This is a genomic window from Bradyrhizobium sp. BRP56, from assembly GCF_020194035.1.
GTDB lineage: Bacteria > Pseudomonadota > Alphaproteobacteria > Rhizobiales > Xanthobacteraceae > Bradyrhizobium > Bradyrhizobium australafricanum.
The window spans coordinates 1-112,513 of record NZ_JADYVV010000019.1; the positions used below are offsets into that span (position 1 = coordinate 1).

The 112,513-nt window shown below is 64.4% G+C and carries 107 protein-coding genes, 2 tRNA genes and 2 pseudogenes; 40 read left to right on the forward strand and 71 right to left on the reverse strand.

The features are described from left to right. Positions 1-213: 213 nt before the first annotated feature. The 4 genes from I6F38_RS15565 to I6F38_RS15580 all read right to left on the reverse strand — a co-directional run bounded on the left by I6F38_RS15565 (position 214) and on the right by I6F38_RS15580 (position 4,471). Entirely contained in the window at positions 214-1,089 is an 876-nt protein-coding gene (locus I6F38_RS15565; protein WP_225160961.1) for a DNA-binding protein, read from the reverse strand. A gap of 4 nt (positions 1,090-1,093) precedes the next feature. After that, the gene (locus I6F38_RS15570; protein WP_225160962.1) at positions 1,094-2,734 is read right to left on the reverse strand and encodes an acyl-CoA synthetase; all 1,641 of its coding nucleotides are present in this window, start codon (positions 2,732-2,734) and stop codon (positions 1,094-1,096) included. A gap of 210 nt (positions 2,735-2,944) precedes the next feature. Next, complete coding sequence (locus tag I6F38_RS15575) at positions 2,945-3,346, reverse strand: SPW repeat protein (RefSeq protein WP_092083393.1); 402 nt, start codon at positions 3,344-3,346, stop codon at positions 2,945-2,947. A gap of 180 nt (positions 3,347-3,526) precedes the next feature. Beyond that, positions 3,527-4,471, reverse strand: a complete 945-nt coding sequence (locus I6F38_RS15580; protein ID WP_225160963.1) for a tetratricopeptide repeat protein — start codon at positions 4,469-4,471, stop codon at positions 3,527-3,529. A 100-nt stretch (positions 4,472-4,571) separates the two neighbouring features. Here I6F38_RS15580 and I6F38_RS15585 point away from each other — a divergent pair, with 100 nt between their 5' ends. Next, positions 4,572-4,844 (forward strand): GNAT family N-acetyltransferase, encoded by a 273-nt coding sequence (locus tag I6F38_RS15585; RefSeq protein ID WP_225160964.1) that lies wholly within the window; start codon positions 4,572-4,574, stop codon positions 4,842-4,844. 274 nt (positions 4,845-5,118) lie between these two features. On the opposite strand, the gene I6F38_RS15590 is transcribed toward I6F38_RS15585, so the two are convergent. Beyond that, entirely contained in the window at positions 5,119-5,910 is a 792-nt protein-coding gene (locus I6F38_RS15590; RefSeq protein ID WP_069278405.1) for a fumarylacetoacetate hydrolase family protein, read from the reverse strand. Between the two features lie 105 nt (positions 5,911-6,015). After that, positions 6,016-6,429: a DUF3597 domain-containing protein gene (locus I6F38_RS15595; protein ID WP_212058276.1), complete on the reverse strand. Its 414-nt coding sequence runs from the start codon at positions 6,427-6,429 to the stop codon at positions 6,016-6,018. Between the two features lie 287 nt (positions 6,430-6,716). On the opposite strand from I6F38_RS15595, the gene I6F38_RS15600 reads away from it, so the two are divergent. The 3 genes from I6F38_RS15600 to I6F38_RS15610 all read left to right on the forward strand — a co-directional run bounded on the left by I6F38_RS15600 (position 6,717) and on the right by I6F38_RS15610 (position 8,675). Further along, complete coding sequence (locus tag I6F38_RS15600) at positions 6,717-7,628, forward strand: DUF2189 domain-containing protein (protein WP_057018609.1); 912 nt, start codon at positions 6,717-6,719, stop codon at positions 7,626-7,628. 83 nt (positions 7,629-7,711) lie between these two features. Then, positions 7,712-7,852: a hypothetical protein gene (locus I6F38_RS15605; RefSeq protein WP_156436338.1), complete on the forward strand. Its 141-nt coding sequence runs from the start codon at positions 7,712-7,714 to the stop codon at positions 7,850-7,852. 7 nt (positions 7,853-7,859) lie between these two features. Then, entirely contained in the window at positions 7,860-8,675 is an 816-nt protein-coding gene (locus I6F38_RS15610) for a lytic murein transglycosylase (protein WP_225160965.1), read from the forward strand. Between the two features lie 134 nt (positions 8,676-8,809). Here I6F38_RS15610 and I6F38_RS15615 read toward each other — a convergent pair whose 3' ends face one another. After that, positions 8,810-9,094 carry a hypothetical protein gene (locus I6F38_RS15615; protein ID WP_225160966.1) on the reverse strand — a complete coding sequence of 95 codons (285 nt, stop codon included), beginning with the start codon at positions 9,092-9,094 and terminating at the stop codon, positions 8,810-8,812. A gap of 725 nt (positions 9,095-9,819) precedes the next feature. On the opposite strand from I6F38_RS15615, the gene I6F38_RS15620 reads away from it, so the two are divergent. The 4 genes from I6F38_RS15620 (at position 9,820) to I6F38_RS15635 (ending at position 12,997) form a co-directional block, all read left to right on the forward strand. After that, the gene (locus I6F38_RS15620) at positions 9,820-9,972 is read left to right on the forward strand and encodes a DUF1127 domain-containing protein (RefSeq protein ID WP_016846063.1); all 153 of its coding nucleotides are present in this window, start codon (positions 9,820-9,822) and stop codon (positions 9,970-9,972) included. 110 nt (positions 9,973-10,082) lie between these two features. Then, a complete protein-coding gene (trmFO, locus tag I6F38_RS15625; protein ID WP_225160967.1) occupies positions 10,083-11,516 on the forward strand; it encodes a methylenetetrahydrofolate--tRNA-(uracil(54)-C(5))-methyltransferase (FADH(2)-oxidizing) TrmFO in 1,434 nt (477 codons plus the stop codon). Between the two features lie 5 nt (positions 11,517-11,521). Next, positions 11,522-12,625, forward strand: a complete 1,104-nt coding sequence (locus I6F38_RS15630) for a serine/threonine protein kinase (RefSeq protein ID WP_225160968.1) — start codon at positions 11,522-11,524, stop codon at positions 12,623-12,625. An 87-nt stretch (positions 12,626-12,712) separates the two neighbouring features. After that, the gene (locus I6F38_RS15635) at positions 12,713-12,997 is read left to right on the forward strand and encodes a DUF1488 family protein (protein WP_168858625.1); all 285 of its coding nucleotides are present in this window, start codon (positions 12,713-12,715) and stop codon (positions 12,995-12,997) included. Here I6F38_RS15635 and I6F38_RS15640 read toward each other — a convergent pair. From I6F38_RS15640 to yajC, 5 genes are read right to left on the reverse strand one after another with little or no spacing between them, the layout of a single operon-like run. Beyond that, the gene (locus I6F38_RS15640; RefSeq protein WP_225160969.1) at positions 12,994-13,857 is read right to left on the reverse strand and encodes a phytoene/squalene synthase family protein; all 864 of its coding nucleotides are present in this window, start codon (positions 13,855-13,857) and stop codon (positions 12,994-12,996) included. The two genes, I6F38_RS15635 and I6F38_RS15640, sit on opposite strands and share 4 nt — an antisense overlap. After that, positions 13,854-14,237 carry an MTH938/NDUFAF3 family protein gene (locus I6F38_RS15645; protein ID WP_225160970.1) on the reverse strand — a complete coding sequence of 128 codons (384 nt, stop codon included), beginning with the start codon at positions 14,235-14,237 and terminating at the stop codon, positions 13,854-13,856. Before I6F38_RS15645 ends, I6F38_RS15640 begins: the two co-directional genes overlap by 4 nt. Before the next feature lie 6 nt (positions 14,238-14,243). Continuing rightward, positions 14,244-15,278 (reverse strand): protein translocase subunit SecF, encoded by a 1,035-nt coding sequence (secF, locus tag I6F38_RS15650; RefSeq protein WP_225160971.1) that lies wholly within the window; start codon positions 15,276-15,278, stop codon positions 14,244-14,246. Positions 15,279-15,288: 10 nt separating this feature from the next. Next, entirely contained in the window at positions 15,289-16,890 is a 1,602-nt protein-coding gene (gene secD, locus I6F38_RS15655; protein WP_016846892.1) for a protein translocase subunit SecD, read from the reverse strand. A gap of 39 nt (positions 16,891-16,929) precedes the next feature. Then, complete coding sequence (gene yajC, locus I6F38_RS15660; protein ID WP_026192737.1) at positions 16,930-17,286, reverse strand: preprotein translocase subunit YajC; 357 nt, start codon at positions 17,284-17,286, stop codon at positions 16,930-16,932. Between the two features lie 190 nt (positions 17,287-17,476). Here yajC and I6F38_RS15665 point away from each other — a divergent pair, with 190 nt between their 5' ends. Further along, positions 17,477-18,460 (forward strand): ATP-binding protein, encoded by a 984-nt coding sequence (locus tag I6F38_RS15665; RefSeq protein ID WP_057018531.1) that lies wholly within the window; start codon positions 17,477-17,479, stop codon positions 18,458-18,460. 241 nt (positions 18,461-18,701) lie between these two features. Here I6F38_RS15665 and I6F38_RS15670 read toward each other — a convergent pair whose 3' ends face one another. Both I6F38_RS15670 and I6F38_RS15675 read right to left on the reverse strand, forming a co-directional pair. After that, positions 18,702-20,093 (reverse strand): LysM peptidoglycan-binding domain-containing M23 family metallopeptidase, encoded by a 1,392-nt coding sequence (locus I6F38_RS15670; protein WP_225160972.1) that lies wholly within the window; start codon positions 20,091-20,093, stop codon positions 18,702-18,704. A 110-nt stretch (positions 20,094-20,203) separates the two neighbouring features. After that, positions 20,204-20,860: a protein-L-isoaspartate(D-aspartate) O-methyltransferase gene (locus I6F38_RS15675; RefSeq protein ID WP_176936930.1), complete on the reverse strand. Its 657-nt coding sequence runs from the start codon at positions 20,858-20,860 to the stop codon at positions 20,204-20,206. A gap of 536 nt (positions 20,861-21,396) precedes the next feature. Here I6F38_RS15675 and I6F38_RS15680 point away from each other — a divergent pair. Further along, the gene (locus I6F38_RS15680) at positions 21,397-21,774 is read left to right on the forward strand and encodes a response regulator (RefSeq protein WP_026192734.1); all 378 of its coding nucleotides are present in this window, start codon (positions 21,397-21,399) and stop codon (positions 21,772-21,774) included. 101 nt (positions 21,775-21,875) lie between these two features. Here the strand turns inward: I6F38_RS15680 and surE are convergent, their stop codons facing one another. The 12 genes and pseudogenes from surE to I6F38_RS15740 form a co-directional block, all read right to left on the reverse strand. Beyond that, complete coding sequence (gene surE, locus I6F38_RS15685) at positions 21,876-22,643, reverse strand: 5'/3'-nucleotidase SurE (protein ID WP_028332131.1); 768 nt, start codon at positions 22,641-22,643, stop codon at positions 21,876-21,878. Positions 22,644-22,722: 79 nt separating this feature from the next. After that, complete coding sequence (locus I6F38_RS15690; RefSeq protein ID WP_225160973.1) at positions 22,723-23,682, reverse strand: hypothetical protein; 960 nt, start codon at positions 23,680-23,682, stop codon at positions 22,723-22,725. A 16-nt stretch (positions 23,683-23,698) separates the two neighbouring features. Then, a complete protein-coding gene (gene serS / locus I6F38_RS15695; protein WP_225160974.1) occupies positions 23,699-25,030 on the reverse strand; it encodes a serine--tRNA ligase in 1,332 nt (443 codons plus the stop codon). 202 nt (positions 25,031-25,232) lie between these two features. Continuing rightward, positions 25,233-26,039, reverse strand: coding sequence for a twin-arginine translocase subunit TatC (gene tatC / locus I6F38_RS15700; protein ID WP_028332134.1), 807 nt, complete (start codon positions 26,037-26,039; stop codon positions 25,233-25,235). Then, positions 26,036-26,578, reverse strand: a complete 543-nt coding sequence (tatB, locus tag I6F38_RS15705; RefSeq protein ID WP_225160975.1) for a Sec-independent protein translocase protein TatB — start codon at positions 26,576-26,578, stop codon at positions 26,036-26,038. The genes tatC and tatB overlap by 4 nt, the downstream gene beginning before the upstream one ends. A gap of 160 nt (positions 26,579-26,738) precedes the next feature. Continuing rightward, complete coding sequence (locus I6F38_RS15710) at positions 26,739-26,972, reverse strand: twin-arginine translocase TatA/TatE family subunit (RefSeq protein WP_016846882.1); 234 nt, start codon at positions 26,970-26,972, stop codon at positions 26,739-26,741. 237 nt (positions 26,973-27,209) lie between these two features. Then, a pseudogene (gene scpB, locus I6F38_RS15715) lies at positions 27,210-28,019 on the reverse strand (SMC-Scp complex subunit ScpB); the annotation flags it as partial. Positions 28,020-28,041: 22 nt separating this feature from the next. Next, complete coding sequence (locus I6F38_RS15720; RefSeq protein WP_225160976.1) at positions 28,042-28,863, reverse strand: ScpA family protein; 822 nt, start codon at positions 28,861-28,863, stop codon at positions 28,042-28,044. Beyond that, positions 28,860-29,882: a beta-N-acetylhexosaminidase gene (nagZ, locus tag I6F38_RS15725; RefSeq protein ID WP_225160977.1), complete on the reverse strand. Its 1,023-nt coding sequence runs from the start codon at positions 29,880-29,882 to the stop codon at positions 28,860-28,862. The genes I6F38_RS15720 and nagZ overlap by 4 nt, the downstream gene beginning before the upstream one ends. A 46-nt stretch (positions 29,883-29,928) precedes the next feature. Next, complete coding sequence (locus I6F38_RS15730) at positions 29,929-31,401, reverse strand: SPOR domain-containing protein (RefSeq protein WP_225160978.1); 1,473 nt, start codon at positions 31,399-31,401, stop codon at positions 29,929-29,931. Positions 31,402-31,519: 118 nt separating this feature from the next. Beyond that, complete coding sequence (gene argS / locus I6F38_RS15735; RefSeq protein ID WP_225160979.1) at positions 31,520-33,316, reverse strand: arginine--tRNA ligase; 1,797 nt, start codon at positions 33,314-33,316, stop codon at positions 31,520-31,522. Positions 33,317-33,325: 9 nt separating this feature from the next. Beyond that, positions 33,326-34,534 (reverse strand): deoxyguanosinetriphosphate triphosphohydrolase, encoded by a 1,209-nt coding sequence (locus tag I6F38_RS15740; RefSeq protein ID WP_225160980.1) that lies wholly within the window; start codon positions 34,532-34,534, stop codon positions 33,326-33,328. A 138-nt stretch (positions 34,535-34,672) separates the two neighbouring features. On the opposite strand from I6F38_RS15740, the gene erpA reads away from it, so the two are divergent. Then, on the forward strand, positions 34,673-35,002 hold the full coding sequence (gene erpA / locus I6F38_RS15745; RefSeq protein ID WP_016846874.1) for an iron-sulfur cluster insertion protein ErpA: 330 nt from the start codon (positions 34,673-34,675) through the stop codon (positions 35,000-35,002). A 63-nt stretch (positions 35,003-35,065) separates the two neighbouring features. Here erpA and I6F38_RS15750 read toward each other — a convergent pair whose 3' ends face one another. Together I6F38_RS15750 and I6F38_RS15755 are read right to left on the reverse strand one after the other, a co-directional pair. Beyond that, a complete protein-coding gene (locus tag I6F38_RS15750; protein ID WP_225160981.1) occupies positions 35,066-38,194 on the reverse strand; it encodes an efflux RND transporter permease subunit in 3,129 nt (1,042 codons plus the stop codon). A 3-nt stretch (positions 38,195-38,197) separates the two neighbouring features. Further along, positions 38,198-39,331 carry an efflux RND transporter periplasmic adaptor subunit gene (locus I6F38_RS15755; RefSeq protein ID WP_225160982.1) on the reverse strand — a complete coding sequence of 378 codons (1,134 nt, stop codon included), beginning with the start codon at positions 39,329-39,331 and terminating at the stop codon, positions 38,198-38,200. 236 nt (positions 39,332-39,567) lie between these two features. Between I6F38_RS15755 and I6F38_RS15760 the strand changes: the two genes are divergently transcribed. After that, positions 39,568-39,993 (forward strand): GNAT family N-acetyltransferase, encoded by a 426-nt coding sequence (locus I6F38_RS15760; RefSeq protein WP_225160983.1) that lies wholly within the window; start codon positions 39,568-39,570, stop codon positions 39,991-39,993. Between the two features lie 45 nt (positions 39,994-40,038). After that, entirely contained in the window at positions 40,039-40,836 is a 798-nt protein-coding gene (gene xth, locus I6F38_RS15765) for an exodeoxyribonuclease III (RefSeq protein ID WP_225160984.1), read from the forward strand. Between the two features lie 21 nt (positions 40,837-40,857). Here the strand turns inward: xth and I6F38_RS15770 are convergent, their stop codons facing one another. The 3 genes from I6F38_RS15770 to I6F38_RS15780 all read right to left on the reverse strand — a co-directional run bounded on the left by I6F38_RS15770 (position 40,858) and on the right by I6F38_RS15780 (position 45,753). Further along, positions 40,858-41,694 (reverse strand): tetratricopeptide repeat protein, encoded by an 837-nt coding sequence (locus I6F38_RS15770; RefSeq protein ID WP_225160985.1) that lies wholly within the window; start codon positions 41,692-41,694, stop codon positions 40,858-40,860. Further along, positions 41,681-43,405, reverse strand: a complete 1,725-nt coding sequence (ilvD, locus tag I6F38_RS15775; RefSeq protein ID WP_018271516.1) for a dihydroxy-acid dehydratase — start codon at positions 43,403-43,405, stop codon at positions 41,681-41,683. Before ilvD ends, I6F38_RS15770 begins: the two co-directional genes overlap by 14 nt. Positions 43,406-44,136: 731 nt before the next feature. Then, positions 44,137-45,753 (reverse strand): sensor domain-containing diguanylate cyclase, encoded by a 1,617-nt coding sequence (locus I6F38_RS15780; protein ID WP_225160986.1) that lies wholly within the window; start codon positions 45,751-45,753, stop codon positions 44,137-44,139. Positions 45,754-46,242: 489 nt separating this feature from the next. On the opposite strand from I6F38_RS15780, the gene I6F38_RS15785 reads away from it, so the two are divergent. Continuing rightward, positions 46,243-46,425: a hypothetical protein gene (locus tag I6F38_RS15785; protein WP_016846867.1), complete on the forward strand. Its 183-nt coding sequence runs from the start codon at positions 46,243-46,245 to the stop codon at positions 46,423-46,425. 321 nt (positions 46,426-46,746) lie between these two features. Here I6F38_RS15785 and I6F38_RS15790 read toward each other — a convergent pair whose 3' ends face one another. The 4 genes from I6F38_RS15790 to I6F38_RS15805 form a co-directional block, all read right to left on the reverse strand. Continuing rightward, the gene (locus I6F38_RS15790; RefSeq protein WP_225160987.1) at positions 46,747-47,661 is read right to left on the reverse strand and encodes a hydroxymethylglutaryl-CoA lyase; all 915 of its coding nucleotides are present in this window, start codon (positions 47,659-47,661) and stop codon (positions 46,747-46,749) included. Continuing rightward, on the reverse strand, positions 47,658-49,667 hold the full coding sequence (locus tag I6F38_RS15795) for an acetyl/propionyl/methylcrotonyl-CoA carboxylase subunit alpha (protein ID WP_225160988.1): 2,010 nt from the start codon (positions 49,665-49,667) through the stop codon (positions 47,658-47,660). The genes I6F38_RS15790 and I6F38_RS15795 overlap by 4 nt, the downstream gene beginning before the upstream one ends. Positions 49,668-49,681: 14 nt before the next feature. Beyond that, positions 49,682-51,286, reverse strand: a complete 1,605-nt coding sequence (locus tag I6F38_RS15800; protein WP_225160989.1) for a carboxyl transferase domain-containing protein — start codon at positions 51,284-51,286, stop codon at positions 49,682-49,684. A gap of 130 nt (positions 51,287-51,416) precedes the next feature. Beyond that, positions 51,417-52,589, reverse strand: a complete 1,173-nt coding sequence (locus I6F38_RS15805) for an isovaleryl-CoA dehydrogenase (protein WP_225160990.1) — start codon at positions 52,587-52,589, stop codon at positions 51,417-51,419. A gap of 192 nt (positions 52,590-52,781) precedes the next feature. Between I6F38_RS15805 and I6F38_RS15810 the strand changes: the two genes are divergently transcribed. Both I6F38_RS15810 and I6F38_RS15815 read left to right on the forward strand, forming a co-directional pair. After that, complete coding sequence (locus I6F38_RS15810) at positions 52,782-53,435, forward strand: TetR/AcrR family transcriptional regulator (RefSeq protein ID WP_225160991.1); 654 nt, start codon at positions 52,782-52,784, stop codon at positions 53,433-53,435. A gap of 2 nt (positions 53,436-53,437) precedes the next feature. Then, positions 53,438-53,932, forward strand: a complete 495-nt coding sequence (locus tag I6F38_RS15815; protein ID WP_225160992.1) for an Lrp/AsnC family transcriptional regulator — start codon at positions 53,438-53,440, stop codon at positions 53,930-53,932. A gap of 34 nt (positions 53,933-53,966) precedes the next feature. Here the strand turns inward: I6F38_RS15815 and I6F38_RS15820 are convergent, their stop codons facing one another. Next, positions 53,967-54,272 (reverse strand): ETC complex I subunit, encoded by a 306-nt coding sequence (locus tag I6F38_RS15820; RefSeq protein WP_016846428.1) that lies wholly within the window; start codon positions 54,270-54,272, stop codon positions 53,967-53,969. Positions 54,273-54,515: 243 nt separating this feature from the next. Between I6F38_RS15820 and I6F38_RS15825 the strand changes: the two genes are divergently transcribed. After that, entirely contained in the window at positions 54,516-55,679 is a 1,164-nt protein-coding gene (locus I6F38_RS15825; protein ID WP_225160993.1) for an OpgC domain-containing protein, read from the forward strand. Between the two features lie 187 nt (positions 55,680-55,866). On the opposite strand, the gene I6F38_RS15830 is transcribed toward I6F38_RS15825, so the two are convergent. Further along, the gene (locus I6F38_RS15830) at positions 55,867-57,684 is read right to left on the reverse strand and encodes a carbamoyltransferase C-terminal domain-containing protein (RefSeq protein ID WP_225160994.1); all 1,818 of its coding nucleotides are present in this window, start codon (positions 57,682-57,684) and stop codon (positions 55,867-55,869) included. Positions 57,685-58,051: 367 nt separating this feature from the next. Between I6F38_RS15830 and I6F38_RS15835 the strand changes: the two genes are divergently transcribed. Continuing rightward, the gene (locus tag I6F38_RS15835) at positions 58,052-58,339 is read left to right on the forward strand and encodes a hypothetical protein (RefSeq protein ID WP_225160995.1); all 288 of its coding nucleotides are present in this window, start codon (positions 58,052-58,054) and stop codon (positions 58,337-58,339) included. 340 nt (positions 58,340-58,679) lie between these two features. On the opposite strand, the gene I6F38_RS15840 is transcribed toward I6F38_RS15835, so the two are convergent. The 5 genes from I6F38_RS15840 to I6F38_RS15860 all read right to left on the reverse strand — a co-directional run bounded on the left by I6F38_RS15840 (position 58,680) and on the right by I6F38_RS15860 (position 62,697). Continuing rightward, positions 58,680-59,456: a cyclase family protein gene (locus I6F38_RS15840; protein WP_092083424.1), complete on the reverse strand. Its 777-nt coding sequence runs from the start codon at positions 59,454-59,456 to the stop codon at positions 58,680-58,682. An 807-nt stretch (positions 59,457-60,263) separates the two neighbouring features. Further along, positions 60,264-60,340: transfer RNA gene (locus I6F38_RS15845), tRNA-Pro, on the reverse strand. A gap of 121 nt (positions 60,341-60,461) precedes the next feature. After that, on the reverse strand, positions 60,462-60,941 hold the full coding sequence (locus I6F38_RS15850) for a DUF192 domain-containing protein (protein WP_225160996.1): 480 nt from the start codon (positions 60,939-60,941) through the stop codon (positions 60,462-60,464). Between the two features lie 122 nt (positions 60,942-61,063). Continuing rightward, complete coding sequence (locus I6F38_RS15855; RefSeq protein WP_028332158.1) at positions 61,064-61,726, reverse strand: cold-shock protein; 663 nt, start codon at positions 61,724-61,726, stop codon at positions 61,064-61,066. A gap of 209 nt (positions 61,727-61,935) precedes the next feature. After that, positions 61,936-62,697 carry a Sir2 family NAD-dependent protein deacetylase gene (locus tag I6F38_RS15860; RefSeq protein ID WP_225160997.1) on the reverse strand — a complete coding sequence of 254 codons (762 nt, stop codon included), beginning with the start codon at positions 62,695-62,697 and terminating at the stop codon, positions 61,936-61,938. A 269-nt stretch (positions 62,698-62,966) separates the two neighbouring features. Here I6F38_RS15860 and I6F38_RS15865 point away from each other — a divergent pair, with 269 nt between their 5' ends. Further along, positions 62,967-63,128 carry a hypothetical protein gene (locus tag I6F38_RS15865; protein ID WP_225160998.1) on the forward strand — a complete coding sequence of 54 codons (162 nt, stop codon included), beginning with the start codon at positions 62,967-62,969 and terminating at the stop codon, positions 63,126-63,128. An 893-nt stretch (positions 63,129-64,021) separates the two neighbouring features. Here I6F38_RS15865 and I6F38_RS15870 read toward each other — a convergent pair. Next, positions 64,022-64,348 (reverse strand): GrlR family regulatory protein, encoded by a 327-nt coding sequence (locus tag I6F38_RS15870; protein WP_225160999.1) that lies wholly within the window; start codon positions 64,346-64,348, stop codon positions 64,022-64,024. Positions 64,349-64,517: 169 nt separating this feature from the next. On the opposite strand from I6F38_RS15870, the gene I6F38_RS15875 reads away from it, so the two are divergent. From I6F38_RS15875 to I6F38_RS15895, 5 genes are all read left to right on the forward strand, one after another. Then, positions 64,518-64,691, forward strand: a complete 174-nt coding sequence (locus tag I6F38_RS15875) for a hypothetical protein (RefSeq protein WP_018271496.1) — start codon at positions 64,518-64,520, stop codon at positions 64,689-64,691. A 68-nt stretch (positions 64,692-64,759) separates the two neighbouring features. Further along, a complete protein-coding gene (locus tag I6F38_RS15880) occupies positions 64,760-64,987 on the forward strand; it encodes a hypothetical protein (protein WP_057018562.1) in 228 nt (75 codons plus the stop codon). A gap of 211 nt (positions 64,988-65,198) precedes the next feature. Beyond that, positions 65,199-65,354 carry a hypothetical protein gene (locus I6F38_RS15885; RefSeq protein ID WP_225161000.1) on the forward strand — a complete coding sequence of 52 codons (156 nt, stop codon included), beginning with the start codon at positions 65,199-65,201 and terminating at the stop codon, positions 65,352-65,354. A gap of 827 nt (positions 65,355-66,181) precedes the next feature. Then, positions 66,182-66,634, forward strand: a complete 453-nt coding sequence (locus I6F38_RS15890) for a VOC family protein (RefSeq protein ID WP_016844600.1) — start codon at positions 66,182-66,184, stop codon at positions 66,632-66,634. Positions 66,635-66,982: 348 nt separating this feature from the next. Then, positions 66,983-67,624, forward strand: a complete 642-nt coding sequence (locus tag I6F38_RS15895) for a glutathione S-transferase family protein (RefSeq protein WP_225161034.1) — start codon at positions 66,983-66,985, stop codon at positions 67,622-67,624. An 18-nt stretch (positions 67,625-67,642) separates the two neighbouring features. Here I6F38_RS15895 and I6F38_RS15900 read toward each other — a convergent pair whose 3' ends face one another. The 5 genes from I6F38_RS15900 to I6F38_RS15920 all read right to left on the reverse strand — a co-directional run bounded on the left by I6F38_RS15900 (position 67,643) and on the right by I6F38_RS15920 (position 69,758). Beyond that, entirely contained in the window at positions 67,643-67,891 is a 249-nt protein-coding gene (locus I6F38_RS15900; protein ID WP_225161001.1) for a hypothetical protein, read from the reverse strand. Positions 67,892-67,922: 31 nt separating this feature from the next. After that, positions 67,923-68,180: a PilZ domain-containing protein gene (locus I6F38_RS15905; RefSeq protein ID WP_092083431.1), complete on the reverse strand. Its 258-nt coding sequence runs from the start codon at positions 68,178-68,180 to the stop codon at positions 67,923-67,925. A gap of 770 nt (positions 68,181-68,950) precedes the next feature. Continuing rightward, a tRNA-Glu gene (locus tag I6F38_RS15910) sits at positions 68,951-69,025 on the reverse strand. Positions 69,026-69,179: 154 nt separating this feature from the next. Continuing rightward, complete coding sequence (locus I6F38_RS15915; protein WP_016844593.1) at positions 69,180-69,329, reverse strand: hypothetical protein; 150 nt, start codon at positions 69,327-69,329, stop codon at positions 69,180-69,182. An 84-nt stretch (positions 69,330-69,413) separates the two neighbouring features. Continuing rightward, a complete protein-coding gene (locus I6F38_RS15920; RefSeq protein ID WP_143029581.1) occupies positions 69,414-69,758 on the reverse strand; it encodes a hypothetical protein in 345 nt (114 codons plus the stop codon). Positions 69,759-69,910: 152 nt separating this feature from the next. On the opposite strand from I6F38_RS15920, the gene I6F38_RS15925 reads away from it, so the two are divergent. Next, entirely contained in the window at positions 69,911-71,143 is a 1,233-nt protein-coding gene (locus I6F38_RS15925) for a Zn-dependent hydrolase (RefSeq protein WP_225161002.1), read from the forward strand. 7 nt (positions 71,144-71,150) lie between these two features. Here I6F38_RS15925 and I6F38_RS15930 read toward each other — a convergent pair whose 3' ends face one another. After that, positions 71,151-72,035: a sulfite exporter TauE/SafE family protein gene (locus I6F38_RS15930; RefSeq protein WP_225161003.1), complete on the reverse strand. Its 885-nt coding sequence runs from the start codon at positions 72,033-72,035 to the stop codon at positions 71,151-71,153. A 376-nt stretch (positions 72,036-72,411) separates the two neighbouring features. Here I6F38_RS15930 and I6F38_RS15935 point away from each other — a divergent pair, with 376 nt between their 5' ends. The 4 genes and pseudogenes from I6F38_RS15935 to I6F38_RS15950 all read left to right on the forward strand — a co-directional run bounded on the left by I6F38_RS15935 (position 72,412) and on the right by I6F38_RS15950 (position 77,371). Continuing rightward, a complete protein-coding gene (locus I6F38_RS15935; RefSeq protein WP_028332171.1) occupies positions 72,412-73,449 on the forward strand; it encodes a PrsW family glutamic-type intramembrane protease in 1,038 nt (345 codons plus the stop codon). Between the two features lie 80 nt (positions 73,450-73,529). Beyond that, positions 73,530-75,389, forward strand: coding sequence for an acyltransferase family protein (locus tag I6F38_RS15940; protein ID WP_225161035.1), 1,860 nt, complete (start codon positions 73,530-73,532; stop codon positions 75,387-75,389). Positions 75,390-75,477: 88 nt separating this feature from the next. Next, a pseudogene (locus I6F38_RS15945) lies at positions 75,478-76,049 on the forward strand (HdeD family acid-resistance protein). 236 nt (positions 76,050-76,285) lie between these two features. Beyond that, the gene (locus tag I6F38_RS15950) at positions 76,286-77,371 is read left to right on the forward strand and encodes a 3-deoxy-7-phosphoheptulonate synthase (RefSeq protein WP_225161004.1); all 1,086 of its coding nucleotides are present in this window, start codon (positions 76,286-76,288) and stop codon (positions 77,369-77,371) included. 66 nt (positions 77,372-77,437) lie between these two features. On the opposite strand, the gene I6F38_RS15955 is transcribed toward I6F38_RS15950, so the two are convergent. From I6F38_RS15955 to epmA, 4 genes are read right to left on the reverse strand one after another with little or no spacing between them, the layout of a single operon-like run. Next, positions 77,438-77,704, reverse strand: a complete 267-nt coding sequence (locus I6F38_RS15955; protein WP_050384296.1) for a hypothetical protein — start codon at positions 77,702-77,704, stop codon at positions 77,438-77,440. Between the two features lie 22 nt (positions 77,705-77,726). Further along, a complete protein-coding gene (locus I6F38_RS15960) occupies positions 77,727-77,978 on the reverse strand; it encodes a hypothetical protein (protein WP_225161005.1) in 252 nt (83 codons plus the stop codon). Then, positions 77,947-79,038, reverse strand: coding sequence for a lysine-2,3-aminomutase-like protein (locus tag I6F38_RS15965; RefSeq protein ID WP_225161006.1), 1,092 nt, complete (start codon positions 79,036-79,038; stop codon positions 77,947-77,949). Before I6F38_RS15965 ends, I6F38_RS15960 begins: the two co-directional genes overlap by 32 nt. Continuing rightward, complete coding sequence (gene epmA / locus I6F38_RS15970) at positions 79,035-80,087, reverse strand: EF-P lysine aminoacylase EpmA (RefSeq protein ID WP_225161007.1); 1,053 nt, start codon at positions 80,085-80,087, stop codon at positions 79,035-79,037. The genes I6F38_RS15965 and epmA overlap by 4 nt, the downstream gene beginning before the upstream one ends. Positions 80,088-80,504: 417 nt before the next feature. Here epmA and efp point away from each other — a divergent pair, with 417 nt between their 5' ends. The 3 genes from efp (at position 80,505) to I6F38_RS15985 (ending at position 83,555) form a co-directional block, all read left to right on the forward strand. Further along, positions 80,505-81,071, forward strand: coding sequence for an elongation factor P (efp, locus tag I6F38_RS15975; RefSeq protein ID WP_016844580.1), 567 nt, complete (start codon positions 80,505-80,507; stop codon positions 81,069-81,071). Between the two features lie 128 nt (positions 81,072-81,199). Beyond that, positions 81,200-82,804, forward strand: a complete 1,605-nt coding sequence (locus tag I6F38_RS15980; RefSeq protein ID WP_225161008.1) for a M23 family metallopeptidase — start codon at positions 81,200-81,202, stop codon at positions 82,802-82,804. Positions 82,805-83,132: 328 nt separating this feature from the next. Beyond that, entirely contained in the window at positions 83,133-83,555 is a 423-nt protein-coding gene (locus tag I6F38_RS15985) for a DUF805 domain-containing protein (protein WP_225161009.1), read from the forward strand. Between the two features lie 122 nt (positions 83,556-83,677). On the opposite strand, the gene I6F38_RS15990 is transcribed toward I6F38_RS15985, so the two are convergent. From I6F38_RS15990 to I6F38_RS16000, 3 genes are all read right to left on the reverse strand, one after another. Continuing rightward, positions 83,678-84,571 (reverse strand): dihydrodipicolinate synthase family protein, encoded by an 894-nt coding sequence (locus tag I6F38_RS15990; protein ID WP_225161010.1) that lies wholly within the window; start codon positions 84,569-84,571, stop codon positions 83,678-83,680. Between the two features lie 147 nt (positions 84,572-84,718). Then, entirely contained in the window at positions 84,719-85,225 is a 507-nt protein-coding gene (locus I6F38_RS15995) for a cupin domain-containing protein (protein WP_225161011.1), read from the reverse strand. 37 nt (positions 85,226-85,262) lie between these two features. Next, entirely contained in the window at positions 85,263-85,742 is a 480-nt protein-coding gene (locus I6F38_RS16000; protein WP_225161012.1) for a carboxymuconolactone decarboxylase family protein, read from the reverse strand. A gap of 95 nt (positions 85,743-85,837) precedes the next feature. Here I6F38_RS16000 and I6F38_RS16005 point away from each other — a divergent pair, with 95 nt between their 5' ends. Beyond that, positions 85,838-86,413, forward strand: a complete 576-nt coding sequence (locus tag I6F38_RS16005) for a MarR family transcriptional regulator (RefSeq protein ID WP_225161036.1) — start codon at positions 85,838-85,840, stop codon at positions 86,411-86,413. A 113-nt stretch (positions 86,414-86,526) separates the two neighbouring features. Next, on the forward strand, positions 86,527-87,762 hold the full coding sequence (locus I6F38_RS16010; RefSeq protein ID WP_225161013.1) for a lytic murein transglycosylase: 1,236 nt from the start codon (positions 86,527-86,529) through the stop codon (positions 87,760-87,762). Between the two features lie 223 nt (positions 87,763-87,985). Here I6F38_RS16010 and I6F38_RS16015 read toward each other — a convergent pair whose 3' ends face one another. The 7 genes from I6F38_RS16015 to I6F38_RS16045 all read right to left on the reverse strand — a co-directional run bounded on the left by I6F38_RS16015 (position 87,986) and on the right by I6F38_RS16045 (position 95,728). Further along, positions 87,986-88,801, reverse strand: a complete 816-nt coding sequence (locus tag I6F38_RS16015) for a glucose 1-dehydrogenase (RefSeq protein WP_225161014.1) — start codon at positions 88,799-88,801, stop codon at positions 87,986-87,988. Positions 88,802-88,819: 18 nt separating this feature from the next. Further along, positions 88,820-90,661, reverse strand: a complete 1,842-nt coding sequence (gene recJ, locus I6F38_RS16020) for a single-stranded-DNA-specific exonuclease RecJ (protein WP_225161015.1) — start codon at positions 90,659-90,661, stop codon at positions 88,820-88,822. A 55-nt stretch (positions 90,662-90,716) separates the two neighbouring features. Then, complete coding sequence (locus tag I6F38_RS16025) at positions 90,717-91,436, reverse strand: haloacid dehalogenase type II (protein WP_225161016.1); 720 nt, start codon at positions 91,434-91,436, stop codon at positions 90,717-90,719. A gap of 143 nt (positions 91,437-91,579) precedes the next feature. Beyond that, positions 91,580-92,578 (reverse strand): class II fructose-bisphosphatase, encoded by a 999-nt coding sequence (gene glpX / locus I6F38_RS16030; RefSeq protein WP_050420275.1) that lies wholly within the window; start codon positions 92,576-92,578, stop codon positions 91,580-91,582. Between the two features lie 79 nt (positions 92,579-92,657). Then, entirely contained in the window at positions 92,658-93,977 is a 1,320-nt protein-coding gene (locus I6F38_RS16035) for a homoserine dehydrogenase (RefSeq protein WP_028342125.1), read from the reverse strand. Positions 93,978-94,015: 38 nt separating this feature from the next. Then, a complete protein-coding gene (locus tag I6F38_RS16040; protein WP_092083451.1) occupies positions 94,016-95,236 on the reverse strand; it encodes an LL-diaminopimelate aminotransferase in 1,221 nt (406 codons plus the stop codon). Positions 95,237-95,452: 216 nt separating this feature from the next. Further along, the gene (locus I6F38_RS16045; RefSeq protein ID WP_016842954.1) at positions 95,453-95,728 is read right to left on the reverse strand and encodes a hypothetical protein; all 276 of its coding nucleotides are present in this window, start codon (positions 95,726-95,728) and stop codon (positions 95,453-95,455) included. Between the two features lie 291 nt (positions 95,729-96,019). Here I6F38_RS16045 and phaC point away from each other — a divergent pair, with 291 nt between their 5' ends. After that, positions 96,020-97,828, forward strand: a complete 1,809-nt coding sequence (gene phaC, locus I6F38_RS16050; protein WP_225161017.1) for a class I poly(R)-hydroxyalkanoic acid synthase — start codon at positions 96,020-96,022, stop codon at positions 97,826-97,828. A gap of 73 nt (positions 97,829-97,901) precedes the next feature. Beyond that, positions 97,902-98,300, forward strand: coding sequence for an MAPEG family protein (locus I6F38_RS16055; protein WP_212058212.1), 399 nt, complete (start codon positions 97,902-97,904; stop codon positions 98,298-98,300). A gap of 30 nt (positions 98,301-98,330) precedes the next feature. Here the strand turns inward: I6F38_RS16055 and I6F38_RS16060 are convergent, their stop codons facing one another. The 7 genes from I6F38_RS16060 to I6F38_RS16090 form a co-directional block, all read right to left on the reverse strand. After that, positions 98,331-98,924 carry a class I SAM-dependent methyltransferase gene (locus tag I6F38_RS16060; protein WP_225161018.1) on the reverse strand — a complete coding sequence of 198 codons (594 nt, stop codon included), beginning with the start codon at positions 98,922-98,924 and terminating at the stop codon, positions 98,331-98,333. Positions 98,925-98,938: 14 nt separating this feature from the next. Beyond that, on the reverse strand, positions 98,939-99,919 hold the full coding sequence (gene argC / locus I6F38_RS16065) for an N-acetyl-gamma-glutamyl-phosphate reductase (protein WP_225161019.1): 981 nt from the start codon (positions 99,917-99,919) through the stop codon (positions 98,939-98,941). A 121-nt stretch (positions 99,920-100,040) separates the two neighbouring features. After that, positions 100,041-101,087, reverse strand: coding sequence for an N-acetyl-gamma-glutamyl-phosphate reductase (gene argC / locus I6F38_RS16070; protein WP_225161020.1), 1,047 nt, complete (start codon positions 101,085-101,087; stop codon positions 100,041-100,043). After that, a complete protein-coding gene (locus tag I6F38_RS16075; RefSeq protein WP_225161021.1) occupies positions 101,084-101,758 on the reverse strand; it encodes an FMN-binding negative transcriptional regulator in 675 nt (224 codons plus the stop codon). The genes argC (I6F38_RS16070) and I6F38_RS16075 overlap by 4 nt, the downstream gene beginning before the upstream one ends. Before the next feature lie 220 nt (positions 101,759-101,978). Continuing rightward, a complete protein-coding gene (locus tag I6F38_RS16080) occupies positions 101,979-102,968 on the reverse strand; it encodes an MBL fold metallo-hydrolase (RefSeq protein ID WP_050384280.1) in 990 nt (329 codons plus the stop codon). Between the two features lie 210 nt (positions 102,969-103,178). After that, a complete protein-coding gene (locus tag I6F38_RS16085) occupies positions 103,179-105,830 on the reverse strand; it encodes a DUF3857 domain-containing protein (protein WP_225161022.1) in 2,652 nt (883 codons plus the stop codon). A gap of 141 nt (positions 105,831-105,971) precedes the next feature. After that, positions 105,972-106,502, reverse strand: a complete 531-nt coding sequence (locus tag I6F38_RS16090; RefSeq protein WP_028332199.1) for a DedA family protein — start codon at positions 106,500-106,502, stop codon at positions 105,972-105,974. A gap of 185 nt (positions 106,503-106,687) precedes the next feature. Here I6F38_RS16090 and I6F38_RS16095 point away from each other — a divergent pair, with 185 nt between their 5' ends. The 4 genes from I6F38_RS16095 (at position 106,688) to I6F38_RS16110 (ending at position 111,228) form a co-directional block, all read left to right on the forward strand. Further along, complete coding sequence (locus I6F38_RS16095) at positions 106,688-107,056, forward strand: hypothetical protein (protein WP_018271460.1); 369 nt, start codon at positions 106,688-106,690, stop codon at positions 107,054-107,056. Between the two features lie 126 nt (positions 107,057-107,182). Beyond that, positions 107,183-109,243, forward strand: coding sequence for a DNA topoisomerase IV subunit B (parE, locus tag I6F38_RS16100; protein ID WP_225161023.1), 2,061 nt, complete (start codon positions 107,183-107,185; stop codon positions 109,241-109,243). Positions 109,244-109,469: 226 nt separating this feature from the next. Next, complete coding sequence (locus tag I6F38_RS16105; protein ID WP_076828706.1) at positions 109,470-110,261, forward strand: hypothetical protein; 792 nt, start codon at positions 109,470-109,472, stop codon at positions 110,259-110,261. A 196-nt stretch (positions 110,262-110,457) separates the two neighbouring features. After that, complete coding sequence (locus I6F38_RS16110) at positions 110,458-111,228, forward strand: glucose 1-dehydrogenase (RefSeq protein ID WP_225161024.1); 771 nt, start codon at positions 110,458-110,460, stop codon at positions 111,226-111,228. Positions 111,229-111,264: 36 nt separating this feature from the next. Here I6F38_RS16110 and I6F38_RS16115 read toward each other — a convergent pair whose 3' ends face one another. Then, a complete protein-coding gene (locus I6F38_RS16115) occupies positions 111,265-112,509 on the reverse strand; it encodes an FAD-dependent oxidoreductase (protein WP_225161025.1) in 1,245 nt (414 codons plus the stop codon). Positions 112,510-112,513 lie beyond the last annotated feature (4 nt).

Consider the following 112,513-nt stretch of genomic DNA (forward strand, 5'->3'; position numbering starts at 1 on the left):
GGCTGCATCGCTGGCGCTCCTTCGAATCAAAGCGCCAGTGAGAGAATCATACAACATGCTGCAGAGACGCCACTTCTTGCTGCACCGAGTCAATCTGTCGCGCCCCAAAACCGTGTAGACACGCTAGTGCTTTCGCAGGGACGACAGCGGAGGCCGCGGCGCGATATCGGCTCCGGCGAACGCCAGGACGACCGCCGGGAGAAAGCGCCCGCCCTACGGCTGCTCCGCCTCCTCCAGCACCTCCAGCGCCAGTTCCATCGTCATCAGCACCGGATTGTCGCCGCGCACCAGGCGTCCCTCGGCGATGCCGCCGAGATAGTCGACCAGTGCGATGTCGAGCTCGGCATGCAGCCGGCCATCCGCGTCCGGTGCGATCTCGCCCGCGGTCACCGCAAGCTCGGTCGCGAACGGCACCACGCTGTGGCCGTCGGTGAGGACGGCGCCGATGGTCGAGCCGACGCCGCCATGCAGCCGTGCGCGCAGGATGCCGTGCTGGCGGCAGAAGCCTTCCAGCGCGCAGGCAAAATCCTGGTTCGGCCGCAGCCGCAGCGCGAAGGCATGGCTCGTGGTCTTCGCCCCGCGCGGCGCGCTGGCGACGGGACCGAACAGCTTGAAATTGGTCTCGCTGTCCGCTTCGGCCAGGAACGTCGCGCCGTCGATCCCGAACGCGTTCACCTCGAAAGGCTCGGCGACAATGGTTTCGTCCGGCAGCACGTGGCCGCCGTTGAAACGGCCGTCGGCCTCAGTCCAGAGGCCGTGGCAATGAAAGAACGGCGCGCCGTCGCGTTCGCCGAAGGTCAGCGCCGCGAGCTTGAGCCGCGTCACGCCGTCGGGACGGAACGTGTCGCTGTAGAACGCGGCGTTGACGCCATCCTTCGACAGCGCCGGCATCACATAGGCGAACGGCCCGAGCGCGCCGCTTTTCGCGCTCAGGACGCCGCTGCAAAAGCCCTCCGCCGCAAAGCCGCGGCGCACGGCTTCGAGCAAGGGAATGCCGGCCTCGAGCACGAATGAATAGGCGCGGCCGCGCGCGCTGACCCATTGGATGCGCTCTGGATGCGGAGCGCCAGGCTGGGCGATGCTGCGCATCGCCTCACGCGCCCGTCGATTTGGCGATCACTTCGAGCAGCCCGCGCGCCTCGAGCTCGTCACGGATCAGCCGCTTCGGCACCTTGCCGTAGCCGGACTTCGGCAGCGCCTCCCAGAAGAAGAAGCGTTTCGGCATCTTGTAGCGCGGCACTTTTGGCGCGAGATAGGCGGCAAGCTCCGCCTCCGCGACCGCCTCGGCGCCCTCGCGCGCGACGCAGACGGCGACGCCGACCTCGCCCCAGAAGGAATCGGGCACGCCGAGCACCGCGACCTCGCCGACCGCGGGATGGGTCAAGAGCTTCTCCTCGATCTCGCGCGGATAGATATTGGAGCCGCCCGAGATGTACATGTCGGAGGCGCGGCCGGTGATGTAGACGAAGCCCTCCTCGTCCATGTGACCGAGGTCGCCGGTGCGGAACCAGCCGTCGCGAAACGCCTTCGCGTTGGCCTCGGGATTGTCGTAGTAGCCCGCGAACACGCCGGGACCGATCACGCAGATCTCGCCGGTCTCGTGCGCCTTCAGCTCGCTTCCATCGTCGCCCTGGATCGAGACCTGCATCCCGGTGCGCTCGAAGCCGCAAGTGCCGATCCGCGCATGCGGCCCGTCCTCGGGATCGTGCAGGCCGGGCGGCAGCACCGTGATGTTGCCGGTGACCTCACCGAGACCGAAATACTGCACCAGCACGCCGCCGAGCTTGTTCAGCGCCGCCTTCTGGTCCTCGCGATACATCGGCGCGCCGGCGTAGATGATGTAGCGCAGCGAGGAATGGTCGTGCTGGTCGGCGGCGGGATGCTCGACCATCATCTTCAGGATGGTCGGCACCGTGAACATGTTGCTGACGCGATGCTTGGCGATCAGCCGGAAGGCTTCGGCGATGTCGAACTTCTCCGACGGCAGCAGGATGGTCGGCACGCCGCGCGCGGTCTGCACCAATTGATGTACGCCGGCGCCATGCGACAGCGGCGCCACCACCAGCGAGGCGTCCTCTTCCGTGGTGCCGGGCATCAAGTCGGCGAGATGGTTGGTGATGACGAAGGCCATCTGGCCATGGGTCAAGACCGCGGCCTTCGAGCGGCCGGTGGTGCCGGAGGTGAAGAAGAACCAGCAGGGATCGTCATAGTCGACGGCAACGTTCTCGACCACAGCGCCGGCGTGCTTGGCGATGACGTCGCCGAGCGTCGCCTCGCCGAACGTGCCCTCCTCCCCGATCTGCCAGACGAATTCGAGCGCGGGATTGGCGGCCGCCTTGGCATGTTCGGGGAAGTCGGCGTGGCACAGAAACGCCTTGGCGCCGGAGGCCGCCGCGAGATAGGCGACCTCGTCCGGCATCAGGCGGAAATTGGTCGGCACCCAGACCGCGCCGAGCCGGAAGGCCGCGAACATCGACCAGAACATCTCGTCGCAGTTCTTGGAATGCACCAGGATGCGGTCGCCCTTGACGATGCCACGCGCCGCCAATGCCGCCGCCAGCGCCGAGACGTTCTGGTCGATATGGCGCCAGGACCAAGCCTTCTCGTTCCAGATGAAGCCGGGGCGATCGCCGTGGCGGCGGGCGTTCTGGGTCAGGATGTAGGCGAGGTTCATCACCCGGCGCGATACCCGCGCGATCCCGCCGCGCGGCGCGGCAGCAGCCGTCCCGCTCATTGCCGCCCCGCCGATACGCACAACAGACAGGGCAAGGTCAGGACGGTCATCGGGTGTTTCCTCGGTCAGAACCGGGCGTCTTCAAGCGCCGCAAGGGATTGGTACCGCCCGGTTTATCGCCAAGCCGCCGCCTTCGGCAAGGCCCGCCGGGCGCTGCCCGATGATACCGCGCGCCGGCGGCGGTCAACCCGTTGTTTTCTGCCCAGCCCGCTACTGCGGGTGCTTGGCGAGTTCCTGCTCGCTCAGGTTCCAGTCCTGCCACAGCTGCAACGCGCCTATAAAGGCGACCAGCGCGCCGAGCAGGATGTGCCAGAACTGCAGCGCGTGGTCCTCGGCGTAACCAAAGACCATGGGCGATGCAATCAGCCAGAGACCGAGCAGGATGCTGGCCACCTCCTCCCAGCGGTGCAGCGCGACATATTCGAGCTGGGCGATGCCGAGCACCAGCATGCCGACCATGAAGCTGTTGAGGACGAGGTGGCTGCGCTCGATATCGACGGCGCCGCTCACCTGCATCGGAAACCAGGGAGAGACCATGATCAGCACGCCGAGCAGCATGCCGAACCAGTCCTCCCAGGGACGGTGTGTGTTGAAGAAACGATTGTCCGACATGACGAACCTCCTCCGACAAGAGGCATACGTCGGCGGCCGGCTCCGCCACTCCGTACCAGACGACCATCCAGCCGCATCAGGGGCGTATGTCTGTCATCAAACGTAATCGAACTGCATCCATCCGCAAGGCCTATCCCCCGTGCGTGCGACGCGGCAGGAGCGATCGTTGCCGGCAAGATGTCAACGCGCTCCGCCGAGCCGCGCCAGCGCTCCCTTGGCGCTCTGCAAATCGGGCTGCAGCTCGAGCGCCTTGCGGAAATCGGCCGCCGCCCCCTTCTTGTCGCCGAGCCGCAGCTTGGCCTGGCCGCGATTATTCCAGGAATAGACGTCGTTCGGATCGTATTGCAGCGCCTTGTCGTAATCGGCGAGCCCGCCCTTGTTGTCCCCTTGAAAGAGACGGATCATGCCGCGGTTACGCCAGCCGCGCGCATCGGTCGGCGCGATCCTCGCAGCCTCGCCATAGTCGGCGGCGGCGCGATCGAGCTGCTCGGTATCGCGATAGACATTACCTCGATTGATGTAGGCGAGCACGTTGGGCTCGAGCTTGATCTCGGTGGTGAAGTCGGCGATCGCATGCGCCGCGTCGCGCTTGCGGTAGTAGACGAACCCGCGATTGCCGTAGGCGGTGGCGAGCTGCGGATTGTATTTGATAGCGAGGCTGAGGTCGGCCAGCGCGCGGTCGAGATCGCCCTTGTTGAGCCAGGCATCGCCGCGATTGTTGTAGGCCAGCGCGAACGCCGGATCGATGCGGATCGCCTCGTCGTAATCGGCAATCGCATGATCGAGATCGCGCTTGAAAGCGTAGACGCGGCCGCGATTGGTGTAGGCGCAGGCATAGGCGGGATCGAGCTTGATGGCCTCGTTGAGATCGGCGAGCGCTGCATCGAGCTCGCGCTTCTCGGTCAGCCCATGGCCGCGATTGCAATACGCCCCGGCCAGCCGCTTGCCGGTCTCGGTCTTGCCGTCGATCACCGTGGTGCAGGCGACCACGCGGTCGCCGGGTGCCGTCGTCAGGTCGACGCAGGTCTGCCAGCTCGGATCGTCGCCGGCGGCGGCTTGCGGCGGGTCTGGAAGCGTCAGGGCGGCGCCGAGCAATACGGCGGTCAGGCAGGCCAAAATGCGCATATCGTCAATCCACAAATGCCAATTTGCGGGTTGGTCGCGGCTTTGCATCGCCGGGTTCACACGCTTACATCAGGCCCTGCGAATCAACCGGGATTTTGCGATGGCCGCCGTCCGCGACAACAGGGACCAAAACCGCTTCGAACTCGACACCGAGGGCGGCCTCGCTTTTGCGAACTACCGGCGGACGCCCGCGGCCGTCATCATCACCCATACCGCGACACCGCGCGCCCTGCGCGGCCGCGGCATCGCATCGGAGCTGGTCAAGGGTGCGCTGGATCTGATCCGCGCCGACGGCCGCAAGGTGATCGCCGGCTGCGGTTTCGTGGTGGATTACCTCAACAAGCATCCGGAATACGCGGACCTTGCCGGCTAGTGTGCTGAATGCGAAGTTCGTGCGATTTCGCGGCAGCCACTTTCACGAACTTCGCATTCATAAAGCACACTAGAATCATAAGTTTGCTAGTGTCCTTATCGAATCCGAAGTTCGCTCCGAAGGTGCGGCAAATGATGCGAACTTCAGATTCGGGACACTAGAGCCCGTTCTGTTCCGTTGGAATCGGAAAGGGGCTCTAGCTGTTCCTTATGACGCGTTTTCTTTACGCGAACCGGTATCCAATTCGCTCGAAAACGCTTTTGCGCCGCGTTCGTCAGACGATCTTGATCGACATGTCGGGCAGGCCCTCGAGCTTGCACAGCAGCACGTCGCCCTTGACCACCGGGCCGACATTTTCCGGCGTACCCGAATAGATGATGTCGCCGGCCTTCAGCTCGAATGCCTCGGACAGCTTTGCGATCTGCTCGGCGACGCTCCAGATCATGTTCTTCAGATCCGAGCTTTGTCGCACCGTGCCGTTGATCGCGAGCGAGATCGCCCCTTGCGTGAAATGGCCGGTCTTATCAGCCGGATGGATCGGCCCGAGCACCGCGGCATGGTCAAAGCTCTTGCCGATCTCCCACGGCTTCTTCTCCGCGGCCATGCCGTTCTGCAAATCGCGCCGCGTCATGTCGAGGCCGAGCGCGTAGCCATAGACGTGATCGAGCGCCTTGTCGGCCGGAATATTGGTGCCGCCGGATTTCAGGGCGGCGACCAGTTCGACCTCGTGGTGATAGTTCTTGGTCAGCGACGGGTAGGGATGATCGGCGACGGTGCCGATCGCGACATTCTGGATCGCATCCGTCGGCTTCTGGAAGAAGAACGGCGGCTCGCGCGTCGGATCCGAACCGCGCTCGATGGCGTGCGCGGCGTAGTTGCGGCCGATGCAGTAGATGCGGCGAACCTGGAACACCTCGCTGGCGCCGACGATCGGGATCGTCACGGCCGCGACCGGAAACATCGCCTTAGGCGCGGCCTCGGCATGGGCAGGCGCGGATTGCGCGGCGGCGCCGGCCAGTGCGAGGGCGCCGGTCGCAAGCATCGTCCGGCGATCGAGATCAGTCATGGGCGTTCTCCTTGTTGTTGTTGGCCGATCTATAGATGTTCGCCGATCGATAAAAAAGGGCCCGCGTCGGTGCGGGCCCTTTCTATGCGCGGAAGGATGATCCCGTCAGTGCTTGATGTCGGGGGGCAGCTTGCCGCCATTGGCCGCGAGCTTGGTCATCACCTGCTTGTGCAGCCAGATGTTCATGCTGGCGGAATCGTTTGTGTCGCCGGTGTAGCCGAGCTCCTTGGCGAGCTCCTTGCGGGCCGACAGGCTGGAGTCGATGTCGAGCGCCTTCATCAGGTCGACGATCGAGGTCCGCCACTCGAGCTTCTCGCCCTTGGCGGCAACCGCCTTGTCGAGGATCGGGGCGACGTCAACGGACTGCGCCGGCGCCGCGCCGGCGGGCACTGCGGCAGGAGACGACGATGCGCTGCCGGATCCACCGGCGGGAGCTGCGCTTGTGGCCGTTCCGCCGGCGGGCGCAGCGGTGGCGCTACTGCCGAAGATCGCGCCCATGATTTTTCCGAAAATGCTCATCGTTCGCTCCCAAGAGAGTTGAGATGTGAAGGCCAGACGGCCTTGGGCGCCTGACCGAGGTCGCAGTTCAAGTCTATCGCCCCCTCCATAGCTTGCCAATGCGACATTCACTTAAGCGTGAGTGCTTTTGGCACAGTTTGGGAGTACCCTCGTTTTACAGTTCGCGACACGGCCAGTTCCCTGCTCTGTCTTTCGCGTCTGGCTTGATCGTGATCGCTTCGAGAAGCGGCAGGTTTGTGCCCGCATGCCGGGCGCCAGATGCGACCGCCCAGAGGGAGACAACGATCATGGCCACGTCATACCAAGGCAATGTCAGTTCGATGACGCAGAGCGGACAAGGCGCCGCGTCTGCGCCGGTCATCCGCACCATCGGCTTGTCCGATTTGCATCATGCGCTGCGTCTCGGCTGGGAAGACTTCAAGGCGGTGCCAAGTCACGCCATCGTCCTCTGCCTGATCTATCCTGTGCTCGGCCTCGTGCTTGCGCGCACGGTGCACGGCTATTCCGTGCTGCCCCTGCTGTTTCCGCTGGCCGCGGGCTTTGCCCTGCTCGGCCCGTTTGCCGCCATCGGCCTCTACGAGATGAGCCGCCGCCGCGAGGACGGCGGGGAAGCATCTGCGTGGGACGCCATGGAGGTATTCCGCTCACCGTCATTCGGCGCGATGCTTGGGGTCGGAACGCTGCTGTTCGCGCTGTTCGTGACCTGGATCGCCACCGCCCAGGCGATCTACACGGCGGTGTTCGGCTATGAGACCGCGGCCAACATTCCCGATTTTGCCGCGCGCGTGCTGACCACCCAGCAAGGCTGGTGGCTCGTCGTGGTCGGCTGCGGCGTCGGCTTCCTGTTCGCGCTCGTCGCGCTTTGCATCAGCGTGATCGCCTTCCCCATGATGCTCGACCGCCAGGCGACCGCCGGCGAAGCCATGGTGACGTCGATGCGCGCCGTCGCACAGAACCCGGTGCCGATGGCGGCCTGGGGCCTGATCGTCGCGGTGCTGCTGGTGCTGGGCACGATCCCGTTCTTCCTCGGGCTTGCCGTGGTGATCCCGCTGCTCGGTCACGCCACCTGGCATCTCTATCGCGAGGTCATCGTCAAGGATCCGAATGCGCGACCGGTGATCCCCGAACCGCGCGAGCGCAAGCCCGCCGCGGACTTCCCGGCCAATTTGTTTCCGTGGCGGCGCAGCGATCGCGGCTAAGCGCCGCTAACCCGGATTCGTAAACGTCAAAGCAACCGCCGGCCGATATGTTCGGTCGGCGGTTTGTCGTTCAGGATCGTCAAATGGGTGTGAAACTGGCGTGGCATTTGCAGCGCGGCCTGAGAAAAAGCGGCTCGGTCACGAGCCTTGTTTTGGCCGCTGTTGCCGCGAACATACCCGCCGCCTTGCGCGACCAATCGATGACATCGCAGACCCCGGAGTGAATTGCCTATGACCTCTCGCTCTTGCTTTCGCACGCTCGCCGTCGGCGCGTGGCTCCTGACCTCGACGGCATCGGCGCTGGCCGCTCAATGCGGCACGGGCACGTTCGAATCCTGGCTCGACGATTTCAAGAAAGAGGCTGCGACGAAGGGCATTTCGCAGAACGCGATCCAGGCCGGGCTGGCTGGCGTCACGCAGGACAAGGCGATCCTCGCCCGCGACCATTCGCAGCAGGTGTTCAGCCAGACCTTCGAGCAATTCTCGGGCCGCATGGTGCCTCCGCGGCTCAACCGCGGCTCCGACATGATGAAGCGCTACGGCTCGGTGCTGTCGCGAATCGAGGAGACCTACGGCGTACCGGGCGAAATCCTGGTCGCGATCTGGGGACTGGAGACCGATTTCGGCGTCAACACCGGAAAGTTTCCGACCATACGTTCACTGGCGACGCTCGCCTATGATTGCCGCCGCTCCGACATGTTCAAGGCCGAGTTGATGGATGCCTTGCGCATCGTCGAGCGCGGCGATCTGCCGCCGCAGGAGATGCGCGGCGCGTGGGCCGGCGAGATCGGCCAGACTCAATTCATGCCGTCGTCCTACATCAAGTTTGCGGTCGACTTTGACGGCAACGGCAAGCGCGACCTCCTGCACAACGTGCCCGACGTGCTGGCGTCGACGGCGAACTACCTGAAGAGCTATGGCTGGAAGAAGGGCAAGGGCTGGGAGCCCGGCAGCGAGAATTTTGCGGTGATCCAGCAGTGGAACAAGAGCGAGGTCTACGCCAAGACGATCGGCTACTTCGCCACCCAACTCGCCAAGGCTCCGTAGCGCTTTCACACCAGCTTGAGCCGCGCAGCGAGGCCAACCTTCTGCTCTGACTAGATCAAAGCTGGTCCAGCTACGGATGAATCAAAAAGGGCCGACTGCCCCAGGCAATCGGCCCTTATCGCTATGATCAAAACCTACTTCGCCATGCTGGCTTCGGCAGCCTTGCTGAGATGCGCGCCGCAAGCGCCCCACTTGTTGTTCAGCATCGCGTCCTGAGCGAGCGAGACTTCCTTCTCCGCCGCGAATTTGACCTCATTGTCAGCCATAGCTTCGACTGCAGCTTCGGTCTTGCCGAGATTGGCACTGCTGCAGCCGAGGCCCGCGTGATGACGATGCGCGGCCTGAGCGGGAGCGAAAGCGTAGGCAACGGCAGCCACGGTGACTGCTGCGATCAATGTCTTAATCATGGGATGATCCATCTGTTGTTCTTGGACAGATCCCAGCGTGATTGCGGAATCTGCGGAACGATTATTCGCTGTTCCCGGCACCGTTCAGAATGAACTTCGCGCGATACAAACGTGATGAGCGCTGCGCGCGCATCGCGCATGCGTTGCATAGTGTTTTGATTACATGTCGGTAAGGAAGCGGCGCCGCAATAGCTTTGCTCGATGCGTTCACTTTAATCGAGCTGCACTTCCGATAATCAGCAGCGCGTTCGCGCGGCAGGCGAAAATCTGAGCGGACGGGAGGACCGAATTACCTCCGAAGTCAATGCGACTGATTGACGCTGCGTCCGCCTAGGTGTGGCCGCCCCATCATGCTATGAATATTAAATCATTCATACAGCAATATTCCGCATGCGAATCACGCATGGAACCACGCCGCCGTGATCTGGCGTCAGACGCGCGTCATCCCTTGACCGAACGGTCCGTAATTACCATATGAACGGCGTAGTTCAAGCCACCACCATTCTTCTAACTCACTGATCTCAAGAAGATTTTTGCGCCGTCGTCCGACTCTGCGGAACTTTGGTCCACCGGACCTGGCTCGATGCGCCAAACGGTTAACCGGAACTTACCGCCGCTATGCGTTTTGAGCTTAGCTGCATCGCAACATCGGAACTACCGCACTGCACTATATCATCTATATTCACTTCAACGATGAGGCTTTGGAAAAGCTGAATCTGAATTACTAGGAGACTACCATGTTGCTCTCGCTCATCCGCATGATCCAGGCTTTCCGGGATTATCAGCGCAATGTCAGCGAACTGTCCCAGCTCAGCGATCGCGAACTCGCCGATATCGGCCTCGACCGCTCGGACATTCCGCGCGTTGCCGCCGGCACCTACAACGGCTAATCGGCCGCAAGCCATCTTCTGAACGGATAACGCCCGCTTCCACAGCGGGCGTTGTCGTTTGTGGTGCGGTTTCAGATGCATGTGAGATCAAAACGCGCTAACGCTGCGCGATGACACCGCATCAATCTTCTTCCCAACCCGTGCACATCGTGGGCGCGGGGCTCGCCGGCTCGGAAGCCGCCTGGCAGGTCGCCAATGCCGGCGTACGCGCCGTGCTGCACGAAATGCGCCCGCACCGGATGACCGAGGCGCATCGGACCGAAGGCTGCGCCGAACTGGTCTGCTCGAACTCCTTCCGCTCCGACGATGCCGCCAACAACGCGGTCGGGCTGCTGCACGCGGAGATGCGGCGGCTGGGCTCCCTGATCATGCGCTCGGCCGACGCCAACCAGGTGCCCGCCGGCGGCGCGCTGGCGGTCGACCGCGACGGCTTTTCGGCCGCCGTCACCAAGGCGCTCAACGAACATCCACTGATCGAGATCAGCCGAGAGGAAGTCGCAGGGCTGCCGCCGACCGACTGGAGCAACGTCATCGTCGCGACCGGCCCCCTCACCTCGGCACCGCTTGCCGACGCCATCAGGCAGCTGACCGACGAGAGCGCGCTGGCATTCTTCGACGCGATCGCGCCGATCGTGCACAAGGATTCGATCGACATGTCGGTGGCCTGGTTTCAGTCGCGCTACGACAAGATCGGCCCCGGCGGCACCGGCGCCGACTACATCAACTGCCCGATGACGAAGGACCAGTATGACGCCTTCGTCGCGGCGCTGCTCGACGGCGAGAAGGTCGACTTCAAGGACTGGGAGACCAACACGCCCTATTTCGACGGCTGCCTGCCGGTCGAGGTGATGGCCGAGCGCGGTCACGAGACGCTGCGGCACGGGCCGATGAAGCCGGTGGGATTGACCAATCCGCACAACCCGACGGTCAAGCCGTATGCGATCGTCCAGCTGCGGCAGGACAACAAGCTCGGCACGCTCTACAACATCGTCGGCTTCCAGACCAAGCTGAAGCACGGCGCGCAGCAGCGCGTGTTCCGCACGATCCCCGGCCTCGAGAACGCGGAGTTCGCCCGCCTCGGCGGCCTGCATCGCAACACCTTCCTGAATTCGCCGAAGCTGCTCGACGGGCAGTTGCGTCTGCGCGCGCAGCCGCGGCTGCGCTTCGCCGGGCAGATGACGGGCTGCGAGGGTTACGTCGAGTCGGCCAGCGTCGGCCTGATCGCCGGCCTTTGCGCCGCCGCCGACATGCGTGGTGCCGCGCTGACGCCGCCGCCCGCGACGACCGCGCTCGGCGCGCTGCTCGGCCACATCACCGGTGGCCACATCGAAACGATCGAGGCCGGCTCGCGCTCGTTCCAGCCGATGAACATCAATTTCGGTCTGTTCCCGCCGCTGGCCAGTGCGCCGACCAAGAAGCCCGACGGCTCGCGGCTGCGCGGCAACGAGAAGACCGTCGCCAAAAAGCAGGCGATCAGCGCGCGCGCTCTCGCCGATCTCGACCACTGGATCGCAGAGCATCTGCGCGTTGCGGCAGCGGCCTGACAGTCATGAGCTTGCCGAAAGACGATGACGCCACCCTGTCGGTGCGGTGGAGCCAGGGCGTGCTGCTCAAGCGCGACGTGTTCTCGACCGTCGAGCGCGGCCGCTTCCGCGCCGATGACGGCGAGGTCGACGGCGTGCTCCGCCGGCTCGATCAGGTGCCGTTCTGGTCGTTCGCCCTGGCGCTGCATCTGTTCTCCCGCGAGCGCCGCGCGCTGACCTTGGCGCGCGACCTCGACGTCGGGCCGAAGCTGTTGTGGGCCGGCCGTCGCGCGCTGGTGCGTGGCTTCATCGACGGCGCGGCGCTGCATCTAGCGAAGCCGCACGGCGACGTCGCCTATTTTCGTTCCGCCAAGGCCGCGTTGCGCAAGCTGCATCGCGCCGGCATCTGCCACAACGATCTCGCCAAGGAGCAGAACTGGCTGGTCGGCCGCGATGGCCGCGCCTACCTCACCGACTTCCAGCTTGCCGCCTGCTTCAAGACCCGCAGCCGACTGTTCCGCATCGCCGCCTATGAGGATCTGCGGCATCTGTTGAAGCACAAGCGCAGCTACGCGCCGGAGGCGTTGACGCCGAAAGAGCGCAAGGTGCTCGCAAAGAAGTCCGCGGTCGCCAGCATCTGGCTCAAGACTGGCAAGAGGGTCTATCAGGCGATCACGCGCGGCATCTTCAATTTCACCGACCGCGAAGGCGGCGGCCGGAGGCTGGTCAACGACGCCCCGGTATTGATCGATCTGATCCGCAAGAATCCGCAGGTGCGCGACACCGCGATCGTCGCCTTTGCCGACCGGCGCGTCGGCGTCGGACTCTACGCCTTCGTCGAGGCGGACCAGTCCGCGCTGGAAAAGACGCTGCGCAATGAACTTACCGCGGCCAGGGGCGTCAAGCCGCCCGAACACATCCAGGTCGTGCATGCGCTGCCGCGCGATGCCGCCGGCAAGCCGCGCACCGAAATCCTGCAGCTCGTCGCCATGAACCAGATCGACCTGATCGAACCGATGATGCGCAGCGACGCCGATCGCGAGTTCCTCAAGGACATCCTCGAGCAACGCAAGAATCTGCGCGACCGCTTCAATTTTGAAGTCGCCGAGATGGACCGGCCGGCGGGTTAGAGCGCGCTTGTCGGCGCGTGGCCCTCGACAAACGCGGCGCGAAGCTTCACTCTTTGCGAGGGGTAGCGCGCTCAAGGGACAAGTTTAATGCCACTCACCCGTGGCCGGATCGGGGGATACGATTCCGAACGACTGGCGTTCGGATTCACCATGATGAACGGCGACCAGGAAATCGAATGCCAGATCAGCGACGCCGCGTTGGACGAGCTGGCCGGCACGCGTGGAACGGCGAGCATGGCGCGGCAAGCCCAGTTCGTTGCGCTGCGCGACGCGGTCGAACAGATCGCATCCGACATCTATGACAGCGGCCCGATGGTCAAAGGCAGAACGATCCGGATCTTCACCAAGCACATCCCGAAAGAGCAGAGCTAGCGACCGAACTCCCCCGTGCGCGTGGCTCGCCACAACGTCCAGAGCGTGCGCAGGCGCGAAACCGGCTTCGGCAGGAACGGGTCGTAGTCGTCCCTCCTCGCCCGGTTCAGCTCGCGCCTGACATGGGCGAGCGGCAGAAAGATCGGCCTCACGCCGGACGGGACATCCGCAAGCAGTCCGAATGCGGTCTTGAGATGGCCCTGGGCCTCGTCCGCAAGCTGATCGATCGCGGCACGGATGTTCGGCGTCACCTTGCCGGCAAACACCTCCTCCTTGCCGCCGCCGTGCTGCTGCAGCAGCTGCAACGGCAGAAACAGCTGCTGCCGTGAGGCGTCGCGGCCGAGCGAAGCGATGACCTGCGCCATGCCCTGGGCAAGACCCGCATGACGGGCCAGGTGATCGATCGCCTCCGACGGCCGCGCCACCACGCGCGTGGCCTGCGAGAACAGCACTGAGGCCGTGGCGTCGAGATAGCCCTCGAGCGCGGTCAGCGAAGGCATCGGGTCGTTGTAGAGATCGAACTGGTGCTCCTCGACCAACAGCGAGAATGGCGAGACCGGCAGACGGTGATTGCGGATCGTGTGCAGCAGTTCTGCCGCGACCGGATTGCCCTCGACGCCGCCATGGCCCGTGCCGGCGAGCATGTCGGTCCACCATTGCAGCCGCATCTCGCCGGGCAGCGGCTGGCTGACCTGCTCGTGCACGCGCGAGACCTCAATGTTGAAGGCGTAGATCGCAAGCATCGCGCGCCGTTCCGGCCCCGGCAGGAACAAGGTCGACGCGTAGCGCACGAAGTCATGGCTCCGCACCAGATCGGCGCAGAAGGCCGCGCCGTCCTTCGGTGCCTCCGTCGCGCTCATGGCACCGCGATCAGCGCCGCCGCGACGCGACGCCGCTCGCCCAGCATGATGTTGTAGGTGCGGATCGCGGGTCCTGTCTGCATCGGATCGAGCACCACCCGCACGGCCCGCAGGGCCTCGCGCAGGCCCTTTGGCGGGACCCAGACGTCGGTGCCGGTGCCGACGATCAGCGTGTCGATCGCATTGGCGGCCGCGAACACCTTTTGCAGCGAGTGTTCGTCGATCTCCTGCGGTCTGGTGACCGGCCAGGCCCAGATCGAGTCAGGCAGGCACAGGAGCGAGCCGCGGTGCGACATATCGGCAAACGCGAAGCCGCCTTTGCCGTAGGCCTCGATCGGCGCCGACCTCGGAAGATGGGGAGCGTCCGAGGAGTTGCTCATGATCGGCTACTTCTTGGCTGCCGCCGTGTCCGGCTTCTTGGCCGGCGCGTCCTGCGCCGCCTCTCCACCCCGCGTGGTGTGAACACCGAGATAGATCAGGATCGGCGCCGCGATGAAGATCGAGGTGTAGGTGCCGACCAGCACCACGCCGAACATCATGACCGCGGTGAAGCTGTGGATCGCCTGGCCGCCGAACAGCAGCAGTGCGAGCAGCGCCAGCGTCACGGTGACGTGCGTGATGATCGAGCGCGACAGCGTCGAGTTGATCGATTCGTTCAGCAGCTGCGGCATCGGCATCTTCTTGTAGCGCCGCAGCATCTCGCGGATACGATCGTAGATGACGACGGTATCGTTGAGCGAATAACCGAGAATCGTCAGCAGCGCCGCGATGCTGGTGAGGTCGAAATCGACCTGGGTGATCGACATGAAGCCGATCGTGAGCACGATGTCGTGGACGTTGGCGATCATGGCGCCGAGCGCGAACTGCCATTCGAACCGGAACCAAAGGTAGATCAGGATGCCCATGATCGCGAACATCAGGCCGATCATGCCGTAGGCCAGCAGTTCGCCGGAGACGCGCGGTCCCACCACCTCGACGCGACGGTAGTCGACGGACTCGCCGAGCGCGCCGCGCACTTTCGTCACCGCATCCTGCTGCGCCTTGTCGCCGCCGGGCTGCTCGGCGACGCGGATCAGGACCTCCGCCGGATCGCCGAACTGCTGCAGCTGCACCTCGCCGAGGCCAAGGCCGTTCAAGGTGGTGCGCATCGCGGCGATGTCGGCGGTGCCGGACTTGGCCTGCACCTCCAGCAACGTGCCGCCTTTGAAGTCGATGCCGAAATTCAGGCCGTGCGTGAAGAACAGCGTGATGGCAAGGATCGAGAGCAGCGCCGAGATCGGGAAGCTGATGCGGCGAAAGCGGGTGAAATCGAAATGCGTGTCGTCAGGCACGATGCGCAGCGCCGGCAGCAGGCCGAGCGCCGCGACCACGGTCAGCACGGTAATCAGGATACCAAGGCCAATGAGAACGGTATGAGTCACAACAGGCCTCTCAGATCGGCACGGTTTGCGGCCGCTTCCACCGCACCCAGCCGGCGACGATCAGGCGCGTCAGCGTAAATGCGGTGAACACCGTGGTGATGATGCCGATGCCGAGCGTCACGGCAAAGCCGCGCACCGGTCCGGTGCCGATGTAGAACAGCACGGCGGCGGCGATGAAGGTGGTGATGTTGGAGTCGAGGATGGTCGCCAATGCCCGCTTGAAGCCGGCGTCGATCGCCGAGATCGCGTTGCGGCCGCCGCGCAATTCCTCGCGGATGCGCTCGTAGATCAGCACGTTGGAGTCGACCGCGATGCCGACGGTCAGCACGATGCCGGCGATGCCCGGCAACGTCAGCGTGGCGTTGAGCAGCGACAGCAGTCCGAAAATCATGGCGACGTTGATCGCCACCGCGATGTTGGCGAACACGCCGAACAGCCGATAGGTGATCAGCATGAACACGATGACCAGGATCGAGCCGACATAGGCCGCGAGCTCGCCCTTCTCGATCGAGTCCTGCCCGAGGCCGGGACCGACGGTACGCTCTTCGATCACGGTCAGCGGCGCCGGCAGCGCGCCGGCACGCATCAGGATCGCCAGATCGTTGGCCGACTGCACGGTGAAGCTGCCGGAGATCTGGCCCTGTCCGCCGGTGATCGGCTCACGGATCACGGGTGCCGAGATCACCTTGTTGTCGAGCACGATCGCAAACGGCTGGCCGACGTTTTCGGCCGTCGCCTGGGCAAATTTGCGCGCTCCCGACGTATTGAACTTGAAGCTGACGATCGCCTCGCCGGTGCGCTGGTCAAAGCCGGGCTGGGCATCGGAGAGCTCGCCTCCGGAAACCAGAACCTGCTTCTTGACGACATAAGGAACCGGCGGCGGCGACGCGCTCATCAAGAGCTCGGAGTCCGGCGGCAGGCGGCCCTGCTGGGCCTGGTCCGGCGACACCGAGCTGTCGACCATGCGGAATTCCATCTTGGCGGTCTTGCCGAGCAGCTCCTTCAGGCGGGTCGGATCCTGCAGGCCCGGCACCTGGACCAGGATGCGGTCGGTGCCCTGACGCTGGATCACCGGCTCGACCGTGCCGAGCTCGTTGACGCGCCGTTCGACGATCTGGATCGATTGCTCGATGGTCTGCCGGATGCGCTCGGTGATCGCGGCCTGCGGGACCGTCAGGCGGATCAGGCCGCCGCCGGCGTCGGCAACCTCGAGGCTGCGCTGGCCGCTGGAGCCGAGCAGGCCGCCGAGCGGCTGCGACAGCTCGCGGAGCTTCGACAGCGCCGTCGCCTGGTCGCCTTCCTTGGAGATGCGGACTTCCACCGCGTCGTTACGCGTGTTGAGGCCGGTGTAGCCGATCTTGGCTTCACGAAGCACCTTCCGGACATCGTCGCGGATCTGGTCGAGCTTCTCCTTCTTCACGTAGTTGGAGTCGACTTCGAGCAGCAGATAGGAGCCGCCCTGCAAATCGAGGCCGAGGACCAGGCGCCGCTGCGCCCAGGCCGGCCAGGTCTTCACCTGCGCTTCGGGGAAGAAATTGGGCACGGCGCACAGGCAGACCACCAGCGCTGTCAGGATAATCCCCAGCGCTCGCCACCGCGTGAAATACAACATCGAGTTGACCCGTCAGATTCCAAAAAGGCGCCGCGGCAATCAGCTCGCGGACGCCTCGTCCTTGGCGTCGCCCTTCGCCGGCTCACCCTTGGTACGCACACCCGAGATCATCTGGCGCATCTGGCGCACGCGAACGCCGTCCGAAATCTCGAACTCGATCTGGTCGTCGTCGACCACCTTGGTCACCTTGCCGACGAGGCCGCCCGAGGTCACCACGGTGTCGCCGCGGCGGATGTTCTTCACGAGGTCCGCATGGTCGCGCACCTTCTTCTGCTGCGGGCGCAGAATCAGGAAGTACATGATGACGAAGATCAGCGCGAATGGCAGCAGCGACATCAACATGCTGTTGGTGTCACCAGTCGCTCCAGCCTGGGCAAACGCAGGAGTAATCAGCATTCGGACGATCCTCGGATAAGACGGGAAAGAACCGGCAGCGCCCTCGGATTCGGGGCGGTATGGCGGTCCGGACAAATTCGCGCGGACTATAGCGGCCGCGGTCCCAATTGCAACGTTAACGGACCTTCATTTAGGGCGCTTGCGGGACCGCCGCCAGCCCGTTAAGGCTGCGCCGTCAGGAACTGGACAAATGCCGAAAAAAGCCAAGAAAACGACCAGTAAAACAACCCGCAAAACCACCCCCAAGGCTGCCGCCAAGCGCGCTGAAAACGCCGCGACAAAACGCCCGGTAACGGCGCTCGACGGCGCAGCGGCCGAGCGGATCGCGAACGCCCTGGAAGTCATCGCCAGCCGCCTCGCGGACGCCTCCCCGGCCCTCGATCCGGCCGAGAGCTTCGGCGCCGCGGACGCCTTCGTCTGGCATCCGGACGGGCGCCTCGCCCCGGTGCCGCGCGTCAGCCGCGTCGAGATCGGCCTGCTCAAGGGCGTCGACCGGATGCGCGATATCCTGATGGAGAACACCGAGCGCTTCGCCGACGGCCTGCCCGCCAACAATGCGCTGCTCTGGGGCGCCCGCGGCATGGGCAAGTCGTCGCTGGTCAAGGCCACCCATGCCAGCATCAATCTCGACCGCAAGCCGGCCGACCGGCTGAAGCTGATCGAGATCCACCGCGAGGACATCGAGAGCCTGCCCGGCCTGATGGAGCTGCTGCGCAGCTCCTCCTTCCGCTTCATCGTGTTCTGCGACGACCTCTCGTTCGACGGCAACGATGCCTCATACAAGTCGCTGAAGGCCGTGCTGGAAGGCGGCATCGAGGGGCGCCCCGACAACGTCATCCTCTATGCGACCTCGAACCGGCGGCATCTGCTGGCGCGCGAGATGATCGAGAACGAACGCTCGACCGCGATCAATCCCGGCGAAGCGGTCGAGGAAAAGGTGTCGCTGTCGGACCGCTTCGGCCTCTGGCTCGGCTTCCATCGCTGCAGCCAGGACGAATACCTCGCGATGGTGAAGGGCTATTGCGACCATTACGGCATCAAGATCGCCGAGGACGAACTCGAGCGCGAGGCGCTCGAATGGTCGACCACCCGCGGCTCGCGCTCGGGCCGCGTCGCCTGGCAGTACACGCAGGAGCTCGCAGGCCGGCTCGGCGTGCGGCTTAGTGGCAATTAACAGGAATGGGAGGCATAGCCCTCCCGTCATCGCCTGTGTAGCCCGGATGGAGCGCAGCGCAATCCGGGATCGGCGCACGCCGCGAGTGAGCTCCCGGATTTCGCTTCGCTCCATCCGGACTACGCGGCCGAGCGGCAAGTAATTGTCGCTCCAATCGTCAAAACAAAGCGGGGGAGGCTTGCGCCTCCCCCGCTGTCTTTGTTGTGAGACTTGGAAGTCCCTTGAAGTCCCGACGCGTAGCTTACGCGCCGTTGAGGAACTGGAGCGGATCCACCGGCGACGATCCCTTGCGGATCTCGAAGTGGAGCTGCGGCGAGCCCGCCTCGCCGGACTGGCCCGACTTGGCAATCACCTGACCGCGCTTGATGGTATCGCCGCGCTTCACCAGGATTTCGCTCGCATGGGCGTAGGCGGTGACGTAACCATTGGAATGACGGACCAGCACGAGATTGCCGTAGCCCTTCAGCTCATTGCCCGAATAGGCGACGACGCCGTCTTCGGCCGCTTTCACCGGCGTGCCCTCGGGCACCGCGACGTTGATGCCGTCATTGACCTTGCCGTTGGTCTTCGAGCCGTAGGCGGTGATGACCTTGCCGCGCACCGGCCAGCGGAAGGTCGGCAACGCGCCGGTGGCCTCGCTCGACTTGGTGACGACGGGCGCTTCAGCGGCAGCCGCCGGCTGCTCGACCGTCGCGGTCGGCTGGACCAGCCGCGCGCTCTGCTGCGGCAACGCGGTTGCAACAACCTTCGGGGCTGCGACCGCCGGCGCCGGAGCCACGGCAGCAACCGGCGCGGCAGCAACAGGTTGCGTAACGGGCGCGGGTGCCGCCATCGCCGTCTTGGCGCCGGGCACCACGAGCTTCATGCCGAGGCTCAGCCGGGCCGACTGGTCGAGATTGTTGGCGCGGGCGAGCTCGGCCACCGGGATGTGGCGCTGACGCGCGATGCTGTGCAGCGTGTCGCCGCGATTGACATAGTGGACGCCGGCGGGCGCCGCTGCCACGGCGACAGAGCGCGCCGCCGGTGCGGCCATTGCTGGCGCCGCGGCCGACGCCGTCGGGCGCGGAATGACCAGCTGCTGGCCGGGCGACAGCGCGCGCGGTCCCTTGTAGCCGTTGGCGCGCAGGATCTCGGCGGTCGAGACGTTGTAGCGGCGTGCCAGCACTTCCAGCGTGTCGCTGGTGCCGACGATGATGGTGGTGCCGTTGTGCCCGGCAGGGGCTGCGGCGACCGAATGCGGAACGGTGCCGGTGGATTCGATCTGCGGACGCGCGGGCGGCGGCGTGTAGGACGAGACCCCGCGCCCTCCTCCGGAGACGCCGGCATTGGCGTTGGCGACCGGATAGGACTGCGGCGCCGCTGCGACCGGCGCCGGCAACGGCTGTGACTGGTATTGCGAATACTGCGGTTGCGTTCGCGGCCGCGCGTATTGCGGCAACTCGCGCGGCGGCGGCGCCTGCTGCACGGTGCCGGTTGGCTGCGGATCAAACGCAAACGGATTTTGCGAGTAGGAGTTTTGCGAGAAGCGCGACGACATATCGGCGCTGCAACCGGCAAAAGCCATGGACATCAGCGTCAGCACCGCAACCTGCGGTACGCGACGCGAGCGAAGCAACTCAACAACCCCAGACATGGTTACTCACTCGTACGCAACAAAAGACTGTTTTGAGTAAACACGTACCGAGTAAATAACCGCTTAACCCTGCGAATAAGGCGTTGGTGCCAAGCAGCAAATCGCCAAATTTACAATTCGCGCGCGATTCCCGGCAACGCCGGCACAAAGCGGACGTCGACCAATTCCTTGCGGTCGAAGCCGTTCTCGGTCCGCACCACGCGGACGAGGGTCTGGATACCCTGATGCGGCCCGACCGGGGCGATCAGGATGCCGCCGGGTTCGAGCCGCTCCAAGAGCTTCTCCGGGATCTGCTCCATCGCCGCGGTGACGATGATGCGGTCGAAGTCGCCTGCCCCGGCCGGAACGTCGAAGCCGTCCCCGAGCAGCACCTCGATATTGTAATAACCCAGCTTTTCGAGGCGCTTGCGGGCGCCGTCGGCCAGCGTCCGGTAGCGCTCGATGGTCAGCACCTGCTTGCACAACCGGGACAGCACGGCCGCCTGATAGCCCGAGCCGGTGCCGATCTCGAGCACGCGATGGTCCTTCTGCAGTTTCAACTGCTCGGTCATGTAGGCCACGACGAAAGGCTGGCTGATGGTCTGCCCACAGGCGATCGCAAGCGCGCTGTCGCGATAGGCCTCGTTGCGATCGCGCGGATCGACGAAGACCTCGCGCGGCACCTCCTCCATCGTACGCAGCACCGCCTGATCGCTCACCCCACGCCGCCGCAGGGTCAGCTGAAACATCATCTTCTCGGTCGGATCGGGGTTCACGGCCATGTTCATCAGCGTCTCTGGGCGGCAGCGCGGAATCTTGCCCTCTAGTGTGCTGAATGCGAAGTTCGTGCGATTTCGCGGCAGCCACTTTCACGAACTTCGCATTCATAAAGCACACTAGAATCATAAGCTTGCTAGTGTCCTTATCGAATCCGAAGTTCGCTCCGAACGTGCGGCAAATGATGCGAACTTCGGATTCGGGACACTAGATGCCATTGAAATCCGAAATACCGCGTTAAGGAAAAATTTCCCGTCGCGTTTTGTTCCCGGCCAGGAACCATCGCCAGATTTGGCATTGGCGCCGGCCCGGCTCCCTCACATATAATCGGCGGCGATGCGCAGTTAACGTCTGGGTGGCGCAGATCAGGGCGCTCGTAGGGCCAACACACCTCGTTGGCTGTTGGGCAAATCTTGCGCAGCAAAGCCCGCCAGCGCGATGCGGAAAACGCTGTGGCGCGCCGGAAAAGGACCAATTCCCGAACGTTTGCATTGCGCGCTGTAATGTTATTTGCGAGCCTGATTCAGGGAAGGGCAAGGATTCCATCATGACAGCGATACGGCCGGCGGGCTGTTCAGTTTTCCTCGTAGAGGACGAGGTCATGATCCGGATGATGGTCGCCGATATGCTGGAGGAACTCGGCCATAGCGTTGCGGCCGAGGCCGGCGAGATCGGCGAAGCGGTCAAGCTTGCGCAATCGACCGAATTCGACCTCGCGATCCTCGACGTCAACGTCAATGGCAAGGTGATCACCCCGGTCGCCGAACTGATCAACGCCCGCAACCGCCCCTTCATCTTCGCGACCGGCTATGGCTCGTCCGGCCTGCCTCCGGAGTACCGCGACCGTCCGGCGCTGCAAAAGCCCTTCCAACTGGAAACGCTGGCCCAGGTGATCTCCAGCGCGATGAAGGGCGCGCCGGTTTAACGGCAAGTTGCGCGCGTAGTCCGGATGGAGCGAAGCGGGGACTTCACAACACGGGTCCCGGATTTCGCTTCGCTCCATCCGGGCTACAGATTCCCCGAGGATTACTTCAGCGTATCAATCAGCGTTTCCGAAAATGCTTCATCGGTGCGATCGAGCCGCAGCGGTGTGACCGAGACGTAGCGCGCCGCAAGCGCGGCGAGATCGGTGCCTTCGGCCGGCGCATCCATCATCGCCGCGCGCTCGAAGCCGATCCAGAAATATGGATTGCCGCGTCCGTCGTGACGGCGATCGATCTTCAGGAACCCCTGATTGCGCTTGCCCTGCCGCGTGATCCGGATGCCCTTCACGTCATCGGGCATGCAGGACGGGAAGTTGACGTTGATGACGGTGTTTCTGGGGACGCCGGCGCCGATCACCTTGCGAATGATGTCGGGTCCGAATTTCAGCGCGGTGTCCCACAGCGGCGCGTTGCGCGTCTCAATCGAGAATTCCTGCGACAGCGCGAATGACGGAAAGCCCAGAATGGTGCCTTCGAGCGCGCCGGCGATGGTGCCGGAATAGACCACGTCCTCGGCGACGTTGCGGCCCTTGTTGACGCCGCTCAGCACGAGATCGGGCAGCTTGTCTCCGAGAATGTGGCGCGCGCCCATGATGACGCAATCGGTCGGCGTGCCGCGCACCGCGAAGTGACGCGGGCTGACTTCGCGCAGACGCAGCGGATCGTTGAGCGACAGCGAATGCGAGACGCCGGACTGATCGAGCTCGGGGGCAACGATCCAGACGTCGTCGGACAATGCGCGTGCGATCTGCTCGACGACCTGCAGGCCTGGAGCATGGATGCCGTCATCATTGGTGCAGAGAATTCGCATCCGTCAAAGTGCCTTTTGTTCCGATTCGGCGCGGGTATCTTACGCTGCGGCTTCTTGAGTTGACTGCCGTCTTAACCGGCTAGGGCCGCGGAGGCAAACCCGGCGATGGCCCGCGCCATCGTGCCGACGTCACGCGCCATGGACGGACAAATCGCGCGCTGCCGGCGATCTTGCGCTCGAACACCGGCCAAGCTGCTCTGGCCGGCCGCCGAACAACCGCGATCACGGGCGTTGGCCGCGGCGCCTCCGGCACTTTGACCCGTGGGGTCTGACGCAGTTCGGCCCCGAGCCCCCGGGACGCGACAGCTTCTGACCTTGGAGGCTCGGGCTTGGCAGGTTCAGGCTTGGCAGGTTCAGGCTTGGCAGGTTCAGGCTTTGCTTCAACCTTGGGAGCTTCAACCTTGGGCGGCTGAACCCTCCGAGCTTCCGGCCTGGCCGGCTCAAGAGCAATTGGTGCGGTTTGGCGAGGCTCAGGCTTGGGAGGCTTCGGAAGCTCCGATGGGGAGAGCTCGGACTTGACGCGATCGGCCGTGATGGAATCGGCCTTGGCGGGTGCGGTCGCGAGCGACTCGGTTTTCGGAGCTTCAAACGCGCGAGGCTCATCCCTGAGCGGTTCGGGTTTGGGCGGCACCGGAGCGAGCGCTTCGCCCGGTTTTGCGACCGGTGCCGTCGCAGCCGATTTCGATTTCAGCCTGGCCAGCAGCTCCTCGATCGAGGGCACCGATGTCGCGTCAAGCGGCGCGCGCGGCGCGGCCGGCGGCGTCGCCCGGACCTGCGGTGGCGGCGACGCAATCGGTGCAGACGGCGGCAGATCGGCCGGCGCCATCTGGGCGAACTTGCCGCGCGCGATCTCCAGCGCCTTGTCGAAGTCGGGCCTGTCGATCCAGGCCTTCGATTGCACCTCGGCCACGCGCGCGTCCCACAGGCGCGCGGCCTCGATGTCGTAATAGCCCATCTGCTTCTGATTGATCAGCTGCAGACCGTGGCCCGTGACGGCCCATTGTCGACCTAGCCAGTGGATGTCACGGTGCAGCGGCATCACACTGGCCCTCGCCTCACATGCCGTGCTCGATGACCTTGAGCCCGCCCATATAGGGCTGCAGCACATCGGGCACCGCGATCGAACCATCCTGCTGCTGATAAGTCTCCATGACGGCGATCAAGGCCCGCCCGACCGCCGTGCCGGAGCCATTCAGCGTATGCACGAAACGCGGCTTGCCGTCGGGGCCGCGATAGCGCGCGTCCATGCGGCGGGCCTGGAAATCGCCGCATACCGAGCAGCTCGAAATCTCGCGATAGGCGCCGCCATCGCCCTGCCCCGGCATCCACACCTCGATGTCGTAGGTCTTCTGCGCGGAGAAGCCCATGTCGCCGGCGCACAGCGTCATCACGCGATAATGCAGGTCGAGCTTTTGCAGAACCTGCTCGGCGCAGGACAGCATGCGCTCGAGCTCATCCTTGCTGGCTTCCGGAGTCGTGATCGACACCAGTTCCACCTTTGTGAACTGGTGCTGGCGGATCATGCCGCGCGTATCGCGTCCCGCCGCGCCGGCTTCGGCACGGAAGCACGGCGTCAGCGCGGTGAGCCGCATCGGCAGCTCCTTCTCGTCGAGGATGGATTCGCGCGCTAGGTTGGTCAGCGAGACCTCGGCGGTCGGGATCAGGCCGAGGCGCTCGCTGCGCAGATCGGCATTCGGCGACGCGAGCAATTCGCCCTTGATCGCCCAGAACTGGTCGTCCTCGAATTTCGGCAACTGGCCGGTGCCGAACATCACGGCGTCGCGCACCAGCAGCGGCGGATTGATCTCGGTATAGCCGTGCTCGCCGGTGTGCAGGTCGAGCATGAACTGCCCGATCGCACGCTCGAGCCGCGCCAGGCCCTTCTTCAGCACGACGAAGCGCGCGCCGGACAGTTTCGCCGCCGCCTCGAAATCCATGTCACCCAGCGCGGTGCCGAGATCGTCATGCAGCTTCGGCGCAAAGCCGTAGTCGCGCGTCTTGCCGTACACATGGTGCTGAACGTTACCGTGCTCGTCGGTGCCGTCGGGCACCTCGTCGAGCGGCAGGTTCGGAATCGACGACAGCTCTTTGGTCAGCTGTTCATCAGCCGTCTTCGCCGTCAGCTCAAGCTCTGGCATCGTGGTCTTCAGCTCGGCGACTTCAGCCATCAGCTTGGCCGCGCGCGCCTCGTCCTTTGCCTTCTTGGCCTCGCCGATCTCCTTCGAGGCCGCATTGCGCCGCGCCTGGGCCTGCTCCGACGCCAGGATCGCCGCCCGCCGCTTCTCGTCGATCGCCAGCAGCGACGGCGACAGGGCCTCTAACCCGCGGCGCTTCAGGCCGGCGTCGAAGGCTGTCGGGTTGTCGCGGATCGCTTTGATGTCGTGCATGGCAGTCGGGGTCCTAACGTCGCTCAGGCAGATAGCGTTGTATGTCAACGTTTTGCGGCGTGCCTCAACTAGCACAACTGTCATCGCCCGCGAAGGCGGGCGATCCAGTATTCCAGAGACGTCGGTGCGTCACCGAAAAGCCGCGGCGTGCTGGATACCCCGCTTTCGCGGGGTATGACGCCGAGTGTGAGGCGAAATCACCCTATTCGGCCGGATTGGTCGCCGACGGCGCCCCGGACGACGCATTCGAGGTCGCGGCCTTCTTCTCCACGATCCGGACCGCGATGATGGCGCCCTCGTAGAGCGCGAGCAGCGGGATCGCGAGCGAGGCCTGGCTCAGCACGTCGGGCGGCGTCAGCACGGCGGCGATGATGAAGGCGATCACGATGAAGTAGCGCCGCTTCTCCTTCAGCATCTTCGAGGTGACGATGCCGATGCGGCCAAGCAGCGTCAGAATCACCGGCAGCTGGAACGCGATGCCGAAGGCGAAGATCAGCGACATCATCAGCGAAAGATATTCGCCGACCTTGGGCAGCAGCTGGATCTGCGCGGTCTCCGCGCCGCCGGCCTGCTGCATGCCGAGCGAGAACCGCACCAGCATCGGCAGCACAACGAAATAGACCAGCGCCGCGCCCATCACGAAGAACACCGGAGTGGCGATCAGATACGGCAGGAACGCGTTGCGCTCATGCCGGTAGAGACCGGGCGCGACGAATTTGTAGATCTGGGTGGCGACGATCGGAAACGAGATGAAGCCGGCGCCGAACAATGCGAGCTTCAGCTGGGTGATGAAATATTCCAGCAGCGCGGTGTAGATGAACTTCGAATTCTCCGGCCCCGCGATCCAGACGAACGGCCAGACCAGCACGTTGTAGATCTGCTTGGCGAAGAAGAAGCAGATGATGAAGGCCACGCCGAAGCCGAGCAGCGCCTTGATGAGCCGCGAGCGCAGCTCGATCAGGTGATCCATCAAGGGGGCCTTGCTGGCCTCGATGTCTTCGGCGCTCATGACGCCCTCGCGTCCTTGCGCACATCGGGTTGTGCCGGCGTCACGTCCTGCGGCGTCGGCTCGGCCTTCACCTCATTGGTGATCGCGAGCGGCTCGCTGGCGGCAGCATGCGCCTCGGCCTCGACGAAGGTTTCCGGCGTCGGCTCGGCGGGAGTCGTGGGAGTAACCGGTGCGTCACTTGACGTCACCAGTGCGTCGCTCGACGTCACTGGTGCATCAATTGCGGACGCGACCTGCGCATCGACCGGCTTGTCGATCTGCAGGGCGTCGCTGACGTCCTTCTGCAGCGAGGTCATGATGTTGCCGCTGGTGATGCCGGTTGCGGCCTCCTTGACCTCGTCAAAGCTCTTCTTGAGGTCGGCCATCTCGGCCTCGCGCATGGCTTCCTGGAACTGGCCCTGGAATTCGGAGGCCATCTTGCGGGCCTTGCCCATCCATTGCCCGACCATGCGCAGCACGCCCGGCAGTTCTTTCGGGCCGATGGCGATCAGCGCGACGACCGCGATGACGACCAGTTCACTCCACCCGATATCGAACATGAATTCTTCCGCCTAAGCGCGCCGCCATCGGCCCCATCGCTCCCAACAGGATCTGGGGCTGCCGGCGCCTTTTCTCAATCGGCGTCCATAGCGCGTCTGTGCGACGGCGTCACCGTTTCGCGCAAGAAAAAACGTCGAAATATGCGTCAGTACAAGCGCGTTAGACGGCCTTGCTGCCGACGTCCTGGCGCGCGGCCGACGTCGCCGCATTGTGATCGATCGACTTGGTGGGCTCGGTCTTCTCGGCGACCTTGTCGTCGTCCTGCATGCCCTTCTTGAAGGCCTTGATGCCTTGGGCGACGTCACCCATCAGATCAGAAATCTTGCCGCGTCCGAACAGCAGCAGGACCACTGCGATCACGACGATCCAGTGCCAAATGCTCAACGAACCCATCCTGCAACCCTCCAGAAATGGCCGGCGGACCGGCCTGAACTTTGCCGGAAGGTAGGCCCGCGGGGTGTCAAAAACAAGGACCTCGGCCGCGGCAAATCGCTGTCGCGGCTACGTAATATTGCTAGGCTTAACCGGGAATATTCAGGCTTATTCGCCCTTGTCCTCGGTGTCGGTGTCATCACGCGCGTGGTCGGCGCGGTCTTCCGGCTCGCCAGCGTCAGGTTCGGCCGCATCCGCTTCAGAGGTAACGCCCGCCTGGAGCTCGGCCTGGGCGGTCGTTTCGGCCTCAGCAGTCCCAACCTCATCAGTCGTTTCTGCGTCGGCCTTCGGTTCCTCGGCTTCCGGCTCGACCGCCGGCGCCAGCAACAGTTCCAGCGTATCACCCGGCTCGAGCGGCTCCTCGTCCTCCCGCAGCGTCGCGTCATCCGACGGCGACGGAACGGAAAATCCGGTCGGCAGACGCGAGTCGAGCAGACCCGTGCCCTTCAGCTCCTCGAGCCCTGGCAGGTCGCCGAGTGCTTCCAGGCTGAACTGCGACAGGAACGCGTCGGTGGTTCCGAAGGTGAGCGGACGGCCCGGCGTCTTGCGGCGGCCGCGCGGCCGGATCCAGCCGGTCTCGAGCAGCACGTCGATCGTACCCTTTGACGTGACCACGCCGCGAATCTCTTCGATCTCGGCGCGAGTCACCGGCTGGTGATAGGCAACGATCGCCAGCACCTCGATCGCTGCACGCGACAGCTTCCGGGTTTCGGTGCTTTCGCGCGTCATCAGCCACGACAGATCGCCGGCGGTGCGGAACGTCCACTTGTTGGCGACACGCACCAGGTTGACGCCGCGCGGCGCGTATTCCGCCTGCAGCTGCGCGAGCGCCGCCTTGACGTCGACGCCGTCAGGCATCCGCTTTGCCAGCGTTGCCTGATCGATCGGCTCGGCCGATGCAAACAACAGGGCTTCAAGGAGCCGCAATTCCTCAGGACGCGCCACCGGATCCATAGGAGAAACCTCCTCCTCGGGCTCTTCTCTGCGCACTTCCGCCAAGCTTGCCATGGGCTTGCTCTCCTTCTTCCACTTACTCAACCGACAGGTCCGGCGCCGCCACTGCGGCTTGCGCTTGACGCTTTCGGAAATAGATCGGCGCGAACGCCTGCTTCTGGTTGATCTCCATCTCGCCTTCGCGAACCAGTTCGAGGGCGGCCGCGAAGCTCGAGGCGAACACCGTCGCCTTCTGCTTGGGATCTGCGACGTACTTCATCAGGTACTCGTCGAGGCAGCTCCATTCCTCTGCGAGGCCAACCAGCCGCTCCAGCGACGCGCGCGCTTCGGCGAGCGACCACACCGTCCGCTTGGCCAGATGCACCGAGGTCAGCACGCGCGACGCGCGCTGCGTGGCATAGGCCGACAGCAGGTCGTACAAGGTCGCGGTGAACTTCGGATGCTTGATCTCGGCGATCGATTCCGGATTGCCGCGCGGAAAGATATCGCGCTGGAACTGCGGCCGATTCATCAGCCGGTTCGCCGCCTCGCGGATCGCCTCCAGGCGGCGCAGCCGGTTGGCGAGCGCGGTCGCCATTTCCTCGGCGCTCGGCCCCTCCGCGGTCGGCGGCTCGGGCAGCAGGAGCCGCGACTTCAGGAACGCCAGCCACGCCGCCATCACCAGATAGTCGGCCGCAAGCTCGAGGCGAATCTTGCGCGCCGCCTCGATGAAGGAAAGATACTGGTCGGCAAGCGCAAGGATCGAGATCTTCGACAGGTCGACCTTCTGCTGCCGTGCCAGCGTCAACAGCAGGTCGAGCGGGCCCTCATAGCCCTCGACGTCGACCACCAGCGCCGGTTCGCCCTCGGCGAGGTCGGCCGGCCGCCCGCTATCAAACGAAAGAATTTCAGCGGTCATGCCGTCCCTACCCGATCCAACAACGCATCCAGTTCAGCCCGTGCCGCCTGCCGGTCGAGCGGCTGAGGCGGCTTGCGCGCGGCGAGCGTCGCCTTGGCGCGCTCAAGCGCCTTGCCGGTCAGTTCCGGCGTTTCGCGTGCAACCTCGCGCATCTCGTCAATATTGCCGTTGCAGTGCAGAACCATGTCGCAACCGGCGGTGACGATGGCGCGGGTCCGCTCGGCAATCGATCCGGCCAGCGCATTCATCGACACGTCATCACTCATCAACAAACCTTGGAACCCGATCAGGCCGCGAATCACCTGTTCGATGATTGTCGCAGAAGTCGTCGCCGGATGGACGGGGTCGAGCGCGCTAAACACAACATGTGCAGTCATGGCCATCGGCAGATCCGCAAGCGGCTGGAACGCAGCAAAATCGGTCCGTTCCAGCTCGGCCCTGGCGGTATCAACGGTCGGAAGCCGGAAATGGCTGTCCGCCGGGGCCCGGCCATGGCCGGGAATATGCTTGAGAACCGGCAGTACCCCGCCCTGTTCCAGCCCGTCCGTGACCGCCCGCGCGATCGCCGCGACCTTGCCCGGCTCGGTTCCATAGGCCCGGTTGCCGATCACCGCGTCCGCCCCGGCCACGGGAACGTCGGCCAAAGGCAGGCAATCGACGGTGATTCCGAGGTCGGTCAGGTCGGCCGCAATCAGCCGTGAGCTGAGACGAGCTGCCGCAAGCCCGAGCTTCGGATCGATATCGTAGAGCGCCCCAAAGCTCGCGCCCGGCGGATAGGCCGGCCAATGCGGCGGGCCAAGCCGCTGCACCCGCCCGCCTTCCTGGTCGATCAGGACCGGGGCATCGGCGACGCCGACTGCGGACCGGAGTTCCCCAACAAGAGCCGCCACTTGGGCAGGACTCTCGATGTTGCGCTTGAACAGAATGAAGCCCCATGGCCGCTCGGCGCGAATGAATTCGCGTTCGGCGTCGTTGAGGATCAGCCCGGATATGCCCGTGATGAATGCGCGCTTCGTCATTCGGCCGATTAGGCCGTATGCAGCTCACGGGTCAAGGAAACGGCCTTTAATTTCTTTGGATGAGGCACTGCGGTCCACCCGCCGACATCAGGCTCTTGCACAGCTGGCTCGCCTCTTCCGAGGACGCGAACGGGCCGGCAAAGGCGCGGTAGTAGACGCCTTTCTCTCCGAGATCGACGCGCTTCACCACCAAGGGCTGCGAACCGAGCACGTTGCGATACTTGCCCTGCAGCGTCCGGTACGACGCCTGGGCATCCGCCTCGTTCTTCTGCGAGGACACCTGGACCAGATATCCGCCGCCACCAACCGGAGCCGCCGAGGTTGACGCGACCCGGGTCGGAGGCGCGGCCGGAGCCGCCTCGGCCTGGCCGGGAACAAGCGACATTGGCGAGTTGACGCTGGCATTGGCCGCAGCCGGGTTGCCGCGCGACACCGGAGGCTTCGCCGCCGCCGGAGGTTTCGCCGGCACGGTTGCGGTGGCCTGCGTGCCATCGGGCGTATCGCCCTTGACCGAAAGCGTGCGGACCTTGCGCGGCTCGTTGTTCGGCAACGTGCCGTTCGCGGTGATCGGCGCCGGCGCCGGCTGCGCCGTCTGCACGCTGGCGGGCGGCGGCGGATTCGCATTGGCGTTCAGCGGCGGAAACACCACGCGCGGTCCGGCGGTCTTCGAGTTGACGTCGACCGGCGTCTCTTCGCGCGACACGATCTTCTCGGTGCCGTCGCCCGTCGCCATCCGGTCCGGCGTCTTGGCCGGCGCGTCGGCCTGGGCCGGGATCACCTTGGTCGGCGTGTTGTCAGCCTTGATGATCGGCGGCTCACCGCTGCGGGGCGAACCGACATAGGTCCGGTAGGCGTACGCGCCACCGACACCGAACACGCCAAGCGCCAGCACCGCGGCGACCGTAATCAAGCCGCTGCGCCGCCGACGGGGCTCGGGTTCTTCCTCGTAGGCCTCCTCATAGGCATAGGGATCGTCCGGATAGGCGGGATCGCGCTGCAGGTCCTGCTCGCCGGCTTCCAGCTGGCCGTAGAGCGCGTCGTCATAGCGCGACGGATCCTGACTCTGACCGCCACTCTGATAGTGCGGCTCCTCGTCAAAAGCCTCCGGCTGTCGAGGGGCCTCGACCGGCCGATATTGCGCCACCGGCGCGGGCGCAGGCGCGGGCTGCGCCTGCTGAGCCGCGTAGCGATGCAACGGATGCACCGGCTTCGGCTGGTAGTCCTGCTCGGGCTCTTCGTCTTCGATGTTCTGCACGGGAGGCGGAGCGACAGCCTCCTGCCGCGCGCGTTGCATCCAGGGCGGCGGGCCCGCGGGCGGCGCATCCTCGTCCGCGGCCTGCGGCTCGTATTGTTGCGGCCGCGCGTTGGCGCGCGACTGCAGCGGGCGCGGTGGCGGCTTGTTCGCGCTGCCGAAGGGATCCGTCTGGCCGATCAGCCGTGCCAGTTCGGCAAGCGGATCGCTGTCGGCCTTGGAAGCCGTGTCGGCGGGAAAATGTCGGTCCTGATATCGATCAGCCATTGTGATCATGCATCCCCTTCGGGACAGCGCCAAGATCGCCGGCACAGCCGGTCCGTACGAGTTGGCCTCTGCCAGATGCCCTCACAAATCCCCACTCGTGAGGGCCTAATGCCCCTGCCTACCGCATCTCGGTCGGAGCGTGGACGCCTAGAACAGCTAAGCCCGATGCCAGAACCGAGACGACGCCCTGAACCATTGCCAGTCGCGCCCCCGTGATCTCTGCATCATTATTGATAATGAAGCGTAAATAGGGCAAATCGCGCCCCTTGGTCCAAAGCGCATGAAATTCACTGGCCAAATCATAGAGATAAAAAGCGATTCGGTGCGGCTCATGTGCCACCGCGGCGGCCTCGATCATCCGCGGATAAAGCGCAAGCCGCTTGAGCAGCTCGAGTTCGGCCGGGTCGGTCAGCCGCTCGACCGTAGCATTACGGAGATAGGCCAGCCGGGCCTCATCGGTCTCAGGCAGATCGGGAACCGCTTCCTCCCGCGCGTTGCGGAAGATCGAATGGCCGCGGGCGTGGCCGTACTGGACGTAGAAGACCGCGTTGTCCTTTGACTGCTCGATCACCTTGGCGAGGTCGAAATCGAGCACCGCGTCGTTCTTGCGGAACAGCATCATGAATCGGACAGCGTCCGAGCCGACCTCGTCGACCACCTCGCGCAGCGTGACGAATTCGCCGGACCGCTTCGACATCTTCACCGGCTCGCCGTCGCGCAGCAGCTTCACGAGCTGGACGATCTTGACGTCGAGCACAGCCTTGCCGGCGGTCACCGCCTTCACCGCCGCCTGCATCCGCTTGATGTAGCCGCCGTGATCGGCACCGAACACGTCGATCAGATTGGTGAAGCCACGCTCGAACTTGTAGCGGTGGTTGGCGATGTCGGACGCGAAGTAGGTGTAGGAGCCGTCCGACTTGATCAGCGGTCGATCGACGTCGTCGCCATAGGCGGTGGCGCGGAACAGCGACTGCTCGCGGTCCTCGTAGTCCTCGACCGGCTTGCCCTTCGGCGGCGGCAAACGGCCCTCATAGATGTCGCCCTTTGCGCGCAGGAAATCGATCGTCTCGGCGACCTTGTTGTTGCCTGATGTGATCAGCGAGCGCTCGGAGAAGAACACGTCGTGATGGATGTTGAGCGCGGCGAGATCGCCCTTGATCATCTCCATCATCATCGCGATCGCCTTGTCGCGCACGATCGGCAGCCACGCGGCTTCCTGCATATCGAGCAGCTTCTCGCCATATTCTTTGGCGAGCGCCTCGCCGACCGGCACGAGGTAATCGCCGGGATAGAGCCCTTCCGGGATCGCGCCGATGTCCAGGCCCAGCGCCTCGCGGTAGCGCAGGAACGCCGAGCGCGCGAGCACATCGACCTGGGCGCCGGCGTCGTTGATGTAATATTCGCGGCAGACGTCGAAGCCCGCGAATTGCAGCAGGCTGCACAGCGCGTCGCCGAACACGGCGCCGCGGCAATGGCCGACATGCATCGGTCCGGTCGGGTTGGCCGAGACATATTCGACATTGACCTTCTCGGCCTTGCCGATGTCGCTGCGCCCGTAAGCCGAGCCGGCGGCCAGCACGGCACGCAACGCGTCCGCCCAGACTTGCGGCTTCAAGGTCAGGTTGATGAAGCCGGGCCCGGCGACATCGACCGAGGCCACCAGCGCATCGGCGCGCAGCCGCTCGGCGATCTTGTCGGCGAGCTCGCGCGGCTTGGCCTTGGCATCCTTGGCGAGCACCATCGCGGCATTGGTCGCCATGTCGCCATGGCTGGCGTCGCGCGGCGGCTCCACCACGACGCGGGACAGATCGATGCCGGCGGGCCAATTGTCCTCGGCTGCGACAGCGGCACAGATCGCATGCACGCGCGTCAGCATATCGGCAAAAAGGTGTGGTGAAGCAGTGGTGTCGGCCATGGCAGGGCGCTAACGCAAATCCGGGGTCGAGTCAAAAAGCCTTTGGTGCTCGATCAGGGCGAAACGGTCGGTCATCCCGGCAATGAAATTGCCGATCCGCCTGTTCCGAGCGCTCCCGGTCTCCTGCACGCTGCCCTCGATCCATTCCGCCGGCAGGTCTTCAGGCGATTGCAGGTAGCGCTCGAACAGGTTGCGGACCACCTCCTCCGCCTCCCCCATCACCAGCATCACCCGCTTGTGGCGATACATCCGCCGGAACAGGAACGCCTTGATCGCCGCCTCCTGCTCCGCCACCTCGGACGGAAACGCGATCAGCGGGGTATTGTGGTGACGCACGTCGTGGGCCGATTGCGGCTGCGCGGCCGCGAGGCGCCGGCTCGCCTCGTTGAAGACCGCGCTGATGAAGTGTGAGATCAGCTCACGCACCAGTTCGGCGCCGCGCCGGACCTCGTCGAGCCCGGGATAGTGGCGGTCGATCTCGGCGATGATCTCTGCGGTCAGCGGCATCTCCTTGAGGTCGTCGACCGCGAACAGGCCGGCACGCAGGCCGTCATCGATATCGTGCGCGTCGTAGGCAATGTCGTCGGCAAAGGCCGCGATCTGCGCCTCGAGCGAAGCATAGCTCCAGAGCTCGAGGTCGTGGCCCTTGTTGTAGTCGGCAATTCCGATCGGGATTCCACTCTCCAGGTAGCGGCCGGCGGGTGCGCCGTTGCGCTCGGTCAGGGGGCCGTTGTGCTTGACGATCCCCTCGAGCGATTCCCAGGTCAGGTTCAGCCCGCCGAATTCGGGGTAGCGATGCTCCAGCGAGGTGACGACCCGCAGCGCCTGCGCATTGTGGTCGAAGCCGCCGTCATCCCTGAGGCATTCGTCGAGCGCCCGCTCGCCGGCATGGCCGAACGGCGGATGGCCGAGGTCATGCGCCAGCGCCAGCGTCTCGGTCAGGTCCTCGTCGACCCCGAGCTGGCGGGCCAGCGCCCGGGCGATCTGCGCGACCTCCAGTGAATGGGTCAGCCGCGTGCGGTAGTGATCGCCTTCGTGGAAGACGAAGACCTGGGTCTTGTGCTTGAGGCGGCGGAACGCGGTGGAATGAATCACCCGGTCGCAGTCGCGCCGGAATGGGCTCCGGGTCCGGCTCGGCGGCTCCGCGACCAGCCGGCCGCGGCTGCGATCGGGGTCGCAGGCATAAGGCGCGCGGGGGGTAGCCATTCCGACCGACACTGTATTTTAGTCCTTATCCATTTGATTCCATGGTCCGACGCACTTAACTATGACTGAGGCGGCCGACCAAATGAATTGGGGATGACGCCGGGCCTGATCCGGATCGGATCATGCTCAAATAGGGTTTCGGAGACCGACATGACTGCTGCCATCACCGTCAGCGAACGGGCCGCCCGCCGGATCGGGCAGATCCTCAGCAAGGAAGGCGAAGGCGCCAAGCTGCGCATTTCGGTCGAGGGCGGCGGCTGCTCCGGTTTCCAGTACAAGTTCGACGTCGAGCGCACCCAGGCCGATGACGACCTCGTGATCGAACGCGACAGCGCGGTGGTGCTGATCGATCCCGCCTCGGTCCCATTCCTCGCGGGCTCGGAGGTCGACTTCGTCGACGACCTGATCGGCGCCTCGTTCCGCGTCGTCAATCCGAACGCCACCGCCTCCTGCGGCTGCGGCACCAGCTTCTCGATCTAACGCTTCGCGATCCCGAGCGGTTTCTCCCGGCGAGCCGGTTTCCGGCTCGCGCCGAACGCTCGGCTATTCCGCCGCGACCACCTGCGGCCGCTCGACGTCGCCGCCTGTCTCCGCCTGCGGGTCGAGCTTGCGGCGCAGCCTGCGGTCGATGCGGTCGAGATAGATGTAGATCACGGGCGTGATGAACAGCGTCAGCAATTGCGAGACGCAGAGGCCGCCGACCACGGCCACGCCGAGCGGCTGACGCAGTTCGGCGCCGGCACCCGCGCCGAGCGCGATCGGCAGCGTGCCGAAGATCGCCGCGAACGTCGTCATCATGATCGGGCGAAAGCGCAGCAGCGCCGCCTCGCGGATCGCGTGCTCGGCGCTGAGGCCGACGCGGCGTCGCTCGAGCGCGAAGTCGACCATCATGATCGCATTCTTCTTGACGATGCCGACCAGCATCACGATGCCGATCATCGCAATCACAGACAGCTCCATCCCGAACATCATCAGCGTCAGGATCGCGCCGATACCGGCCGACGGCAGGCCGGAGATGATGGTGATCGGGTGGATGAAGCTCTCATAGAGAATGCCGAGGATCACGAAGGCCGCGAACACCGCGGCGAGGATCAGCACGCCCTGCCCGCGCAGCGAATCCTGGAACACCTGCGCGGTGCCGGAGAAGCCGGTCACAATCGTCGGCGGCAGGTTCGCGGTCTGCTCGAGTTCGGTGATCTTGTCGACCGCGTAGCCGAGTGAGGTGCCCGGCGCGAGGTTGAACGAGATCGTCACCGCCGGCTGCTGGCCCTGGTGGTTGATCTGCAACGGCCCGACCGTCGGCACCAGCCGCGCCACCGCATCCAGCGGAATGGTCTGGTTGTTCGCGGTCTTCATGTAGAGCTTCGAGAGGTCGGACGGATCGACGCGGAACTGCGGCTGCACCTCGAGGATGATCTGGTAGTCGTTCGACGGCATGTAGATGGTGCCGACCTGCCGCGCGCCATAGGCGTTGTAGAGCTGGTTGCGGACCTGATCGACGGTGACGCCGTAGACCGCCGCCTTCTCGCGGTCGATGTCGACCGTCATCTGCGGGTTCTTGATGTAGAGGTCGGTGGTAACGTCGAGCAAGCCCGGGATCTTCTCGATCTTGTCGCGCATCTCGGGCGCCAGCCGGTACAGCGCCTCGGTATCGCCGCTCTGCATCACATACTGATACTGGCTCTTGGAGATGCGGCCGCCGATGCTGAGGTTCTGGATGCTCTGGAAGAACGCCTGCATGCCCGGGATCTCGCGCGCCTTCTGCCGGAGCCGGCCGATCACCACGGTGGCGTTGTCGCGCATCTTCTGCGGCTTCAGCGCGATGAACAGCCGGCCGTAATTCGCCGTCGGATTGGGACCGCCGGAGCCGACCGTAGAGTTGATGTACTCTATCGCCGGATCGGTCCGCAGCACCTCGACCAGCGCCTGCTGGCGCACCTTCATCGCCTCGAACGAGGTGTCGGTCGCAGCCTCCGTCACGCCGATCAGAAAGCCGGTGTCCTCCTGCGGGAAGAAGCCCTTCGGCACGATCATGTAGAGGTAGATGGTGCCGCCGAGCGTCGCCAGCGTCACCACCAGCATCAGGGCCTTCTTGGCCAGCACCCAATCCAGCGCCCATTCATAGCCGCGCAGCCAGGCCTCGAACATCGCCTCGAAGGCCCGCAGCACGACGTTCGGCCGCTTGGTCGCGTCATGCGCGCGCAGCACGCGGGCGCACAGCATCGGGGTCAAGGTCAGCGACACGAAGCCGGACACGATGATGGCGACCGAGATCGTCACCGCGAATTCGCGGAACACGCGGCCGACGATGCCGCCCATCAGCAGCACCGGGATGAACACGGCGATCAGCGAGAAGGTGATCGAGATGATCGTGAAGCCGATCTCGCGGGCGCCCTTCAGCGCCGCCTCGAACGGCTTCATGCCGTGCTCGATGTGGCGGACGATGTTCTCCAGCATGACGATGGCGTCGTCGACCACGAAGCCGACCGAGAGCGTCAGCGCCAGCAGCGTCATGTTGTTGATGGAGTAGTCCAGCGCGTACATCGCCGCGCAGGTGCCGAACAGCGAGATCGGCACCGCGAGTGCCGGAATGAAGGTCGCGGACGCCGAGCGCAGGAACAGGAAGATCACGAGGATCACGAGCCCGATCGCGATCAGCAGGGTCTCCTCGACGTCGCTGACCGCCTGGCGGATCGAGACCGAACGGTCCATCATGACCTGCATGGTCACCGAAGGCGGGATCGCGGCGCGCAGCGCCGGCAGCTTGGCCAGCACGGCGTCGACCACCGCCACGGTGTTGGCGTCGGGCTGCTTCTGGATCGCGAGCACGATCGCCCGCTCGTCGTTCATCCAGGTCGCGATCTTGTCGTTCTCGACGCTGTCATAGACCTTGGCGATCTCGTCGAGCCGGACCGGCGAGCCGTTGCGCCAGGCGACGTAGATCTGGCGGTAGTCGGCTGCCTTGTCCATCTGACCGGAGGCCTGCAGCGCGACGTCCTGCTTGGGGCCGTTCAAGGTGCCGACCGGCGTCGACGAATTGGCGCGCGACACCGCGGCGCGGATATCCTCCATCGAGACGCTGCGCGCGGCGGCGGCCTCCGGATCGGCCTGGACGCGGATGGCGAATTTCTGCGCGCCGTAGATCAAGACCTGGGCGACGCCCGGCAGCTGCGACAGCGCCTGCCCGATCGTGATGTCGCCGTATTCGTTGACGCTCGACAGCGGCAGCGTCGCCGAGCCGAGCGAGACGAACAGCACCGGGAAGTCCGCCGGGTTCACCTTCCGGAAGCTCGGCGGGATCGTCATCTCGATCGGCAGCCGGCGCTGCGCGATCGTCAACGCGGTCTGCACGTCGAGCGCGGCGGCATCGATGTTGCGGTTGAGGTCGAACTGGATGGTGATGACGCTCGTACCCTGCGACGAGTTCGAGGACATCGAGGAGATGCCGGCAATGGTCGAGAGCTGGCGCTCGATGATGCCGGCGACCGAGGCCGCCATGGTGTCGGCGCTGGCGCCGGGCAGGGTCGCGGTCACCGCGATGGTCGGGAAGTCCACCTTGGGCAGCGCCGAGACCGGCAGCAGGCGGAAGCCGAACACGCCGAATGCGATGATCGACGCCGTGATCAGCGTCGTCATGACCGGGCGGCGGATGCAAAGCTCGGAGAGCGTCATCGGTCAGGCTCCGGCCTTACGCGCCCGCAGTTCAACCCGCGATCCCTCCGAGAGCAGCAGCTGGCCGTCGACGACGACGCTTTCATCGCCCGCCAATCCGTCTGAGATCACCGAGCTGCCCTGGAAGGTGCGATCGACCTTGACCGGCCGGACCTTGGCGACGCCGTCCTTGACGACGAAGACAAAATTGCCGTTCTGGCTGCGCTGCACCGCGACCGTCGGCACCACGATCGCGTCTTCGCTGCGGATGATCAGCTTGGTCTGCACGATGGTGCCGGGCCAGAGCGTCTCGCTCTCGTTGTTCATGATGCCGCGCACGGTCACCATGCCGGTGGTCGCGTCGACGGCGTTCTCGACCATCGCGACCTTGCCGCGCTCGGAGCGCTGGTGGCCGGGAATGGTCGCGATCACCTTGGAATCGCCCTTCCCCATGGCGTCGCGCAGATCGACCAGCGCCCGCTGCGGAATCGCGAAGGTGACGTAGACCGGTGCCATCTGGTTGATGACCGCGAGCGGCTGGGTGTCGGCGGGGCGGACGAAGTTGCCGACCTTGACGTTGGCGACGCTGATCCGTCCCGCGAATGGTGCGCGGATGACGGTGTAGCTCTTCTGGACGCGGAGATTCTCCAGCGCGAAGCGGTCGGCCTTGATGGTGCCGATCAGGACGTCGGACTGGGTCTTGGCGTTGTCGAGGTTGACCTGGGTGGTCGCACCCTTGCCGACCAGTTCGGTGTAGCGGCGGAGGTCGCGCTGCGCGCCCTCGAGCTGGGCCTGGTCGCGGGCCAGGACGCCCTCGGCCTGCTCGATCTGCGCGTCGATCTGCCGCGCGTCGAGCGTGAACAGCAGATCGCCTTCATTGACCTTGGCGCCGTCCTCGAAATGCACCGAGACAATGGTAGTCTCCAGCCGCGACTTCAGCGCCACGCTGGAGATCGGCGTGACCTGTCCAATGGCATCGACATCGACCGGAACCGATTTGCGTTCCGCCTTGGCGAGATCCACGGACACCACGCGCGGCCGCGCCGTCCCTTGCGCGGTGGCAGCGCCGCCACCCATCCATGAAGTGCGGGTCATGTAAGCCGCCCCGGCCGCAATGCCGAGAACAGCGACAGTCAGAACCAAATTGCGTTTTTTCATAAGTTTTGCACGTGCGCCGCCGGCTTCCCTTGAAGGCCGGTGCGCGTCGTCACTCCCCCGTCGGCAATTGTTGCGCCTTGTTTCCTGAGAGGGTTAGCACAGGCGGACCGCCCATGGTATGCCACCTAAGTGAAATAGTGCGGCTTCAATCCGGTCATTTGCATGCGCATCGCCGGACGTTTTGAGTAACCGGGCCGCATCCGTTCTGCTTCATTGAGCTTCCGAATCGCGACCTTATGTCCACCTCCGTCCTTGTCTGCCTCTGGGAAGAAGCCCGCGAACGCTCCCGTGCCATCCGCTACAGCGTCTTCGTCGAGGAACAGCGGGTGCCGGTAGAACTGGAATGGGACGACATGGACGCATCGAGCTGGCATGCGCTGGCGTTCGCCGACGACGGTGCGCCCTTGGCCACGGGCCGGCTGCTGCCGGACGGTCATATCGGCCGCATGGCCGTGCTCAAAGCGGCGCGCGGCGCAGGCGTAGGCGCCCGCGTGCTGGACGCGCTGATGGCCAAGGCGGCCGAACTCGGCTATCCGGAACTGATCCTCAACGCGCAGACGCACGCGGAGCCGTTCTACGCACGCGTCGGCTTCGAGCGGATCGGCGCGGAATTCGAGGAGGCCGGCATCCCGCACATCGAGATGCGGAAGCGCTTGGTCTAAGCGGGGCGGCGCTCGGTCACGTGCCCCCACAATGAAGGAAGTCCGATGGCAGTTCGCATCGCTACGTGGAACGTCAACTCGGTCCGGCAACGGATCGAACTTCTGGTCAGCTGGCTGAAGGAGTGTTCCCCCGACATCGTCTGCCTGCAGGAGATCAAATGCGTCGACGACGCGTTCCCGAGGCTCGAGGTCGAGGCGCTCGGATATAATGTCGTGACCCATGGCCAGAAGACCTTCAACGGCGTCGCGCTGCTGTCGAAGCTGCCGTTCGACGAAACCAAATCGGGCCTCGCCGGTGACGACGAGGACGCACATGCCCGCTTCCTCGAGGGCGTCGTCACGCTGAAGCAGGGCGTGATCCGGGTCGCGTGCCTTTATCTGCCCAATGGCAACCCCGCCAATACCGACAAATATCCGTACAAGCTCAAGTGGATGTCGCGGCTTCTTGAGTATTCGAAGGAGCGGCTGAAGGCCGAGGAGCCGCTGATCCTGGCCGGCGACTTCAACGTGATTCCGGCGGCCCGTGACGTCTACAATCCCGCCGCCTGGGCCGATGACGCCCTGTTCCGCCCCGCCACCCGCGAGGCCTTCCAGTCCCTGCTCGGCCTCGGCTTGATCGACGCGCTCCGCGCGGTCAATGACGAGCCCGGCCAGTACACGTTCTGGGACTACCAGGCCGGCGCCTGGCAGAAGAACTGGGGCCTGCGCATCGACCATCTTTTGATGTCGCCGCAGGCCAGTGACCGGCTGATCCACGTCGGCATCGACAGCTATGTCCGGGCCTGGGAGAAGCCGTCCGACCACGTCCCGGTCTGGGCCGATCTCGATTTCGAGATCGCCTGACCCCGCCGGCCGGCGGGAAGATCAATCCCGGCGGCCCTGCACCCAGTGCTCGAGCATCTGCAGCGCCATCGCGCGATCGTCCTCGGAGGCCTTGGCGATCGCCCGGTTGTAGCTTTCCTTGATCCAGGCCTCATCCGGCGTCGCACTGTCGCGCGCCAGCGTCAGCCACATCAGGCCGCGTGCCCGCTGCGGCGGCAGGCGGTCGCCGTTGAACAGCATCTGGCCGAGCAGCGCCTGCGCCTGATGCTGGCCCTTCTGGGCGGCAAGGCCGAGCCAGCGCGCGCCGTAGCGGAAGTCGTCCCGCGAGGCGTCCGGCGTCTTCAGGTAGAGCCGGGCAAGGTCGTACTGGGCGTCGGCATTGCCGAAATAGGACGCGGCATAGGAGAACATCTCCCGCGCCCGCTCGGTGTCCGCCTTCACCTTGGAATTGGGAATGCCGCTCAGATAGTAGCGGCCGAGCGCGACGAAGGCGTTGGCCACGATCGAGGCCTGCGGTGCCGACGGCGAATCCTCGGCATGCGCATTGGCGATCCGGCTGAAATACTCGAAGGCGCGCATGTCGTCCTGGATAACGCCATCGCCCTCGGCGTACATCTTGCCGAGCTTCCACTGCGCGACGGGGTGACCGCCCTCGGCCTGGTACTGCAGCGTGCTGAACGACGAGGTCGGCGAGGTCGCCGCAGGCGCCACCGAGGTGGCGGCCCGTTTCAGCGCGCCGGCGGTCCCCGGCTGCGGGGAAACCACAGGAAGAACCGTATCTTGTGGGTTGACCGGTGCGCCGTCGAATCCGAATCCGGGGCCTGCCACCGGGATGGCCCCTAACGCAAACGCCAATATCGTACGCCTAAACGTCCGCATAACACTGTTTCTCGTACGCGCCACCCGGATGGGTGACTGCGCCATCCACCGCCGGCCCCACTTGCTCGGCGTACTTCCACAGCGCACCAGATGTATGGTTCGTCGCGCGAGGGGCCCATTTGGTCTTACGATTTGCGAGTTCGGCGTCGCTCAAATTTACGTTAAGGGTGCCGGCGACCGCATCGATCTCGATGATGTCGCCGTCTTGCAACAACCCGATCGGCCCGCCGACGGCCGCTTCAGGTCCAATATGTCCGATGCAGAAGCCACGGGTGGCGCCGGAGAACCGGCCATCGGTGATCAGCGCAATCTTGCCGCCCATCCCCTGCCCGGTCAGTGCCGCCGTGGTCGCCAGCATCTCCCGCATGCCGGGACCGCCCTTCGGCCCCTCATAGCGGATCACGATCACCTCACCTTCCCTGTAGGTGCGCTTCTGCACCGCCTCGAAGGCGTCTTCCTCGCGGTCGAAGCACCGGGCCGGACCGGTAAACCTCAGGTTGGACATTCCCGCGACCTTCACGATCGCACCCTCCGGAGCGAGATTACCCTTCAGCCCGACAACCCCACCCGTCACGGTGATCGGATTGTCGGCGGGCCGCACCACATCCTGGTGCGGATTCCATTTCACGCTTTTGAGGTTTTCGGCGATCGTTCGGCCAGTGACGGTCAGGCAATTCCCGTGCAGGTGGCCATTGTCGAGCAGCGTCTTCATCAGCAGCGGAATGCCACCTACTTCAAACATGTCTTTGGCAACATAACGGCCGCCCGGCTTCAAATCCGCGACGTAAGGAGTCTTTTTGAAGATTTCGGCAACGTCGAACAAATTGAATTTAATGCCGCACTCATGGGCGATCGCCGGCAGGTGCAGCGCAGCATTGGTCGAACCACCTGAGGCTGCAACCACGGCCGCAGCATTTTCAAGGGCTTCGCGGGTGACAATGTCGCGGGGCCGGATGTTTTTCTCGATCAGCTCCATCACCTTCTCGCCGGCGGCGGCGCAGAAGGAGTCGCGGATCTCGTAAGGCGCCGGGGCCCCGGCAGAATACGGGAGCGCGAGGCCAATCGCCTCGGAGACGGTCGCCATGGTGTTGGCGGTGAACTGGGCGCCGCAGGCGCCGGCCGACGGGCACGCCACCCGCTCGATCTCGTCGAGGTCCTCGTCCGACATGGCGCCGACCGAGTGCTTGCCGACCGCCTCGAACATGTCCTGGACGGTGACCGGCTGGCCGCGGAAGTTGCCGGGCAGGATTGAGCCGCCATAAATGAAGATCGACGGCACGTTGAGGCGGACCATCGCCATCATCATGCCCGGCAGCGACTTGTCGCAGCCGGCGAGCCCGACCAGCGCGTCATAGGAGTGGCCGCGGACCGTCAGTTCGACCGAATCGGCGATGCATTCGCGCGACGGCAGCGACGAGCGCATGCCGTCATGGCCCATTGCGATGCCGTCGGTGACGGTGATGGTGCAGAACTCGCGCGGCGTGCCACCGGCCGAGGCCACGCCCTTCTTCACCGCCTGCGCCTGGCGCATCAGCGAAATGTTGCAGGGAGCGGCTTCATTCCAACATGAAGCAACGCCGACAAAAGGTTGATGAATCTGGGCTGTCGTCAGCCCCATCGCATAAAGATAGGACCGGTGCGGTGCGCGCTCGGGGCCCTCCGTCACGTGACGGCTGGGCAGCCTGCCCTTGATGTTCGTCTTGGCGTCCATCGCGACCCTGTTCCCGGCGCTCTTTCCTCATCAACGCCGGAACCCGAAAAAATGTCCCGTCGTCGGAGCGCTGGCTATTCAGCTACGTGAATATCCTTTCATGTCGGGGTGTGGCTAAAAAGCGGCGCGAGTGCGGACCGGGTGCTTTTAAGGTTAAATGTTCAAGCACCGTTGCAACATCGCAACAATCGTGGCCGCCGGGCAACCATGTATTATCAGTCCTTATAGGCACCTGACGCGGGCCCGACCACATAGCCGACGGATTGCCGCCATGTGATGAAGCTCGCTGGAGTAGCGGGAAAGGACAGCCCCTGCTCACAGATTCAACTGTCAAACAGCGTATTCGGCATCATCACCCGCGCATGCGCGTGCGAGTGATCCAGTATTCCAGAGGCGCCAGTTGCTGAGCCGAGAGAACACGTCCTCCGCCGTCGTCCCGGCGAAGGCCGGGACCCATACTCCGCAGCGGGTGTTATGGATGGGACTCGTCGTTCCACCGATGCGCAGCAATGACCATCGGCGGTTATGGGTCCGGCTTTCGCCGGGACGACACTGAGTGTGTTGCGCGGGCTCGTGCTTCGCACGCCCCGGAATGCCGACGAGGAGACGTCGTTCGAGCATCCAGAGGATGGCTGGAGCGCAGCGATGTCGTCCAATTCGCGGACGCGATGGCGTATCGCTTCAGCCTTCGCTCTTCGGGCTACGGCGGACAAGTCCCTCCATCCTGCAATTTACCCGGCGGCCAGCTTCGGTGGCGACGGAGGTGACCAGCACTCCGTGCGATTCCTGCCGTGCTCCTTGGCCTGGTAGAGCGCCGCATCGGCAGCCTTCATTAGGGCATCGATCCCCGGCATGCTTGTGAGCGCCTCGGCAACGCCGATGCTCACCGTGAGTGATACCGACCGATCATCCGCACCCACCGTCAGCGCTTCCGCCCTCTTGCGGATGCGTTCGGCGACGGTTCGGGCGCGCGACAATGTGGTCTCCGGCAGCAGGACGGCGAACTCCTCGCCTCCAACGCGGCCGACGACGTCGGACTTGCGCTTGCCCCGAATGCATATCCCGGCAACAGCCTTGATGGCCTCGTCACCGACCGCATGTCCGAAGCGGTCATTGATGCTCTTGAAGTGATCGATATCAACCATCAGCACGGATACCGAACGATAGTAGCGCTGGAACCGGCTCCACTCCGCATCCAGCGTCGTCAGGAAGTGCCTGCGGTTGAACAATCCGGTGAGCGGATCGGTGGTCGCGAGCACCTCCAGCTGCCGTGCGTTGCGGACGAGATCGGTCACGTCGACGAAGGTCAGCATGCGACCGCCGTTTGCCATCGTCGAGCAATGGATCCTGATATGGCGGCCGTCCGGCGTCTGCACGTCGCGCTTGTGATCGCCTGCCTTGATCTCCGCAATCCGCTTCGCAGGAAAGGCCCTGATTTGCTCCGGGGTCGCGCCTGCCGAAACGGCGCGGCGGTTGCGCGTGAGCAGCGTGATGTATGCCGGATGCCGCGCAACCTCCTCCTCGCTCACCTCCCAGAATTCCCGCATTCGCCGATTGAGGAAGATCGCATTGAGATCGCGGTCGAGCAGGACGACGCCGTCTTCGACGTTCTCGAGCGCGCCGGTCAGTACCTTGAGCTTGTCGGATGCGCGCACGATGTCGGTCACGGGCGTGTAGCTCACCATCCGGCCGCCGTCGGGCAGCGGCGTGCACTGACATCGAACCACATCACCGTTGCTGCGCCTGAGATCGATCGGGTTGGGGTCCCCGACGCTCACGAGGCGGACGCGCTCGGCAAGGTAGGCATGAAGCTGCTCAGCCGGCAGCTCATAGGCCATGGTCTTGCAGCCGTGATGCATCAGATCGGCGAAGGTGGGGCTGCGGTCGGCCACCGCGTCCGGAAGCGCCCACATGCTCCGAAACGCACGATTAATGAACTGGGCCTTCAGCTCCGAGTCCAAAAGCAGGATGCCGACGGGTATCTGATCGAGCGCCGCGCGCAGCGCCAGCATGTGCCCGCGCAGAATATCGCCGCTGCGCCGCTCCGGAATGGCGGCCGGCGCAGGAGCGGCAGGCGCAGGCACCGCAGCGTTGGCCTGCTGCTCTTCAAAGACCAGGCCGAGCTGGCGGTCCGATTGCCACAGCCGTTTGCATGGCTTCACCTGATTGCTGCCGACGAGCAACAGTTGAATGTGATCGGGAATGCCAACGACACTTTCAAGTTCCACGGTGGCGCCCGTCTCCGTGAGCTGGCGGACCGTGCAGTCGAAGGCCGACCGGCCGAAGTTGAAGACGATCTTTCCGGCCAAAAACGTTCGGCCGCGGGAAGCTGACACCTGTCCGGACATGGCGAGAATCCACCTGGAGCAATTGCGAGCCTCTTCACCTCAGCACGTTTGAGTCACCAAGCCATGAACGCTTTCGGGAGGGTTTGATCGGGAGCCGAGCCAATGACGGCGGCTGTGTGCGCCGCAAAACGGGTTCCATCCGGCGGGAGGACTCGCGCGTCAGGTGGAGCGAAGCGATACGCATCATTCGCGTCGCGGATACTGAATTGAAGGGCTTCGCCGCGCGCTAACCGATCCGATTACGGCTCCGCCGCATCGTCAGTTGCTCACCTCATCTCCGAGCGCTTCGATTTGCCTCCGGAATGCCTCGAAACGCTCATGCGCTTCCGCCTTCGCTGTTCGAGCTACGGCGGACAAGTCGCTCCCATCAATCGGTCAAAGTCACTGCCGGGAAGAATTTAGTTCTACCCTATAATTATGCTGTGTTAGACGCAGTCCGAGTAGTAGCGTCGCAACTCCCTCAGTAACAGTGTCAGGGAAACGCCCGCCATGTCTGCTCTCCAAGCAAAGCTGGAACGTTTTGAGATCCTCGCCGACGAATGCGAGCTGATCGCTAGCAGGACGCTGGATGGGAGCAACCGCGAGCTATACCAGCGGTTGGGCGGGCACTATCGCGAGCTGGCGACCGATATGAGGGCCGTGATCGCGACGATCAATGCTCCGGCGGCGTAAGAAAAAGGGCCGCTCGAAACAACAAGCGGCCCAAGTCTAGGGAGGAAACGCCCTCAAGGAGGGCGGCGATAGCGCGAAGCGCTGTCGCACGCTACGCATATGGGTTGAGAGTCCAGCTTCGGGAGCCCAGATTGCGCAAGCCAGGGGCGCGACTATGTGCCTTGAATCTGCGCTTCGCAGCGCATAACTCCGGGCGCGACCGCCGAAGATTGAGGCGGCTGCAATCCCGATAGCCGTCAATGCCGCCCGGGCCGCGACGGATATCGCTTCCGCCTTCGCTCCTCGAGCAACGGCGGCAAATCGCTCCAAGCATCCCACACTTTACGATTTGGCGAGCCGCTTGCGCTTCGCGTTGAGCGCGGACGCAACACGGCTGACCGGCGGACGGCCGAGCAAGCCAGCCATCTCGTTGGTCGCGGCCAGCAGTCTGTCCATATCGATCCCGGTCTTCACGCCCATGCCCTCGAGCATGTAGGCGACGTCCTCGGTCGCGACGTTGCCGGTGGCGCCGGGGGCGTAGGGGCAGCCGCCGAGACCGCCGGCGGCGGCATCGATGACGCGGACGCCCTCTTCCATGCCGGCATAGAGATTGGCGAGCGCCTGGCCGTAGGTGTCGTGGAAGTGCATCGCGAGGTTGCCGATCGGCAACTCAGAACCGACGGCACGCAGCATCTGTTTGGCCTTCAGCGGCGTGCCGACGCCGATGGTGTCGCCAAGCGAGATCTCGTAGCAGCCGAGATCCCACAGTGTCACCGCGAGGTCGGCGACCGCCTTCGGCTTGATCTCGCCGTCGAACGGACAGCCGAGCACGCAGGAGATGTAGCCACGCACCTTGACGCCGTCGGCCTTGGCGCGCGCCAGCACCGGCTTGAAGCGCTCGATCGATTCCGCGACCGAGCAGTTGATGTTGGCGCGGGAGAAACCTTCGGAGGCCGCCGCGAACACCGAGACCACCTCGGCGCCAGCCGCGCGCGCGGCGTCATAGCCCTTCTCGTTCGGCACCAGCACGTGGAATTCGGCGCCCTTGATGTGACTGACGCCGCGCAGCACCTGGTCGGAGCTCGCCATCTGCGGGATCGCCTTCGGCGACACGAATGCGCCGACCTCGACCGTATTGAGCCCGGCCGCCACCAGCGCCTCGACGAAGGCGATGCGCGCCTCAACGCTGACCGGCGTCTTTTCGTTCTGCAGGCCGTCGCGCGGCCCCATCTCGACGAGTTGGATCTGAACGCTCATGACGCGGCCGCAGGTTCGACTTCGGCAAGCTCGACGCCCTCGCCGACGATGTCGCCGACCTTGCATTTGAGCTTCTTCAGCACCCCGGCATAGGGCGCGCGCAGGGTCTGCTCCATCTTCATCACTTCGAGCGTCAGGATCGGGGCTCCCTTCTCGAGCGTTGTGCCCTCCTCGGCCAGCAGCGCTACCACCGTGCCCGGCAAGGGCGCCACGATCTTGTCCTCGCCGACCTGCTCCTCGCTCTCGCCGCCGAACGGATCGACCCAGTGCAGGTCGAAGCGGCCGTTGCGGGTGCGCAAGTAAAGTTCGTGGCCTTCGATGACCGAGGCGACGCGGGACTTGAGGCCGTTGAGCGTCAGGTCGAAGCCGTCATCGCCGGCTGACGATATGGCGAAGACGAGTTCGCGACCGCCGACGGAGAGCGTCGACGGTCCGTTGCCATAGTGCAGCGTGATGGTCTGGGCGGGCTCATGGCCCTGCCGGAACGAAAACACCCGCTGACGGCGGCCGACCGGCATCCAGCCGAAGGCCTGCCAGGGCGAGCTGGCCTCCCGCCGCGCCGCCTTCTGCTCGTCGTTGACGATCGCGGCGACCGCCGCGCAGAGCTCGAACTCGCCGGCCGTGCCGGTACCCGATGTCAGGTTCTTCAGCTCGCGCTCGATGAAGCCGGTGTCGATCGCATTAGCTCGCGTGTCCTTGTGCGTCACCAGCGCCGACAGGAACGGGATATTGGTGACGATGCCGCGGACATCGGTCTCCTGCAGCCCGCGATTGAGCTTGTCGATCGCGCCCTCGCGCGTCGGCGCCCAGGCGATCACCTTGGCGAGCATCGCGTCGTAGTACGGCGAGACGTTATCGCCGCTGCGATAGCCGGCATCGATGCGCAGGCCGTCGCCTTCCGGCGGCGTCCGCCAGGTCTTGATGCGACCGACCGAGGGCATGAAGTTCTTCTGGGGATTTTCCGCGTAGACGCGCGCCTCGATGGCGTGGCCATTGAGCCTGATCTCGTCCTGCTTCAGCGGCAGCGCCTCGCCGAAGGCGACGCGGAGCTGCCATTCGACGAGATCGACACCGGTGATCAGCTCGGTGACGGGATGCTCGACCTGCAGGCGGGTGTTCATCTCGATGAAGAACACGTCCTTGCCGTCGGAGACGAACTCTATGGTGCCGGCGCCGATATAGTTGACCGCGCCGGCCGCCTTGCGGGCGGCCTCGCAAACCGTCTCGCGTTGCGCGGCGTTCAGCGTCGGCGACGGCGCCTCCTCGATCACCTTCTGGTGGCGGCGCTGCAGCGTGCATTCGCGCTCCCACAGCGAGAGCAGATTGCCGTGGCTGTCGCCGATGATCTGCACCTCGATGTGGCGCGGGTTCTGCACGTATTTCTCGATCAGCATGCGGTCGTCGCCGAATGCCGCCTTGGCCTCGCGCTTGGCGCTGGTGATCGCGGCCGTGAGCTCAGCCGCCGAATTGACCACACGCATGCCGCGGCCGCCGCCGCCGGCCGACGCCTTCACGAGCACCGGGAAGCCGATCCGGTTGGCGGCCTCCGCCAGCGTCGCCTCGTCCTGGGCCTCGCCGTGATAGCCCGGCACCAGCGGCACGCCGGCCTTCTCCATCAGCGCCTTCGAGCCGGACTTCGAGCCCATCGCCGTCATCATCTCGGCGGTCGGACCGACGAACACCAAACCTGCCTCGAGACAGGCCTGCGCGAACTCGGCATTTTCAGACAGGAAGCCGTAGCCGGGATGCACCGCCTCGGCGCCGGTCTCCTTGGCGGCGGCGATGACGCGCTCGATGCTGAGATAGCTGTCGCGCGCCCGTGCCGGACCGAGCAGCACCGCCTCGTCGGCGAGCGCGACATGCATCGCGTCGCGGTCGGCCTCGGAATAAACCGCGACGGTGCGCAGCCCCATGGCGCGCGCCGAACGGATGACGCGGCAGGCGATCTCGCCGCGGTTGGCGATCAGGAGCGTGCGGAAACGCCGGGTGAGTTTTGAGCGGTCCATGGTCAGTTCCTGGGTCACATCCTGAACAGGCCGAACTTCGTCGGCTCGATCGGGGCGTTGGCTGCCGCCGACAGGCCGAGCCCGAGCACGAGGCGCGTATCAGCCGGATCGATCACGCCGTCATCCCACAACCGCGCCGTCGCGTAATAGGGATTGCCCTGCTTCTCGTATTGCGCGCGGATCGGCTCGCGGAATTTGTCCTCCTCTTCCGCCGACCAGCTCTCGCCCTTGGCCTCGATGCCGTCGCGCCGCACCTGGCTCAGCACCATCGAGGCCTGCTCGCCGCCCATCACCGAGATGCGCGCATTCGGCCACAGCCAGAGGAAGCGCGGGCTGTAGGCGCGGCCGCACATGCCGTAATTGCCGGCGCCGTAGGAGCCGCCGATCACGACGGTGAATTTCGGCACCCCGGCGGTGGCGACCGCCGTCACGAGCTTGGCGCCGTCGCGCGCGATACCGCCGGCCTCGTACTTCTTGCCGACCATGAAGCCGGTGATGTTCTGCAGGAACACCAGCGGAATGCCGCGCTGGCAGCACAGCTCGATGAAATGCGCGCCCTTCAGCGAGCTCTCGCTGAACAGGATGCCGTTGTTGGCGATGATGCCGACCGGATAGCCAAAGATATGGGCGAAGCCGCAGATCAGCGTGGTGCCGTAGAGCTTCTTGAACTCGTCGAATTCGGAGCCATCGACGATCCGCGCGATGATGTCGTGCACGTCGAACGGTTTTCTGCCGTCGGCGGAGACCACGCCGTAGATCTCCTCGGCCGGAAACAGCGGCTCCTGCGGGGAACGCATGTTGAGCTGTGCCTTCACCGGCTGCTTCAGAGTCGCCACGATGCGGCGCGCGATCCCGATCGCGTGGGCGTCGTTCTGCGCATAATGATCGGTCACGCCCGACTGGCGCGAGTGCACATCGGCGCCGCCGAGTTCTTCGGCGGTGACGACCTCGCCGGTCGCCGCCTTCACCAGCGGAGGACCGCCGAGGAAGATCGTGCCTTGATTCCGCACGATGATGCTCTCGTCGGACATCGCCGGCACATAGGCGCCGCCAGCGGTGCAGGATCCCATCACGATCGCAATCTGCGGAATGCCCTGCGACGACATCTGGGCCTGGTTGTAGAAGATGCGGCCGAAATGCCGCTCGTCGGGAAAGATCTCGTCCTGCAGCGGCAGGAAGGCGCCGCCGGAATCCACTAGGTAGACGCAGGGCAGATTGTTCTGCCGCGCGATGTCCTGGGCGCGCAGATGCTTCTTCACCGTCATCGGGTAATAGGTGCCGCCCTTGATGGTGGCGTCGTTGGCGACGATGATGCATTCGCGACCCGAGATGCGCCCGACGCCGGTGATGACGCTGGCCGAATGCACGTCACCACCATAGAGCCCGTTGGCGGCGAGCGGCGATAGCTCAAGGAATGCGGTGCCGGGGTCGACCAGGAGATCGACGCGATCGCGCGCCAGCATCTTGCCGCGCGAGGTGTGCCGCTTGCGCGAGGTCTCGCCGCCGCCGCCGGCCACCTGGTTGAGCTTGCCGCGAAGTTCAGCGACCAGGCCGCGCATCACCTCGGCGTTGCGGGCGAATTCAGAAGATGTGGGATCGATCGTCGAATGAAGCGGCATCGGTGTTTGCACGTTTCGTTGGAGTATCGGTGGGGTTCCAGGTCAATCATCGTGCCGGGGTGAGCACAACTGCCACCGTCGATGCGGTGACAGCCCCTCACCCCGCAAGCGCGGGGCGAGGCAGAAGACATCAGGCTGTCTTGGCGAACAGCTCGCGGCCGATCAGCATGCGGCGGATCTCGCTGGTGCCGGCGCCGATCTCGTAGAGCTTTGCGTCGCGCAGCAAGCGGCCGGTGGGATAATCGTTGATGTAGCCGTTGCCGCCGAGCAGCTGGATCGCATCCAGCGCGCACTGGGTGGCCTTCTCGGCGGCATAGAGGATGGCGCCGGCGGCGTCCTCGCGCGTGGTCTCGCCGCGATCGCAGGCCTTCGCCACCGCGTAAACATAGGCGCGCGAGGCGTTCATCGTGGTGTACATGTCGGCGACCTTGCCCTGCACCAGCTGGAACGAGCCGATCGGCTCGCCGAACTGCTTGCGCTCGTGCACGTAGGGCAGCACGACGTCCATGCAGGCCTGCATGATGCCGATCGGCCCCGCCGCCAGCACCGCGCGCTCGTAGTCGAGACCACTCATCAGCACGTTGACGCCGCGGCCGACCTCGGAGAGCACGTTCTCCTCCGGCACCTCGCAATCCTCGAATACCAGCTCGCAGGTGTCGGAGCCGCGCATGCCGAGCTTGTCGAGCTTCTGCGCGGTCGAAAATCCCTTCATGCCCTTTTCGATGATGAAGGCGGTGATGCCGCGCGGGCCGGCGTTCGGATCGGTCTTGGCGTAGACCACCAGCGTATCGGCGACCGGGCCGTTGGTGATCCACATCTTGTTGCCGTTGAGGACGAAGCGGTCGCCCTTCTTGTCGGCGCGGGTCTTCATCGAGACCACGTCCGAGCCCGCGGACGGCTCCGACATCGCGAGCGAGCCGACATGCTCGCCCGAGATCAGCTTCGGCAGGTATTTGCGCTTCTGCGCCTCGTTGCCGTTGCGGCGGATCTGGTTGACGCAGAGGTTGGAATGGGCGCCATAGGATAGGCCGACCGAGGCCGACGCCCGCGAGATCTCCTCGACGGCGATGCAGTGCTCGAGATAGCCGAGGCCCGAGCCACCATACTCCTCCTCGACGGTGATGCCGTGCAGGCCGAGCGCGCCGATCCGGGGCCAGAGGTCGCGCGGAAACTGGTTGCTGCGGTCGATCTCGGCGGCGCGCGGCGCGATCTCGTTGGTCGAGAAATCATGCACCGTCTCGCGGATCGCATCCGCGGTCTCGCCAAGGTCGAAATTGAAGATTGCCGCCTGGTTCGAGGCCATGATCCCTCCCGTGAGATTCATCTTGCAATTAAACGATCATACGTTTTTTTCTTGGCTTCGCAAGCAATCGTGCTATGGTTTGGGCGCGAAATCCGCAGTTCATTGAATTCACTGGGATTTCATGCGATATACATACGGTCGTTCGCTTGTTTCCTGGTCCTCCCTGGCAAGCCAACACCCTCCGAGGCCCCGATGGCACGCACGATCGGCTCACACGGCCCCACCACGCTGGAGGCGATCCGCAAGGCCGGCGTGCGCCTGATCTTCGAGCACGGTTACGAGGCCATGAGCCTGCGCCAGCTCGCCGCCGAGGTCGGCATCCAGGCAGGCTCACTCTACAACCATATCTCAACCAAGCAGGACCTGCTGTTCGATCTGGTCCAGGACCATATCAACGATTTGCTGCGCGAGCTTGATCTTGCGCTCGAGGGCAAGGCCGATCCGGTTGAGAAGCTGCGCGCCTTTGTCGCGTTCCACGTCACCTACCACATGACCCGCAAGCGCGAGGTCTTCATCGCCAATTCCGAGCTGCGCAGCCTCGATGCGAAGAACTACGACGCCGTGGTGGCGCTGCGCGGTGCCTATGAGCAGCGGCTGGCGCAGATCCTCACCGACGGGGCGGCGGACGGCGCGTTCGAGGTGGTCGACATCCAGGTCGCGACCTTCGCGATCCTGGCGCTGCTCACCGGGCTCTGCACCTGGTACCGCCCCGGCGGCCGGCTGACCCGCGACGCCATCATCGCGGCGCATGAGAAGCTGGTGCTGTCGGGCGTCGCGCCGCAGGCCGCGATCGACCAGGCGAGCCACGGCAGCGACAGCCGGCGCGCCGCCGTGGCGGGCTCGTAGCCGTGACCGAGCGCCCACAGCTCGATGACATCGATCTGCGGATCCTGTCCGAGTTGCAGCGGGACGGCCGGATCAGGATCAACGAGCTCGCCGAACGGGTCGGCATCACCGCCCCGCCCTGCCTGCGCCGGGTTCGCACCCTGCGCAGCCGCGGCGTGATCCAGGCGATCCGCGCCACGCTGGACGAGCGGCTGCTCGGCTATGAGGTGACGACCTTCGTGCTGATCCAGCTCGATAGCCAGACCCTGAGCGCGATCGAGGCGTTCGAGGCTGATGTGGCGGCCGTGCCGCGCTTCCTGCAATGCTGGCGGATCTCGGGCGATGCCGACTTCATGCTCCGATGCGTCGCGCCCAGCGTCGACGACATGCGCCAGCAGCTGCTGCAATTCGCCGGCCTGCCCAATGTGCGTAAGATCAGAAGCTTTCCGGTGCTCGGCGTCTCCAAGGACGCGCCGCTGCCGATCCCGGGCGCCCTCGCCGCGCCCGCGGCGAGCTGATCGGGGCGCCAGTCAGGACTTAGTGGGTCCAACCTTAGTGGGTCCAAGGCTCCCAACGGCGGAACGCGAAATTGTCGGCATAGGCGATCTGGCGGTGCGCCGAATCCTTCGGCTCGATCACCTGGTAGGCGATGCCCTTGCGCTCGCAATAGGCGACCGCCTCTTCCTTGGTCTCGAACTGCAGCGTCAGCTGCTGCTTCATGTCGGTGGACGAGGTCCAGCCCATCAAGGGCTCCACGGAGCGCGGCTGCTCCGGCTCGTAGTCCAGTTGCCACTCTTTGGTCTTGGCACGTCCCGATTGCATCGCGTTTTTGGCGGGCTTAAAAATGCGTGCGGTCATGGATGGTCGGCCCCGTGGGATGTGCGACATGGAAGCGATTTGAAGGAAACCGCCGGGATAGTATAGAGACACCTATCAACGATCTGATCGGTGATTCCTCGATCTCGGAGGCAGCCTTCGCCGGACCGGTATAGTCATTCTACCGCGCTGTGACAATCTGGCCTCGGGAGGCTTCCCTTAGCAGTCCCCCGGGCCCGCGGCGCGATCTTCTCGACAAGCATCACCTCGAGGAAGCGGCGCGCCATGGAAATCCACGCTACCCTGCCCGAAAAAGGACGTGACCTCCGACTCGACCTGTTCCGCGGGGTCGCGAACTGGGCGATCTATCTCGATCACATCCCCGACAACGTCGTGAACTGGATCACGACGCGGAATTACGGCTTCAGCGACGCCGCGGACCTGTTCGTCTTCATCTCCGGCTACACCGCCTCCTTCGTCTACGCCCGCATGATGCTGGAACGCGGCTTCATCGTCGGCGCCACCCGGCTGACCAAGCGGGTCTGGCAGCTCTATGTTGCCCACATCATCCTGTTCGTGATCTACATCGCCTCGATCAGCTATCTGGCGCTGCGCTTCGGCGATTCCGAGATCATCAACGAGTTCAACGTCGCCGGCCTCGTCGACAACGCCACCGAGACACTGCGCCAGGGCCTGTTCCTGAAATTCAAGCCGGTCAATCTCGACGTGCTGCCGCTCTATATCGTGCTGATGGGCCTGTTCCCGCCGGTGCTGTGGTTCATGCTGCGGCGGCCGAACTGGACCATGGCGGCCTCGCTCGTGCTGTGGCTGGTGTCGCGCCACCAGGGCTGGAACCTGCCGGCCTACCCGGCCGGCAGCTGGTACTTCAATCCGTTCGCCTGGCAGGTGCTGTTCGTGTTCGGCTCGTGGTGCGCGATGGGCGGCGCGCGCAACAACATGCGCATCATCAACTCGCGCTACACGCTGTGGTTTTGCATCGCCTATATGATCTTCGCGCTGATCATGACGATGGCCGGGCGCTTCCCGGACTTCGGCGCCATGTTCCCGGACTGGCTCTATTCGACCTTCAACCCGAACGACAAGACCAACCTCGCGCCGTATCGCTTCCTGCACTTCGTGGTGATCACGGTGCTGGTGATCCGCTTCATCCCGAAGGACTGGGCGGCGCTGGAGTGGAAGGTGTTCGATCCCCTGATCGTCTGCGGCCAGCAGTCGCTGGCGGTGTTCTGCGTCGGCGTGTTCCTGTCCTTTGTCGGACATTTCGAGCTCTCGATGAGCTCGGGCTCGCTGTTCGCGCAGATCTTCGTCAGCATCTCCGGCATCGCGATCATGACGATCGTGGCCTATTACATCTCGTGGTCGAAGCGGCAGGACAAGCCGGTCAAGCCGCCGGCGGCAAAACCCACGGCGCCGGCGAAGGCGGCGTAAGTCCCTTATATTTGAGCAAGGCCGCGCAAACGCTTCGCGTTTGTCGCGGGGAAAACCGCTTCGCACTTTTCCGGGCCATGCTCTAGAGCATTTTCGGTTCTGATTGAATCAAAACCGAAGCTCTAGATTCTTGTTTTGACGCGTTTTCTTCACGCGAACCGGTGCCCACTTCGCTCGAAAACGCTCTCTAGCCGCCGCGACTGGTGTCCTGCGTCGTCGAGGAGACGATGGTGGCGACGTCGCCGAACGTCGTCATCACGGGCGTGACGACCTTGTGCATAGCGGTCTTCGACACCAGCGTGTCATGCATCACGAGGTTGTCGATCCCGGTAGTGAGGAAACAGCTGACCGCGTCCTGCGGCGTCTCGATGATCGGCTCGCCCTTGACGTTGAACGAGGTGTTGATCAGGACCGGCACGCCGGTCAGCGCCTCAAACTCCTTCAGCAGGCGATAGAGCATCGGGTTGGTCTCTTCCCGCACGCTCTGCACCCGCGCCGAACCGTCGACATGCACGATCGCCGGGATCCTGTCGCGCCATTCCGGCCGCACCGGCTTTGCGATCAGCATGTAGGGCGAGTCCTCCTCGCCTTCGAAGATCTCCTTCATGCGCTCGGCCAGCACGATCGGCGCGAACGGGCGGAAGGCCTGGCGGTGCTTGACCCGGCTGTTGAGGATGTCCTTCATCTCGGCCCTGCGCGGATCGGCGATCAGGCTGCGGTTGCCGAGCGCGCGCGGACCGAACTCGGAACGGTCCTGAAACCAGCCGATCACGCGCTGGTCGGCGAGCAGCTTTGCGGTGTCGCGGCAGATATTGTCGCTGCGCTTCGCGTCGATCTGGATGCGCACCAGGAAGCTTTGCAGCGCGGCGGCCACCTCGGCGTCGCTGTAGCGCCGCCCGACATAGGCGTGGTCCATCACGAACGAGCGGCGCTGCTTGAGCACTTCGAGCCAGCCGTAATAAGCGCAACCAATCGCGATGCCGTCGTCGCCGGCGGCGGGCTGGATCCAGATGTTTTCGAAACCTGACTCGCGCGCGATGCGGCCGTTGGCCACGCAGTTCAGCGCGACGCCGCCGGCGATGCAGAGATTCTTCGCACCCGTGGTCTCGCGCAGCCAGCGCGCCCGCGCCAGCAGCACGTTCTCGGTGTCGTCCTGCACCCGCCAGGCGATATCCTCCCAGTGCCGCATCGTCGGGCTCTTGTCCCAGCTGCCGCTGTCGAGCACGAAGGGCTGCTGGTTCTCGGCGCCCCAAAACGGCACGTGCAGCTTGCCGTCCTTCATCTCGAGCAGATGGCCGACCTGCTCATGGCGGCCATAGGGCGCAAGCCCCATCAACTCGCCGCACTTGTTCCAGTCGCCGAACACATAGGTCGAGACCCGGCTGTACAGCGCCCCCAGTCCCGGCATGTTGTAGAACTCGTCCGACAGGAGCCCGCGCGCCGGCTCCATGAAGACCTTCTTCAGGCATTCGAGCCTGGTGTCGTCGAACCTGTAGTAACTCTCGGACTCGCGGGCCAGCGGCGATGCCCCATCCTGCGGATAGGACTCCATCGCGTCGGCCTGATAATTGCCGACACCATCGACGATCATCACGACGCCGTCGTTGAAGGGCGACACCGCGAACGCGCTGTAGGCATGCGCGAGGTGGTGCGAGATCGACACCACCTTGTCGGATTTGGAACGAAACAGCGGATGCTTGATTGCCTCGTTGCGTTCGGCGATCGGCAAGAAGCCCGGCATATCCTGGTGGAGCATCCGCTCCTCCATCTCGGGCACCGGCAGGATGTAGCTGTTGCGCACCACGAGATCGACGTCGTCGAGGGTGATGCCCTCGGCCGACAGGCAGTAGTCGACGACTTCCTTGTAGAAGCCGGAGGCGTGCTTCTCGCGGGTGATGCGCTCCTTGGAGATCGCGTAGGCGATCGCGCCGTCACGCAGCAGGCAGGCGCTGACGTCATGGTCGTAGACGTTGAGACCAAGGACGTAAGTGTGTTGTTTCGGCATGGGCACTCTTTGGAAGGATACAGCAACCGCTGAGAGAACAGGATCGTGTCGACTTCAAGTTCTCGCCGGCATTTTCCGAGGTTCTCAAATCTCTGCTTCTGCGATGCACAAATCAAATCGGCGCAACGCAAGATGAACAGAATGAACGGCGGATGAACGACAAGATGAGCGCAGCAACGACAGTATCCTTTGCAGGCGGGACTGTAACTTGACCTTACCTGTTGGTCTCAATAGAGTCGTTAAAGCTCGCAAGAACCTTAGTGAAAATATTGTCTTAGCATGCACGAACCGAATGCCGGTGTCGCGCGTCTAAGCGAGACAGCCAGCATCAGTTCAGATGTTTGGAAGTGGACTGGAGATCTTCAGAATGACTAAACGCTACAATATCCTGACTCGTTGCCTAGCAGCAGTCGCTTTGTTGTTCGTCTATGTCGCAAGCACCTCTGCCATCCTGGTCGGCGTCACCACAGCGCCTGCGCAAGCCTGGCGCGGACGCGGCGGTGGCTGGGGCTATCGCGGCGGCGGCTGGGGTCGCGGTCGCGGGTGGGGCTATGGCCGCGGATATGGATATGGCCGTGGCTATGGCTACTACGGCGGTTACGCCGGTCCCCGTTGCTGGTGGACCCCGCGTGGTGTTCGCGTTTGCCGGTGGTAACAACCGCCCGGTCGACACAAGCGATATTAAAGACATGAAATCAGGTGCGTCGGTCCCGACGCACCTGATTTGCTTTTTGGGGGTTGGTTCACCCGCCGGGCTTGGCTCAGCTGCGGCACGCAAGAAAGAGCCCCGGAGACGCCGGGGCTCTAGTCACGGGAGAGAACGCTTCCGAAATCGGGACGCGAGGACGAGCCGGCGGCCCGATCACCCAATGCATCTACTGCGTGCATGAAAGCAGATTCGGCTGCCTCAAGCTGTAGCGGTGCCGCAACAACCAGCCGTAATGCACAGCCTGTCCACCGGTTCCCAAAGCTGGCCGATCAGAACCCCGGCGCGCCTAGCCGTCGAGGATGGCGACCGCCCTCGTCCAGCCCGCCGACGCGCGCTCGATCTTCACCGGGAAGCACGACACCATGAACCCGGTCGACGGCAGCTGCTCGAGATTGTGCAGCTTCTCGATGTGGCAGTAACCGATGTGCCGCCCGGCCTTGTGGCCTTCCCAGATCAGGCTGGCGTCCCTGGTCTCGGCGTATCTCTTCGCGGTGAAGACGAACGGCGCGTCCCAGCTCCAGCCGTCGATGCCGGTCAGCCGCACGCCGCGCTCGAGCAGATACATCGTCGCCTCGTAGCCCATGCCGCAGCCCGAATTGACGTAGTCGGGCTGGCCATATTTCGCGCCCGCGCTTGTGTTGACGACGACGATCTCGAGCGGCGACAGCGTGTGGCCGATGCGCTTCAGCTCGGCTTCGACATCCTTGGCGGTCGCGACATAACCGTCAGGCAGATGGCGGAAGTCGAGCTTCACGCCCGGCTGGAAGCACCATTCCAGCGGCACCTCGTCGATGGTCCAGGATCGCTCGCCGCGGTTCATGGTCGGATGGAAATGCCAGGGCGCATCGAGATGCGTGCCGTTGTGGGTGGAGAGCGAGACCTGCTCGACGGCCCAGCCCTGTCCGTCGGGCAGGTCCTCCGCCTTCAGTCCATCGAAGAACTGCAGCATGCGCGGCAGCCCCTGCTGGTGATCGATATACTGGATGGTCGGATGGTTGCCGGGCGGATCGGCCGGAACGTCGTTCTGCAGGGGAACGGAGATATCGATCAGTCTGCGCGCCATGGTGCTTTCTCGCGGATTGGTCTTGTCGGGTCGAACCACCCTGCCAGCGCGCGCGCGTTATCGGCAAGCCACATCCGCTCGAGATCGCGCAGCTCACGATGTCGTGGCTTGGACTGCGGCAAGGCGGCGCAACGTTGAACCTATCCCCCGCCGGCACGACCCATTGGCACCGGGGATTTCAGGGCCCAGTATTTCGACGGCGCCGTCTGGACGAGCATATTCCGTCCAGGCGGCGTTGTTGCCTCAGGCGAGACAATCCGGCCGAAGCTTGGTTACCCGTGCCGGAACGCTGTTCACGCACAGAGAGCCACGGAAACAATACGTGTGCTCATGTCGTGCGGATTGCTGGTGGTGTTGCCACGCCGATACAGAGATACCCCCGCAACGATGCTAACCAACCTGCATCTGAACCAAGACGGGGTTGCGTCGTGTCGGGATTTGATCACTGGAACGGTGCAAATAGAGCCTACTCGTCCGCCGAAGCGCCACATCTGCGCGATGAGCAGCAGCAGTTCGACCGCTATCACAAATTCGACGACCCCATCTCGCGACCGCCGGAGAGTGGCTCAAGAACCGTGATCCTGGATCGCTACAACCCGCCGGCTCGTTGATCTGGTCAGCGCCCGGGCGGCTGAAGTTGCGAGCAGTGGAGCGCGGGGGCTTCGGTCCCGCGCTTGCTATTTCAAGGTGCCAACTGACCGCGATTTGTGGACCAGGTCAGACACGAGTGCCGAGCACGCGCCGATCATAAGCATCGCGTCCGCCTTATCTACCGACGGAGCGTCTCTGTTAAGTCTTTGATTTGGATGGTCGGGGCAGCTGGATTCGAACCAACGACCTGCAGTACCCAAAACTGCCGCGCTACCAGGCTGCGCTATACCCCGACATTTCCGAGAAGCCCCGTGGATACACGCTTCAGCCAGCGCCAGCAAGGCACCGTTGCGGGGCTTCGTGCGGCGAATCCGGGTACCACTTTCCGCCCGGAAATCGCGTTAAAACCGGCTGCTAACGGCCGCCGAACAGCGGATGGGCAACCCGGTCGCCGGGCTGGATGCCGTATTTCTGCGCGGTCCCGGCAATCACCTCGAGCACGCCCTTGGCGAGCCCGCGCGACGGAATGATCCTGGTCGAAAGCGGCTCGGTGTTTTCGGCGATCCGAAGGATGCGCCCGTCGGCGCGGATGAAGATCATGTCGAGCGAGATGTAGGTGTTCTTCATCCACATCGACACTTCCTGCTCCGGCGAGAAGTCGAACAGCATGCCTTTGCCGTCCGCGAGCTCCTTCCGGTACATCAGGCCGGTCTCCTTCTCCTGCTCGGTGGTCGCCATTTCGACCGAGAAGACGTGCACGCCCGATTTGGTGACGATCTCGAGCGGCTGGACGCTGGCAGCCTGCGCGGCCGGAGCCAGCAGTGCACTGAACATGATCACGAGGCAGGCCATCAGCCACGAACGATGGCGCCCAACAATGCGAACGAAATTCATCGACAAATACTCACACCGGGGAAGATTTTCCGGCGGACCCTAACCCGGCGATTGCGGCAAATGCCAGAGCCGAGACGGCTCGCCGGCGGCTCACGTTTCCGTCAGGGAGGATCAGACCCGGATCAGTGCGACGACAGCGCCGACGGACCGGTCTCCGGGTGGATCTCGGCGGCCATCATGCCTTTGGAGCCGGGCCCGAACCGCACCAGCACGTACTGGCCGGGGCGCAGTTCGGTCATGCCGAAGCGGCGCAGCGTCTCCATATGCACGAAGATGTCGGGCGTGCCCTCGCCGCAGGTCACGAAGCCGAAGCCGCGCAGCCGGTTGAACCACTTGACCTGCGCGCGCTCGAGCCCGCTGGTCGCGGTCACCGTGACATGGGTGCGCGGCGGCAGCATCTGCGCCGGATGGATTGCCGTCGATTCGTCCATCGAGACGATGCGGAAAGCCTGGTAGCCCTTCGCGCGCTGCACGCATTCGACGACCAGCCGCGCGCCCTCATAGGCGGTCTGATAGCCGTCGCGCCGCAGCACGGTCACGTGAAGCAGGATGTCGGGCCAGCCATTGTCGGGGACGATGAAGCCGTATCCCTTCGAGGCGTCGAACCATTTGATGACGCCGGAAACTTCGACGAGGTTTGCCGCTGTGTCACCGAGGCCTGAGAAGGCATCCATCGCCGGATCGCGTGGCGCGCTTCCATACTCGCCTTGACCAATCCTGCTTTGCCCAACTCCGCCCATCGGCGGTCCGCCGAGCTTCTTGGACTCAAATCCGTCCGACCCCATGACCCCGGACCCCACACATCAAATGCAGATCGCCGTCGTTGCGGCGCACCCTGTACACGCTGCTCTCCATGACCAACTCACTTGGACTGATTTGGACGCGGCGCGAATCTCTCAACCAAAAGATAACACTCCCGCTTGCGGGGCATAGCTAAAAAACGATTCTTGCGGGAACTATGAACAGGCTTGCACAGCCGCGAATCAATCGGGCATCAATTGCCTACGAAAGGACCAAGCGTGTCGCCGATGTCGTGGCGGATCACCAGATCGGCGATGTCGTCCTGATCGGTCGGCTCGTTGTTGATGATCACGAGCCGCGCACCGCTCTCCTTCGCCATCATCGGAAAGCCTGCGGCGGGCCACACCACAAGCGATGAGCCGATCGCCAGAAACAGGTCGCAGTGCCTGGATAGTTCCGCCGCGCGGCGCATCGCATCCTCAGGCATCGATTGCCCGAACGAGATCGTCGCGGTCTTCACCGGATCGCCGCAGTCCGCGCAATCGGGCGCGCTGCCCGCCTTGTCGAACTGCTGCTTCACCCACGACAGCTCGTAGTCCTTGCCGCAGCCGATGCAGCGGCCATAGGTCGTGTTGCCGTGCAGCTCGATCACGTCGTCGGCCTTGAAGCCCGAGGCCTGATGCAGGTTGTCGATGTTTTGCGTGATGATGCCGGGAACCTTGCCGGCCCGGTAGAGCGACGCAAGCGCGCGATGCCCGCGACCGGGTTTGGCCGCGGCAAACGTCTGTTCCATCGCAAAGCGGCGCCGCCATGACTCGTCGCGCGCGTCCTGGCTGGCGACGAACTCGTCGAACGGAATTGGTCGGTTGCGGGTCCACAGCCCGCCCGGCGAGCGGAAATCGGGAATGCCGCACTCGGTGGAGATGCCAGCCCCGGTGAAGGGCACGATGGACGACGCCTCGGCAATCATGTTGCCGAGCTGCTCGACGCCGCTGCGCAAGTCTTTCGCGATCACTGGAAACAATCCGGTTGGCCGCAGCGACTATAGCACGGCCAGACCGATTGCGAGCTCAACCGTTGCGCGAGCGATCGGCTGCGAGCGGCGTGCCTTGATCGATCGGCTTGCGATCACCTGCGTCGGCCTCCGCTTGTGCGTCGGCGCTCCGCTTGGTCGCTCTTCCAGCGCCTCAGCATCATCACATTCCTGCACTGGCTGCTCCGCATTGACGCCCAATTCGCCGACGCCAATGCGCCCGGGACAGGACCACGGCCAGGAGGATGGGCATGACCGATCAGGAAGACCGCGTCGCGCGCGAGCGCGAGGAGATCGTCGCACGCGTTGCCAGGTTCAGGGCGACGCAGCAGAAGTTCGAGCGCGATCGCCAGGAATATTACGACAACACGCTCGGCAATGCCTGGAGTGGATTTCAACGCAAGACCGCTTGACGCAAGACCGCCTGATGCCCTGCCAGGCGACCGCGTTCATGGTCCGGGCGCCATGAGGCGCAAGTGAGAAAGTCCCGAGCGGTTTGCTCCGGGCTTATGTCTATTGCCGGTGCCGCTGTGCGATGGTTGCCGCAAACGCAGTTCCGGTTCCCTCGAGCGTTTTCCGTTCCGATCGGATCGCTCGAAAACGCGCCAGCCATGCGATAGCGCAAAGCTACCATCGGTTAGCGCTGGAACAAAAATACAACCTCAGAGATTAGCTTGGCGGTGAACGAGGTTGGCATCAATGCCGGCATGGATGGAACTGCTGCTTAACGTGATGGGCTTTGCCGGCTTCATCGGCATCGCGATGTATCACAAGCATCCGAACGGGAAGCTGCCCGACTGAGCGCCGGCGGCGTGTCTCGGCTTGCCGCTCCCCGGCTGGCCGTCTTCAGTTTGCCTTTCGAGCCTCTCCCGCGGTCCGGACCAACCGGTCCGCCTCACGAGCACCTTGCCGCTCTCCGGCTGCGGCCGCAGCCAGAAGCTGATCGCGACAAAAGCCGAGCAGAACAGCAGCCCCACCACCATCACGCGCCGGTGGGTCGGTCGATCAGAACTGTGGAACGATGGCATCATGGCTGTCACCCGCAGCCATCCCAATCGCAATCGCAGGTGGTGACAACACGATGCTGCTCTTAACCTAACCAGGTAGGGTTAGCGGTGGCCGGATAGTGCCTCGTCCGGGAAGTTCCGATCAGCCGTCGCAGCGTGATTCACAGCGATATCCCCTGCTTGTCCGCAGCAAATTCACAACGCCAGCGGGCCCAATTATCCAACAAAATACGGTTCTTGCTGCACGCTCATCCACAGCCTCGCGCCGCGTGCGCGCATTCAGGCGTCGGCGAGCCATTTCAGGGTGGCCCGGAAACCAGGCTGCGGGTTCCAACCAGCACGGTTCCGAACACCTCAGCCTCGTCGTCGCTGAATGTGCCGGAGAACCCGCTCGTGACTTCCTGTCCGGCGAACAATGGCCGGGCGAACGGATCGGCGAATGGCGAATGCTGATTGGTGCTGAGATGTCCCTTCCAGGTCCCCTCGCCGGCCGTGTAGGCCCCGATCGACCAGAAATACGGCCCGCCGCCGATCAAGAGACCGTCGCGCAGGATCAGGATGCCGCTGTCGCGGCCCCTCACGCCGTCGGTCATGTGAATGTGGATCGAATAGAGCCCGTTCTTCATCGATCGCGCCGCCCGGTCCTGACGGCCCGCAGTATGGCTCCAACCCGGCCGGCATGCGAGCGGGCCGATACCGTCCGCCCCGTCCGAATCGAGGCAAAAGCGGGCCCTGGGCGCTTACAAATCGTTAAGAAACCCCTGACAAGGTTCGATCCTCCGGAGGGAGAGAGCCATGCTCGTATACCCCGTACCTGTCGAAGTGACGCAAGCCAGAGTGCAGCTCGTCGTCGACCAGACGGCGAAGGAGCAGCCGCGCATCATCAATGAGGATGTGCTGGATGTCTTCGCCGCGAAGAACCAGGCCGACCGTGAAGCGGTCGAGACCATCCTCGACATCAAGGTGTGAGAGCGGCGCCGGCCGACAGGAACCTCTCGGCTGCGCACGGGTCATCCTGGTGACGCCAGGAGGCACTCATGTGCAAGCTGATCGCGGTCACCGTCTTCACCCTAATATGCGGCGCGGCCTTTGCCCAGGATATTGGTCCAGCGCCGCAGAGCGGCATGGAACGGCCTGAAAACACCAACGGAGCCACTCAGAGCGGCGCGATGGACACCACGGGGATGGATGTGAAGCGGGCCAACAAATCCGAGATGAAGAACACGGCAAAGGGCGCGGCAAAAAGGGACGACGCAAAAAAGTAGGTTCCCACGACGGAACGTCCGGGAAGCTGCGACCTTAAAAAACGACCTTAAAAAAAGACGCGATCTTCAAAAAAGGAAGGAACGAATTTCTCGTTCCGCCGTTGGTTTGGCGAGCGGTACAACGAGGGAGAAATCCACCGGAAATATCAGCTCAACAAGCCCCGTCAGCTTACTTCGGTAACTGGCGGGGTTTTGTTTTGTGGAGGCGCTCATGTACGCCCTGTTCCGCGGCAAGACGCAGCTCGGAAGATCGTTCGCGACGGAGAAGGAAGTTTGGGAGGCGGGCCAGATCCTGCCCGCCGGCTATCGCGTCGAGCGGGTCGATGAATACGAGGCGCAGCCCGATTGGAAACCCGGACGTTCCTGACGCCGATCGGCCAGCCGGCGGACCCCAGCCGGCCGGAACTGCGTTGAACAGCGCAACGGCACATCACGCGTGGTGCCGACAGCTCACCGCCCTGTCGGCTTTGGAAGACCCCGCGAATCCCCCTCGCGGGGTCTTTCTTTTGAACCTTTCGCGCGGCGCGAAGACATAAGGGCGCTGGGGGATTTCAGGGCCCAGCATCCGGCGCAGCGCTGTGAGACGAACATACTCCGTCTACGCGGCGCTGTTGCATTTTACAAATTCAACCTTAAGTTTGGTCTCCAACAGTTGACGGCTCACGCCCTGAGAGATCCCCAGTCCGTCAGCTGGGAAAGCCCCGCATCCAGCCTGCGGGGCTTTCTATTTTCCGGACCCAGGAACCTTCCGCGCGCAGCGACATTGTCTGCCCGGTTGCCGACACGATCTCCCCAAGGCCGGTCGGCATAGACCTCGCGAGCCCACTCGCGGGGTTTTGCGCTTTAGAGGCCGTCCAACCTCGCGCGTCCTTGATTGGCCGTGATCGGCAATCGGTGCGATAGAGGCCGCGCCTCCAAGGCTCGACCACAAGCCCCGTCCCAGAAATTTCGCTGGGCGGGGCTTGCTTGCATCCGCTGCTGCGCAAGCGTGTCGCGGCACGTCCCTTCCATACCTGGCTGCGCGATCGCGCGGCGCAACGGGAGCCAGCGCTCGCGAAGGCGTGAGCATGCAAAGGCGAAATGCGATCGGCAAAACTCGCGCTAACCCCTGCCCCGCGTCGCGTTTTGCTGCTATTCCTTGCGCGTCTCGCCCGAGCCCAAACAAAATCTCTGAATCTGCAGGAGGATAAAAAAATGCGCTATCTGCACACCATGCTGCGCGTCCGCAATCTCGATGTCGCGATGAAATTCTATCAGGACGCGCTGGGGCTGAAGGAAGTGCGCCGCATCGACAATGAGAAGGGCCGCTTCACGCTGGTGTTTCTCTGCGCGGAGGAAGACCTCCATCTGCTCAAGTCCCTGCCGCAGACCCGCGGCGCCCCGCTGGTCGAGCTGACCTACAATTGGGATGAGGAGAAGTATGGCGAGGACCGCCATTTCGGCCATCTCGCCTACGAGGTCGACGACATCTACGCGACCTGCGAGAAGCTGATGAAGATGGGCGTCACCATCAATCGTCCGCCGCGCGACGGCAACATGGCGTTCGTGCGTTCGCCCGACCTGCACTCGATCGAGATCCTGCAAAAGGGCGAGCCGAAAGCCCCGGCCGAGCCGTGGGCATCGATGCCGAACACCGGCCATTGGTAAACACCGCGCCCGCACCTACGTTCCTGTCGGCGTTTCGCCCTTGCTGAAGCGCCGAGCGATCGCGAGGAACGCGACACGATCGTTGACGTTGCTCCCTCACAAGCATGCGAGGAGGCAACGATGGGAAGAGGAATTTTGCTTTGGCTGTTGGGTGTGCCGATCCCGGTGATCATCGTGTTGTGGTTGTTGTTCGGTCACTGACGGCGTCTTGATGCATAGCGATCAGCGAGGCTCTGCCGCAATCCGGCGGAGCCTCTTTTTTTGCTCTCGGTGCAATTCACCCCGCGCTTTTCCCTGATGCTTCAGCTATGAACGCGCGCAAAGCACAACAGCGGGAAGAAACGCGTGATGGACAGCAAGCCGCAACTGACGATCTGGGGTCGGGCCAACTCGGTCAACGTGCAGAAGGTGCTCTGGTGCCTCGCCGAGCTCGACCTCCCCTATCAGCGCATCGATGCCGGCATGCAGTTCGGCAAGAACGATCAGCCCGACTATCTCGCGATGAATCCGAATGGCCGCGTCCCCACGCTGGTCGATGGCGACTTTGTGCTGTGGGAATCCAATTCGGTGATGCGCTATCTCTGCATGGCCTATGGTCATGGCGCGCCGCTCTATCCGCAAACGCCGAAGGCGCGCGCCGCCGTCGACCGCTGGCTCGACTGGACGCTGTCGACGCTGCAGCCGGTCGATCGGCCGGTGTTCTGGGGCCTGGTGCGCACGCCGCCGGAGAAGCGCGACATGGTCCAGATCCAGAAGGACGCCGATGCCGAGGGCGTGGTGTGGCGCGTCGTCGAGGCGCAGCTTGCAAGGCGCCGCTTCATCGAGGGCGATCAGTTCACGATCGCCGACATCGCGCTCGGCGCCTTTGCGCGGCGCTGGCTCGGCGTCGAGGGCGTCACCAAGCCGAAGCTGCCCCATCTCGAACGCTGGTTCGGTGAGATCGCGGGGCGGCCGGCCTTCGTGCGCTTCATCGCGCCGCCGATGTCGTGAGCGCGGGCGGCAAGCCGCTCAACGCCCGCCGCTGGACATCCCGCCACCGACGCTGACGGCGCCACCGAGCTTCACGCAGGTGTCGGAGCCTTCGACCTTGACGAAGCCGGGTCCGTACGACGCGCATGGATTGCTCCGCGTCGCGGATTTCGACGGCAAGGTTTTGCCGGCATCAGTGGGCGTCTCGAAATTGCGGCGGTCGCCCTGCTGGGCGAACGCGGCGGCCGGAAGCAGGACGGCGATGATTGCGAAGCAGATCTTGAGCATCCGCCCTTCTACCGTGCGGGGCCGAACGAGGCTAGCGCACGAATTTGACGCCGAACGTCCTGCCCTCGCGCCACACCACTTCGCAGGCGCGCCCGGTGCGGGCGTCGCGCGAGAACGCCAGCCGCAGCTTGGCCGGCAGCGTGTTGTTGTCCTGGACCGTGATCTTGGCGCCCGACGAGGACATGTCCTCGACCACGCAGGGCCGCGCGGCGAATCCGCCGTCGAGCGTGATCCAGCCGGATTGCCGCAGCGATTTTCGCGTTTCGCGCTTCTTGGTCCCTGGAGCCATCACATCATCCCGAGCCCAGCCGTATCGCCGTTGGCTTTACAAAGGGTTGCCAAAGAGGGGCGGATTGCAGCGATCTCGGGATTGTTCACATCTACATCTGCCAGCGCGGCACGGCGAGGGAGACCCCCAAAAAGCATTCTCTGAATCAATCAGAGTTGTGAAGCCGAGCGGCTACGTCTGCCACACGACATGTTTCGTCAATGGCATTCACGCGGCGCCGAAGGACTTTTGGCGTTTCACTCCGGAATCGCTAAGGCTGATATCTGACAACGCGAACGCCGAGTCGATCGTTTGTGGGGGATGGGGCAATCGCGAGGTGATCGGCTTGATGGCATCCCCGCTTCGGATGAAACCCATCCCGGACGACCCGGCCAATCCAATTTGCCAATTGGCATTACGAAATGAGCCGAGCTGGCCGATCGTCGTGTGGATTATTTCCAGGCGAAATTGAGCTAGCAATTCTCGCAGTCGCGCAGCAGCCCGAAAAAGTCATCGGGCTGCCCTGACGTCATGCCCCGAGCAGCGCCAATCTTGTAAGCCCCAATCAAGAAGCAGTTGCGGCAATTGCCGGTCTGACGGCCAGAGCAAAGACCAGCGCCAGTTCACCCTGGACCGTTCCGGCCCCAAGCGCGGCGATCGCTCGCGCTTGGGGATCACTTCCCGAAGTTGCAGATAGAACTGTCGTCGCGAGATCAACCGGCTGATGCGCCGAAAATGTCAATCTGGACGCTTAAATGTCTGATCTTGTGGAGTGTTCACTTTGGCCGTGATGGCGCTCCCTAGCGGAATCGAACCGCTCTCTCCACCGTGAAAGGGTGGCGTCCTAACCGATAGACGAAGGGAGCAAAACTCCCGGCAAATCAATACGTTAGACGTGAGATGCGCCGGACTGGCCACAGCCCTCAAGCCGCGACCGGCGAACGTATAGTGGCGATTGGCCGGGCGGGCAAGCGTTCAGAACGCTTTTCCCGGGTTGCCGCTGGGATCACCGGAAGGACATCATCTGCAGGACAATCCGGCCTCGATCGAGGTCCAGAAGCCGCAATGCGTCGGCACATGCGCATGCGCCCGCGAGCCCCCGACGTGAATCAGGATTGCGGCGGCAAGCGCGACGACGACGACGGGAACAATGAATCTTCGGATCGACATGGGCCTGCGCATCGACCGACATCGTGGCCTAACTAAGGCCTGCGAGCCGGCTCGATGTCCAGCAACAACGGTCAGCGCCAGCCGCTAGTGATTGCTGGCGACGTCCTGACGATTATTCGGCTGCGCCGCCACGGGCGTCCGCTTGATGCAGGTGCTGCAGATCACGAGCTTGCGCGCCAGCCGGTCGTCGGCATCCGCTTCCGACAGTTGCTCAGGCGACGCCTCCGCCACCGCGGGCGACGCATTCCGCGCATGGCGCCGCGGCTGCGGGAGATTGGGGTCCTGTCCGGCACCGTCCCAGGCCAGCGGACCTGTCCCCGGCGGCGGCGTGGTCATGCTGTATTGCTGCGAGACCTGCGCGCAGGCGCCGACAGCGATCGGAAGAAACAGCACAGCGGCCTTGCGAGCCCAGTTCCGGAATGCAGACATGATCACACTCTCACGCTATTCGTACTGCGACCTAAGAGCAGAACCGCTAAGAAATCGTTTGCCCTGATTGTTCCGTCGCATCCAACCGCGTCGGCATCAAGACGGGATTGAGGCGCCAAGGCGCACATCAAGACGCAATCCGGAGTCCAATCATGCCAGGCATCAACGGTCGCTTCGACGGCAAGCGCGTGCTCGCCGATCTCAACGCGCTGCGCACGATCGGCGCCTACAAGACCGGCGTGCACAAGCCGACATTCTCGGAACCGCATCTGCGCTCGCTCGACTGGCTCGCGACGCGTTTGCCCGACGCCAATCTCACCGCAACGATCGACGGCATCGGCAATGTGCTCGGCTCCAGCGCGAAGGCGGGACCAAAGCTGCTGGCCGGCTCGCATCTGGAGAGCCAGAACCATGCGGGCTGGCTCGATGGGCCGCTCGGCGTGATCTACGCGCTCGAGGCGGCGCGCGTCATCAATACCGACCTGGACGCGAACGGCGCGGTCGAGGTCGCCGCGTGGTGCGACGAGGAAGGACATTTCGGCAGTTTCCTCGGCAGCCGGTCGTTTGTCGGCGCGGTGACCGAAGCCGACATCGATGCAGCCCGCGACCGCTCCAGCGATCGCACCATGCGCGATGCATTGCGCGACGCAGGCTTCGCCGGCCGCCCGCGCCTCAATGCCGAGGCCGGCCGCCATATCGGCTATCTCGAAGCGCATATCGAGCAAGGCGACACGCTGGAAAGCAGCGGGCTCAAGATCGGCGTCGTCACCTCGATCGTCGGCATCTCGCAGTATCGCATCACGTTCAACGGCGAGCAGAACCACGCCGGCACCACGCGGATGGCGGTGCGCAGGGACGCCGGCCTCGCGCTGGCGCGGTTCTGCGTCGCGATCGACGACAGCTTCCCTGCCCTGTCGGGACCGCGCACGGTGTGGACCACCGGCCGCATCACGCTCGACCCAGGCGCACCGAGCATCATTCCAGGCGGCGCCGAGATGCTATTCCAGATTCGTGACGACAATCCCGAGGTGATCGCACGTCTCGAGGAGCAGCTGCATCGCCTGGCGGCCGAGGCCACCGCTCAGGGCCGTTGCGGCGTGAAGGTTGAGCGCATCCGCACCGGGGTGCCCGCGATGATGACGCCTGCATTCCAGGATGCGATCGAAGCAGCGAGCGCAACTTGCGCCGGCGGCAAATCGATCCGCATGCCGAGCGGCGCCGGCCATGACGCCCAGGTCCTCGCCACCATCATGCCGGCGGCGATGCTGTTCGTGCCGTCGATCGGCGGCATCAGCCATCACTGGAGCGAGAACACCGACGACGCCGATATCGTCACGGGCGCCGAGGTGTTTGTCGAAACCTGCCGGCGCCTGCTCGCAGGTTAGAGCACCTTCAGGTCGGGCCGCCCCGGTTGCCCGACTTCAGCGAAGCCAACGCGTGCGAGTTCTGCACGGTGCTTCTCCTCGCGGTGAAGAAGACGTACAGCAAGCAGATGTCGATCAGGATCGTGCCGGCCATGACGCTGTAGGCCCACGGGCTTTCCATCAGCTTCACTTCGATCAATACGCGCGACAGGCCGAATCCCACGACCCACGCGTCAAAGCTCATGCAGATCCGGCGAAACGTCTCGGCGTCCAGCCGCCGGATCAGCCAGGCACCGAGCGGTATGCCGAGGACAACGCAGGGAACGAGCACGAACAAGAGGCTCCGGCTCTCGTCGATGAACAGACCGAGCTTGTAGTACGCGATTGCAGTCAGGCTGGACTCCGTCACCCGAACCAGTGCGAGACCGGCCCGAAACTCATCTTTGACGAGGCCCTGATTGTTGAAGAGGATCGCTAGCGGCGGGCCCGAAATGGTCGTGACCGAGTACAAGATCCCGAGCATCGTTCCGAAAGGCAAACCGACCAGCCATTTCGACTGGATCGGCCTCCGCCAACCGGCCGCCTGCAGCAGAATGAGCGGCAGAATGATCGAGTAGGTGGCGAACTTGGTCCAGCCGGGCTGAAGCGACGTCAGCGCAAAGGCTCCGACCGCGATGCCGGGCAGCATGCCGATGAGAATAGGCAGCACGCGCCGCCACACGGCCGGAACGCCGCTCAGGTTGATGCACAGGACATACAGATTGACGAAGACTTCGACGATGACCACCGCGGGATTGAGGACGCGGTTGGTGTAGAAGACGAGTGCGACCGGCACCGTGAGCGAGGAAAACCCGTAACCAAGCGCGCCATTTACAAACGCAGCAAACAGCGCGATCACGGCAAGAACGATCACAGCAGAATCAATCGAAAGCATCTCTGGCTTTTACCGGATCAGTCGCCTTGCCCACGGCATTATAGCCCAACGAAGGGAACGCGGTTGTCGAAAGCTGATCGGACCCCACAGGGTCGCGATCCCGGCATCGTCGGGCTACCAACGCTCCTGCGCCTGGAACGCCATGGACCTGGCGCCTGGCAGGAACCTGTCCGGGAGCCGCGCTCGGCCCTTAGCTGATCAAGGCCCGCAACGGCACCTTTCCAGCCTGCTTTCGTAAGGCACCGTGGCATATTGGTCACGAGAACGGCATCAGACCGATTTGCAATCCGCTGAACTTGCTGCCATTTCTTCGGCACGCATCGCTTTGGTGCCATCAAAGGGGCCCGTCCGGCTCATGTTGTTGCTTGAGTCGCTTCCAACCGTCATCGGCGCCGCCGCCATTGCCCCCGCATTGCTGGTGTTGTGGCTGGTCATCGCCGCCGACGAGCGGCCCGGACCGCCGGTTCAGGTGTGGCTCGCCTTCGTGCTCGGCGCGGCCAGCATCTCGCTGCTCGGCCTGGCGCGAATTCCGTTCAATGCGCTGCTCGCCATTCCCGACAATCCCTGGGCGACGCAGGCGGTGCGTGCAGCTTTCGGAGTCGCGGCACCGGAGGAGATCGTCAAGGTGCTCGTCATCGTCGCGATCTCGACGCGGCGCCGCGCCTTCGCCGATCCGATGGATACGGTGGTCTATGGCGCGGCCGCCGGACTTGGATTTGCCGCCTATGAGAACCTCGCCTATCTGGTCCAGCACAAGGACATGTGGCGCGCGCTCGCGGCATTGCGCAGCGTGCTCACGGTGCCGTTCCACGGCGCGCTCGGCATCATCGCCGGCGCCTATCTTGCGATCGCGCGCTCCGGTGGCGCGCTCGGCGCCTACCGGGGTCACCGCGACTGGGCGCGCATGACAAATTGGGCGCTGGTGCTGGTCGCGCCGGTCGCGCTGCACGCGGCGTTCGATTTTCCGCTGCTCGCGCTCCAGCGCATCCCCGATCTCGGCTCAACCACGCGGCTGCTGCTCGGCTCGGCCAGCGTGCTGATCGGCTTCTCCTCGATCGGCTTTGCAATCCGCCTGGTGCGACGCCTCGGCAAGCATCATGCGCCGCGCACCGACGTTGCGCGCGAGCGGCTCAGCCAGCTGCGGCGGATGTGGGCGCTGCTGCTGATCGGCGGCGGCGCCGGCTTTGCCGGCGTCTCCTTCCTGCTCACCTCGCTGCATCATTGGTACGTCAATCCCGAGCGCAATGCGTCGTTCATCCTGGTCCCGATCGGCTTCACCTCGATCCTGATCGGACTGGCGCTGCTCATCGCGACCACCGCCGTCTACTTCCTCGGCCGCAACCGGATGCGGACCGCCTCGGAGGGCTTTCCGTCCGCTCCCGGTCAAAGCTAGCGCCCCGGCCGGCCACCGCTCCCCTTGCAAAACAACCTCGGCGGGTTCAGGGAGAGACACAGACCAGGCGCGAGAGGACGATGGGGCACAACTACAAGAATTATCGGCCGGATATCGACGGCCTGCGGGCCGTCGCCGTCTCGTTGGTCGTGCTCGGCCACGCGTTCCCGCAATATGTTCCCGGGGGTTTCGTCGGGGTCGACATCTTCTTCGTCATTTCCGGGTACCTGATCACCGGGATCATCTATGGCGACATTCAGAACGGGAGCTTCAGCCTTGCGACGTTCTATGCGCGTCGCATTCGCAGGATTTTTCCCGCCCTGATCGTCGTCTTGATCGCCGCCTTCATCGCCGGATGGCAACTTCTGATGCCGAGCGAGTTGGTGGCCCTTGGAAAGGAGATTGCGGCAGGCGCGGGTTTCTCGGCAAACCTGCTGTTCTATTCGGAGGGTGGCTATTTCGATGCGGCCGCGCAAACGAAGCCGCTGCTCCATCTCTGGTCGCTCGGCATCGAGGAACAGTTCTATCTTGTCTGGCCTTTGCTGCTGTGGGCGCTGATGCGATGGCGGATCGCCGCCGCCGCTCCCCTTGCCCTGATCTTCATCGCATCGCTTGTCGCAAATATCCTGGTCGTTCGAACCAACCCTGAAGCCGCATTCTACCAGCCGTTCACGCGGGCGTGGGAGCTCGCGGCCGGAGCATTGGTGGCCGTCTGCCTGCCCAGCGGATTCTCCGCGGCGCGCGACCTTCTCGGATGGTCCGCGCTCGCAGTGATCGCGGCGGTAACAGCGTTCTATTCGCCCTCCATGACCTACCCCGGGATCGCAGCGGTGGCGCCGGTCGCCGCAGCTGCCGCCCTCATCATGTCAGGTCGCAATCGATTTCTCTCGACCCGTACCGCGGTCGCGATCGGGCTGATCAGCTATCCGCTCTACCTCTGGCATTGGCCGATCCTGGTTTTTGCGGCGAGCTTCAAAGGTCGTCCCCTGACTTTGGCCGAGAACGGGCTGGCCGTTGGGGCCAGCTTCATTCTGGCCTGGGCAACCTATCGCTACGTCGAGCGCCCAATCAGGTTCGGGCAGTGGCGGGTGGCGCCGGTCCTTGCGGCATCGATGGTGGCCGTTGCATCGGTGGGAGCATTGGCGATCGTCGACGGCTTTGCCTTTCGCCTTCCGGCGATCGTTCGCGAAGCCGGCGCCATGACCGTATCCAGGGACTTCCTGAGATACGGCGAATGCCATATCTCCGCTTCCGCCGATCCCGCATTTGATCCGAGTTGCGTTGACGCCAGCAAGCGCCCGCTTGTTTTCGTATGGGGCGATTCGACCGCCGGCATGCTTGCCGCCGGGCTGCGGCAAGTCCAGGGCGATCAATTCGGGTTAGCCCAGTTCACCGTCAATTCCTGCCCGCCGCTCTTCACCGCGCAGGCCGAGACCATTCCGTTTTGTGTTCAAACCAATCGCCACATCGTTGCTGCGGTTGCCCGCTCGCACCCCGATGTCGTGCTTCTGCACCTGGCGTGGAGCAAAGAACCCACCGCCGACGATCTCCGCCCGACGATTGTCGCCCTCAGACAGGCCGGCGCCGCCCGTGTCGTCCTGGTCGGCCCTGTCCCGGTCTGGACCGACACGGTGCCCCATCTGACGGTGCAATATTTCCTGCGCCATCATGCATTGATCCCGGAACGGAGCCACGATGTGCGATCGACCAAGCAGACTGACGACAGGATTGGGCAGATCGCCGCCGATCTCGGGATCGAATATCTGTCGCCCTATGACGAGCTCTGCAACGCGGACGGATGTCTGACGAGGGTCGGGACCAGCGCAAACGATCTGGTATCGGCCGACTTCCTGCATCTGTCGCCGCGCGCCTCGCGATATCTGGCGGCCAAGCTTGTGCCAAGGATTTTGGCTGTCGAAAACCGCCATGCGGAAAGATGAGCGCACAGCTATTGCCGCCGCAACTGACGGGCTGACCATTTATAACCGGTTAGGATAGACTGCACACGCGCAGATCCGGAGAGCCGCGATGACCCTGTCCAACGACCTCGACAAGCTGCGATCGGAAATGCAGGCCGCGGTGAAGGCGCACTGGAAGGCGTTCCTGTTCGAAGGCATCCTGCTGGTGATCCTCGGCATCGCCGCGATGATCGTGCCGACCTTCGCGAGCCTCGCCGTCACCATCTTCCTCGGCTGGATGTTCCTGATCTCAGGGATCGGCGGGCTGATCGTGACGTTCTGGGCACGCAACATGCCGGGCTTCTGGTGGTCGCTGATTTCGGCCGCGCTCGCCGTGCTGGCCGGCATGGTGCTGCTCGCCCGTCCGATGCAGGGCGTGCTGACGCTGACCATCGTGGTCGGCGCCTATTTCGTCGCCGAGGGCGTCGCCACCATCATGACGCGCTGGAGCACCGCCGCGAATTGTCGGGACGCTGGTCCTGGCTGCTGATCGCCGGCCTGATGGACATCGTGATCGCCTTCTTCATCATCGCGGGCTTGCCGGAATCCGCGGGATGGGCGATCGGCCTCCTCGTCGGCCTCAATCTGATGTTCGGCGGGGCGACCCTGATCGGCATGGCGTTGGCGGCGCGCAACACCTGACGCCGAACCGCGGGGGGCTTGCATTTGGGGGGTGACAGCCCCAAATCCCTGCGCTATAGAGCCGCCCCATGATCACCGTCGCCACCAGCTATTTTTGGTACTTTAGCTACGACAGCTCGCTGGCGGCAGGAGGATCGCGCTCAATCTGAAGAATTGCAGCAAACGTCCAAAACAAGCCGCCTGACCTGGCGGCTTTTTTGTGTGCCGGCAGGTCCCGAAATCCAAAGGAGCCAGCCGTGTTGAGTACGACAGACGATCTTCGCATCAAGGAATTGAAAGAGCTTAGTACGCCCGAGGAGGTGATGCGGGAGGTCCCGCGCACCCTGACGGCGACCCGGGTGGTGATGGGCGCCCGCAACGCCGTCCACGCGATCCTGAACGGCACCGATGACCGCCTGCTGATCGTCGTCGGCCCCTGCTCCATCCACGATCCCGCGGCGGCCGTCGATTACGCCGAGCGCCTCGCCAGCCTGCGCGAACAGCTCGCCGACCGCCTCGAGATCGTGATGCGGGTCTATTTCGAGAAGCCGCGCACCACCGTCGGCTGGAAGGGCCTGATCAACGATCCCGATCTCGACGGCAGCTTCGACATCAACAAGGGCCTGCGGCTCGCCCGCAACGTGCTGTCGGCGGTGAACAATCTCGGCCTGCCGGCCGGCACCGAATTCCTCGACATGACGACGCCGCAATACATCGCTGACCTGGTCTCCTGGGCCGCGATCGGCGCGCGCACCACCGAGAGCCAGATCCATCGCGAGCTGGCTTCCGGCCTGTCCTGCCCGGTCGGCTTCAAGAACAGCACCGACGGCGGTGTGCGGATCGCGGCGGACGCGGTGAAGTCGGCCTCGCACCCGCATCATTTCATGGCGGTCACCAAGGGCGGCCGTTCAGCGATCGCCGCGACCAGCGGCAACGAAGACTGCCACGTCATCCTGCGTGGCGGCCGGGCGCCGAATTATGATGCCGCGAGCGTCGATGCTGCCGCCGCCGAGCTCGGCCGCGCCGGTGTCGCGGCGCGGCTGATGGTCGACACCAGCCACGCCAACAGCAGCAAGAAGCCGGAGAACCAGCCGGCGGTTGCCGCCGACATCGCGCGCCAGGTCGCAGGCGGCGAACAGCGCATCATCGGCGTGATGATCGAGAGCAATCTTGTTGCGGGACGCCAGGACGTCGTGCCGGGCAAGGCGCTGACCTACGGCCAGAGCATCACGGACGGCTGCGTCGACCTTGAGACGACGGCAGACGTGTTGAAGCAGCTGGCCGATGCCGTCGACGCAAGGCGCAGCGTACGGCGTGACGGCCTGCAGGAGCGTTCGGCCTGACGCGGCCGAACGGATTGAGCGTTGCCGGCGGGGCGGATATCGCGCCTCGCCGGTCAGCTGCGTGGGTTAGCAACCGCGGCAGATGCTCTTGATCTTCCTGTCGAGCGCCGCATCTTCCTTGTTGGCCTGACTGTTCGGATCGCTGATATTCTTCTCGCTGCCAACGTCGCCGCGGCGCGGCTGACGATGTCCGATCGGCGCCTCCGGGACCGTGCCGCCCTTCTGCATGGAGGACGATCCGCCCTGTTGCTGCGCCCAGGCTTGGGAGATGCCAAGCTGGGGCGCTCCGGCCGCAACCATCATCAGAGCCATCAACAAAACTGTCTTCCGCATCTCGCGTCTCCGCTTCTCAACCCTATCGCGCCCGTTCCGGCACTTCGACGGTAGCACAGTTGCTTCGCCCCTGCGCTGCGCAATCCTGTACCTTCCGTATATCGGCCATCGTGCCAAGGAGCCAGATTCCCGCGGCGACCAGCACCACAAAGAAGCCGAACATCACAGCATTTTCGATGCTGCGGTTGCCCCCGTCCTCCGGCGGCTCCTGCTGTCCGTCCCCGGCCCCGCTCATCGCCGCCTCAGGATTGCGGCGGGTAAAGATGAACGTCACCACAATAATCGACGATACGGTAGCGCCGTTCCACCGGATCTTCACGTTCGCGGGAAGCCGGCTGCGACAAATAGCTCGGGCCGATCGGCGCCTTGCCGTGGCCGCCGGGGATGTCGAGCACATAATCCGGCTGACAAAGTCCGGACACACGCCCGCGCAACGCCCGCATCAGTTCCTGCCCGGCTTCGATCGTGGTGCGCAAATGCGCTGTGCCGGGCGCAAGGTCACCGTGATGCAGATAATAGGGTTTGATCCGGCACTCGACGAAGCCGCGCATCAGCGCCTCGAGCGTCGCAGCGTCATCATTGACGCCGCGCAGCAGGACGGACTGGCTCACCAAGGGAATGCCGGCGTCGGCAAGGCGCGCGCACGCCGCGCGGGCATTGTTGCTCAGCTCACGCGGATGGTTGGCGTGGATCGCGATCCAGGTCGTCGCGCCTTCGACCCGCAGTGCCGCGATCATCTCGGGATTGATACGGCCCGGATCGGCGATCGGAACACGGGTGTGGAGGCGAACGATCTTCACATGATCGATGTCGGCGAGATCGGCCATGATCTCGGTCAGCCTGCGCGGCGACAGCATCAGGGGATCGCCGCCGGTCAGGATGACTTCCCAGATCTCCGGATGGCTGCGGATGTAATCCAGCGCCGCACGGTAGGCGTCATCGGACAAGGCCGAGGCTTTTCCCGGCCCGACCATTTCGCGCCGGAAACAGAACCGGCAATACACCGCGCAGACATGGACGAGCTTGAACAACACCCGATCGGGATAGCGATGCACGATTCCGGCGACCGGCGAATGCGCATCGTCGCCGATCGGATCGGCGTTCTCGCCCGGCTGCTCGACGAGTTCGTCGGCGCTCGGGATGAACTGCCGCGCGATCGGGTCGGCGGGATCGGCCGGGTCAATCAGCGCGGCGAGCTCCGGCGTCACCGCGACCGCGTAGCGCGCAGCGACCCGCTCGAGCTCCGCAAGTGCTGCGACCGGCGCGAGCCCGGCATCGACCAGCTCGCGCGGCTGTCGCAGCGTCGCCGCCAGTTTTGGATCGATCCTGTTCATGGCTCTCCCGCAGGCGGCGTCCAGACCACCTGATCAATTCGTGGCGCACCGCTCGCCAGCATCACCAGCCGGTCGAAGCCGAGCGCGACGCCGCTGGCCTCCGGCATCTGGCCGACCGCGGCAAGGAAGTCGTCGTCGAGCGGATAGCGCTCGCCATAACGGCGGGCCTTCTCGTCCATCGCTGCGGTGAAACGATGGCGCTGCTCGGCCGCGTCGGTCAGCTCGCCGAAGCCGTTGGCGAGCTCGACGCCGCAGGCATAGACCTCGAAACGCTCGGCGACGCGCTGATCGCCGGCCTTGGTGCGCGCCAGCGCGGCCTCTGGCGACGGATATTCGAACAGCACCGTCAGACGGCCCTGTCCCAGATGAGGCTCGATATGCTCGACCAGCACCTTGCTGAAGATATCGGACCAGGTGTCGTCATCTGCAACCCGCACCCGCGCTGCAGCAGCCGACGCCAGCGCCTCGCGGTCGCCTTCGCCGCCTGAGATCGTCGCCAGGAGGTCGATGCCGGCGAAGCGCTCGAAACCTGCCGCGACCGTCAGCAGCTCCGGCTCCGCAAACGGATCGACCGTCCTGCCGCGGAATGAAAACCGGCCGATACCGGTCGCCTGCGCCGCATGGGCGATCACCACGATCGTGTCGGCCATGATGGCGTCATAGCCGGCATTGGCGCGGTACCATTCCAGCATCGTGAATTCGGGCAGATGCAGGTCGCCGCGCTCGCGGTCGCGGAACACCCGCGCGAACTCGTAAATCTTCGGCTCGCCGGCCGCGAGCAGCTTCTTGCAGGCGAACTCCGGCGAGGTGCGCAGATAGCGCGGCGCATGTGAGCCATCGGCGTGCCTGAGCTCGGTGCGGGGAGCGTGCAGATGGGTCTCGTTGCCCGGCGAGATCTGCAGGATCGCGGTCTCGACCTCGGCAAACCCCTGCTCCTCGAACCAGGCGCGCAGCGCTCGCGTGATCGCCGTCCGCGCCTGCAGGAACGGCCTGCGGTCGGCATAGCGCTGCGGCATCCACCAGGGCGACGGCCGGTCATGAGCTGTCATCGCCAGAGCATCCTCATGGATTCAACATCAACGAGCCGCCATCCGCACTCAAGAGTCCCGCGCAACCGATTGATTCCACACAAATTCATAAGCCTACACAGCCCGAGCCTCCGCGGAACGCAGCGAGGCTGATCCCTTCTTGTCGAAAGACGCGCACCTTGTCCATGCGCGCACGTGGCTGAACTTGAACGACGGCTCGCGCGTCCCATCGGCAGATTCGCTGAAACGGATGAGCCCCATGGCCCGAAAATAGGGCCGATCGGGACGGCCGGGACGGTTGGCAACCTTGCGAATTCGGCCGCAAAAGACTGGCATCTCAGGGACAAATCAGTATGTTGCAGCCCGAAATCGCCGCCATGGCCGAGGGGCTGCCGATCCGGTTGGCGCCCTTAGGCTCTCAAATTCAGGGAAACACCTTTGAAAGTCATCGCCAGTTCCATCCGCAAGGGCAACGTCATCGAGCAGGACGGCAAGCTCTATGTGGTCCTTTCCGCCGAGAACATTCATCCCGGCAAGGGCACCCCGGTCAGCCAGATCGAAATGCGCCGCATCGGCGACGGCGTGAAGGTCTCGGAGCGCTACAAGACCACCGACCAGGTCGAGAAGGCCACCGTCGAGGACCACAACTACAACTACCTCTATGAAGATGGCGACGGCTTCCACTTCATGAACAACGACAACTACGACCAGGTCCAGGTCTCCAAGGAGATCGTCGGCTCGTCCGCGCCGTATCTGCAGGAGAACATGACCGTGAAGCTCTCGATGCACGAGGGCAACCCGGTCGCGATCCAGCTGCCGCAGCGCGTGACGCTGGAAGTGGTCGAGACCGAGCCCGTGACCAAGGGCCAGACCGCCTCCTCGTCCTACAAGCCGGCCATGCTGTCCAATGGCCTGCGCACCGGCGTGCCGCCGCACATCACCACGGGCACGCGCATCGTGGTCATGACCGAAGACGGTTCCTACGTCGAACGCGCCAAGGACTGAGCGCTTGAGTCGCGGTGGGATTTGAAATGAATCGTCACCGCGCCTCAACTTGTTGGTTAAGCGTCAACTTTACCGAAAACCGCTACACACTTTTCCGGAACTTGCTTTAGTCTTACGGGCGATCAGACATGAGCCCGGGGTGTGCAGTGAACAGGAAGGTGGTCAGCTTCGTCAGTTGCTGGCTGGCAGCCCTGCTCTCGCCTCTTCACGGCGCGCATGCCGACGAATTCCGAACGCCATCGATCTCGGCCATGCGGGTCGAATGGCGCGCCGTGCTCGACCAGTTGCGGCAGGAGATCGGCAGCCGCCCGGCCGTCTCCGCCGGCTTCACTTTCGCCGGACAACGCCGCGTCCCCGCCACCGATCCGCGGGCGACGCCTGCGCTGGTGCAGTTGAACGCGGTGACGGCGCCGCTGTTTCCCGGCATTGCGCAGAGCCCGATCCCGGTGCTGCTGCCGTTCGACCCCGCAAGCTATCTCGACGCGCGGCAAAACGGTGCGCCGGACACCCTGCCGATCGCGCGCTACCAGGCCGACTTCCGCGCGGTCGATTTCTTCCATGCCGGTGCATCGGGCTACGATGCCGTGTTCTCGCTCGACCCCGGCGCCGGCGACGGCCTGCCGCCGCGGACATTTGCAAAGCCGGTCGAGGTGCAGATTTCCGGCTCGATCCTGGTCTACGACCTCGCCGACCGGCTCGGCGGCAAGGGCGAGCCGGTCAAGACGCTGGCCGCGCAGTTTCCGGACCTGCGCCGCTTCATTCGCGAGGGCTATGTCCGCTACGCCTTCACTCGCTTCGGGATTCCCTATGTCGTCTCGATCCAGTGCCTCGACAGCGCGCCGCGGCCGAAGCGGCTGGCCTGCCGCGAGGCCTATCCGGTCGCCGAGCGGTTTCTGAAGGCCCTGCGCATCGCCGGCGGCCAGCCGTCACGGCCGCGCAGCGACGTCGCCTCCGACATCGCCGAGCGACCAGCCGCGCAATCCGCCGACTTCACCTACCACCCGAGCGGCGACATCGTCGCGGGCAGCGGCGGCCGCAGGCAACAAGGCGGCCACGCCGACTTCACCGTCTATTCGCAGATCCGCTTTCCGCTCGAGAAGGCGCCGGCTTTCGCCCACTCGCAATCCTTCGCCAAGCGCAAGCCCGGCGCGGCCATCGACACGTATCCCTGGCAAGACAATTTCTGCGAGGCGCGCAGCTTCGAGGTCGGCCAATGCGCCAGCGGCTACGGTCATCAGGGCCAGGACATCCGCCCCGGCGCATGTCCTGTCGACAGCAAGGATGGCTGCGACCCCAAGCAGCAGGCGGTCGTTGCGGTGCGCGACAGTATCGTGATCCGCTCCGCGCAACAGCAGGCCGCCACATTGCAGGTCAACACCCGCACCGAGCATGTCCGCTTCCGCTACATGCACATGAACCCGTCAGTGATGGATGCCGACGGCCTGCTCAACGGACGCCGCGTCAGCGAGGGCGAGAAGATCGGCGTGGTCTCGAACTATCTCGACCACCCCAACGGCACATCGCGGCATCTGCATTTCGACGTCCAGCTGTTCACGCGCGACGGCTGGCTGTGGGTCAATCCCTACACTACGTTGGTGTCGGCCTATGAGCGGCTGATCCGCGGCCACGGCCGCGAGATCGGACCGGAGCCCGGGCTTGCAGCCGCCGTGGCCCATGCCCTGCCCGACGACGTCGTGCATCGCATCGACACCCAGGAAGGCGGCGGCAATTAGAGTGTTGTCGAGCGAAGGGGACACCGGTTCGGGGCGGACTGCCAAAATATCGAAAACAACCCCATGCAAAGTAGCCGGCGGCTGCCGTCGTTCGACACGACAACTTGACACGTCGGGCAAATCAGCGGCATTATTCCATTATTCCGAAATTGTGCAAACGCCCACCGCAGGTTCCATTCGGAATCGCATTGATGCGCGCCATGTCGCGGCGACAATTGCCAGCTTGAATGATCATGATGGAAGCAGCAAACCGCGGGAACCTGTCCCGCTTTGACCATCGGACGCAAGTCCCTATCAGATGCCCGTTCAGGCTGGACCATAACCAAGCATGCTCTCGACCTTCAGCTGGTTCTTTCTCTCGGTGAAAGGCCGCATCAGCCGGCAGGAATTCAGCCTGGGATTTTTCGGCCTCGTCTTGGTCGACATGCTCGTCATTCGCATCGGCGTAAGGCTCGACCCCGGCCCACGTTATTACGACAGCAGCCCGCCCGCCGACGAGTTGTCCGTCCTGCGTTTGCTGCTCATGCTGTCATTGTGGCCGTTCGCGGCGATCCTGGTAAAGCGGCTGCACGACCTCAACGTCTCAGGCTGGTGGGCGCTGACGATCCTCGCCATTCCGCACCTCGCCGCCGCGCTGCACGTCAAATACTGGATCCCCTATCTGGCGCTCGTCGCAACGCTGAGCGTGCTGCCGGGATCGAAGGGTGACAACCGGTTCGGCCGCGACCCGCTGGCGCGCGCCGGCATCTAAAGCATGATCCGGAAAAGTGCGAAGCGGTTTTCCGAAAAGATCATGCTCAAACAAAGAGCTAAAGCGCGATGACGATTCAACCTAATCTCATCGCGCTTTAGCGCCTTCCGCCGTGGTTGCGATCAGTCGATCTCCATCGCAGCCAACGTCTCCTTGACGCGCCTCTGAGCGTCCGCGGGCAGCGGCAATATCGGACGTGGAGGGTCGGCCGTGCAGACCCCTCTGAGATTGGCAAGTGCGTAGACAACACGCAGACTGGAATATGTCCTGAACAGATCCCAAATCGGCTGCAGACGCGCGTTGAGTTCTCGCGCCCGGGCCGCATCGCCGCTCGTCGCGGCGCGCACGATGTCCACGCAGACCTTCGGGAAAATTCCTGCGAGAACGCTGTACCAGGTATCTCCGCCCGCCAGCAGCGCCTCGGTGCAATTCCAGTCGGCGCTGTAACCCAACGCAACGCCGTACGGAACCACAGCCCGCAATTCCCTGAGATGGCCCGCCACCGTCGAAGCATCCAGCGCCGGACTTTTCACCGCGACGATTCCCCCGACCCGGCTCAGACGGCCGATGAGAGCCGGCGTGAATTGAAAATGAGTCGTGCCGGGATTGTCATAGATGCAGATCGGCAACCCGCTCTCGCGGGCCACGGTTTGGAAGTGCTCAAAGACCTCGTCATCGGTCAGCGGCGTATAGGAAACCGCTGCCAACAGGCCCGCCGTCGCGCCGGCATCACGCGCATCTTGAGCCAACCGCACCGCATCGTCGGTGCGCAGTGCGCCGATGCCAACCAGTATTGGTGTGTTGCCGTCCGCCAAGGCGGTCGCCGCCTGCACGGCGCGCCGCCGCTCATCGCGGCTGAAATACGGATATGAGCCGGTACTTCCGAGCAGCCCGACCGAATCCACTTTCGCCGCAATCAAGGGGTCGAGCAAGGCGCGGAGCGCGCCCACATCAACCCGCCCATCCCGGTTCGAAGGTGTTATCGGGAAGGCAGAGAGCCCCTTCAGGCTGATCATCGATTTGTCCCTCGTCGGCAATCATCGCCGCAACGTGTCGTGCAATCAATCGACACGCCCCGTTGCGCGCAAGGTCCAGTTTCACGCGAACTGGGCACCAAACTGGTCCAGTGCGCATGTCTAGCAGAACGAGCGCCCAACCGATCGCTATTCGAGCATCGTGGTCAGCTGCGCGCCCTCATCCGCCACGAACACCGCGATCAGCTCCGCCGGCTCGGTGGTGCTCGCATTGGCCGAGACCATGTGGGTCGAGCCCGGCGGCTCGAAGAAGGACTGGCCGACCTTGAAGGTCTCGACCGGCCCGCCGCCAAGCTGGGAGCGGATTTCACCCTTGGTGATGTAGGCGGTCACCGAACCGGAATGGCGGTGCGGCGGCGTGAAGCCGCCGGGACCATAGAACACACGCACCACCGTGACACGCTTGCCCGCCACATTGGGCAGCGCGTGCGAGCTGATGACCTCGACCTTGTCGAGCGGCGACGCCGCATTGGCGCTGGCGCACAGTGGCGCGATGACGGAGGAGATCGCGTCCATCGGGGTCGGCAGTGCCTTGCCGATTACGAAGGCGGAGGCCAGTCCCGCGATCACCGCCAGCGCGACCGGCCGCGGCGGACGCGCGAATGGAAGGGATGGTGTCATTGCCATCGAGATCATTGTTTTTCTCCCTGTCGGTTGCCGTTCCGTCTCGACGTTACGAAGCCGCCGCGTCCGCACGCTGCCGGCGCGGCGGCGGCGTCCAGCGATAGGCCGCGCCGAACCGGTTCCAGACATTGATCGATGCGATCGCCGAGGTCAGGTAAGTCAGCTCCTGCTCGGAGAATTCAGCGGTGGCCTGCACATAGACCTCGTCGCTGACGCCGCTCGGCAGGGTCGTCAGCGCTTCGGTCCAGGCCAGCGCGGCGCGCTCGCGCGGCGTGAACTGCGGCGCCTCGCGCCACACCACGACGAGGTTCAGCTTGTCGGCGGGCACGCCGAGGCTCTCGCCCTGCAGGATGTGATACTGCACGCAAAACGCACAGCCGTTGATCTGCGAGGCGCGCAGCTTGACCAGCTCGAGCAGCTGCTTGTCGAGGCCGGCCTTCGCCGCGAACTGGCCGAGTGCGCGCACGGCGGCGAAGACGTCGGGCGCGAGCTTCTCGAAGTCGGTGTATTCCTTGCGGGCATGTGACATTGGCCTGGCCTCATGTTATCAGTGTGCTGAGATATTATCAGAGCTCTGATATCATCGGCAAGATGCGGACATCGGCGAAGGCGGCAGCAGGCGACATGGCGGCAATGCAGAAACGAGGCAAATCCGGCACCGCCGAGCGGCGTCCGGTCGGAAAGGCCGCCGGCCGAAGGGCCGCAGCGAATGCGGGATCGAACGCAGGCGACGTCCTGCTCGCCCCTTCCGTCCCGGCGCCGGGCGAAGGCAAGCGCGGCGAGCAGGGCTATCTCGCCTATCTGCTGCGCCAGGCCCACGCGGCCTCGCGGCTGTCGATGGAGCGCCAACTGGGACGGCTCGGCGTCACCTCGCCGCAATTCGTCGTGCTGACGATGCTGAAAGCCTATCCGGGGCTCTCAGGCGCCGATCTGGCTCGCGTCGCGCTGCTGACCCCGCAGACCGTGAGCGTGATCATCCGCAACCTCGAGCGCGATGGCGCGATCGGCAAGACGCCGCACCCGGTCCACGGCCGCGTGTTGCAATGGACCCTGACCAGCCATGGAACCACACTGCTGGAGAAATGCCGGCAGATCGCCCAGGCCCAGGAACGCCGGCTCGCCGCCAGCCTCGATGCCAGGTCGGAACAGGTGGTGCGCCGGTGGCTGTCAAAAATCGCCATAGATTTGCAGGATAGCTAGAGCATGACCCGGAAAGGTGGGAACCGGTTTTCCGATGAGGTCATGCTTAAAACAATGGCTCCTGCGGCGGCGTGGCTTTTGGCTCACCCGATCGGCGCCGCTACACTGGCCCGATGAAACAGCCTGATTCTCCGAAATCCCCTGCCCGCCGCGCCGTCCTGAAGGCCGGGCTCGCGGCCGGCGTGGTGCTCGTCAATCCGCTCGGCGCGCTCGCCGCCGCCCCTCCGGGCTTCGACCAGTGGCGCGACAATTTTCGCGCCCGCGCGCTCGCAAAAGGCATTTCGGAGGCGACCTGGAATCGCTGCATGGGGCGGATCGAGCCCGACATGAGCGTGTTCAGGCAGATGCGCAACCAGCCTGAATTCCATGAGCAGATCTGGCAGTACATCAATCGCCGCGTCTCCGACTGGCGGGTCATTCACGGCAAGGAGGCGCTGAAGAAGAACGAGGCGCTGTTCGGCCGGATCGAACGCGACTTCGGCGTCGAGCGCGGCACGCTGCTCGCGCTGTGGGGCGTCGAGTCCGCCTATGGCGATCCGCTGGTGCAGCAGAACCACATGACGCCGGTGTTTCCCTCGCTGGCGGCGCTCGCCTGGAACGAGCCGCGTCGCAAGGCCTATTGGGAGACCGAGCTGATCAACGCGATGAAGATCGTGCAGCGCGGCTGGAGCATGCCCCAGGAGATGAACGGCTCCTGGGCCGGCGCGATGGGTCATTCGCAGTGGATGCCGGAAGTCTGGCTCAATGTCGGCTTCGACTATGACGGCGACGGCAAGGTCTCGCCGTTCGGCCGGCCCGACGACGCGCTGGGCTCGACCGCGAAATATCTCGTCAACCGCGGCAAGTGGCACCGCGGCGAGCATTGGGGCTACGAGGTCCGCGCGCCCGGCGGCGGCGCCAGCGGCAGCCGCACCTATGCGGCCTGGGCCAGCGCCGGCGTCGTCAGAGCCGACGGCCAGCCATTTCCGCAGCCGAACGCATCAGCGCAACTGTGGATCCCGGTCGCGGGTGGCCCGGCCTTCCTGCTCGGTCCGAACTTCAATTCGGTGAAGAGCTACAACCCGTCGATGAACTACGCGCTGGCGATCTGCCATCTTGGCGATCGCTGCCTCGGCGGGCCGCCCTTCATCCAGCCCTTCCCGGGCTCGGAACGCGCGCTGACGCTGGCCGAGGTGCAGGAGATGCAGACGCGGCTGACCAAGGCCGGCTTCGACACCGGTGGCACCGACGGCCGCGTCGGCAACGACACCATGAAGGCGATCAAGGATTTTCAGATCAAGATGGGCCTGTTGCCCGCCGACGGTTACGGCGGGCTCAAGGTGCTGGCGCGGTTACGCCAAGGCGGCTAGCCATCATGCGATCCGCGTAGCCCGGGTGAGCGAAAGCGATACCCGGGGACGCATTTCCCTCATGTCGCTCCGCTCATCCGGGCTACGACAGTTCGCTCCTACCGGCTCGCAGGCTGCCGCATTGACCGCTCACCGTCATTGCGAGCGCGGCGAAGCAATCCATCCCTCCGCATATGCGGGACTATGGATTGCTTCGTCGCTTCGCTCCTCGCAATGACGGAGACTATTTCGCAGGCTGCCGCACCACGCCGCCGGCATTCATGCCGCCGTCGATCACAAGCTCGCTGCCTGTGACGTAACGCGACGCGTCGGAAGCGAGATAGAGCACGCCCTGGGCGATCTCGATGGCCTGGCCGGCGCGGCCCAGCGGTGTGGCGAACCTCGCGCGCTCCTCCGGATCGATCGGCGCGTTCTGGCCGGCACCGGTCGCGCCGGTCGGGATCTTGCCCCAGATCGGCGTGTCGATGATGCCGGGATGCACCGAGTTGACGCGGATGCCGTCGTTGACCTGTGCGCACTCCATCGCGATCGACTTGGCGAACAAGCGGACCGCGCCCTTGGTGGCGCTGTAGCCGGAAAGGGTCGCCGCGCCGCGCAGGCCGGCCAGCGACGACATCATGATGATGGAGCCGCCGCCGTGCTTGCGCATCAACGGCAGCGAGTGCTTCACCGACAGGAATACGCCGTCGATGTTGATGGCGGTCTGGCGGCGCCAGTCCGCGAGCGACATCTCGACAATCGAGGGCGCTCCGATGCCGACGCCGGCATTCGAGACCATGATATCGAGGCGGCCATGGCGCTTGCCGATCTCACTGATGATTTCGATCCAGCGCTCCTCGCTGGTGACGTCCTGCGGCAAGAAGGTCACGTTCCGCCCGGCCTTGGTGAGCCGCGCGGCGAGCTCGGGTCCCCTCAACTCATCGATATCGGTCGCAATAACGGTCGCGCCTTCCTGCGCGAGCAATTCAACGATGGCTTCGCCAATGCCTGATGCGCCGCCGGTCACCAGCGCGACCTTGCCTTCAACCTGTCCTGCCATGTCCTCTCCCAACGTTTCTTATCGGATCACCGTCGGGCCCTGATCCGGCACCGCGACGTCGAGGACACGGAATTGCACACGTTCGGTGCCTTGCCAACGGTCGACCGCAAGAGAGCCCGCCACGTGCAATTGCTGGCCGCGATTTTGCGTCAAGGCGCTGCCGAGCTTCTGTCCGACGGAACGGAACGCGATACCGTTGACGATGGAGCCGTCGCCGGACTTGAAGCGCAGCCGCAGATGCGCCTGCCCGACCTCGTCGGCATAGACCAGCTGATGCGACGGCAGCGCGATCACCGGTTCCGGATTGGCGCTGCCGAACGGGCCCGCGCGATTGAGCGTCGCAGCAAACTCCGGCGTCACCGCGCGCGCGGTTACGGCGCCGTCGATGAACAGCTCGTTCTCGTGCCGCGAATTGGCGACGTCGGCCGCCAGCGCGCTCTCCATGTAAGCGCGGAATTCGGCGAGCTTCTCCTTGCGCAGCGTGACGCCGGCCGCCATCGCGTGCCCGCCGCCCTTCATCAGAAGGCCGTCGTGCACCGCCTGCCGCACCGCCTTGCCGAGATCGACGCCGCCGATCGAGCGGCCCGACCCCGTGCCGATGCCGCCGGGCTCCAGCGCGATCGCGAACGCGGGACGCGCGAACTTCTCCTTCAGCCGTGCCGCGACCAGCCCGACCACGCCGGGATGCCAGCCTTCCGCCGCGGTGACGATGACAGCGCCCTTGTCCTCGAGCCCGAGCGAAGCCAGCGCCTCGGCCTCGGCCTGCGCCTCGGCCGCCTGCTCGATCACGCGCCGTTCGGCATTGAGGCGATCGAGCTCGGCCGCGATCCGCGCAGCTTCCGAGATATCGCCTTCGAGCAACAACCGCACGCCGAGATCGGCGCGCCCGATCCGGCCGCCGGCATTGATGCGCGGTCCCAGCATGAAGCCGAGATGCCAGGCCTCCGGCGGGCCGTTCAGGCGCGCGACATCCATCAGCGCGGTGTGGCCGACATGGTCGCGGCGGCGCATCGCGATCAGGCCCTTGGCGACGAAGGCCCGGTTGAGTCCGATCAGCGGCGCGACGTCGGCGACGGTGCCGAGCGCGACGTGATGCAGCACGCTGAGCAGGTCCGGCTCCGGCATCTCGCCGGTCCAGAAGCCGCGCTGACGCAGTTCGCGATTCACCGCGACCAAGGTCACCAGCACGAGGCCGACCGCTGCAAGATGGCCGAGCCCCGAGAGATCGTCGGGCCGGTTCGGATTCACCAGTGCGTCGACCTCGGGTAACACATCGCCGGTCTGGTGATGATCGATCACGACGACCGACATCCCGAGCTTCCTGGCTTCCGCCAGCGGCTCGATGCTGGTGGTGCCGCAATCGACCGTGACGAGCAGCGTCGCGCCCTTCGCCGCCAGCGCACGCACGGCGTCGACGTTCGGCCCGTAGCCTTCGAAAATGCGGTCGGGAATGTGGATCAGCGGGTCCAGCCCGCAATGGCGCAGATGCCAGGTCAGCAGCGCGGCCGAGGTCGCACCGTCGACGTCGTAGTCGCCGAAGATCGCAACCTTCTCGCCGCGCACCGCAGCATCCGCGATGCGCTTGGCCGCATGCTCCATCTCGGTGACCGTGTGAGGATCCGGCATCAGCTTGCGGATGGTCGGGTCGAGAAAGTCGGGAACCTCGTCGATCTCGACGTCGCGCCCCGCCAGCACGCGCGCCAGCATTTCCGGCAATTGATAGCGCTGCACAATCGCGAGCGCCCGGGCTGCCCCGCGCGCATCCAGTCGGTCGCGCCAGAGTTTTCCGGTCAGCGACCGCGTCACGCCGAGGAACGCCTGTGGCGCCTCGACGGGCAGTGCGGATGCGTGCAGCGTCATGAGCCCTTCCCAATCAGGCAGGAATCGTAACGCTTCGATGATTTGTGGACCAGTTCTAGCAGCCCATTCGGCTGGCGATTTCCCCGAAATCCTTGGCCACGATGTCCCACTCGCCGGTGGCCTCGAAATCGTACTTTTGCAGCGGACCGTATTCGGTCGGACGCGCCACGAAGGCGGTCTTCAGGCCGAGCTTCTGCGCGTGCTTCAGGTCGTAATTGTGCGCGGCGACCATCATCACCTGCTCCGGCGGCAGGCAGAGCAGCTTCGCGGCGCCGAGATAGGTTTCCGGATCGGGCTTGTAGTGCTCGAACAGTTCGGCCGACATCACGAGATCCCACGGGAGCCCTGCGAACTTCGCCATATTGGTGAGCAGCGCGACGTTGCCGTTGGAGAGCGGCGAGATGATGTATTTGGTCTTCAGCCGGGTCAGGCCGGCGACGCTGTCGGGCCACCCGTGCAGGCGATGCCAGCCCAGCGTCAGATGTTGCAAATCGGCCTCGCTCAGCCCCTTGATGTCGAACTGCGCAACGAGTTTTTCCAGCGAGCGGCGGTGCAATACGTCGAGGATGACGTAGCCGTTCTGCGGGTTCTTGCGCACCTCGTCCATCGAGGCCGCATAGACCGCGCGCCAGCCGTCGACCAGCGCGGTCCAATCGGCCTTGATACCGCGCGTCTCGCCCCATTTGGTGAAGTCGTTGATCAAGCTGGTGCGCCAGTCGACCACGGTCCCGAACACGTCGAACACCAGCGCCTTGACCCCGGACAGATCGGACATGCGCGTCTCCCTGTTTTTTGTTGTTTGTTTAGCGCGTCGTTCCGGGGCGATGCGGAGCATCGAACCCGGAACCTCGAGATTCCCCGATGCGCAATTGCGCATCAGTGGTTCGTCCTTCGGACGCCCCGGAATGACGGCGGATATTAATCCAAGTGGAATTTCTCCAGCTGCCGATGCTCCGCCTTGATGTAGCGCACGGTGCCGGTGACCGAGCGCATCACGACCGTCTCGGTCTCGATCACGTCCTTCTTGAACTTCACGCCGGTCAGCAGCGAGCCGGTGGTGACGCCGGTAGCGGCGAACAGGCAGTCGCCCTTGGCCATGTCCTCGATGCCGTAGATCATCTTCGGATCGGTGACGCCCATCTTGTGCGCGCGCTCGCGCTTCTCCTCGGTGTCGAGGATCAGGCGGCACTGCATCTGGCCGCCGATGCAGCGCAGCGCGACCGCCGCGAGCACGCCCTCGGGCGCACCGCCGGTGCCGATATACATGTCGACGCCGGTCTCATCGGGCTTGGCGCAGTGAATGACGCCGGCGACGTCGCCGTCGGTGATCAGTTGCACGGCAGCGCCGGTCGAACGCACGCTGTTGATGATGTCGGCATGGCGCGGACGATCGAGCACCAGCACGTTGATGGCGGTCGGGTCGACGCCCTTGGCCTTGGCGAGCCGGCGGACATTGTCGGCCGGCGGCGCGTCGAGCTCGATCACGTTCTTGGCGTAGCCCGGGCCGATCGCGATCTTCTGCATGTAGACGTCGGGCGCGTGCAGCAGCGTGCCGCCGTCGGCCATCGCCATGGTGGCGATCGAGCCCGGCATGTTCTTGGCGCACAACGTGGTGCCCTCGAGCGGGTCGACCGCGATGTCGACCTTGGGGCCGGCATTGAGGCCGACCTTCTCACCGATGAACAGCATCGGCGCCTCGTCGCGCTCGCCCTCGCCGATTACGACCGTCCCCTCGATCGGCAGCTTGTTGAGCTCGCGCCGCATCGCGTCGACCGCGGCCTTGTCGGCGGCCTTCTCCTGGCCGTGGCCGCGCAGCCGCGCGGCCGACACCGCAGCGCGCTCCGTCACGCGCACGATTTCGAGCGTCAGGATGCGCTCGAGCAGCATCTGCGGCGGAACGGAAATATGGGTCGACATCGGCGTACTCCTTAAGCCTCGGGGACAGGCCAGCCTGCCCGCATCAATCGTCTCACGCCCGACCCGTTCAGGCCATGCGCTAGTTTTTCTCGATCCGGATCACCTGCGGCCGGCCGCTGATGACCTTATCGCGCTGCACTGCGGCCAGCGCACGATGCACGGCATCCTCGCTGGTCGCATAGGTAATCAGAATGACCGGGACCGGTGAAGGTTTTTTGGCCGCACCGTTCACATCGACGCCATCCGGGTGCCGTTGCACGATGGATTCCAGAGATATCTTCTGTTCCGCCAGCCGGGTGGCGATTGTTGCGGCAGTGCCTGCAAGATCGCGCGCCATCAGGCGGATATAATAGCCGCCCTCATGGCGTTCCATCGGCGCCTTGGTGGTGTCGCGCAACCGCTCCACCGGACGGCCGAACGGCTTGGCGCGGATGCCGCGGGCGACGTCAGCGATGTCGGCGACCACGGCCGAGGCCGTCGCGCCGCCGCCGGCGCCCGGTCCCACCAGCGTGATCGGCGGAATCCCCTCGCCGTCGATCGCGACCGCATTGGTGACGCCCATCACCTGCGCGATCGAGGATGATTTCGGCACCATGGTCGGATGCACGCGCTGCTCAATGCCCTTTGCCGTGCGCACCGCAACGCCGAGCAGCTTGACCCGGTAACCGAGTTCCGCGGCGGCCTTGAGATCTTCCGGCGTGATCGAGGAGATGCCTTCGACATAAACCGCGCTTTCCGCGACCTTGGTTCCGAAGGCGAGGCTGGCCAGGATCGCGAGCTTCTGCGCGGTGTCGTGACCATCGACGTCGAACGACGGGTTGGCTTCGGCGTAGCCGAGCCGCTGGGCGTCCTTCAGACACTCCTCGAACGACAGGCCCTCCTGCTCCATCCGGGTCAGGATGTAATTGCAGGTGCCGTTGAGGATGCCGTAGACGCGGTTGACGCTGGTGCCCGCGAGGCCCTCGCGCAGCGTCTTGATGACCGGGATCGCCGCACCGACTGCCGCCTCGAAATTCAGCGCGCCGCCGTGCTTCTCGGCAGCCGCGGCGAGACGCAGTCCGTGCTTGGCAATCAGCGCCTTGTTGGCGGTGACGACCGACTTGCCGGCCTTCAGCGCGGTCTCGATCGCGGACAGCGCGGGATCGCCGGCGCCGCCCATCAATTCGACGAAACAGTCGATATTGGGATCCTCGGCGAGCGCCTCGGGGCTCTTCGCCCAGGCGATGCCGCGCAGGTCGAGGCCGCGCTTCTTTGCTTTCGAGCGCGCCGTGACTGCGACGACGCGAACGCCGCGGCCGCTGCGCTCGGCCAGCGCCCGTCCTTGCGTTTCGATGAGGCGGACGACATCGGCACCGACGGTGCCGAGCCCCGCTATGCCCACGTTCAGGGGTGCGACCATGGATTTAAGGGACCTGGAGATTAAACAACCTGGAAGGATTAGCGTCGGTTGGCGAGAGGAACGACGTTGTGCAACGTTTCGATGCCGCTTTCAAGGAAGCGGCGCACACCGCGCGCGGCCTGCCGGATGCGCTGCTCGTTCTCCACCATCGCAATGCGGACATAGCCCTCGCCATGCTCGCCGAACGCCACGCCCGGCGACACCACGACGCCGGATTTCTCCACCATCAGGGTCGCGAACTGCATGCTGCCGACCGCCTCGAACGCCTTGGGCAGCGGCGCCCAGGCGAACATCGAGGCCTGCGGCGGCGGAATGTCCCAGCCGGCGCGGCCGAATGACTCGACCAGCGCATCGCGGCGCTTGCGGTAGGTGTCGCGCATCTCGCGGATGCAGTCGTCGGGACCGTTCAGCGCCGCGGTCGCCGCCACCTGGACCGGCGTGAACGCGCCGTAATCGAGATAGGATTTGACCCGCGCCAGCGCCGCGATGATCCGCTCATTGCCGACCGCAAAGCCCATGCGCCAGCCGGCCATCGAGAACGTCTTCGACATCGAGGTGAACTCGACGGTGACGTCGATCGCGCCGGGCACCTGCAGCACCGATGGCGGCGGATTGTTTTCGTCGAAATAAACCTCGGCGTAGGCGAGATCGGACAGGATGAAGATGTCGTGCTTCTTCGCGAACGCGACGAGATCCCTGTAGAAGTCGAGGTCCGCGACGTAGGCGGTCGGGTTCGACGGATAGCAGACGATCAGCGCGATCGGCTTCGGGATCGAATGGATGATCGCCCGCTCGACCGCCTCGAAGAACTGCGGCGTCGGCTCCGAGGGCACCGAGCGGATCACGCCGCCCGCCATCAGGAAGCCGAAGGCATGGATCGGGTAGCTCGGATTGGGGCACAGCACGACGTCGCCCGGCGCCGTGATCGCCTGCGCGACGTTGGCAAACCCCTCCTTCGAGCCGAGCGTCGCAACCACCTGGGTGTCGGGGTTGAGCTTGACGCCGAAGCGGCGCGCATAATAGGCGGCCTGGGCCTTGCGCAGGCCGTTGATGCCGCGCGAGGCCGAGTAGCGGTCGGTCCGCGGCTTGCCCAGCGTCTCCTTGAGCTTCTCGATCACATGCGGCGGGGTCGGCAGGTCCGGGTTCCCCATGCCCATGTCGATGATGTCGGCCCCGGCGTTGCGCGCGGCCGCCTTGGCCTGGTTGACCTTCTCAAAGACATAAGGCGGCAGACGGCGAATGCGGTAAAAATCTTCCATGGGACCCTTGCTCCGACAACCGCGATGCCAGAATCGACCCCCTTGGCGTAGTTTGCGGAAGCCGGCTCGGCCTCTGACAGAAATCGCACTGAATCAATGACTTAGAGCGAATTCAGGCGCACGATCTGGGGGCTGCGGCCGGATCTGCGGTTGAACTGGGTTTCTTTTAGCACGGACACCGGGCGGCGCCAGCGCTGATCGGCCGTTCGTCGCGCGCTACTTCCCGCTTTGGGCGGCCGTCGAGGCCTGGCGCGCGCGCGCGGCAATCAGCTCCTGCTCGATCTTGGCCTGGTCCGCCGGCTTGATCGTCGGATCGGCGCGGTCGGGCGGAAGATCATGGACCGGCAGGTAGCCGCCGGCGTCCTTCTCACGCGCCGGCGCATCGGCCGGCATCGTCATATCGGCGATCGTGCTCGAGCACCCGCTCAGCGCCACCAACGACGCGAGCAGCACTGCGGCCGCGAGCCCCCTGTTCATTCGATCGATCGGCATGCGCCGAATTGTCCCCAACAAGCTAGCGCGCACGTCGCACGTTGCCGACACGGGTCGCACTGGTACGAGCCTTGCAGCGTCCCCGCTGCGTTAATTTCGACTTTAGCGTTTCAAACCATTGTCGCCCGAAACGCTTAAAGCGGGAACACCAAAAGCGACCCCTGAGGCTTCAATATGACGGAACAAAGATTTTTTCTCGCACCGCAACAGAGCGAAATGCTGGATTTTGACTGATTTGCGTTGCCGCACCGCGCGATGACGCCCTCCAAACGACGCGATATTGTACCTCAGATGAGCAACGTTAGTACCGACACCCAGGCCACCCCGAAATTCAACGCCGAAGCCTTCGCCATGAACATCGCGCGGGCGATGGAGAGCAGCGGCCAGGCGCTGGCTGCCTATCTCAAGCCGCGCCAGACCGGAGAAGTCCGCGACAAGCCGCCGAATGAGCTCGGTGAGGTCATCAAGACCTTCAGCGTGATCGCCGAATACTGGCTGTCCGACAAGGAGCGCGCCTCGTCGCTGCAGATGCAGCTCGGCAAGGACTATCTCGATCTCTGGGGCGCGGCGGTGCGCCGCATGGCCGGCGAGGCCGATGCCAAGCCGGCGATCGCCCCGGCCCCGCGCGACAAGCGCTTCCAGGATCCGGAATGGAAGTCGAACCAGTTCTTCGACTTCATCCTGCAGCTCTATTTGCTGACCTCGAAATGGGCGCAGCAACTGGTCCATGACGCCGACGGGATCGATCCCCACACGCGCAAGAAGGCCGAATTCTACGTCCAGCAGATCACCAACGCGCTGGCGCCGTCGAATTTCGTGCTGACCAATCCGGAGGTGCTGCGCGCCACCGTCGAGACCAACGGCGACAATCTGGTGCGCGGCATGAAGATGCTGGCCGAGGATATCGAGGCCGGCCACGGCACGCTGCGGATCCGCCAGTCCGACTCGACCAATCTCGAGGTCGGCGTCAACATGGCGACGACGCCGGGCAAGGTGATCTTCCAGAACGAGCTGATGCAGCTGATCCAGTATTCGCCGGCGACCGAGAACGTGCTGCGCACGCCGCTGCTGATCGTGCCGCCCTGGATCAACAAGTTCTACATCCTCGATCTGCGCCCCGAGAAATCCTACGTCAAATGGTGCGTCGACCAGGGCATCACGGTGTTCGTGATCTCCTGGGTCAATCCGGACAAGGAGCTCGGCAAGAAGACCTGGGCCGACTACATGACCGAAGGCCCGCTGACGGCGATGGACGTCATCGAGAAGGTCACCGGCGAGATGAAGGTGCATACCGCCGGCTATTGCGTCGGCGGCACCCTGCTCGCCTCGACGCTCGCCTATCTCGCCGAGAAGCGCCGCCAGCGTGTGACATCGGCGACGTTCTTTGCCGCGCAGGTCGACTTCACCCATGCCGGCGATCTGCTGGTGTTCGTCGACGAGGACCAGATCTCGGCGCTCGAACGCGACATGCAGGAATCCGGCGTGCTCGAGGGCAGCAAGATGGCGATGGCCTTCAACATGCTGCGCTCGAACGACCTGATCTGGTCGTATGTCGTGAACAATTATCTGAAGGGCCAGACGCCCTCCTCGTTCGACCTGCTGCACTGGAATTCGGATGCGACGCGGATGCCGTCGTCGAACCACTCCTACTACCTGCGCAACTGCTATCTGGAGAACCGGCTGTCGACCGGCACCATGGTGCTGGACAACACGCTGCTCGATCTGTCGAAGGTGAAGGTGCCGGTCTACAACCTCGCCGCCCGCGAGGATCACATCGCGCCGGCGGAATCGGTGCTCTACGGTTCGCAGTTCTTCGGCGGCCCGGTGAGATATGTGCTGTCCGGCTCCGGCCATATCGCCGGCGTGGTCAATCCGCCCGCGTCGAAGAAGTACCAGTACTGGACCAACGACAACATCAAGGACATGAAGCTCGCCGACTGGCTGAAGGGCGCCGAGGAGCACAAGGGCTCGTGGTGGCCCGACTGGCGCGGCTGGCTGGAAAGCCATGATCCGGAGACGGTCCCGGCGCGCATGGTCGGCTCCAGCGGGACGCCGGTGCTCGAGGATGCCCCGGGCAGCTTTGTCCGCGTCCGCGCGTAGCGCGCGCTCTTCCGCTCAGCTATAAATGGACGGTCCCGGCGGTCGGGAATCGAATTCACGTGAGGGGGAGACGATGACGCGCGAACTGTTTTGGCTGTCGCTGACAGTGATCCTGACCGGACTGCTGTGGGTTCCCTACTCGATCAACCGCACGCAGGTGCGCGGCCTCTCCGGCGCCATGGCCAACCCGTCGCGCAACGACAAGCCGCAAGCGGAATGGGCCAACCGGCTGATGTTCGCCCACGACAACGCGATCGAAAACCTCGCGATCTTCGCGCCGCTGGTGTTGATCCTGAACGCCGCCGACTATTCCACCAAATGGACCGTGCTGGCCTGCGCCGTCTATTTCTGGGCCCGCGTCGCGCACCTGATCGTCTACACGCTCGGCATCCCGGTGTTCCGCACATTGGCCTTCACCGTCGGCTTCCTTGCACAGGCCGTTCTGGCGCTCGCGATCTTCAAGATCGTCTGACGACAATTGGCGCCGGCAATCGTGCCGGCGCTACTCCTCGGCCTTCCGCACGACGATATGCAGCATCGTCGCCGGCGCCGCATCGAAGCTCTTGATCTCGCTGGTGTCGGACGAGACTTGCGTCCACGCCCCTGACGAGGCGTAGGTGGCAGCGAGCCAGTCTGCCGCGGGATAATTGTAGTAGCGGCCGATGCTGTCGCGGCCATCGCCATGGCCGATCTTGTAGCTCGCGTAGAAAACGCCACCGGGTTTCAGCGCCCGATGGATGCGGCCGATGGTGCCCGCCAATTCGTCGCGCGGCACGTGCAGCAGGCACGCGCTGGCCCAGACGCCGTCATAGGCTTCGCGGTCCTCGAGCTCATCGAACAGCATCGCCTCGACGGGATGATTGATGCGGCGCGCCGCGACCTCGGCCATCTCGGGCGACCCGTCGGTCGCACGCAGCACAAAGCCTTCGGCGAGCATGACAGCAGCATGATTGCCGGCGCCACAGCCGAGTTCGAGGATCGCGCCGCCCGGCGGCAGCAGCTTCAGAAAGCCGATCAGCCGGGTGGACGGGGCTTTCGCCCACCCGGCATAGGCCTCGGCATTGCGCCGATAGAATTGCAGCGTGGCGTCGTCCACGATCCGCGTCGCCGTCAGCTGTCGGCCAGCCCGAGCATCAGCCGCATGTTCTGGACCGCGGCACCCGAGGCGCCCTTGCCCAGATTGTCGAGCCGCGCGACCAGCACCGCCTGGTGGTGCTTGTCGCTGGCGAAGACATAAAGCTCGAGCTGGTTGGTCTCGTTGAGCGCCTCCGGCTCGAGCCGCCCGCCCTTGGCGGCCTCGTTCTGCGGCGGCATCACCGAGACATATTTGCTGCCGGCGTACCATTTCGCCAGAACCGCTTGCAGATCGGTACCATCAGGCTTGCCCGGCAGCGCGTCGAGTTGCAGCGGCACCGAGACCAGCATGCCCTGCCGGTAGTTGCCGACCGACGGGATGAAGATCGGCCTTCGCGTCAGGTGCGAATAGAGCTGCATCTCCGGCACGTGCTTGTGCTCGAAGCCGAGGCCGTAGAGTTCGAAGGCCGGTGCCGAGCCGTCCTCGAAGCTGGCGATCATCGACTTGCCGCCGCCCGAATAGCCGCTCACCGCGTTGACGGTGACGGGATAATCCGCCGGCAGCACGCCGGCATCGACGATCGGCCGCAGCAGCGCGATCGCGCCGGTCGGATAGCAACCCGGATTGGAGACCTTCTTCGCGTTACGGATCTTGTCGGCCTGGTCGGGCGCGAGCTCAGGAAAACCGTAGGCCCAGTCGGGCGCAACGCGATAGGCCGTCGAGGCGTCGAGCACTTTCGGCGCGGCATTGCCCATGGTGTCGATCAACGCCACGGTCTCCTTGGCGGCCTCGTCAGGCAGGCAGAGGATCACGAGATCCACCTCCTCCATCAGCGCGCGCTTGGCACCGGCGTCCTTCCGCTTGTCCTCGGCGATATGCTTCACCGCGACGTCGCCGATCGAGAGCAGCCGCTCCTGGATGCCGAGGCCGGTCGTGCCGGACGCGCCATCGACGAACACGGTGGCCTTGGTCGCACCGCTCCTGATTTTCGGCTGGTTGGTGTCGGTGAGGGTCATGGCATGGTCCTTTCGAGCTCGTTCGTTTCGTTTAACACATCTGGCCGCGCCTGCGCCGCCAACGGGGACGGGCAGTTATCCTTAGATTGAGCGCACCCTCGCCCACGACAACAACCCCTGCTCATGGAAACAGCGCGATCTGCTCCAGCCCGGTGGTTTCAGGCAAGCCGAACATCAGGTTCATGTTCTGGATCGCCTGTCCGGCCGAACCCTTCACAAGATTATCGAGCGTCGAGAGCACGATGGCGCGGTTCTTGATCCGGTCGGCGACGACGCCGATCTGAACGTAATTCGAACCACGCACGTTCTGCGTCTGTGGCAGCACACCCTTCTTCGTCACATATACGAACGGCTCGTTGGCGTAGGCCCTTTCCAGCTCGGCGCGCAAATCGTCCGGCGTAGCCCCGTTGAGCTTGACATAGGATGTGCAGAACTCACCCCGCGCCATCGGAATGAGATGCGGGGTGAAGTTCACCGTCACAGCCGAGCCAGCGGCCGCGCCAATCTCCTGCTCAATCTCCGCCGAGTGTCGATGGCTTCCGATCGAATAGGGCGACAACCCTTCGCCGGCCTCGCTGAACAGCGTGTTCTGCTTCAGTCCGCGTCCGGCGCCGGTGACGCCCGACTTTGCGTCGATGATGATGTCGTCGACGTCAATCAGCTTTGCCTTCGCCAGCGGAACAAGCGCCAGCAGCACCGCCGTCGGATAGCAGCCGGGACAGGCTACCAGGCGCGCGGCCGTGACCTCCTCCCGGTAGAGTTCGGTCAGCCCATAGACCGCCTCGTCCTGCAATTCGAGCACCCGGTGCTCATGGCCGTACCATTGCGCATAGCTGTCTTTGTTGCGCAGCCGGAAATCCGCGGACATATCGAGGATCTTGATTCTGGGATTGGCTTTCAGCACCGCGGCGATGATCTCTTGCGTCGTCCCGTGCGGCAGTCCGCAGAACACGGCATCGAGCCGCGTCCAGTCGACCTTTTCCCATTCCACGAGTTTTGGCAGGTCGAGCATGAAGAAGTGAGGAAACACCTCGCTCATCGTCTTGCCGGCATGGGTGTTAGCGGTAAGCGCGGTGATTTCGGCATTCGGGTGCCGCGCCAACAGGCGCACCGCGTCGGCGCCGGTGTAGCCGGACGCGCCCAAAATTCCGATTTTCTTCTTCGTCATTGCTCGCTCCTCGGAAGCGTAGTCATCTCGGTCTGTATCATCGCGAAAGCCTGCGGGCGCACCTCGCGCATCAAGCCCGCGATGTCTTGGGCACCGGCTTCGGCCTGCAAGGCGAGCGTGTTGCCGACCGCTGCGAAATCGGTTTCAGACTTGTGCTGGTTCAGCTTGAAGCTGCCCTCCACCTCTTCCACCATCATCTCGAGACCCACGATGGCCTTCTTCATGGTTTCCAGCCTTGCGGCGGTCATCTTGCCTGACACCCACGGCTTTTTCGGCAGCAGCCGGTCCTCGAACTTGGCGCTCAGTGCGTCGATCTGAACGGCAAGCTCGTCATCCGACAACGCCCGCACCGGCCCGGTCAGATGCACCGCCTGATAGAGCCAGGTCGGCACCTGATCGGGTGACACGTACCAGTCCGGCGAAACATAGGCGTCGGCGCCGGTAACGGCCAGCAGCCAAGGTGACCCGCCCACCAGCTTTACCAGCGGATTGTGACGGGCAACATGAAACAGCGCCCGCGGCGTCCCGTCGGCGGCATAGGTCAAATAGAACGGCAGCGCGGAGGCGATCGGCTTGGCGCCGTCCCACGCGCAGGCCATGCCGAAACCGCGCGCTTCCGCGAAGGCAAGGCTCGCGGCGCGGTCAGGCTTGAACGGCGGCGGCGTATACATGGTCAAAGCTCCTGCATGACGAAGGAGCCGCCAGATCGAACCGCGTGTCTTTTTCAGGAGAGCGCCGCGGGATCGGGTCCGGCGGCAGAGGCGATGGTCTTAAACGCGAGCGACCGCCCATACCGCGATAATGCGGCGGCGGCGGGCAATGATGATGGTCGCGGCGTTGATCATGGGCGCGGCTATAAGGCCGCGCCTCCTTGACGTCAAGAAAAACCGTTCAGATCGCCGGATTCCACGGTGCCGGCACGACGCGATAGCCGCTGCCGTCCTTCACCACATTGCCGAGGCCCGGGAACGGATAGTGGAAGCCCTGCACCTGGAGCCGCTCGGCAACCACCATGTCGTAGATGCGCCGGCGGGTCTTCTCCGCCACGTCGCCGTCCTGGTCGAAGAACGCATGCCAGCCGGGGTTGGTCGCGAACAGGTTCGGATTGTTGGTGACATCGGACTGGATGAAGACCTTGTCCGGGCCGGAGGCCAGCACGTAGGAGGTGTGGCCCGGCGTGTGGCCGACGGTCTCGACCGAGGTCAGGCCCGGCGCGATCTCCTTGCCCCACTCGTAGGGCGTGACCTTCTTCTTCAGGCCGGCTTCGAAGATATTGCGGTTGTTCTTGAACAGGCCCTGCATGCGGCCGGCCGGTGCCCGGCTCATCTCGCCGTCGTCCATCCAGAACTTCCACTCGGTCGCCGGCACCAGCACCTCGGCATTCGGGAATGCCGGCGTGCCTTCGGCGGTCAAGAGGCCGTTCACGTGGTCGCCGTGGAAGTGCGAGATCACGACCATGTCGACATTCTTGGGATCGAAGCCGGCGGCGACGAAGTTGTCGGCGAACAGGCCATTGGCGCCCTTCGTGCTGGCCTTCGCCAGCGCGCCATTGCCGGTGTCGATCACCACCAGCTTGCCGCCGGTGTTGAGCACGAGCGGCGCGAACCAGATCGTCATCATGTCGCGCGGCATGAACGCCTTCTCCAGCGCCGCGTTGACGTCGTCCCGCTTCGCATTGGGGATGAAGGAGTCTTCCAGCTTGAAGACGTTCTTGCCGTCGGACACCACGGTGACGAGGATGTCGCCGACCTTGTAGCGATAGAAGCTCGGCGCCTGCTTGTCGGCGACCGCCGCCACAGCGGCCGCAGGAACGGCTGATAGCAACGGTGCAGCGGCAATGCCGGCAGCGCCCGCGAGAGCGTGACGTCGTGTCAATTCCATGTGGTGTCCTCCCAGTGAAGCGGCGCCCGGTGAATTCGCAATTGTAGGCGAGGTTGTATCAGCCTTTCGATGCCCGCGCGATGACGGTTGCGCGACTTGGCCGTCGTCCGGGCTAACCCCTGCGCCGCGGCCTTATTCCAAGGCCGACGGTCGGCAAACGGCTCTCGTGGGTCGGATGCGCTGGCGCATCGGCGTAGACAGATCAGGAGCTCAAAGACCACCGAAGAGTTGGCGCAGGTGACCCAAAATTCCGCCGCCTCCCAGCAATCCCTCGAGGCGCGTGCGGGCGAGCGCATTACCGCGATCGGACGCCCTGCTGTACCACTTGGCGGCTTCCCGGATGTCCTTCGGAACACCCGTGCCGCTCTCATAGGCATATCCCAGATTGTACTGGGCCTCACTGTCGTTCTGATCGGCGGCAACCCGAAGCAGCGCGATGCCCCGTGATAGATCGAGCGGCAAGCCACGGCCCTTGATGTAGAGCAATGCGAGATTCCCCTGCGCCCAAGCCGAGCCCTGATCGGCAGCCTTCGAAAACCAGGTCGCAGCTTGCTGATAGTCCTGGGCGAGACCGGCGCCATCCCGATAGAGGCGCGCGAGGTGGGTCTGACCGAAGACATCGCCCTGCTCGGCTGCCTTGGCGTACCATTGGGCTGCGACCTTCTCGTCGCGCGCCGTGCCAAGCCCGTACTCATATGCGTAGCCCAGCTTCCCCTGGCTGTAGGAATCGCCCTGCTCGGCGGCCATCAGAAACCAACGGATCGCCTCGGCGTAGTTGCGCTCGACGCTGTAGCCGCTTTCGTACATGTACCCCACATAGGATTGAGCCTTGGCGTTGCCATGCTCGGCATACGGTCGGAGCAGAGCCATCGCGCGCACGTAGTTTTGCGCCTGATACGCGTTCACGCCATCGGTAAACTCGGCGCTGATTTCCGTAACGAGCGGTACCGGTTTCGGCGTCAATCCGATCGGCCCGTATTTGAACTCCGCGAACTTGTCCAAGCCAGCCTTGATCGCCGCAGCAAATTCCGCCGGACAGACCGCAGCGTCGACGCTGAACCGCACCAACGCGCTGGAGCGAATCGTGCGGCCGTTGAGCGTGGCGGTCGCGTTGACCTCGATCCGCCCCGTCGCAGCGCCGTATGCCGTGCTGCCGCTGAAACTCTTGCTATAGATGACCGGCGCCGGCTTTTGGTAGAAGTTGGTTCCCTCAGGCACGGTGAGCGAACTGGTCTCCCGATATTCCAGCGAGCGGCACGGAAAGGCCCGGTCGGTTGGCCCGCTGGTGGCGAGCAGCAGCAGCGAGGGGCGCGGGTCAGTCAGCGGCAGCATCCTGATCCGCTCGAGATGATTGAGGCCGACGGGCTTGGTGATCTGGAAGTTCGTGGTGATCGCATAGCTGTCGGACAGGTCGCGCGGATTCGGGAAGCTGTAGTCGCCCGTGCCGCTCAGCCCCGCCTGCTCGATCAGCTTCCTGGCGCCGTTCTGCCGGTCCCCCGCGTCAAGGCCTAGTGCGACGGATCGTCCAACACTTGCTCCCAGTCCATTGCCGGACAACACCGAGCGCGCCTGACGTGTACCATCGCTGTGCAGCGTGTATTCCGTATCCGCTGCCAACACGAAGCGCTGCGGTGCCGTCACCGGGATACGGCCCATCGTCCCCTTGTCGATGTTGAGCGCGGGTTTGCCGCCGAGGTTCGGCGGCAGGGAATCGAACGCCACCAGCGACGAGGTCGGGTCGAGATAGCGGTCGATTGCCGGAACATAGACAATCGCGTGGTCGAAATTCTGCGTCGCGACCTCCGTCAGCGTGTACTGCAGGCCGGCATTCACCACGACAAGGTTGGCTTCGATCCCCTGAACCGCGAGCAACGCCTTGAGGATCGTCGCATGCGCCTTGCAGTCACCGTAGCGCGCCGCGAGGACTGCGGATGCGGGTTGCGACGTCAAGCCACCATCCTCGAGCCCGATCCCAACGTACCGGATATTCCGCGCGACCCAGTTGTGAATTCGTTCAACTTTGCTTCGCGCGTCCGCGGCGTCGCCGACGATCTCGGCAGAGAGCTTTTCCAAACTCTCGTCAGGCTGCGCCATCGGCGCGTTACGGGCGTTCAACACCGCCGCAAGAGTTGCATAGTCCGCGAAGGTGCTGACCTCGAACCGCCGGGCATCGTCGAATGTCCCCGCGTCCATCTCGCGCGGCCTCGGCGTTTCTTGCCTGAAGAGAACATGATGGACGATCCGGTCGCCTCGCCTCTCCTCCTCATGTTCGACATTGCGCAACCCGACATGCAACGGCTTCGACGCGGGCGCATCGAGCGTGAGCTCCATCACCTCGCGAGGTTGATCCGCCATTTGACTCCAGTAGCCCGCAAATTCGCCGGGAAACACGGCTCTCTTCGCCTTGTAGATCAACCGCCCCTTGACCTTGTCGCCGGGAGCGACGTCCGGATAAGCAACCAACCGCTGCCGCTGCTCGTCAAAATAGGGAGAGGAGCCATCCGTCGAGGCCGGCTGGTCTCGGATTGCGCGTTCGTCGACCACAATGACCCGGCCGTCGGCCTTCAACGTAGCGAGCTCGCTGGATGCCAAGTCGTAGAAATAGCTGTTGTAGCGAAAGGTTCGTCGAGCGAGCGCCTCGGCCCCCTTCTCGTCGAGCGCCTGGGCTTCGAAATCGAAGATAGTCGTGCTCAGGCCCTGCTCGTCGAAAGTAATCGCATAGCGGCTGATCGTCCGCCGCCAGCCCGGATCGATCCAGACCCGGTGCGGGTCCGCAGTCGTTGAAGCCGATGTATCGGCTGCGGCAAAGCTCAACGGCGTCAGTAGCAGTAAAGCGAAAAGGAGACAGATGCGCGCGATCATGGTGATGCAAGCCCGACGACGACCGAAACGTCGGCTGTTGAGCTAGCACCGCGAGATTACCGTCGCCTCGCCGGGATAGAAAAACTTTTAGGTTTCTCTTTTCGCGTGTGGGCACCCGTCCGATGTCGCGGACTGACGGCGCTACACCACCCGCCACACCCACTCGATGGCATGGGCAATGACGTCGCCGAACAGCAGCAGTGCCGCCGACCAGACCAGCGCGGAGACGAAATTGGCGATCTGGAATTGCCAGTACGACATCTCGAAAATGCCGGCCGCAAGCGGCACCGAGGCGCGCAGCGGACCGAAGAAGCGGCCGATGAAGATGCTGGGCACGCCCCAGCTCTTCACGAAGGCCTCGCCCCGCGGCAGGATCTCCGGGTAGCGCGACAGCGGCCACATCTGCGCGACCTGCTCCTTGTAGCGATAGCCGAACCAGTAGGAGACCCAGTCGCCGAGCGCGGCACCAACGCCGCCCGCGATCCAGATCGGCCAGAAGCTGATCCCGCTGACGCCGATCAGGGCGCCGATCGCGACCAGCGCACCCCAGGCCGGAACCAGCAATGAAATGAAGGCGAGCGATTCAGCGAACGCCAGCAGCATGACGATCGGAGCGGCCCAGGCCTGGTGGTGCCGCACGAATTCGGCCAGGGCCCGCGCAAGGTCTTCCATCTCGTCGTGTGCCTTCCCGCTCCGTTGAACCTCGAATGAACCTTTCTAGCGGCACGCAGCCTAAGAACAGGTAAGCCAGCCGATTGCGTGACATCAAGTCACAAAGGCGGGGATCGACCGTGATTTCCCGTAAGGCCCCTGAGGTCCAGGTTGGCATCTCCCTCACAAGAAAAAGGAATTACTGGATGATCGGATCGCTGATGATGTGCGTGAGCGTTCTCGTCCTGCTGTTCGGAATGCTCGCGGGCATCGCCATGGGTATCCAGCACGACTTCACGTTGGGACCGGCGCACGCGCATCTCAATCTGGTCGGCGGCGTGCTGCTGTTCCTGTTCGGCCTCTACTACCGGCTGGTGCCGGAAGCGGGCAGCATGCTGCTCGCCAGAATCCAGGGCTGGCTGCATATCGTCGGCGGCGTCCTGTTCCCGGCCGGCGTGGCCGCCGTGCTGCTGAAGGGACCGTCGTTCGAGGCGGCGCCGATCGTCGGGTCACTGCTGGTGGTCGCCGCCATGGCCCTGTTCACGGTCGTTGTATTCCGCACCTCGCAGGCGTAATCGCGGTTTCCTATCTATGGGGATGGCCGGGCTCCAGGGCGCGACCGTCCCCATTGGCAGCCCATCCGTGGCATAGTCAGAGCAACCGATTCGCCGCGCCGTGACCGGCGCGCCACTTGAAGAACCATGGCCAAATCATTGAAGTCGAACGCCAAAAGTAAATCTGCCGACGATCTGTTCGGAGCCCCGGAACCGAAGGGACGCGCCCCTGCGAAGGCTGCTTCGCGATCCGCTGGAAGCGCCGAAGCCGGCTATACGGCGGCTGACATCGAGGTGCTGGAAGGGCTGGAACCGGTCCGCCGGCGCCCCGGCATGTATATCGGCGGTACCGACGAGAAGGCCCTGCACCACCTGTTCGCCGAGGTGATCGACAACTGCATGGATGAGGCGCTGGCGGGCCACGCTACCTTCATCGACGTGGAGCTGACCGCCGACGGCTTCCTGACCGTGACCGACAATGGCCGCGGCATTCCGGTCGACCCGCATCCGAAATTCCCGAAGAAGTCGGCGCTCGAAGTCATCATGTGCACGCTGCACTCGGGCGGCAAGTTCGACTCCAAGGTCTATGAGACCTCGGGCGGCCTGCACGGTGTCGGTGTCTCCGTGGTCAACGCCCTCTCCTCGCGGCTCGAGGTCGAGGTTGCGCGTAGCGGGCAGTTGCACCGCATGACCTTCGAGCGCGGCCATCCCAAGGGCAAGCTCGAAGACCTCGGCAAGGTCAACAACCGCCGCGGCACGCGCATTCGCTTCAAGCCGGACACCGACATCTTCGGCGCCAAGGCGGCGTTCAAGCCGCAACGCCTGTTCAAGATGACGCGCTCGAAGGCCTATCTGTTCGGCGGCGTCGAGATTCGCTGGCACTGCGACCAGGAGCTCTTGAAGGGCGTCGAAGACGTCCCGGCGGAAGCCAAGTTCCACTTCCCCGGCGGCCTGAAGGATTATCTGGCCGCGGCGATCCACGCCGACACGCTGGTGCATCAGGATATCTTCTCCGGCAAATCCGGCCGCAGCGGCGCACATGGCGCCTGCGAATGGGCGGTGGCCTGGACAGCCGATGCCGACGGCTTCCTGTCGTCCTACACCAACACGGTGCCGACGCCCGATGGCGGTACGCATGAATCCGGCCTGCGCAGCGCATTGTTGCGCGGCCTCAAGGACCACGCCGAACGCGCGGGCCAGGGCAAGCGCGCGGCCTCCATCACCTCGGAAGACGTGATGGTGGGCGCGGCCGTGATGCTCTCGGTGTTCGTGCGCGAGCCTGAATTCCAGGGCCAAACGAAGGACCGCCTCGCCACCGCCGAAGCGCAACGCATCGTCGAGCAGGCGATGAAGGATCCGTTCGACCACTGGCTGTCAGGCAATCCGAACCAGGCCAACCGGCTGCTCGATTTCGTGATCGATCGCGCCGAGGAACGGCTGCGCCGCCGCCAGGAAAAGGAGACCGCGCGCAAGACCGCCGGCAAGAAACTGCGCCTGCCCGGCAAGCTCGCCGATTGCTCCGACGCCGGCACCGAAGGTTCTGAGCTCTTCATCGTCGAAGGTGACTCGGCCGGCGGCAGCGCCAAGCAGGCGCGCGACCGCAAGACGCAGGCCGTGCTGCCGCTGCGCGGCAAGATCCTCAACGTCGCCTCTGCCGGCAAGGACAAGCTGACCGCCAACGCGCAGCTCTCCGACCTCGTGCAGGCGATCGGCTGCGGCACGCTCGCGCATTACCGCGAAGAGGATCTGCGCTACCAGCGCATCATCATCATGACCGACGCCGACGTCGACGGGGCGCACATCGCATCGCTCCTGATCACCTTCTTCTACCGGCAGATGCCGCGGCTGATCGACGAAGGGCATCTCTATCTGGCGGTTCCACCGCTCTACAAGCTGAAGCACGGCACCAAGTCGATCTACGCCCGCGACGACGCGCACAAGGACGAGCTGCTGAAGAGCGAGTTCAACGCCAACGCCAAGGTCGAGGTGAACCGCTTCAAAGGCCTCGGCGAGATGATGCCGGCGCAGCTGAAGGAAACCACGATGGATCCGGCCAAGCGCACGCTGCTGCGCGTGGTGCTGCTGGCCGACGATCGCGAGGGCACCGCCGACTCGGTCGAGCGGCTGATGGGCACCAAGGCCGAAGCCCGCTTTGCCTTCATTTCCGACAAGGCCGAATTCGCCAGCGACGATCTGCTCGACGTCTAGGCCCAACCGATTGATCTGAAATGAGTTTCCGGCCGCCTCCAGATTGGGGCGGCCGTTGCCATTTTGCCCGTTCGGAGAGCCCCAGTGGCTTCGTTTTCGGCCGGATGTGTCTCACCAGCAACAGCATTTCCGGCGGAACCACGTATAGTTCAATCATGAGTTTCGGGAATCGGTGCCAGCGCACTCCCCTGAGCGACCTGATCGAACGCTAGTCGAGGATTTGGATATGAAGAAGATTTTGCTCGCTCTGACCGCGGTTGCTGCGATGACGGCATCGGCGTCGGCTGCCGATCTGGCCGCCCGCCCCTACACCAAGGCTCCTGCCCCGGTTCCGGTCGCTCCGAGCTGGACGGGCTTCTACATCTTCGGCGGTGGCGGCGGCGGCGTCTGGGATGCTGACACGGGCGTCCAGTCGACCGTCACGGGTGCGCCGATCCTCGGCTTCAACCAGCGCCAGGGCGGCGATGGCTGGTACGGCACCGTCGGTGCCGGTTACGACTGGCAGACCGCCAACAGCTGGGTCATCGGCGTGTTCGCCGACGGTCAGTTCGGCAGCCTGAAGGGCACCATCCAGGATCAGGGTCCGTTCGTCGCCGGCAACATCAAGAACGACTACAGCTGGGCGGCTGGTGCGCGCCTCGGCTACCTGATCGCGCCGAACGTCCTGTCCTACGTCAACGCCGGTTACTCCAGCTCGCACTGGAAGGGCACCACGCTGTTCAACACCGCGAGCGCGCTTCCCTCGGGTCTGCACACCAACGACTTCGATCGCGGCGGCTGGTTCGTCGGCGGCGGCGTCGAGAACAACCTGAACATCTTCGGCATCACCGCGCCGGGCTGGTTCATGAAGACCGAGTATCGCGCCGCTTACTACGACAACAAGAACATCTCGGAGCTGGTCGACGGCACCAACCTCTCGAACGGCCGCGACATCACCTTCAAGCCGCTTGTCCAGACCATCAGCACCTCGCTGGTCTACCGCTTCAACTGGACCGGTCCGGTTGTCGCCAAGTACTGAGCTGCGTACTGATCCCTGCTGAGATACAGACCAAAAGCCCCGGCATTGTCCGGGGCTTTTTTGTTGCCCGAACGTCCTGGAAATCGCCCCACGCGCAAGCCCGCCGGCGCAGGGCGGACCGGCTGTGGCCGATCTGGTCAGCGCCGTGACGATCGGGCACTCTCGCGCCCGGTTCAAACCTCAGCGGACAACAACAATGAAAAACGGACAGTTTGATCTCTCGGGCCGGGTCGCCATCGTCACAGGCGGCAATGGCGGCATCGGGCTCGGCATGGCGCGCGGCCTGGCGGACGCCGGCGCGGCGGTTGCCGTGGTCGGCCGCAACGAGGCGAAGTCGAAGGCCGCCGTCGAGGATCTCGGCAAGCGCGGCGCCAAGGCGATCGCGGTGGCAACCGACGTGACCGACAAGGCCGCCGTCGCGGCCATGGTCGAACGGGTCGTTCGCGAGTTCGGCCGGATCGACATTCTCGTCAACAACGCCGGCATGAGCATCCGCAAGCCTCCGCACGAGCTCGAACTGGAGGAGTGGAGCAAGGTGATCGACACCAACCTGACCAGCGCGTTCATGTGCTCGAAGGCGGCTTATCCGGCGCTCAAGGCGTCGGGGCACGGCAAGATCATCAATATCGGCTCGATGATGTCGATCTTCGGTGCGAGCTTCGCCGCGGCCTATGCCGCGAGCAAGGGCGGTATCGTGCAGTACACCCGCGCCTGCGCCAACGCCTGGGCTCCCGACAACATCCAGGTCAACGCCATCCTGCCCGGCTGGATCGATACCGACCTGACCAAAGGCGCGCGCCAGCAGGTGGCCGGGCTGCACGAGCGCGTGCTTGCGCGCACGCCGGCGGCACGCTGGGGCGCGATCGACGACTTCGCCGGCATCGCCGTGTTCCTGGCATCGCCCGCATCGGACTTCGTCACCGGCACCGCGATCCCCGTCGACGGCGGCTATTCGGTGATGGCCTGAAAACACGGGCGCTCTTCCGGTCGCGCGGCGCGCAGTTCAGCCCGCGGCCGGCGAATGCACGTGCTCCGGCCGCACCCCGACGGCGACCATACGTGCGGTGAGCCCTTGCAGCCAGGGCATTGCCGTGATCAACCGTAGCGCCAACGGCACCGGCTGATCGCCGGCCTTCAGCGCCGCGCTGATGATGTTGTTCTGCGCGATCACCTGCATGCGCTGTGTCACGCGCACCGGGAATTCGCGGCGCCGGCGCACCGCATCGAGCTCGTCTTCCGACGGCACGCCGTGAACGAGCTTCGCCGCCAGGATGTTGGCGGTCGCGACGGCATCCTGCACCGCGAGGTTGACGCCGACGCCGCCGATCGGCGACATCGCATGCGCGGCGTCGCCGATGCAGAGCAGGCCGGGACGGGTCCAGCGCGTCAGGCGATTGATCGCGACCGTGAGCAGCTTGACGTCGTCAAAGCTCTTCACGTCGGCAATGCCGGCCTTGAGGATCGGCGCCAGCCGCAGCACGTCGTCGAGCAGCGCCGGCAATCCCCTCGCCTTCACCGCCTCGTATTGGCCCTTGGCGATCACATAGGCACATTGCCAGTAGTCGCCACGATCGAACGTCACCATCATCTTGCCGTGCTCGACGCGGGCGAACAAATTCTCGGTCTCATCCGGACGCCGCCCGACGCGAAACCACAACACATCCATCGGCGCGCCGATCTCCTCGACGTCGAGGCCGGCGCGCTCGCGCACGATCGAATGACGTCCGTCGCAGCCGATGGTGAGATCCGCCTCGATCTCGACCGGGCCGTCGGGCGTGTTCGCGTGCACGCCTGCGACAGCATCGCCGCGCCGGATCAGATCGGTCGCCTCGGCCTTCATCAGCACCTTCAGCGAAGGAAAGCGCTTGCCGCTCTCGCGCAGGAAATTGAGGAAGTCCCATTGCGGCATCATCGCGATGAAGGGGTACTTGATGCTGAGGCGGCGGAGGTCGGCGATCCGCACCGAGGTGCCGCCGAACATGCCGTCGAGCGTCTGGATGTCCTGATGCGGCAGCTTCAGAAAGCCGTCGATCAGGCCGAGTTCGTCCATCACCTGCAGGGTCGACGGATGCACGGTGTCGCCGCGGAAGTCGCGGAAGAAGTCGGCGTGCTTCTCCAGCACCACGACATCGACCCCGGCGCGTCCGAGCAGATAGCCAAGCATCATGCCGGCCGGCCCGCCACCGACCACGCAGCAGCGCGCCCTGATCTGACGCTCGTTCGGCCCTGCCGGAGTGCCTGCATCCATGATG

Excerpts from the sequence above, each read along its gene's own strand:
- I6F38_RS15565 (WP_225160961.1), bottom strand. The coding sequence starts at position 1,089 with ATGCGCAGCATCGCCCAGCCTGGCGCTCCGCATCCAGAGCGCATCCAA.
- I6F38_RS15570 (WP_225160962.1), bottom strand. The coding sequence starts at position 2,734 with ATGAGCGGGACGGCTGCTGCCGCGCCGCGCGGCGGGATCGCGCGGGTA.
- I6F38_RS15575 (WP_092083393.1), bottom strand. The coding sequence starts at position 3,346 with ATGTCGGACAATCGTTTCTTCAACACACACCGTCCCTGGGAGGACTGG.
- I6F38_RS15580 (WP_225160963.1), bottom strand. The coding sequence starts at position 4,471 with ATGCGCATTTTGGCCTGCCTGACCGCCGTATTGCTCGGCGCCGCCCTG.
- I6F38_RS15585 (WP_225160964.1), top strand. The coding sequence starts at position 4,572 with ATGGCCGCCGTCCGCGACAACAGGGACCAAAACCGCTTCGAACTCGAC.
- I6F38_RS15590 (WP_069278405.1), bottom strand. The coding sequence starts at position 5,910 with ATGACTGATCTCGATCGCCGGACGATGCTTGCGACCGGCGCCCTCGCA.
- I6F38_RS15595 (WP_212058276.1), bottom strand. The coding sequence starts at position 6,429 with ATGAGCATTTTCGGAAAAATCATGGGCGCGATCTTCGGCAGTAGCGCC.
- I6F38_RS15600 (WP_057018609.1), top strand. The coding sequence starts at position 6,717 with ATGGCCACGTCATACCAAGGCAATGTCAGTTCGATGACGCAGAGCGGA.
- I6F38_RS15605 (WP_156436338.1), top strand. The coding sequence starts at position 7,712 with ATGGGTGTGAAACTGGCGTGGCATTTGCAGCGCGGCCTGAGAAAAAGC.
- I6F38_RS15610 (WP_225160965.1), top strand. The coding sequence starts at position 7,860 with ATGACCTCTCGCTCTTGCTTTCGCACGCTCGCCGTCGGCGCGTGGCTC.
- I6F38_RS15615 (WP_225160966.1), bottom strand. The coding sequence starts at position 9,094 with ATGGATCATCCCATGATTAAGACATTGATCGCAGCAGTCACCGTGGCT.
- I6F38_RS15620 (WP_016846063.1), top strand. The coding sequence starts at position 9,820 with ATGTTGCTCTCGCTCATCCGCATGATCCAGGCTTTCCGGGATTATCAG.
- trmFO (WP_225160967.1), top strand. The coding sequence starts at position 10,083 with ATGACACCGCATCAATCTTCTTCCCAACCCGTGCACATCGTGGGCGCG.
- I6F38_RS15630 (WP_225160968.1), top strand. The coding sequence starts at position 11,522 with ATGAGCTTGCCGAAAGACGATGACGCCACCCTGTCGGTGCGGTGGAGC.
- I6F38_RS15635 (WP_168858625.1), top strand. The coding sequence starts at position 12,713 with ATGCCACTCACCCGTGGCCGGATCGGGGGATACGATTCCGAACGACTG.
- I6F38_RS15640 (WP_225160969.1), bottom strand. The coding sequence starts at position 13,857 with ATGAGCGCGACGGAGGCACCGAAGGACGGCGCGGCCTTCTGCGCCGAT.
- I6F38_RS15645 (WP_225160970.1), bottom strand. The coding sequence starts at position 14,237 with ATGAGCAACTCCTCGGACGCTCCCCATCTTCCGAGGTCGGCGCCGATC.
- secD (WP_016846892.1), bottom strand. The coding sequence starts at position 16,890 with ATGTTGTATTTCACGCGGTGGCGAGCGCTGGGGATTATCCTGACAGCG.
- yajC (WP_026192737.1), bottom strand. The coding sequence starts at position 17,286 with ATGCTGATTACTCCTGCGTTTGCCCAGGCTGGAGCGACTGGTGACACC.
- I6F38_RS15665 (WP_057018531.1), top strand. The coding sequence starts at position 17,477 with ATGCCGAAAAAAGCCAAGAAAACGACCAGTAAAACAACCCGCAAAACC.
- I6F38_RS15670 (WP_225160972.1), bottom strand. The coding sequence starts at position 20,093 with ATGTCTGGGGTTGTTGAGTTGCTTCGCTCGCGTCGCGTACCGCAGGTT.
- I6F38_RS15675 (WP_176936930.1), bottom strand. The coding sequence starts at position 20,860 with ATGAACATGGCCGTGAACCCCGATCCGACCGAGAAGATGATGTTTCAG.
- I6F38_RS15680 (WP_026192734.1), top strand. The coding sequence starts at position 21,397 with ATGACAGCGATACGGCCGGCGGGCTGTTCAGTTTTCCTCGTAGAGGAC.
- surE (WP_028332131.1), bottom strand. The coding sequence starts at position 22,643 with ATGCGAATTCTCTGCACCAATGATGACGGCATCCATGCTCCAGGCCTG.
- I6F38_RS15690 (WP_225160973.1), bottom strand. The coding sequence starts at position 23,682 with ATGCCGCTGCACCGTGACATCCACTGGCTAGGTCGACAATGGGCCGTC.
- serS (WP_225160974.1), bottom strand. The coding sequence starts at position 25,030 with ATGCACGACATCAAAGCGATCCGCGACAACCCGACAGCCTTCGACGCC.
- tatC (WP_028332134.1), bottom strand. The coding sequence starts at position 26,039 with ATGAGCGCCGAAGACATCGAGGCCAGCAAGGCCCCCTTGATGGATCAC.
- tatB (WP_225160975.1), bottom strand. The coding sequence starts at position 26,578 with ATGTTCGATATCGGGTGGAGTGAACTGGTCGTCATCGCGGTCGTCGCG.
- I6F38_RS15710 (WP_016846882.1), bottom strand. The coding sequence starts at position 26,972 with ATGGGTTCGTTGAGCATTTGGCACTGGATCGTCGTGATCGCAGTGGTC.
- I6F38_RS15720 (WP_225160976.1), bottom strand. The coding sequence starts at position 28,863 with ATGACCGCTGAAATTCTTTCGTTTGATAGCGGGCGGCCGGCCGACCTC.
- nagZ (WP_225160977.1), bottom strand. The coding sequence starts at position 29,882 with ATGACGAAGCGCGCATTCATCACGGGCATATCCGGGCTGATCCTCAAC.
- I6F38_RS15730 (WP_225160978.1), bottom strand. The coding sequence starts at position 31,401 with ATGGCTGATCGATATCAGGACCGACATTTTCCCGCCGACACGGCTTCC.
- argS (WP_225160979.1), bottom strand. The coding sequence starts at position 33,316 with ATGGCCGACACCACTGCTTCACCACACCTTTTTGCCGATATGCTGACG.
- erpA (WP_016846874.1), top strand. The coding sequence starts at position 34,673 with ATGACTGCTGCCATCACCGTCAGCGAACGGGCCGCCCGCCGGATCGGG.
- I6F38_RS15750 (WP_225160981.1), bottom strand. The coding sequence starts at position 38,194 with ATGACGCTCTCCGAGCTTTGCATCCGCCGCCCGGTCATGACGACGCTG.
- I6F38_RS15755 (WP_225160982.1), bottom strand. The coding sequence starts at position 39,331 with ATGAAAAAACGCAATTTGGTTCTGACTGTCGCTGTTCTCGGCATTGCG.
- I6F38_RS15760 (WP_225160983.1), top strand. The coding sequence starts at position 39,568 with ATGTCCACCTCCGTCCTTGTCTGCCTCTGGGAAGAAGCCCGCGAACGC.
- xth (WP_225160984.1), top strand. The coding sequence starts at position 40,039 with ATGGCAGTTCGCATCGCTACGTGGAACGTCAACTCGGTCCGGCAACGG.
- I6F38_RS15770 (WP_225160985.1), bottom strand. The coding sequence starts at position 41,694 with ATGCGGACGTTTAGGCGTACGATATTGGCGTTTGCGTTAGGGGCCATC.
- ilvD (WP_018271516.1), bottom strand. The coding sequence starts at position 43,405 with ATGGACGCCAAGACGAACATCAAGGGCAGGCTGCCCAGCCGTCACGTG.
- I6F38_RS15780 (WP_225160986.1), bottom strand. The coding sequence starts at position 45,753 with ATGTCCGGACAGGTGTCAGCTTCCCGCGGCCGAACGTTTTTGGCCGGA.
- I6F38_RS15785 (WP_016846867.1), top strand. The coding sequence starts at position 46,243 with ATGTCTGCTCTCCAAGCAAAGCTGGAACGTTTTGAGATCCTCGCCGAC.
- I6F38_RS15790 (WP_225160987.1), bottom strand. The coding sequence starts at position 47,661 with ATGAGCGTTCAGATCCAACTCGTCGAGATGGGGCCGCGCGACGGCCTG.
- I6F38_RS15795 (WP_225160988.1), bottom strand. The coding sequence starts at position 49,667 with ATGGACCGCTCAAAACTCACCCGGCGTTTCCGCACGCTCCTGATCGCC.
- I6F38_RS15800 (WP_225160989.1), bottom strand. The coding sequence starts at position 51,286 with ATGCCGCTTCATTCGACGATCGATCCCACATCTTCTGAATTCGCCCGC.
- I6F38_RS15805 (WP_225160990.1), bottom strand. The coding sequence starts at position 52,589 with ATGGCCTCGAACCAGGCGGCAATCTTCAATTTCGACCTTGGCGAGACC.
- I6F38_RS15810 (WP_225160991.1), top strand. The coding sequence starts at position 52,782 with ATGGCACGCACGATCGGCTCACACGGCCCCACCACGCTGGAGGCGATC.
- I6F38_RS15820 (WP_016846428.1), bottom strand. The coding sequence starts at position 54,272 with ATGACCGCACGCATTTTTAAGCCCGCCAAAAACGCGATGCAATCGGGA.
- I6F38_RS15825 (WP_225160993.1), top strand. The coding sequence starts at position 54,516 with ATGGAAATCCACGCTACCCTGCCCGAAAAAGGACGTGACCTCCGACTC.
- I6F38_RS15830 (WP_225160994.1), bottom strand. The coding sequence starts at position 57,684 with ATGCCGAAACAACACACTTACGTCCTTGGTCTCAACGTCTACGACCAT.
- I6F38_RS15835 (WP_225160995.1), top strand. The coding sequence starts at position 58,052 with ATGACTAAACGCTACAATATCCTGACTCGTTGCCTAGCAGCAGTCGCT.
- I6F38_RS15840 (WP_092083424.1), bottom strand. The coding sequence starts at position 59,456 with ATGGCGCGCAGACTGATCGATATCTCCGTTCCCCTGCAGAACGACGTT.
- I6F38_RS15850 (WP_225160996.1), bottom strand. The coding sequence starts at position 60,941 with ATGAATTTCGTTCGCATTGTTGGGCGCCATCGTTCGTGGCTGATGGCC.
- I6F38_RS15855 (WP_028332158.1), bottom strand. The coding sequence starts at position 61,726 with ATGGGGTCGGACGGATTTGAGTCCAAGAAGCTCGGCGGACCGCCGATG.
- I6F38_RS15865 (WP_225160998.1), top strand. The coding sequence starts at position 62,967 with ATGACCGATCAGGAAGACCGCGTCGCGCGCGAGCGCGAGGAGATCGTC.
- I6F38_RS15870 (WP_225160999.1), bottom strand. The coding sequence starts at position 64,348 with ATGAAGAACGGGCTCTATTCGATCCACATTCACATGACCGACGGCGTG.
- I6F38_RS15875 (WP_018271496.1), top strand. The coding sequence starts at position 64,518 with ATGCTCGTATACCCCGTACCTGTCGAAGTGACGCAAGCCAGAGTGCAG.
- I6F38_RS15880 (WP_057018562.1), top strand. The coding sequence starts at position 64,760 with ATGTGCAAGCTGATCGCGGTCACCGTCTTCACCCTAATATGCGGCGCG.
- I6F38_RS15885 (WP_225161000.1), top strand. The coding sequence starts at position 65,199 with ATGTACGCCCTGTTCCGCGGCAAGACGCAGCTCGGAAGATCGTTCGCG.
- I6F38_RS15890 (WP_016844600.1), top strand. The coding sequence starts at position 66,182 with ATGCGCTATCTGCACACCATGCTGCGCGTCCGCAATCTCGATGTCGCG.
- I6F38_RS15895 (WP_225161034.1), top strand. The coding sequence starts at position 66,983 with ATGGACAGCAAGCCGCAACTGACGATCTGGGGTCGGGCCAACTCGGTC.
- I6F38_RS15900 (WP_225161001.1), bottom strand. The coding sequence starts at position 67,891 with ATGCTCAAGATCTGCTTCGCAATCATCGCCGTCCTGCTTCCGGCCGCC.
- I6F38_RS15905 (WP_092083431.1), bottom strand. The coding sequence starts at position 68,180 with ATGGCTCCAGGGACCAAGAAGCGCGAAACGCGAAAATCGCTGCGGCAA.
- I6F38_RS15915 (WP_016844593.1), bottom strand. The coding sequence starts at position 69,329 with ATGTCGATCCGAAGATTCATTGTTCCCGTCGTCGTCGTCGCGCTTGCC.
- I6F38_RS15920 (WP_143029581.1), bottom strand. The coding sequence starts at position 69,758 with ATGTCTGCATTCCGGAACTGGGCTCGCAAGGCCGCTGTGCTGTTTCTT.
- I6F38_RS15925 (WP_225161002.1), top strand. The coding sequence starts at position 69,911 with ATGCCAGGCATCAACGGTCGCTTCGACGGCAAGCGCGTGCTCGCCGAT.
- I6F38_RS15935 (WP_028332171.1), top strand. The coding sequence starts at position 72,412 with ATGTTGTTGCTTGAGTCGCTTCCAACCGTCATCGGCGCCGCCGCCATT.
- I6F38_RS15940 (WP_225161035.1), top strand. The coding sequence starts at position 73,530 with ATGGGGCACAACTACAAGAATTATCGGCCGGATATCGACGGCCTGCGG.
- I6F38_RS15955 (WP_050384296.1), bottom strand. The coding sequence starts at position 77,704 with ATGCGGAAGACAGTTTTGTTGATGGCTCTGATGATGGTTGCGGCCGGA.
- I6F38_RS15965 (WP_225161006.1), bottom strand. The coding sequence starts at position 79,038 with ATGAACAGGATCGATCCAAAACTGGCGGCGACGCTGCGACAGCCGCGC.
- epmA (WP_225161007.1), bottom strand. The coding sequence starts at position 80,087 with ATGACAGCTCATGACCGGCCGTCGCCCTGGTGGATGCCGCAGCGCTAT.
- I6F38_RS15980 (WP_225161008.1), top strand. The coding sequence starts at position 81,200 with ATGAGCCCGGGGTGTGCAGTGAACAGGAAGGTGGTCAGCTTCGTCAGT.
- I6F38_RS15985 (WP_225161009.1), top strand. The coding sequence starts at position 83,133 with ATGCTCTCGACCTTCAGCTGGTTCTTTCTCTCGGTGAAAGGCCGCATC.
- I6F38_RS15990 (WP_225161010.1), bottom strand. The coding sequence starts at position 84,571 with ATGATCAGCCTGAAGGGGCTCTCTGCCTTCCCGATAACACCTTCGAAC.
- I6F38_RS15995 (WP_225161011.1), bottom strand. The coding sequence starts at position 85,225 with ATGATCTCGATGGCAATGACACCATCCCTTCCATTCGCGCGTCCGCCG.
- I6F38_RS16000 (WP_225161012.1), bottom strand. The coding sequence starts at position 85,742 with ATGTCACATGCCCGCAAGGAATACACCGACTTCGAGAAGCTCGCGCCC.
- I6F38_RS16005 (WP_225161036.1), top strand. The coding sequence starts at position 85,838 with ATGGCGGCAATGCAGAAACGAGGCAAATCCGGCACCGCCGAGCGGCGT.
- I6F38_RS16010 (WP_225161013.1), top strand. The coding sequence starts at position 86,527 with ATGAAACAGCCTGATTCTCCGAAATCCCCTGCCCGCCGCGCCGTCCTG.
- I6F38_RS16015 (WP_225161014.1), bottom strand. The coding sequence starts at position 88,801 with ATGGCAGGACAGGTTGAAGGCAAGGTCGCGCTGGTGACCGGCGGCGCA.
- recJ (WP_225161015.1), bottom strand. The coding sequence starts at position 90,661 with ATGACGCTGCACGCATCCGCACTGCCCGTCGAGGCGCCACAGGCGTTC.
- I6F38_RS16025 (WP_225161016.1), bottom strand. The coding sequence starts at position 91,436 with ATGTCCGATCTGTCCGGGGTCAAGGCGCTGGTGTTCGACGTGTTCGGG.
- glpX (WP_050420275.1), bottom strand. The coding sequence starts at position 92,578 with ATGTCGACCCATATTTCCGTTCCGCCGCAGATGCTGCTCGAGCGCATC.
- I6F38_RS16035 (WP_028342125.1), bottom strand. The coding sequence starts at position 93,977 with ATGGTCGCACCCCTGAACGTGGGCATAGCGGGGCTCGGCACCGTCGGT.
- I6F38_RS16040 (WP_092083451.1), bottom strand. The coding sequence starts at position 95,236 with ATGGAAGATTTTTACCGCATTCGCCGTCTGCCGCCTTATGTCTTTGAG.
- I6F38_RS16045 (WP_016842954.1), bottom strand. The coding sequence starts at position 95,728 with ATGCCGATCGATCGAATGAACAGGGGGCTCGCGGCCGCAGTGCTGCTC.
- phaC (WP_225161017.1), top strand. The coding sequence starts at position 96,020 with ATGAGCAACGTTAGTACCGACACCCAGGCCACCCCGAAATTCAACGCC.
- I6F38_RS16055 (WP_212058212.1), top strand. The coding sequence starts at position 97,902 with ATGACGCGCGAACTGTTTTGGCTGTCGCTGACAGTGATCCTGACCGGA.
- argC (WP_225161019.1), bottom strand. The coding sequence starts at position 99,919 with ATGACCCTCACCGACACCAACCAGCCGAAAATCAGGAGCGGTGCGACC.
- argC (WP_225161020.1), bottom strand. The coding sequence starts at position 101,087 with ATGACGAAGAAGAAAATCGGAATTTTGGGCGCGTCCGGCTACACCGGC.
- I6F38_RS16075 (WP_225161021.1), bottom strand. The coding sequence starts at position 101,758 with ATGTATACGCCGCCGCCGTTCAAGCCTGACCGCGCCGCGAGCCTTGCC.
- I6F38_RS16080 (WP_050384280.1), bottom strand. The coding sequence starts at position 102,968 with ATGGAATTGACACGACGTCACGCTCTCGCGGGCGCTGCCGGCATTGCC.
- I6F38_RS16085 (WP_225161022.1), bottom strand. The coding sequence starts at position 105,830 with ATGATCGCGCGCATCTGTCTCCTTTTCGCTTTACTGCTACTGACGCCG.
- I6F38_RS16090 (WP_028332199.1), bottom strand. The coding sequence starts at position 106,502 with ATGGAAGACCTTGCGCGGGCCCTGGCCGAATTCGTGCGGCACCACCAG.
- I6F38_RS16095 (WP_018271460.1), top strand. The coding sequence starts at position 106,688 with ATGATCGGATCGCTGATGATGTGCGTGAGCGTTCTCGTCCTGCTGTTC.
- parE (WP_225161023.1), top strand. The coding sequence starts at position 107,183 with ATGGCCAAATCATTGAAGTCGAACGCCAAAAGTAAATCTGCCGACGAT.
- I6F38_RS16105 (WP_076828706.1), top strand. The coding sequence starts at position 109,470 with ATGAAGAAGATTTTGCTCGCTCTGACCGCGGTTGCTGCGATGACGGCA.
- I6F38_RS16110 (WP_225161024.1), top strand. The coding sequence starts at position 110,458 with ATGAAAAACGGACAGTTTGATCTCTCGGGCCGGGTCGCCATCGTCACA.
- I6F38_RS16115 (WP_225161025.1), bottom strand. The coding sequence starts at position 112,509 with ATGGATGCAGGCACTCCGGCAGGGCCGAACGAGCGTCAGATCAGGGCG.